Source organism: Silvimonas sp. JCM 19000 (assembly GCF_054652575.1).
The window spans coordinates 115344-228118 of sequence record NZ_BAAIHC010000003.1; the positions used below are offsets into that span (position 1 = coordinate 115344).

105 protein-coding genes and 2 tRNA genes (1 of these 107 only partly in view) are annotated in these 112775 nt (G+C 60.4%); 51 read left to right on the forward strand and 56 right to left on the reverse strand.

All coding sequences use genetic code 11. The features are described 5' to 3' along the window. The 4 genes from ACYQ1A_RS04300 to ACYQ1A_RS04315 all read right to left on the reverse strand — a co-directional run. A protein-coding gene (locus ACYQ1A_RS04300) for an ABC transporter ATP-binding protein (protein ID WP_499360495.1) crosses the window boundary here: on the reverse strand, positions 1-1093 show its 5' portion. The gene continues 38 nt to the left of window position 1, outside the view; only the first 1093 of its 1131 coding nucleotides appear in the window; its start codon is at positions 1091-1093; the stop codon falls past the left edge of the window. A 58-nt stretch (positions 1094-1151) separates the two neighbouring features. Then, complete coding sequence (locus tag ACYQ1A_RS04305; RefSeq protein ID WP_053937184.1) at positions 1152-2000, reverse strand: carbohydrate ABC transporter permease; 849 nt, start codon at positions 1998-2000, stop codon at positions 1152-1154. A 10-nt stretch (positions 2001-2010) separates the two neighbouring features. After that, the gene (locus ACYQ1A_RS04310; protein ID WP_499360497.1) at positions 2011-2925 is read right to left on the reverse strand and encodes a carbohydrate ABC transporter permease; all 915 of its coding nucleotides are present in this window, start codon (positions 2923-2925) and stop codon (positions 2011-2013) included. Positions 2926-3187: 262 nt separating this feature from the next. Next, positions 3188-4441: an ABC transporter substrate-binding protein gene (locus ACYQ1A_RS04315; protein ID WP_499360499.1), complete on the reverse strand. Its 1254-nt coding sequence runs from the start codon at positions 4439-4441 to the stop codon at positions 3188-3190. A 465-nt stretch (positions 4442-4906) separates the two neighbouring features. On the opposite strand from ACYQ1A_RS04315, the gene ACYQ1A_RS04320 reads away from it, so the two are divergent. The 8 genes from ACYQ1A_RS04320 to ACYQ1A_RS04355 all read left to right on the forward strand — a co-directional run bounded on the left by ACYQ1A_RS04320 (position 4907) and on the right by ACYQ1A_RS04355 (position 12026). Beyond that, positions 4907-6232 carry an ABC transporter substrate-binding protein gene (locus ACYQ1A_RS04320; RefSeq protein WP_499360501.1) on the forward strand — a complete coding sequence of 442 codons (1326 nt, stop codon included), beginning with the start codon at positions 4907-4909 and terminating at the stop codon, positions 6230-6232. Further along, positions 6207-6920: a response regulator gene (locus tag ACYQ1A_RS04325; RefSeq protein WP_499360503.1), complete on the forward strand. Its 714-nt coding sequence runs from the start codon at positions 6207-6209 to the stop codon at positions 6918-6920. Before ACYQ1A_RS04320 ends, ACYQ1A_RS04325 begins: the two co-directional genes overlap by 26 nt. Further along, positions 6913-8436 carry an ATP-binding protein gene (locus ACYQ1A_RS04330; protein WP_499360505.1) on the forward strand — a complete coding sequence of 508 codons (1524 nt, stop codon included), beginning with the start codon at positions 6913-6915 and terminating at the stop codon, positions 8434-8436. The genes ACYQ1A_RS04325 and ACYQ1A_RS04330 overlap by 8 nt, the downstream gene beginning before the upstream one ends. A gap of 199 nt (positions 8437-8635) precedes the next feature. Next, positions 8636-9514 carry a D-amino acid aminotransferase gene (locus ACYQ1A_RS04335; RefSeq protein WP_499360507.1) on the forward strand — a complete coding sequence of 293 codons (879 nt, stop codon included), beginning with the start codon at positions 8636-8638 and terminating at the stop codon, positions 9512-9514. Beyond that, positions 9511-9822, forward strand: coding sequence for a YbeD family protein (locus ACYQ1A_RS04340; RefSeq protein ID WP_499360509.1), 312 nt, complete (start codon positions 9511-9513; stop codon positions 9820-9822). The genes ACYQ1A_RS04335 and ACYQ1A_RS04340 overlap by 4 nt, the downstream gene beginning before the upstream one ends. Before the next feature lie 51 nt (positions 9823-9873). Next, a complete protein-coding gene (lipB, locus tag ACYQ1A_RS04345; RefSeq protein ID WP_499360734.1) occupies positions 9874-10524 on the forward strand; it encodes a lipoyl(octanoyl) transferase LipB in 651 nt (216 codons plus the stop codon). Positions 10525-10597: 73 nt separating this feature from the next. Then, on the forward strand, positions 10598-11563 hold the full coding sequence (gene lipA, locus ACYQ1A_RS04350; protein ID WP_499360511.1) for a lipoyl synthase: 966 nt from the start codon (positions 10598-10600) through the stop codon (positions 11561-11563). Positions 11564-11570: 7 nt separating this feature from the next. Further along, on the forward strand, positions 11571-12026 hold the full coding sequence (locus tag ACYQ1A_RS04355) for an acyl-CoA thioesterase (RefSeq protein ID WP_062224899.1): 456 nt from the start codon (positions 11571-11573) through the stop codon (positions 12024-12026). 190 nt (positions 12027-12216) lie between these two features. Here the strand turns inward: ACYQ1A_RS04355 and ACYQ1A_RS04360 are convergent, their stop codons facing one another. Both ACYQ1A_RS04360 and ACYQ1A_RS04365 read right to left on the reverse strand, forming a co-directional pair. Continuing rightward, positions 12217-13650: an ATP-binding protein gene (locus ACYQ1A_RS04360; protein ID WP_499360513.1), complete on the reverse strand. Its 1434-nt coding sequence runs from the start codon at positions 13648-13650 to the stop codon at positions 12217-12219. Next, the gene (locus ACYQ1A_RS04365) at positions 13647-14333 is read right to left on the reverse strand and encodes a response regulator (RefSeq protein WP_499360515.1); all 687 of its coding nucleotides are present in this window, start codon (positions 14331-14333) and stop codon (positions 13647-13649) included. The genes ACYQ1A_RS04360 and ACYQ1A_RS04365 overlap by 4 nt, the downstream gene beginning before the upstream one ends. A gap of 211 nt (positions 14334-14544) precedes the next feature. Here ACYQ1A_RS04365 and ACYQ1A_RS04370 point away from each other — a divergent pair, with 211 nt between their 5' ends. The 3 genes from ACYQ1A_RS04370 to ACYQ1A_RS04380 all read left to right on the forward strand — a co-directional run bounded on the left by ACYQ1A_RS04370 (position 14545) and on the right by ACYQ1A_RS04380 (position 27978). Continuing rightward, a complete protein-coding gene (locus tag ACYQ1A_RS04370) occupies positions 14545-14898 on the forward strand; it encodes a hypothetical protein (protein WP_499360517.1) in 354 nt (117 codons plus the stop codon). Between the two features lie 158 nt (positions 14899-15056). Then, a complete protein-coding gene (locus ACYQ1A_RS04375; RefSeq protein WP_499360519.1) occupies positions 15057-15671 on the forward strand; it encodes a Spy/CpxP family protein refolding chaperone in 615 nt (204 codons plus the stop codon). 355 nt (positions 15672-16026) lie between these two features. Continuing rightward, a complete protein-coding gene (locus tag ACYQ1A_RS04380) occupies positions 16027-27978 on the forward strand; it encodes an autotransporter-associated beta strand repeat-containing protein (RefSeq protein ID WP_499360521.1) in 11952 nt (3983 codons plus the stop codon). An 82-nt stretch (positions 27979-28060) separates the two neighbouring features. Here ACYQ1A_RS04380 and ACYQ1A_RS04385 read toward each other — a convergent pair whose 3' ends face one another. The 9 genes from ACYQ1A_RS04385 to ACYQ1A_RS04425 form a co-directional block, all read right to left on the reverse strand. Beyond that, the gene (locus ACYQ1A_RS04385; RefSeq protein WP_053938866.1) at positions 28061-28789 is read right to left on the reverse strand and encodes an amino acid ABC transporter ATP-binding protein; all 729 of its coding nucleotides are present in this window, start codon (positions 28787-28789) and stop codon (positions 28061-28063) included. Continuing rightward, the gene (locus tag ACYQ1A_RS04390) at positions 28786-29451 is read right to left on the reverse strand and encodes an amino acid ABC transporter permease (protein WP_499360524.1); all 666 of its coding nucleotides are present in this window, start codon (positions 29449-29451) and stop codon (positions 28786-28788) included. The genes ACYQ1A_RS04385 and ACYQ1A_RS04390 overlap by 4 nt, the downstream gene beginning before the upstream one ends. A 1-nt stretch (position 29452) precedes the next feature. Beyond that, positions 29453-30199 (reverse strand): amino acid ABC transporter permease, encoded by a 747-nt coding sequence (locus tag ACYQ1A_RS04395; protein WP_499360526.1) that lies wholly within the window; start codon positions 30197-30199, stop codon positions 29453-29455. Positions 30200-30330: 131 nt separating this feature from the next. Then, complete coding sequence (locus tag ACYQ1A_RS04400) at positions 30331-31230, reverse strand: glutamate/aspartate ABC transporter substrate-binding protein (RefSeq protein ID WP_499360527.1); 900 nt, start codon at positions 31228-31230, stop codon at positions 30331-30333. Positions 31231-31450: 220 nt separating this feature from the next. Next, positions 31451-32191, reverse strand: a complete 741-nt coding sequence (locus tag ACYQ1A_RS04405; protein ID WP_499360528.1) for an amino acid ABC transporter ATP-binding protein — start codon at positions 32189-32191, stop codon at positions 31451-31453. A 126-nt stretch (positions 32192-32317) separates the two neighbouring features. After that, positions 32318-33121 (reverse strand): 16S rRNA (adenine(1518)-N(6)/adenine(1519)-N(6))-dimethyltransferase RsmA, encoded by an 804-nt coding sequence (gene rsmA / locus ACYQ1A_RS04410; protein ID WP_499360530.1) that lies wholly within the window; start codon positions 33119-33121, stop codon positions 32318-32320. A gap of 248 nt (positions 33122-33369) precedes the next feature. Further along, positions 33370-34344, reverse strand: a complete 975-nt coding sequence (pdxA, locus tag ACYQ1A_RS04415; protein ID WP_499360531.1) for a 4-hydroxythreonine-4-phosphate dehydrogenase PdxA — start codon at positions 34342-34344, stop codon at positions 33370-33372. Positions 34345-34370: 26 nt separating this feature from the next. Then, positions 34371-35663: a peptidylprolyl isomerase gene (locus ACYQ1A_RS04420; protein WP_499360533.1), complete on the reverse strand. Its 1293-nt coding sequence runs from the start codon at positions 35661-35663 to the stop codon at positions 34371-34373. A 7-nt stretch (positions 35664-35670) separates the two neighbouring features. Next, positions 35671-37710, reverse strand: coding sequence for an LPS-assembly protein LptD (locus ACYQ1A_RS04425; protein ID WP_499360535.1), 2040 nt, complete (start codon positions 37708-37710; stop codon positions 35671-35673). Positions 37711-37886: 176 nt separating this feature from the next. On the opposite strand from ACYQ1A_RS04425, the gene ACYQ1A_RS04430 reads away from it, so the two are divergent. Next, positions 37887-38927 (forward strand): aminoglycoside phosphotransferase family protein, encoded by a 1041-nt coding sequence (locus ACYQ1A_RS04430; protein ID WP_499360538.1) that lies wholly within the window; start codon positions 37887-37889, stop codon positions 38925-38927. 96 nt (positions 38928-39023) lie between these two features. Here the strand turns inward: ACYQ1A_RS04430 and deoC are convergent, their stop codons facing one another. Together deoC and xapA are read right to left on the reverse strand one after the other, a co-directional pair. Beyond that, positions 39024-39785, reverse strand: a complete 762-nt coding sequence (gene deoC / locus ACYQ1A_RS04435) for a deoxyribose-phosphate aldolase (RefSeq protein WP_062224493.1) — start codon at positions 39783-39785, stop codon at positions 39024-39026. Positions 39786-39815: 30 nt separating this feature from the next. Continuing rightward, positions 39816-40676: a xanthosine phosphorylase gene (xapA, locus tag ACYQ1A_RS04440; protein WP_499360541.1), complete on the reverse strand. Its 861-nt coding sequence runs from the start codon at positions 40674-40676 to the stop codon at positions 39816-39818. 133 nt (positions 40677-40809) lie between these two features. Between xapA and ACYQ1A_RS04445 the strand changes: the two genes are divergently transcribed. The 9 genes from ACYQ1A_RS04445 to ACYQ1A_RS04485 all read left to right on the forward strand — a co-directional run bounded on the left by ACYQ1A_RS04445 (position 40810) and on the right by ACYQ1A_RS04485 (position 49441). Further along, positions 40810-41721, forward strand: a complete 912-nt coding sequence (locus ACYQ1A_RS04445) for a LysR family transcriptional regulator (protein ID WP_499360543.1) — start codon at positions 40810-40812, stop codon at positions 41719-41721. Positions 41722-41815: 94 nt separating this feature from the next. Then, on the forward strand, positions 41816-42523 hold the full coding sequence (gene murU / locus ACYQ1A_RS04450; RefSeq protein ID WP_499360545.1) for an N-acetylmuramate alpha-1-phosphate uridylyltransferase MurU: 708 nt from the start codon (positions 41816-41818) through the stop codon (positions 42521-42523). A 297-nt stretch (positions 42524-42820) separates the two neighbouring features. After that, positions 42821-44824, forward strand: a complete 2004-nt coding sequence (gene tkt, locus ACYQ1A_RS04455) for a transketolase (protein ID WP_499360547.1) — start codon at positions 42821-42823, stop codon at positions 44822-44824. Positions 44825-45012: 188 nt separating this feature from the next. After that, positions 45013-45216, forward strand: a complete 204-nt coding sequence (thiS, locus tag ACYQ1A_RS04460) for a sulfur carrier protein ThiS (protein ID WP_062224489.1) — start codon at positions 45013-45015, stop codon at positions 45214-45216. A 57-nt stretch (positions 45217-45273) separates the two neighbouring features. After that, the gene (locus tag ACYQ1A_RS04465) at positions 45274-46062 is read left to right on the forward strand and encodes a thiazole synthase (RefSeq protein ID WP_062224487.1); all 789 of its coding nucleotides are present in this window, start codon (positions 45274-45276) and stop codon (positions 46060-46062) included. Between the two features lie 71 nt (positions 46063-46133). Continuing rightward, on the forward strand, positions 46134-46814 hold the full coding sequence (trmB, locus tag ACYQ1A_RS04470; RefSeq protein ID WP_499360735.1) for a tRNA (guanosine(46)-N7)-methyltransferase TrmB: 681 nt from the start codon (positions 46134-46136) through the stop codon (positions 46812-46814). A gap of 95 nt (positions 46815-46909) precedes the next feature. After that, entirely contained in the window at positions 46910-47572 is a 663-nt protein-coding gene (locus ACYQ1A_RS04475; RefSeq protein ID WP_499360551.1) for an LPP20 family lipoprotein, read from the forward strand. Continuing rightward, positions 47541-49049 carry a flagellar assembly protein T N-terminal domain-containing protein gene (locus ACYQ1A_RS04480; RefSeq protein WP_499360553.1) on the forward strand — a complete coding sequence of 503 codons (1509 nt, stop codon included), beginning with the start codon at positions 47541-47543 and terminating at the stop codon, positions 49047-49049. Before ACYQ1A_RS04475 ends, ACYQ1A_RS04480 begins: the two co-directional genes overlap by 32 nt. Before the next feature lie 26 nt (positions 49050-49075). Next, positions 49076-49441 carry a hypothetical protein gene (locus ACYQ1A_RS04485; protein ID WP_499360556.1) on the forward strand — a complete coding sequence of 122 codons (366 nt, stop codon included), beginning with the start codon at positions 49076-49078 and terminating at the stop codon, positions 49439-49441. A 203-nt stretch (positions 49442-49644) separates the two neighbouring features. Here the strand turns inward: ACYQ1A_RS04485 and ACYQ1A_RS04490 are convergent, their stop codons facing one another. From ACYQ1A_RS04490 to ACYQ1A_RS04510, 5 genes are all read right to left on the reverse strand, one after another. Beyond that, on the reverse strand, positions 49645-50403 hold the full coding sequence (locus ACYQ1A_RS04490) for an SPOR domain-containing protein (RefSeq protein WP_499360559.1): 759 nt from the start codon (positions 50401-50403) through the stop codon (positions 49645-49647). Further along, positions 50403-51158, reverse strand: coding sequence for a type III pantothenate kinase (locus tag ACYQ1A_RS04495; protein WP_062225393.1), 756 nt, complete (start codon positions 51156-51158; stop codon positions 50403-50405). Before ACYQ1A_RS04495 ends, ACYQ1A_RS04490 begins: the two co-directional genes overlap by 1 nt. A gap of 1 nt (position 51159) precedes the next feature. Beyond that, positions 51160-52131, reverse strand: a complete 972-nt coding sequence (locus ACYQ1A_RS04500; protein WP_499360562.1) for a biotin--[acetyl-CoA-carboxylase] ligase — start codon at positions 52129-52131, stop codon at positions 51160-51162. A gap of 27 nt (positions 52132-52158) precedes the next feature. After that, positions 52159-52734, reverse strand: a complete 576-nt coding sequence (hslV, locus tag ACYQ1A_RS04505) for an ATP-dependent protease subunit HslV (RefSeq protein WP_499360564.1) — start codon at positions 52732-52734, stop codon at positions 52159-52161. A 74-nt stretch (positions 52735-52808) separates the two neighbouring features. Next, on the reverse strand, positions 52809-54050 hold the full coding sequence (locus ACYQ1A_RS04510; RefSeq protein ID WP_499360565.1) for an STAS domain-containing protein: 1242 nt from the start codon (positions 54048-54050) through the stop codon (positions 52809-52811). Positions 54051-54363: 313 nt separating this feature from the next. Here ACYQ1A_RS04510 and ACYQ1A_RS04515 point away from each other — a divergent pair, with 313 nt between their 5' ends. Beyond that, positions 54364-58056 carry a DUF748 domain-containing protein gene (locus ACYQ1A_RS04515; RefSeq protein ID WP_499360567.1) on the forward strand — a complete coding sequence of 1231 codons (3693 nt, stop codon included), beginning with the start codon at positions 54364-54366 and terminating at the stop codon, positions 58054-58056. Between the two features lie 14 nt (positions 58057-58070). Here ACYQ1A_RS04515 and ACYQ1A_RS04520 read toward each other — a convergent pair whose 3' ends face one another. From ACYQ1A_RS04520 to ACYQ1A_RS04530, 3 genes are all read right to left on the reverse strand, one after another. Then, positions 58071-58865 (reverse strand): UDP-2,3-diacylglucosamine diphosphatase, encoded by a 795-nt coding sequence (locus ACYQ1A_RS04520; protein ID WP_499360569.1) that lies wholly within the window; start codon positions 58863-58865, stop codon positions 58071-58073. A 75-nt stretch (positions 58866-58940) separates the two neighbouring features. Then, on the reverse strand, positions 58941-59444 hold the full coding sequence (locus ACYQ1A_RS04525) for a peptidylprolyl isomerase (RefSeq protein ID WP_062222894.1): 504 nt from the start codon (positions 59442-59444) through the stop codon (positions 58941-58943). A 21-nt stretch (positions 59445-59465) separates the two neighbouring features. Next, positions 59466-60035, reverse strand: a complete 570-nt coding sequence (locus ACYQ1A_RS04530; protein ID WP_499360571.1) for a peptidylprolyl isomerase — start codon at positions 60033-60035, stop codon at positions 59466-59468. 108 nt (positions 60036-60143) lie between these two features. Here ACYQ1A_RS04530 and coq7 point away from each other — a divergent pair, with 108 nt between their 5' ends. Both coq7 and ACYQ1A_RS04540 read left to right on the forward strand, forming a co-directional pair. Then, the gene (gene coq7, locus ACYQ1A_RS04535) at positions 60144-60788 is read left to right on the forward strand and encodes a 2-polyprenyl-3-methyl-6-methoxy-1,4-benzoquinone monooxygenase (RefSeq protein ID WP_499360573.1); all 645 of its coding nucleotides are present in this window, start codon (positions 60144-60146) and stop codon (positions 60786-60788) included. Positions 60789-60939: 151 nt separating this feature from the next. Then, a complete protein-coding gene (locus tag ACYQ1A_RS04540) occupies positions 60940-61800 on the forward strand; it encodes a formate/nitrite transporter family protein (RefSeq protein ID WP_499360575.1) in 861 nt (286 codons plus the stop codon). Between the two features lie 51 nt (positions 61801-61851). Here the strand turns inward: ACYQ1A_RS04540 and ACYQ1A_RS04545 are convergent, their stop codons facing one another. After that, the gene (locus ACYQ1A_RS04545; protein ID WP_499360577.1) at positions 61852-62271 is read right to left on the reverse strand and encodes an OsmC family protein; all 420 of its coding nucleotides are present in this window, start codon (positions 62269-62271) and stop codon (positions 61852-61854) included. Between the two features lie 358 nt (positions 62272-62629). On the opposite strand from ACYQ1A_RS04545, the gene rplM reads away from it, so the two are divergent. The 8 genes from rplM (at position 62630) to ACYQ1A_RS04585 (ending at position 68150) form a co-directional block, all read left to right on the forward strand. Next, a complete protein-coding gene (gene rplM / locus ACYQ1A_RS04550; protein WP_053938838.1) occupies positions 62630-63058 on the forward strand; it encodes a 50S ribosomal protein L13 in 429 nt (142 codons plus the stop codon). 10 nt (positions 63059-63068) lie between these two features. Beyond that, entirely contained in the window at positions 63069-63461 is a 393-nt protein-coding gene (gene rpsI, locus ACYQ1A_RS04555; RefSeq protein ID WP_053938837.1) for a 30S ribosomal protein S9, read from the forward strand. 177 nt (positions 63462-63638) lie between these two features. Further along, a complete protein-coding gene (gene argC, locus ACYQ1A_RS04560) occupies positions 63639-64682 on the forward strand; it encodes an N-acetyl-gamma-glutamyl-phosphate reductase (protein WP_062222891.1) in 1044 nt (347 codons plus the stop codon). A 57-nt stretch (positions 64683-64739) separates the two neighbouring features. Continuing rightward, a complete protein-coding gene (locus ACYQ1A_RS04565; RefSeq protein WP_499360582.1) occupies positions 64740-65405 on the forward strand; it encodes a DUF6776 family protein in 666 nt (221 codons plus the stop codon). 2 nt (positions 65406-65407) lie between these two features. Further along, positions 65408-65803: a bactofilin family protein gene (locus ACYQ1A_RS04570; RefSeq protein WP_499360584.1), complete on the forward strand. Its 396-nt coding sequence runs from the start codon at positions 65408-65410 to the stop codon at positions 65801-65803. A gap of 88 nt (positions 65804-65891) precedes the next feature. After that, positions 65892-66242, forward strand: coding sequence for an iron-sulfur cluster insertion protein ErpA (gene erpA / locus ACYQ1A_RS04575; protein WP_053938833.1), 351 nt, complete (start codon positions 65892-65894; stop codon positions 66240-66242). Positions 66243-66422: 180 nt separating this feature from the next. Then, positions 66423-67013 carry a malonic semialdehyde reductase gene (locus ACYQ1A_RS04580; RefSeq protein ID WP_499360587.1) on the forward strand — a complete coding sequence of 197 codons (591 nt, stop codon included), beginning with the start codon at positions 66423-66425 and terminating at the stop codon, positions 67011-67013. Positions 67014-67070: 57 nt separating this feature from the next. Beyond that, entirely contained in the window at positions 67071-68150 is a 1080-nt protein-coding gene (locus ACYQ1A_RS04585; protein WP_499360588.1) for a hypothetical protein, read from the forward strand. A gap of 25 nt (positions 68151-68175) precedes the next feature. Here the strand turns inward: ACYQ1A_RS04585 and ACYQ1A_RS04590 are convergent, their stop codons facing one another. The 4 genes from ACYQ1A_RS04590 to ACYQ1A_RS04605 all read right to left on the reverse strand — a co-directional run bounded on the left by ACYQ1A_RS04590 (position 68176) and on the right by ACYQ1A_RS04605 (position 72452). After that, a complete protein-coding gene (locus tag ACYQ1A_RS04590; protein WP_062222883.1) occupies positions 68176-68955 on the reverse strand; it encodes a class II glutamine amidotransferase in 780 nt (259 codons plus the stop codon). Positions 68956-69115: 160 nt separating this feature from the next. Continuing rightward, positions 69116-69898, reverse strand: a complete 783-nt coding sequence (gene fabI, locus ACYQ1A_RS04595) for an enoyl-ACP reductase FabI (protein WP_499360591.1) — start codon at positions 69896-69898, stop codon at positions 69116-69118. 110 nt (positions 69899-70008) lie between these two features. Beyond that, positions 70009-70995, reverse strand: coding sequence for a CAF17-like 4Fe-4S cluster assembly/insertion protein YgfZ (gene ygfZ / locus ACYQ1A_RS04600; protein WP_499360593.1), 987 nt, complete (start codon positions 70993-70995; stop codon positions 70009-70011). A gap of 182 nt (positions 70996-71177) precedes the next feature. Then, positions 71178-72452, reverse strand: coding sequence for an AsmA family protein (locus ACYQ1A_RS04605; protein WP_499360597.1), 1275 nt, complete (start codon positions 72450-72452; stop codon positions 71178-71180). Between the two features lie 111 nt (positions 72453-72563). Here ACYQ1A_RS04605 and ACYQ1A_RS04610 point away from each other — a divergent pair. Together ACYQ1A_RS04610 and ACYQ1A_RS04615 are read left to right on the forward strand one after the other, a co-directional pair. Continuing rightward, a tRNA-Asn gene (locus tag ACYQ1A_RS04610) sits at positions 72564-72639 on the forward strand. 552 nt (positions 72640-73191) lie between these two features. Further along, positions 73192-73725, forward strand: coding sequence for a hypothetical protein (locus ACYQ1A_RS04615; protein ID WP_499360599.1), 534 nt, complete (start codon positions 73192-73194; stop codon positions 73723-73725). 15 nt (positions 73726-73740) lie between these two features. Here ACYQ1A_RS04615 and ACYQ1A_RS04620 read toward each other — a convergent pair whose 3' ends face one another. The 4 genes from ACYQ1A_RS04620 to ACYQ1A_RS04635 all read right to left on the reverse strand — a co-directional run bounded on the left by ACYQ1A_RS04620 (position 73741) and on the right by ACYQ1A_RS04635 (position 77365). After that, on the reverse strand, positions 73741-74508 hold the full coding sequence (locus ACYQ1A_RS04620; protein ID WP_499360600.1) for a class I SAM-dependent methyltransferase: 768 nt from the start codon (positions 74506-74508) through the stop codon (positions 73741-73743). Further along, the gene (locus ACYQ1A_RS04625) at positions 74505-75377 is read right to left on the reverse strand and encodes a M90 family metallopeptidase (RefSeq protein ID WP_499360602.1); all 873 of its coding nucleotides are present in this window, start codon (positions 75375-75377) and stop codon (positions 74505-74507) included. The genes ACYQ1A_RS04620 and ACYQ1A_RS04625 overlap by 4 nt, the downstream gene beginning before the upstream one ends. 114 nt (positions 75378-75491) lie before the next feature. Further along, positions 75492-76547, reverse strand: a complete 1056-nt coding sequence (locus tag ACYQ1A_RS04630) for a glycosyltransferase family 4 protein (protein WP_499360603.1) — start codon at positions 76545-76547, stop codon at positions 75492-75494. Next, entirely contained in the window at positions 76544-77365 is an 822-nt protein-coding gene (locus ACYQ1A_RS04635) for a UDP-2,3-diacylglucosamine diphosphatase (RefSeq protein ID WP_499360605.1), read from the reverse strand. The genes ACYQ1A_RS04630 and ACYQ1A_RS04635 overlap by 4 nt, the downstream gene beginning before the upstream one ends. Positions 77366-77536: 171 nt before the next feature. On the opposite strand from ACYQ1A_RS04635, the gene ACYQ1A_RS04640 reads away from it, so the two are divergent. Beyond that, entirely contained in the window at positions 77537-77749 is a 213-nt protein-coding gene (locus ACYQ1A_RS04640; protein ID WP_062224986.1) for a DUF1289 domain-containing protein, read from the forward strand. A 50-nt stretch (positions 77750-77799) separates the two neighbouring features. Here ACYQ1A_RS04640 and ACYQ1A_RS04645 read toward each other — a convergent pair whose 3' ends face one another. From ACYQ1A_RS04645 to rsmI, 3 genes are all read right to left on the reverse strand, one after another. Continuing rightward, positions 77800-78558, reverse strand: coding sequence for an SDR family NAD(P)-dependent oxidoreductase (locus ACYQ1A_RS04645; protein ID WP_062224985.1), 759 nt, complete (start codon positions 78556-78558; stop codon positions 77800-77802). 239 nt (positions 78559-78797) lie between these two features. Further along, a tRNA-Leu gene (locus ACYQ1A_RS04650) sits at positions 78798-78882 on the reverse strand. A gap of 69 nt (positions 78883-78951) precedes the next feature. Beyond that, on the reverse strand, positions 78952-79860 hold the full coding sequence (gene rsmI / locus ACYQ1A_RS04655; RefSeq protein WP_499360608.1) for a 16S rRNA (cytidine(1402)-2'-O)-methyltransferase: 909 nt from the start codon (positions 79858-79860) through the stop codon (positions 78952-78954). Between the two features lie 93 nt (positions 79861-79953). Between rsmI and ACYQ1A_RS04660 the strand changes: the two genes are divergently transcribed. The 4 genes from ACYQ1A_RS04660 to ACYQ1A_RS04675 are packed head-to-tail and all read left to right on the forward strand — an operon-like array spanning position 79954 to position 82700. Then, entirely contained in the window at positions 79954-81138 is a 1185-nt protein-coding gene (locus ACYQ1A_RS04660; RefSeq protein ID WP_499360609.1) for a penicillin-binding protein activator, read from the forward strand. Beyond that, positions 81135-81476, forward strand: coding sequence for a YraN family protein (locus ACYQ1A_RS04665; RefSeq protein WP_499360611.1), 342 nt, complete (start codon positions 81135-81137; stop codon positions 81474-81476). Before ACYQ1A_RS04660 ends, ACYQ1A_RS04665 begins: the two co-directional genes overlap by 4 nt. Positions 81477-81499: 23 nt before the next feature. Continuing rightward, positions 81500-82090 carry a phosphoheptose isomerase gene (locus tag ACYQ1A_RS04670; protein WP_499360613.1) on the forward strand — a complete coding sequence of 197 codons (591 nt, stop codon included), beginning with the start codon at positions 81500-81502 and terminating at the stop codon, positions 82088-82090. 4 nt (positions 82091-82094) lie between these two features. Beyond that, complete coding sequence (locus ACYQ1A_RS04675; protein WP_499360615.1) at positions 82095-82700, forward strand: BON domain-containing protein; 606 nt, start codon at positions 82095-82097, stop codon at positions 82698-82700. A 23-nt stretch (positions 82701-82723) separates the two neighbouring features. On the opposite strand, the gene ACYQ1A_RS04680 is transcribed toward ACYQ1A_RS04675, so the two are convergent. Beyond that, positions 82724-83377 (reverse strand): arylesterase, encoded by a 654-nt coding sequence (locus ACYQ1A_RS04680; protein WP_499360617.1) that lies wholly within the window; start codon positions 83375-83377, stop codon positions 82724-82726. Between ACYQ1A_RS04680 and ACYQ1A_RS04685 the strand changes: the two genes are divergently transcribed. After that, on the forward strand, positions 83376-84098 hold the full coding sequence (locus ACYQ1A_RS04685) for an ABC transporter ATP-binding protein (RefSeq protein ID WP_499360619.1): 723 nt from the start codon (positions 83376-83378) through the stop codon (positions 84096-84098). The genes ACYQ1A_RS04680 and ACYQ1A_RS04685 overlap by 2 nt on opposite strands. After that, the gene (locus tag ACYQ1A_RS04690; protein WP_499360620.1) at positions 84095-86557 is read left to right on the forward strand and encodes an ABC transporter permease; all 2463 of its coding nucleotides are present in this window, start codon (positions 84095-84097) and stop codon (positions 86555-86557) included. The genes ACYQ1A_RS04685 and ACYQ1A_RS04690 overlap by 4 nt, the downstream gene beginning before the upstream one ends. An 82-nt stretch (positions 86558-86639) precedes the next feature. On the opposite strand, the gene ACYQ1A_RS04695 is transcribed toward ACYQ1A_RS04690, so the two are convergent. Then, positions 86640-87677 (reverse strand): imelysin family protein, encoded by a 1038-nt coding sequence (locus ACYQ1A_RS04695; RefSeq protein ID WP_499360622.1) that lies wholly within the window; start codon positions 87675-87677, stop codon positions 86640-86642. Between the two features lie 182 nt (positions 87678-87859). On the opposite strand from ACYQ1A_RS04695, the gene ACYQ1A_RS04700 reads away from it, so the two are divergent. Both ACYQ1A_RS04700 and ACYQ1A_RS04705 read left to right on the forward strand, forming a co-directional pair. After that, positions 87860-88207 (forward strand): hypothetical protein, encoded by a 348-nt coding sequence (locus ACYQ1A_RS04700; RefSeq protein ID WP_499360625.1) that lies wholly within the window; start codon positions 87860-87862, stop codon positions 88205-88207. After that, positions 88200-88904 carry an N-acetylmuramoyl-L-alanine amidase family protein gene (locus ACYQ1A_RS04705; RefSeq protein WP_499360627.1) on the forward strand — a complete coding sequence of 235 codons (705 nt, stop codon included), beginning with the start codon at positions 88200-88202 and terminating at the stop codon, positions 88902-88904. Before ACYQ1A_RS04700 ends, ACYQ1A_RS04705 begins: the two co-directional genes overlap by 8 nt. Positions 88905-88939: 35 nt before the next feature. On the opposite strand, the gene ACYQ1A_RS04710 is transcribed toward ACYQ1A_RS04705, so the two are convergent. Continuing rightward, positions 88940-91747: an EAL domain-containing protein gene (locus ACYQ1A_RS04710; RefSeq protein WP_499360629.1), complete on the reverse strand. Its 2808-nt coding sequence runs from the start codon at positions 91745-91747 to the stop codon at positions 88940-88942. 286 nt (positions 91748-92033) lie between these two features. Here ACYQ1A_RS04710 and ACYQ1A_RS04715 point away from each other — a divergent pair, with 286 nt between their 5' ends. Then, positions 92034-92168, forward strand: coding sequence for a hypothetical protein (locus tag ACYQ1A_RS04715; RefSeq protein ID WP_499360631.1), 135 nt, complete (start codon positions 92034-92036; stop codon positions 92166-92168). Between the two features lie 99 nt (positions 92169-92267). Here the strand turns inward: ACYQ1A_RS04715 and ACYQ1A_RS04720 are convergent, their stop codons facing one another. The 3 genes from ACYQ1A_RS04720 to ACYQ1A_RS04730 form a co-directional block, all read right to left on the reverse strand. Further along, positions 92268-93329, reverse strand: a complete 1062-nt coding sequence (locus tag ACYQ1A_RS04720; protein ID WP_062224438.1) for a nucleotidyl transferase AbiEii/AbiGii toxin family protein — start codon at positions 93327-93329, stop codon at positions 92268-92270. Then, positions 93304-93714: a DUF6088 family protein gene (locus ACYQ1A_RS04725; protein WP_062224440.1), complete on the reverse strand. Its 411-nt coding sequence runs from the start codon at positions 93712-93714 to the stop codon at positions 93304-93306. Before ACYQ1A_RS04725 ends, ACYQ1A_RS04720 begins: the two co-directional genes overlap by 26 nt. A 229-nt stretch (positions 93715-93943) precedes the next feature. Next, positions 93944-94801, reverse strand: coding sequence for a PIG-L deacetylase family protein (locus ACYQ1A_RS04730; RefSeq protein ID WP_499360632.1), 858 nt, complete (start codon positions 94799-94801; stop codon positions 93944-93946). 147 nt (positions 94802-94948) lie between these two features. Between ACYQ1A_RS04730 and ACYQ1A_RS04735 the strand changes: the two genes are divergently transcribed. After that, the gene (locus ACYQ1A_RS04735) at positions 94949-96034 is read left to right on the forward strand and encodes a DUF475 domain-containing protein (RefSeq protein WP_499360634.1); all 1086 of its coding nucleotides are present in this window, start codon (positions 94949-94951) and stop codon (positions 96032-96034) included. Here the strand turns inward: ACYQ1A_RS04735 and ACYQ1A_RS04740 are convergent. Then, a complete protein-coding gene (locus ACYQ1A_RS04740) occupies positions 96025-96975 on the reverse strand; it encodes a TerC family protein (RefSeq protein ID WP_499360636.1) in 951 nt (316 codons plus the stop codon). The genes ACYQ1A_RS04735 and ACYQ1A_RS04740 overlap by 10 nt on opposite strands. Positions 96976-97085: 110 nt before the next feature. Here ACYQ1A_RS04740 and ACYQ1A_RS04745 point away from each other — a divergent pair, with 110 nt between their 5' ends. Continuing rightward, positions 97086-97853, forward strand: a complete 768-nt coding sequence (locus ACYQ1A_RS04745) for a TatD family hydrolase (RefSeq protein ID WP_499360639.1) — start codon at positions 97086-97088, stop codon at positions 97851-97853. On the opposite strand, the gene ACYQ1A_RS04750 is transcribed toward ACYQ1A_RS04745, so the two are convergent. From ACYQ1A_RS04750 to ACYQ1A_RS04770, 5 genes are all read right to left on the reverse strand, one after another. After that, complete coding sequence (locus tag ACYQ1A_RS04750) at positions 97850-98740, reverse strand: hypothetical protein (protein WP_499360641.1); 891 nt, start codon at positions 98738-98740, stop codon at positions 97850-97852. The two genes, ACYQ1A_RS04745 and ACYQ1A_RS04750, sit on opposite strands and share 4 nt — an antisense overlap. A 234-nt stretch (positions 98741-98974) precedes the next feature. After that, positions 98975-99766, reverse strand: coding sequence for a HesA/MoeB/ThiF family protein (locus tag ACYQ1A_RS04755; protein WP_499360643.1), 792 nt, complete (start codon positions 99764-99766; stop codon positions 98975-98977). A gap of 30 nt (positions 99767-99796) precedes the next feature. Then, positions 99797-100195, reverse strand: coding sequence for a hypothetical protein (locus ACYQ1A_RS04760; protein WP_499360645.1), 399 nt, complete (start codon positions 100193-100195; stop codon positions 99797-99799). A 130-nt stretch (positions 100196-100325) separates the two neighbouring features. Further along, positions 100326-101825 (reverse strand): S41 family peptidase, encoded by a 1500-nt coding sequence (locus ACYQ1A_RS04765; RefSeq protein ID WP_499360647.1) that lies wholly within the window; start codon positions 101823-101825, stop codon positions 100326-100328. A 74-nt stretch (positions 101826-101899) separates the two neighbouring features. Beyond that, on the reverse strand, positions 101900-103297 hold the full coding sequence (locus ACYQ1A_RS04770; RefSeq protein ID WP_499360648.1) for a murein hydrolase activator EnvC family protein: 1398 nt from the start codon (positions 103295-103297) through the stop codon (positions 101900-101902). A gap of 413 nt (positions 103298-103710) precedes the next feature. Here ACYQ1A_RS04770 and ACYQ1A_RS04775 point away from each other — a divergent pair, with 413 nt between their 5' ends. Continuing rightward, on the forward strand, positions 103711-104022 hold the full coding sequence (locus ACYQ1A_RS04775) for an ArsR/SmtB family transcription factor (protein WP_053938800.1): 312 nt from the start codon (positions 103711-103713) through the stop codon (positions 104020-104022). Positions 104023-104127: 105 nt separating this feature from the next. On the opposite strand, the gene ACYQ1A_RS04780 is transcribed toward ACYQ1A_RS04775, so the two are convergent. Genes ACYQ1A_RS04780 through cutA form a run of 3 tightly spaced genes read right to left on the reverse strand, consistent with a single transcriptional unit; the run spans position 104128 to position 105461 of the window. Further along, a complete protein-coding gene (locus tag ACYQ1A_RS04780) occupies positions 104128-104607 on the reverse strand; it encodes a TlpA family protein disulfide reductase (protein ID WP_499360649.1) in 480 nt (159 codons plus the stop codon). Positions 104608-104619: 12 nt separating this feature from the next. Then, the gene (locus tag ACYQ1A_RS04785; protein WP_499360651.1) at positions 104620-105108 is read right to left on the reverse strand and encodes a protein-disulfide reductase DsbD domain-containing protein; all 489 of its coding nucleotides are present in this window, start codon (positions 105106-105108) and stop codon (positions 104620-104622) included. Positions 105109-105110: 2 nt separating this feature from the next. After that, positions 105111-105461 (reverse strand): divalent-cation tolerance protein CutA, encoded by a 351-nt coding sequence (cutA, locus tag ACYQ1A_RS04790; protein ID WP_062221952.1) that lies wholly within the window; start codon positions 105459-105461, stop codon positions 105111-105113. On the opposite strand from cutA, the gene ACYQ1A_RS04795 reads away from it, so the two are divergent. After that, positions 105460-105882, forward strand: coding sequence for an FxsA family protein (locus ACYQ1A_RS04795; protein WP_499360655.1), 423 nt, complete (start codon positions 105460-105462; stop codon positions 105880-105882). The two genes, cutA and ACYQ1A_RS04795, sit on opposite strands and share 2 nt — an antisense overlap. 67 nt (positions 105883-105949) lie before the next feature. On the opposite strand, the gene ACYQ1A_RS04800 is transcribed toward ACYQ1A_RS04795, so the two are convergent. The 3 genes from ACYQ1A_RS04800 to ACYQ1A_RS04810 all read right to left on the reverse strand — a co-directional run bounded on the left by ACYQ1A_RS04800 (position 105950) and on the right by ACYQ1A_RS04810 (position 108316). Beyond that, positions 105950-106537, reverse strand: a complete 588-nt coding sequence (locus ACYQ1A_RS04800) for a YggT family protein (protein ID WP_499360657.1) — start codon at positions 106535-106537, stop codon at positions 105950-105952. 12 nt (positions 106538-106549) lie between these two features. Continuing rightward, entirely contained in the window at positions 106550-107368 is an 819-nt protein-coding gene (gene proC, locus ACYQ1A_RS04805) for a pyrroline-5-carboxylate reductase (protein ID WP_499360660.1), read from the reverse strand. Between the two features lie 240 nt (positions 107369-107608). Then, positions 107609-108316, reverse strand: a complete 708-nt coding sequence (locus tag ACYQ1A_RS04810) for a YggS family pyridoxal phosphate-dependent enzyme (RefSeq protein ID WP_499360663.1) — start codon at positions 108314-108316, stop codon at positions 107609-107611. A 387-nt stretch (positions 108317-108703) separates the two neighbouring features. On the opposite strand from ACYQ1A_RS04810, the gene ACYQ1A_RS04815 reads away from it, so the two are divergent. Together ACYQ1A_RS04815 and ACYQ1A_RS04820 are read left to right on the forward strand one after the other, a co-directional pair. After that, complete coding sequence (locus ACYQ1A_RS04815; protein WP_499360666.1) at positions 108704-109747, forward strand: type IV pilus twitching motility protein PilT; 1044 nt, start codon at positions 108704-108706, stop codon at positions 109745-109747. A gap of 131 nt (positions 109748-109878) precedes the next feature. Beyond that, positions 109879-111015 carry a PilT/PilU family type 4a pilus ATPase gene (locus tag ACYQ1A_RS04820; RefSeq protein ID WP_499360668.1) on the forward strand — a complete coding sequence of 379 codons (1137 nt, stop codon included), beginning with the start codon at positions 109879-109881 and terminating at the stop codon, positions 111013-111015. 24 nt (positions 111016-111039) lie between these two features. Here ACYQ1A_RS04820 and ACYQ1A_RS04825 read toward each other — a convergent pair whose 3' ends face one another. Continuing rightward, the gene (locus ACYQ1A_RS04825) at positions 111040-111978 is read right to left on the reverse strand and encodes a LysR substrate-binding domain-containing protein (protein ID WP_062221967.1); all 939 of its coding nucleotides are present in this window, start codon (positions 111976-111978) and stop codon (positions 111040-111042) included. Positions 111979-112132: 154 nt separating this feature from the next. Between ACYQ1A_RS04825 and ACYQ1A_RS04830 the strand changes: the two genes are divergently transcribed. Next, positions 112133-112744, forward strand: a complete 612-nt coding sequence (locus tag ACYQ1A_RS04830) for an FMN-dependent NADH-azoreductase (RefSeq protein ID WP_499360669.1) — start codon at positions 112133-112135, stop codon at positions 112742-112744. Positions 112745-112775: the final 31 nt, after the last annotated feature.

Sequence of the window (112775 nt, forward strand, 5' to 3'; positions counted from 1 at the left end):
GCTTCAGGCGCTTGCAGGCCTTGCCATCGCGATCAAACACATGGAAGGCAGCAGAAGGCGCACTGATATTGATTGCATCGCCGATCTTCACTTCGCGATCACCATGCCCGCGCACCACCATCGCCTGGCCGGTGCTCAGCGTCAGATACAAGAAGTTGGATTCGCCCAGATGTTCCACCAGATCGACCACGCCGCTAAAGCGTTCGCTGCCGTTGTCGTCTTCCCACAAATGCTCGGCGCGGATGCCGACGTTAACGCGATCGCCCACCGCGGTATTGCCGCCATACACATCTGCGCGCACGCGCTGGCCGCCAGCCAGATTGACGATCAGATGATCGGCCTCGGCGACTTCGACCACGCCTTCCAGCAAGTTCATCTTGGGCGAGCCAATAAACGTAGCCACAAACAGATTCGCCGGTTGTTGGTACAGTTCCAGCGGCGAACCGGCTTGCTGGATCAGCCCGTCGTGCATCACCACAATCTTGTCGCCCAGCGTCATGGCCTCGACCTGATCATGCGTCACATACACGATGGTGGCCTTGAGTTCGCGATGCAGTTTGGCGATTTCCAGACGCGTCTGGACGCGCAGTGCGGCGTCGAGGTTGGACAGCGGCTCGTCAAACAAAAACAGCTTGGGCTCACGCACGATGGCGCGGCCGATAGCCACGCGCTGGCGTTGCCCGCCCGACAGTTCACGCGGCAAGCGCTCCAGCAGGTGGTCAATCTTGAGAATGCGGGCGGCGTTGCGGATGCGCACGTCGGCCTCGGCCTTGTCTTTCCCCGCCACCTTCAGGCCAAACGCCATGTTCTTGTACACGCTCATATGCGGGTACAGCGCGTAGCTCTGGAACACCATGGCAATCCCGCGCAAAGCGGGCGGCAGATCATTCACCCGGGCGCGATCAATTTCCAGATCGCCCGCGGTGATTTCTTCCAGGCCACACACCATGCGCAGCAGCGTCGATTTGCCGCAGCCCGACGGGCCCACCAGCACGACGAATTCGCCGTCATTGATTTCCAGATTGATGCCCGACAGCACGTTGGTTTTGCCGTCGTACGATTTGGTCAGGTTTTTCAGCGAAACATGAGACATCGGTGTAACTCCAAAAGCGGGCGGCCTTGAGCGCGCCGGTATTCTTGTCGGGTGCGATTTATTTGACTGCGCCAGCGGTAATGCCGCGGATCAGTTGTCGGCTGAAGAACACATACATGATCAGCACCGGCAGCACGGCCAGCGTCAGCGAGGCCAACACGGCGTTCCAGTTGGTCACGTACTGGCCAATAAACTGCTGCACGCCCAGCGTGACGGTTTTTGTGTCGTCACCCGGCGCCAGAATCAGCGGAAACCACAAGTCGTTCCAGATTGGCACCATGGTGAACACGGCCACGGTGGCCACGGCGGGGCGGATCAGCGGAAGCACCACCTGGAAAAAGATCTTGAATTCGCCCACGCCATCACAGCGCGCGGCTTCTTTCAGTTCTTTAGGAATCTGCTGCATGAATTCGCTCAGGATCATGATCGCTAGCGGCAAGCCTTGCGCCACATACACCAGCACCAGCGCGGTCAGCGTATTCACCAGTTGCAGGCTGACCATCAGCTTGAGGATGGACACCGTGCCCAGGCGGATCGGCACCATGATGCCGAAGGCAAAAAACAGGGCCAGGATGCGGCTGCCTTTAAAACGATATTCAGCCAGCGCCCAGGCGGCCATCGCGCCAAACAGCAGAATCAGCACCAGCGAAGTAATCGTCACGATCAGGCTGTTGCCGAAGTACAGCGTAAAGTGCGACGAATGCAGCACTTTCTCAAAGCCGATCAGGCTGAAGGTTTCGCTATTGGGCAGCGCCAAGGGATCATCAAAGATGCCGGCGCGGCTTTTCAGCGAGTTGATGATGATCAGCGCAATCGGAAACAGCGCCAGCAGCGTATAGCCCGCCAGCACAATCTGTGTCAGGCCGGCGGTGGCAAAGCGGGTAGCCCCATTGTGTTTTGCTTGCATGATGGGCTCCTTAGAAGCTGAAGCGTTGCAGCTTGCGCTGGATAAAGTAGAAGTACACCGCCACGCCGCCCAGGATGACCAGGAACATCATGGTGGCCACGGCCGCGCCCATGGTCGGGCTGCCAATCTGCGACTGGTAACCAAAAAACGCGCGATAGAAATACGTGCCCAGAATATCGGTAGAGAAGTTAGGCCCGGCCAGCGCGCCTTTGACTGAATAGATCAGATCAAACGCGTTGAAGTTACCGACAAAGGTCAGGATGGTGGTCAGGCCCAGCGTGGGCAGGATCAGCGGCACGCGGATGGTCCAGAAAATGCGCCAGGCCGAGGCGCCTTCCACATACGCGGCTTCGATGATTTCATCGGGGATGGCAATCAGCGCGGCGTAGATCAGCATCATCGGGATACCGACAAACTGCCACACCGACATCAGGCTTAGCGTGTACAGCGCGGTTTCTTCCTGGCCCAGCCACGGCGCAAAAAAGTCTTGCAGATGCACCCAGCCCAGCATCTTCTCGGACACGCCCCACAGCGGCGACAAAATCAGCTGCCAGATAAAGCCGATGATCACCACCGACAGCAGCGTCGGCAGAAAAATCGCGGTCTGGTAGGCCTTGGCAAACTTCACGCCCTTGGTGCTCATCAGCGCCGCCAGCAACAAGCCCAGCGGGTTCTGGATACACATATGGATCAGAAAGAATTTGACGTTATTACGCATCGCATTCCAGAAACCCTCTGACCAGTTAGGGTCGCCCAGCAAGGTGTGGTAGTTGAGCAGGCCAGCCCACGATTGCACGCCGCTATCGCTGGTGGTGAAGAAGCTCAGACGCAATGTGTCGAGCAGCGGAAAGGCGCTGAAGACGGCATAGATGATGAATGCCGGCGCGAGAAACACCGCGATATGCCAGGGAAACGTGCGTTTCATGGCTGATTACTCCCTTGCAGACCCGCGCCTGCAGCGTGGGTCGTATTGATTCGGTATTGAGTTCGATCGTTACCGACCGTGCTTTGCAGACAAAAAAGTGGCCGGCAGCGCTGGCCGCCGGCCCAACTCACAGTCGAGGGTAAAACATTGAATGGAGCGTTCAGGATGAAGCCCTGCTGCCGTACCGCTGCTGCGTTCTCCCCCGCAGCAGACGGGCCACGCAATGGGGTGCGCGGCCCGGTACGGCACCAGCGTTACAACATTACTGCGCCGGCTTGTACCACTTGGCCAGACCGGACTGCAGACGCGCAGCGGCATCTTTCGGCGACATCTTGCCGTTGATGACTTGCGAGTTGATGTTCCACAGCTCGTTTTCCATGTTCGGCGTGCCGCGGTTCAGAATCTGGGCGTTCACACGGATGGTGGACGCGCAGCTCTTGCGCCAGTCGAGGAATTCCTTGGCCACCGGGTCTTTAACGGCGATGGTGTGGCTGGACAGCGAGAAGAAGCCGGTAACCTTATTGGTGTACAGATCAGCAAATTCTTGCGAGCCGAGCCATTCCACAAACTTGTACGCGTCTTCCTTGTTCTTGGACTTGCTGTTCACGCCCATGCCCAGATCGGTATGGTCCGAGATGTAGCACTTGTCGCCAGCCTTGGGCACCGGCGGCGGGAAAGCACCCAGCTCAAAGCCTTGCGCGTTCTGGTTGTAATAACCGATATCCCACGAACCGGCGGCGACGATGGCGGCCTTGCCCGAAGCAAACAGGTTTTGCGTATCGGCGTAGGTTTGCGCGCTGTAGCCCTTGGCCAGGTAGGGGCCGTATTTGGCTTCAACTTCCAGCGGCTCGACAAAACCGGCGTCGGTGAACTTGGCCTTGCCATTGATCAACGCTTTACGGCCTTCTTCACCGTGCCAGTACGGCGCGCCGATGCTGGTGTAAACGATCTGGCTAGCTTCCCACTGGTCATTGGTGCCCAGCGCCAGCGGGGTGTATTTGCCCGAAGCCTTGACCTTGTCCATCACCTTGAAGAAGTCGTCGGTGGTTTTCGGCTCGCTCAGGCCCAGTTCTTTAAAGATCTTTTTGTTGTACAGAAAGCCGTGGATGACCGAGGCAATCGGTTCGCAGAAGGTGTCTTTGCCATCATCGGTTTCCCACGCCACTTTGGCCGAGGCCGGGAAGTTTTCCAGACCCTTCTTGCCGTTCAGTTTTTCCAGCTGGCCTTTCTTGTACAGATCGAGCGACTTGTCGAACGGACGGCAGGTGATCAGGTCACCGGCGGTGCCGCCCGCCAGACGTGCGTTCAGGCTGGAGTCGTATTCAGTCGGGGCGGTCGGGGCAAACTTGACGGTGACGCCCGGATATTTTTTCTGGAAGGCCGGGATCAACACTTCTTCCCACAGTGCCTTGTCATCGGTACGCCAGCTTTCAATGGTCAGCGTGCCGGCTTGCGCTGCGCCTGCTGCCAGCAGGGCCGCTACTACGGCGCTGCGCAGAATGTTCTTGCTATGCATTGATCGATCTCCTCAGATCCGGTTTAACAGGCGGCCGGGCCGATGCCTGCGGCGCCCTTCAACCCCGTTTGTTGGTCGGGGGGTGGCCAGAAATTAGCATCGGCCATGACGTGACACAAAAACCCTGTAAAAAACGTGTCATTAATGAGTAAGTTCATGATTAATAAGCGAAAATGCCACAGTGGGCCCGTTCTGCTTGTTACGCATCATTACAAAACCATGATCGCGGCGCGGCCCGCGCCAGCAATTGCGCCACACCGCGCGGCTTACCCCGCGTCTGGCCAACAACGGGTTTCGCAAGCAATTGCAATGTTTTTTTACAATTCAGCGGCGAACGTTACGCAAGCTGCGCTGGCGCTTTATCTCCATCAATAAACAATTATGATGTCGCGTCTGCGCTGGGCTTGCGCCGTGCTGTGGACGTTCAAAAACAGGTACTGGAGTTATAGAGGGAGAACCGTCGGAATGAAGCCATTGCGCCGTTGCACGCTGGGTGCCACTGTCTGCGCATTGCTGCTGTCCGCCCTCATCGGTAACGCGGCGCAGGCAGCGATCATGGCGCCAGCCAGCGCACCCGACACCCTCAATGTATTGCACTGGTGGACCTCCGCCAGCGAACGCCACGCCGCCGATTACCTGGCCGCGCGCATGCAGGAAGAAAACCTGGCGTGGCAGGATGCCGCCATCCCCGGCGGTGCTGGCGTGGGCGCGATGAAAGTGCTGAAAAGCCGTGTGCTGTCGGGCAAGCCGCCCGATGTAGCGCAACTGATCGGCCCGGCGATTTCGGAATGGGGCGATATGGGCCTGCTGCTGGAGCTGGACAATGTGTCGCGCCGCAGCGGCTGGAACGACAAGTTCTTTCCCACTGTGTGGGGCCTGATCCGCTTGCGCGGACATTCGATGGCGGCGCCGCTGGGCATCCATCGCATCAACACGCTGTTGTATAACCAGCGCATCTTTAATCAGCTCAATCTGCAACCGCCGCGCACCTGGCCCGAATTTGAACGCGCGGCCGACAAGATCTCGCGCGCCGGTTACACGCCGCTGGCGCAAAGCACCGAAGCCTGGCAGATCACCACGCTGTTCGAAACGCTGTTGCTCAGCGAAACCGGCCCCGCGTTCTATCGTGATTTGCTGGTGCGGCGTAACGCCAATGCCTGGGCTGATCCGCGCGTGCGCGTGGCGCTGGAACATCTGCGCCAGCTCAAACGCTGGATGCCGTCGCAATTGTCCGAACGGCCGTGGCAGGATGAAGCCAGCGATCTGGCCCAGGGCCGCGCCGCGATGTGGGTGATGGGGGATTGGGCCAAGGGTGAATTGCAGGCCATGGGCCTGACGGTGGGCGAGCAATTCGGCTGTACTCCCGTGCCCGGCACCGCCGATATGCACCTCTATAGTATCGACACGCTGGTGATGTTTACCGGCGACTACAGCAACCAGTACGCGCAGGAACGCATGGCCACCATGGTGACGTCGCCGCAAGTGCAGGCGGGCTATAACCGCATCAAGGGATCGGTGCCGGTGCGGCGCGATGCCGATGTCGCCAGCATGGATAGCTGCGCACGCCAGTCGTGGACCACGTTTGCGCGCGGCGGCGCGGTGCAGGCGCCCAGCCTGGTGCACCGTATGGCCACGGACGAGGCGCTTAAAGACGCCATCGTCAGCCTGATCCACCGTTATTTTGTTGACGACCGCATGCCGGCCACCGAGCTACAACGCCGCCTGGCCAATGTGGTCCGAGCCTTGTCGCAAGAAGGAAAAAGCGATGAACCGCAAGATACTGGTCGTTGATGACGACCAGAAAACCCGCGCGCTGCTCAAGGCCTATCTGGAAAAAAACCAGTACGAGGTGCGGCTGGCGCATGACGGCGCCAGCTTTATGGCCGAGTTCGAGCGCTACAAGGACGATCTGTCGCTGGTCATTCTGGACGTAATGCTGCCCGACACCGACGGCTTTGTGCTGTGCGCGCATATCCGCAAACGCAGCAGCATTCCGGTGATCATGCTGACCGCCAGCGCCGACGATACCGACAAGATTGTGGGGCTGGAACTGGGCGCCGATGACTATCTGGGCAAGCCCTACAACCCGCGCGAACTGCTGGCGCGCATCAAGGCCGTGCATCGGCGCGCGGGCGTGGAAAGCGGCGCGCCTCCGCGCTTTTATCGCTTTAACGGCTTTAGCCTGGATACGGTAGAGCGCACGCTGACCGACCCGGCGGGCGAGGTGGTCAAACTGACCGGGCTGGATTTTCAGCTGCTTAAATATCTGGTGGAACACCCCGGCCAAATCCTCGACCGCAGCGTGCTGGCCGAAGAAACACGTGGCCGCGATCTGGGCCCGCTGGACCGCTCGCTGGATGTGCAAGTCAGCCGTTTGCGCCAGCGTTTGATGGACGACGGCAAACAGCCCGCCTTGATCAAGACCGTACGCGGCGCGGGTTATGTGTTCTCGGCCGAGGTCTCGACGGCGCATGGCTGAAGCCGATGTGATCGTGGGCGCGCCGCCCTTGTTGCTCCGACGCAAACGCGGTTGGCGGCGGTGGGTGCCATCGTCTTTGCTCGGCCGTTTAACGCTGGTCATGGTGGCCGGGGTGCTGATCAGCCAGGTCATCGGCAATCTGGTCTGGGCCAGTCAGGTGCGGCAGAAGGCGTTGACCGAAGCGCTGGATGCCGCCACGCATGTGGGCGGCAGCGCCGCCAGCGCGCTGCGCTTCTTTAAAAGCCTGCCGCCGCCGTATCGCCCCATTCTGATCGACCAGTTGCGCGAAATGGGCGGCACGCGTTTTTTTGTTAGCGTGAACCATAGCGCCGTCGCCATCGACCCCATCATGGGCAACGAACTGGTCGACCGTGTGCGCGACCGCGTGGTGCAAACGCTATTGCACGAATATCCGCGCGCGCTCGACTACCGCGTCGGCATGGCGTGGCCGGACAAACTGCTGGTCAGCGACGACGGCGTGACGCTGGATGAATTGCCGGATGGCTGGGTGCAGAACACGCTGGTGGTCAAACCACGACCGGCGCCCATCCTGGTCATCCAGGCCGAAATCGAGCCGGATAACTGGGTATATCTGGCGGCGCTGATGCCGGACCCCTATTTTCTGGACGCCGACAAACCATTGCCGGTGGAGCGCCTCGGCTTGCTGTTGGCCACGGTGGCGGTGGTGTTGCTGCTATGTTTGCTGGTGGTGCGCTGGATGACGCGGCCGTTTGCGCAGCTGGCCGAGGCGGCCGAGTCGTTTGGCCAGGGCGTGACGGGCGTGCCTTTGCCCGAATCCGGCAGCCGCGAATTTATCAAGACCGCACGCGCCTTCAATGCCATGCAGGCGCGTATCCAGCGTTATCTGGAAGACCGCGAGCGGCTGTTTACTTCGATTTCGCACGATTTGCGCACGCCGATTACGCGGCTGAAACTGCGCGCCGAAATGCTGGATGACGAGCAGGACCGGGTCGATTTTCATGAGGATCTGGACGAGCTGGATGTGATGGTCAAAGGCGCGCTGCAATCGGTTAAAGACAGCGATATCCATGAGAACCCGGTGCATGTGCGGCTGGACAAGCTGATTCAGCGGCTGGTGGACGGCGCGCATCTGGCCGGGCGCGATGTGGCATTTGCCGCCGGGCCGGTGACCGTGCAAGCGCGGCCGCTGGCGCTCAAGCGCGCGGTGGGCAATTTGCTGGATAACGCCTTGTTCTATGGCGAGCGCGCTGAAGTGCTGATTACGCGCACCGATGAGCTGGTCGAACTGACCATCCGCGATTACGGCCCCGGCGTGCCGGAAGAAGCGCTGCCCAGTCTGTTCCAGCCGTATCTGCGGCTGGAGCATGGCCGCAGCGTTAATACCCAGGGCATGGGGCTGGGGCTGGGCATCGCGCGCAGCATCGTGCACGCGCATGGCGGCGAACTGTTTCTGGCCAACCACGCCAGCGGCGGCCTGGTCGCCACTATCCTGCTACCGATCGGCAAACACGGCGAAGCGATTGATGAGGCATAGGGTGGGTCTAGACCCACCGCTCAAAGCCGTAGAAAAGCATGATGCGGCGGGCTTTTCTGCGGCTTTGGTTGGTGGGTCTAGACCCACCCTATGAGACGGCGGCACAGGCTAACGGTCTGAGTTGGGCGACGCGCACAAACACGGGGCTGCCGAGCGGGCCAATCCGGGCGATAATTACGGCTGTCCTGCAGGAGTGCTCATGCAAGTCCCCGAATTGATCGCTTATCTGAATGGCGCGTTTGCGCCGTTGGCCACGTTGCAAGTGCCGGTGCTGGACCGTGGGTTTCTGTTTGGTGATGGCGTGTACGAAGTCATCCCGGTGTACAGCCGGCGGCCTTTCCGGCTGCAAGAACATATCCACCGGCTCGGCCGCAGCCTGGCTGCCGCACGCATCGACGATCCGCACAGCGAGGCGCAATGGCTGGATCTGGTGCACAAGCTGGTGGCGCAGCAGCCGTTTGATGACCAGTCGGTCTATCTACAGGTAACGCGCGGCCCGGCGTATCCGCGCAACCATGTTTTCCCCAACGTGGCCCAGCCCACCGTGTTTGCCTACGCCGATCCGCTGATCCCGCCCGCACCAGCCCTGGTGCAGCAAGGCGTTAGCGCGGTCAGTGCCGATGACATCCGCTGGCTGCGCTGCAATGTCAAAGCCACTTCGCTGCTGGCCAACGTCTTGCTCCGCCAGATGGCGGCAGACGCTGGCGTCACCGAAACCGTATTATTCCGCGACGGCCTCTTGATAGAAGGCTCGGCCAGCAACATCTTCGTGGTTCGAGACGGCCAGTTGCTGGCGCCACCGCCGTCGCATCTGATGCTCACCGGCATCACTTATGATCTGGTGCTCGAACTGGCGCAACAGCATCAGATTCCCCACCAACAACGCGCTATTACCGCGGCCGAGGTCAGCACGGCCGATGAACTCTGGTTGTCTTCGTCCAGCAAGGAGCTGCTGGCGATTACCGAACTGGACGATCGCAAGATCGGCAACGGCCAACCCGGCCCCCTGTACCGTGCCATGTATCAGCACTATCTCGATTTCAAGCGCGACGTGATGCGCGCAAAGGATGTTCCATGACTACGCCGTCCCCCACTTTTACTGATCTTGATGTTCCGAAGCTGGAAAATCTGGTTGAGTTTCCGGTGCTGATTCCGGTCAAGGCCGTCAGCAAAAAGCAGGTTGAGCTGGCTGATTTCCACAACGCGTTGATGGAAGTCACCATCGCGCATTTCCCTGACTTTGATGCCGCGCTGGTCACCATCCGCCCCAGCAGCCAGGGCAATTACCACGCCGCCACGCTCGACATCACCTTTGACAACATCGAACAAGTGCATGCCATCGATGCAGCGCTGCGCGCGCATCCGCTGGTACGCATGGTGCTGTAACCGGGGATTGCCGCTTTGAAGAATGACGTCAATCTGGCGGCCGACAGCGGAATGTGGTCCGAGCGCGCAAGCGAAGTCCTGGGCGTGCAGATCAAACCGCTGGGCCGGCAGCCGTATGAGCCGATCTGGCATGCGATGCAGGCGTTTACCGATGCCCGCAGCGACGCCACGCCCGACGAGCTATGGCTGCTGGAACACGACCCGGTGTACACGCTGGGCCAGGCGGGCAAGCCCGAACATATCCTGCGCGCCACCGATATTCCGCTGGTCAAGATCGACCGTGGCGGCCAGGTGACGTACCACGGCCCGGGCCAGCTGATTGCATACACGCTGCTGGATTTGCGCCGGCGCAAACTGGGCGTGCGCGAGTTGGTGCGCAAGCTGGAAAACAGCGTGATCGATTTGCTGGATGATTACGATATCGCAGCCTATGGCAAAGTCGATGCGCCCGGCGTGTACGTGCGCATGCCCGAGACCGGTATCGAGGCCAAGATTGCTGCGCTGGGTTTGCGCATCCGCAATGGCTGCGCATTTCATGGCTTGTCGCTCAATGTGGATATGGATCTGACCCCGTTTAGCTGGATTAACCCGTGTGGCTACGCCGGGCTGCAAGTAGCGCAACTTTGCGATTTTGGCGTGCGCGAGACACCCGCTGCCCTGGCTGCTAGAATGGCCGCCAAAATCCTGAACCAGATCAACTGATTAACGCGCGTGCGGTGTGCAAATGCCGCGCGTGCCGCCGGGGCCACAAGCCTGGGCGGAGCCGGAACGGACCATGACTGAAGAATTGAAAACCGCCTCGAACGCAGTAGGTGTCAAACACAAGGGCGAGGCCAAGACCGCGCGGATTCCCATCAAGATTGTGCCGCTGGAACAAAAGCTGAAAAAACCGGAGTGGATCCGGGTGACGGCGCCCAGCCTGAACAGCCGCTTTTACGAAATCAAAGAGATTTTGCGCGAGCAAAAGCTGCACACGGTCTGCGAAGAAGCGTCCTGTCCCAATATTGGCGAATGCTTTGGCAAAGGCACCGCCACCTTCATGATCATGGGCGACATCTGCACCCGGCGTTGCCCGTTCTGCGACGTCGGCCACGGCCGCCCCAATCCGCTGGATACCGAAGAACCCAAACATCTGGCCGAAACCATTGCCGCGCTGCGTTTGCGCTATGTGGTGGTGACGTCGGTGGATCGCGACGATTTGCGCGATGGCGGCGCCCAGCATTTTGTCGAATGCATCAGCAACACGCGCGCGCTAAGCCCGGAAACGCAGATTGAAGTACTGGTGCCTGACTTCCGCGGCCGTCTCGATCTGGCGCTGCAAATCTTTGGCGACGGTCTGCCTGACGTGATGAACCACAATCTGGAAACCGTGCCGCGTCTGTACAAGCAAGCGCGTCCGGGCTCGGATTATCTGCATTCGCTCAAGCTGCTGAAGGACTTCAAGGCCCTGTATCCGCAGGTGAATACCAAGTCCGGCATCATGGTGGGCCTGGGCGAAACCGACGAAGAAATCCTGCAGACCATGCGCGATATGCGCGCTCACGATATCGATATGCTGACCATCGGCCAGTATCTGCAGCCGTCCAATGGCCACTTGCCGGTGCTGCGTTACGTGCACCCGGACACCTTCAAGATGTTTGAGGAAGAAGCCTACAAGATGGGCTTCAAGCATGCGGCGGTGGGGGCGATGGTGCGTTCGAGCTACCACGCCGACCAGCAAGCGCATCACGCGGGTTTGTGATCACCGCATGACCAGCGATCTGCCGCGCCACAAGCTGACCATGACCGTGCTGATGATGCCCGAGATGGCTAATTTCTCGGGCAATGTGCACGGCGGTCAGCTGCTTAAACTACTGGATGAAGTCGCCTACGCCTGCGCCAGTCGCTATGCCGGCACCTATGTGGTGACGCTGTCGGTGGATCAGGTGATCTTTAAACAGCCGATCCATGTGGGTGAGCTGGTGACGTTTCTGGCCAGCGTTAACTACACCGGCCGCACCTCGATGGAAATCGGCATCCGCGTGGTGGCCGAGAATGTGCGCCAACGCACTGAGCGCCATACCAATAGTTGCTACTTCACCATGGTGGCGCTCGACGACGCCGGCAAACCCGCCGCCGTGCCGGTGCTGACCCCCGAAAACGACATCGAACAAGCCCGCTGGACCCAAGCTGAAGCCCGCCGGACTGCGCGCCTGCGTGCCTGACGGCAATAAAAAGAACGCTGCGTAGGGTGCGTTACCCCGGGTTTTGGGGGCAACGCACATTTTGGGGCCCAAGGCCCCGGCCCCATTCGGGGCCATCCAGCGTCCAAGGCATAACTGGAATGTGCGTTGCCCCCCGCAAGCGAGGACAAGCCCCCAAAACCCGGGGGTAACGCACCCCACGTGGCGATGGTTAGTGCAGTGGTATCCGGATGATCATCTGCAGCCCGCCTTCGGGGCGATTGCTGGCTTTGATGCTGCCGCCGTGCGCTTGCACTGCGCGTTGCGCGATGGCCAGGCCGAGACCGTGGCCGGGTTGGCGGTTGGCGCCATCCAGCGTCACAAAGGGCTGGAACATCTGTTCCAGCTTGTCGTCCGGTACGCCCGGGCCCTGGTCGGCCACGGCGATTTCCAGCGCTTCGCCGCGCAAATGCGCCGCCACAATCACGCGCTGGCCGGGCGCGGAATATTTCATCGCATTACGCACCACGTTTTCCACCGCCCGATACATCGGTTCGGCTCGGCCGCGCAGGATAATTTCGCGGGCATCCAGCGCCGGGTCACGCGCCAGATCAATCTGCACCCCGGCGTTTTCCGCCTCAAAGCGGGCGTCATCGACAATGGCGTCCAGCAATTCAATCACATCAAAATAATGGTCCGGATCGCCTTCGCCGGCCGCTTCCAGCCGTGACAGGGTCAGCAGCTCGCCCACCAGTTCGTCCAGCCGGTGCGATTCGCGCTCGATGCGTTCCAGACTGTTGGCCATATTTTCTGGTTGCTTGCGCGCCAGCCCCACCGCCACTTGCAGTCGAGCTAGCGGCGAACGCAGTTCGTGCGATACATCGTGCAGCAATTGCTGCTGCGAATTCACCAACTGCTTGAGCCGCTCGGCCATGCGGTCAAAGTCATGCCCCAGATCGGCAATCTCATCGCGCCGACGGCCCATGCGGGGCGCAATGCGCTCGTCCAGATCGCCATTGGCCACCCGGTCAAAGGCGCGCTGCAATACGCGGATCGGCCGGGTCAGATAGAGCGCGAGCAGCGCGCTGAAAACCAGGCTGCCCAGCCCGCCCAACCACAAAATCTGCGGCGGCAGCCATGCCCCTGGCGGCGGGGTACGCCGCGCGCGGTTTTCGTCGTAGGTCATGAACACCAGCAGTGACTGCGCTTGTGGCGTGGTAACGCGGATGACCGAGGAGTAATCCTGTTGATCGTGCCGATCATGGGCATCCGGGCCACCGATCGGACCAGGCGATTGCGCCGGGTTGGCCAGGATTTGCCGCGCCATCTTCAAGGCGGTGGGGGGCACCGGCCGGTTGAGTACGTCGTGATCGTTGTCATCCACCACCAGCAAATTGGCGCGCATGAATTTCGACCAATGCCGCGACACCTCGGTCAGTGCCGGTACGCCGCCGTATTGCAGCACAGCGGCGGCCGAATTGGTGATGCTAGACACGCGCGGATCGGTCGCCAGTGCCTCGCGCACCACCGCGCTGCGCTGTTCGTCATAGATGGCGAAGACGGCGGCGACGGCAAAGAAGCCAGCGATCAATGTCACCCAGAACAGCAGCAGAATTTTCCAGAACAAACGGCCGCGGGGCAGAAAAGACAGCGAGATCGGCTTCATTCGGGTTGCCATTGATAACCGATGCCACGCACGGTCTGGATGGGAGAGCGGCCATCGGCGTAGGTGCCGAGTTTTTGCCGCAGATTGCTCATGTGCACATCGACGCTGCGGTCATAACGCGTATGCGGCCGCCCCAACGCCTGCTCGCACAGCTCGTTTTTGTTAAGCACTTTGCCTTGCGCTTTGAGCAGCATTTCCAGCAGATTGAATTCAGAACTGGTCAGGTCCAGCGCCGCGCCAGCCCATTCGGCCCGGCGGTAGGCCGGGTTGAGTTCCAGTGGGCCGGAACGCAAGGGCGCGTTGCTGTCCTCCGCCACTTCGACATTGCCGGTGCGGCGCAGAATGGCGCGCAGCCGCGCCACCAGCTCGCGCGGCTGACAGGGCTTGGGCACATAATCATCCGCGCCCAGTTCCAGCCCGATAATGCGGTCGATATCGTCACCCTTGGCCGTCAGCATGATGACCGGCATGCGGCTTTTTTCGCGGATATGCCGCAGCGTCTCGATCCCGCCCAGGCGCGGCATCATCACGTCGAGTACGGCGATGGCATATTGGCCCGTCAGCGCGGCGGCCACGCCGGATTCGCCATCGTGTACGGCATCGGCTTCAAAGCCTTCCGTGGCCAGGTATTCCACCAGCATGGTGCAGAGCTCGACGTCATCGTCGACCAGCAAAATACGCATGGCGCGGTCCTTTGACTTTTATGTAGTGATCACGCTCACATCTTCGCCGATCCGGCCTGCAACCACCAAGTGAAGCGGCCCGCATTTACGCAATCTTTTCACTCTGTTGACCCAGGTTTACGAGGCAGCGTCGCATAGTGGCATCACGGCAAAGGAACACGGCGCCGCAGGTTTCCAGCGCCGCCCCCCGCCATCTAACAGGAGGTGCCCCATGTTGAAGTTGAATGCAAAACGTCTGCTTGTTGCTTCGGGTCTGGTTCTTGGTCTGAGCGCAGGCGCATCCATGGCCAACCCGCACGTTTCCGTCAGCATAGGCCTGGGCGTGCCGGTGGCACCGGTGGCCATCGGGTATCAGCCCGCACCGGTCTATGTAGCGCCCGCCCCGGTCTATGTCCGTCCGGCCCCGGTCTACGTGGCACCGCGCCCGGTGTATGTGCAACCGCGTCCGGTGGCGTATTACCCGCCGCGCGGCGGCTATTACGCCGGTCGACCGCACTTTGATGACCGGGGCCGCAACGGTTGGGATCATCACGACGACCACGGTCGGGACCACGACCGTCGCTGATACAGCCGACACAGAACTTTACTCAGGCTTTTCATTGAGTTAACCCACCTTAACAAATGCGCGGTGCACACTGTGGACTGAGCATTTCGCAGCCTGGCTGGACCTCCTCGACGTCCAGACCCGGCTGACCCAAACCGATAACCCCTCAGAGGTGAACGATGATCCGTACTCTCTTTGCAACTGCACTGATTTCTTCTTCCTTGCTGGCTGGCGTGGCGCTGGCTGATCAAACCCCGCCGCCGCCGCAAGCCGGCAGCGCACCGCAGGCCGGTGAACACCATGGCTGGGGCGGCCCGCGTGGTCCGCAAGGCAAGGAAGGCCCGGGCCGTGAAGGCTTCCGCGGCGAACATGGTCCGCGTGGCGGCTTTATGCTGGCCGGGCTTGATCTGACCGACGCGCAACGCGACCAGATCTGGAAACTGCATTACGCCGCCGAGCCGACGGCGCACGCCCAGATGGAAACGCTGCGCAAGACGCGCAAGGCGCTGCATGAGCTGCTGCAATCCAAAGATTATTCCGATGCCAAGGCGCAGCAACTGGTGCAGCAACAAGCCCAGGCCCAGGCCACGCTGGAACTGAACCGCATCAAGACCGAACGTGCAGTGGTGGCGCTGCTGACGCCTGAGCAAAAGCAGAAGCTGGACGAGCGCATGAAAGAGCACGCCGAGCATGGCCCGGAACACGGTGGCCCTGGCGGCTGGGACAAGCGCGCTGACAACGACGGCCCGCGTGGTCCGCAGGATGGCCCGAAAGACGGTCCGCACGAAGACTGAGTTGCACGCACGACCTTGCTGTGAGCGAACAAAAACGGAGCCTTGGGCTCCGTTTTTTTTTGCCCGTTGCAGCGCGCAATTATCGCTGCTGCGGCAGTCGCAATTGTAAGAAAACTGCGCTGTACTCAGCGTGCCACCGCCCCCGCAAATTTCAAGATTGGGCTGGAAATCAAAAAAATTGCCGCTATAAAGCAATCTATCCACAATAAACTTACTTATAAATGATATCAAAAGTAAGTAAATGGTGGCTTGCACGTGCCGGTGTTTGCGCCCGTGCGTCCATAACGGCAGATCACATTCGGGGCGGATGATGAAAACAGCCAGCAAGACCCAAAGATCGATCCGTAACTTTGCCATGCGCGCGATTTCCAGCGCCTTGCTGGCAGAATTTTCCGCCCAGGCGGCCGCGATCACGACCTTGTCGAGCGGCGGTGCGCAGACGGTGAACAGCGATTCCTCGTACCAGGTGCTGACGGGCACCACCATCACCAGCAGCGCGGGTGGCGTTACCGTAAACGGGATTGCACCGGTGACGTTTTCCAATGCCGGCAAGTTATATTCCAGCGGGCCCAACGGCGGGCTGACCTTTAATGTGGCGGGCACCGTTACCAATCAGTTGGGCGGAATTATCGGTGGCACCAGCTACGGCGTGCAGATGTATGGCGCTAACGACAATCTGATCAATTACGGCGATATCTACGCCACGTCCTCCAAGCCGGTGGAATACGGGGTAAACGCCACCGGCACCTTTGATAACTACGGCACCATTAACGCCGGGACGCCAGCGGGCAGCACCGCTGATGCCGTGAACATCAATGCCACGGGGCTGGTGACGGTCAACAACCATGCCGGTGCCAGCATCAAATCCGGCACCGGCACGGCCTACGATCACGGCATCATGGGATCAGCCGGTAACTCGGTGGTCCAGAATGATGGTGAGATTCTCACCTCGCGTGAGGCCATTTATATGAATGGCGCAGGCACAGTCACGCTCACTAACAGCGCTAGCGGGTCGATTACCTCGCGGGTAACGGAAGCGCTGGAATTGCAGAGTGGCAGTACGGTCAACAATTTCGGGCTGATCACCACCCAGTCCACCACGACGCCCATCATTTTGCTGAGCGGCAATAACAACCGCGTCAACCTGGGCACCGGGTCCAGCTTGACCGGCGGTAATGGCGTCGCCATCAATAGCACCGGCACGGGCAATACGGTCAGTCTGAGCGGCAGTGGTAGCCTGGCAGGAAGCCTCAAAGGCGCCACCACCGCTGGCCTGCAGTCATTGACCGCGGCGGCGGGTAGCAACTGGACCCTCAACGGCGATATCGATCTTTCCGGTACCGCGGCCAACACTATCGATGTGCAAGGCAATCTGACGCTGGGCGGGGCTGCCATCAATGCCGCTAGCGGCAGCATCACCATCGCCAGCGGCGCCGTGCTGACGCTGACTGATGGCGGTACCGGGGGCAGTTATAACGGCAATATCGTCAATAACGGCGACCTCTATTACGCGCGCGGCGACGATATCAGCGTGGGCAGCGTCACCAGTGGCAGCGGCGACTGGTTCCAGAACGGCCCAGGCAAACTCACGCTGACGGCGGCGCAGGGTTATACCGGTGCCACCACCGTGAATGGCGGCACGCTGGCGCTGGGAGTGACTAACGCGCTGGCCAGCAGCCGACGGGTCGAGGTGGTATCGGGCGCGACGCTGGATCTGACCAACAAAGCACAGTCGGTGCATAACTTGTCCGGCGGCGGCAATGTGCTGCTGGGTTCGGCCACGCTAACCGATAGTGTCGATGTGGACGGTCAGTTCTCCGGCGTGATCTCGGGTACCGGCAGCGTGACCAAAACCGGTAGCGGCATCCTCGTCCTCGGCGGCGCCAATACCTATACCGGGCGTACCACGGTCAGCGCGGGCACCTTGCAGATCGGTGATGGCGATACCTCGGGCAGCCTCAAAAGCGATATCAGCAATAGCGGCACGGTGGTGTTTGATCGGACCGATGTATCCGAGTACGCCAATGCCGTGACCGGCAGCGGTGCCATCATCAAACAAGGCAGCGGCACCACCATCCTGACCGGCGCCAACGACACCACCGGGGCGGTGACCATTAGCGCCGGCACGTTGCAACTGGGCAATGGCGGTAATACCGGCGTGCTGTTCAACGACATAAGCAACAACGGCAAGCTGGTGTTCAATCGCAGCGACGGCGTGGTATTCAGCAGCGACATCAGCGGCACCGGTACGGTCACCCAGGCGGGCAGTGGTGCAACGGTGCTGACCGGCACCAACACCTTTACCGGCGATCTGTTGATCAGCAACGGCGTGCTGCAGGTTGGCAAGTTCGCCACCACCGGCAGCATCACCGCCAATGTGATTGATAACGCCGAATTCACCTACGGTCGCAGCGACGACGTCACCTTTGGCAAGATCATTAGCGGCAGCGGCCACTTTACCCAGGACGGCCCGGGCAAGCTGACCTTGACCGGCAGCAATACTTATACCGGCGGTACCTTGATCAATTCAGGCTCGCTGCAGATCGGCGCGGGTGGCACCAGCGGCAGCATTGTGGGCAATGTGGTCAACAATGCCGCGCTCATTTTCAACCGCAGCGACAGCGTCACCTACGCCGGCGTGGTCAGCGGCAGCGGCACCCTCACGCAGGCGGGCAGCGGCACCCTGATCCTGACTGGCGATCAGACCGCCACCGGCCTGACCACCATCAGCAACGGCACCTTGCAACTGGGCGCGGGCGGCAGCACCGGGTCGGTGGCGGGAGATATTGCCAATGCGGGCACGTTGAGCATCAATCACAGCAACGCGTTTGTGTTTGCGGGTGGCCTGAGCGGCACCGGCACGCTGAACCAGGACGGCAGCGGCATCACCACCCTGAGCAAGCCCACCAGCGCTGGCACGGTCAATATCAATGCGGGCAAGCTGGTGTTCGGGCAGGAGGGCGTCTTTAACGGCGCCAGTCTGAATCTGGGGGCTGCCGGTAACGCGGTGTTAAGCAGTACCGCACAGCTTGCCTTTAGCGGGGCTGCCAATCTGGAAGGGACGCTGACCGTAGGGGTGCGCCACGACGCGCCTTGGGTCACCGCTGACACCGCCACCCTCGGCATCGCCTCACTGCTGGACATCAGCGGGTTTACTGCCAGCGCGCCGGCCAAAGCCAGCGATCTGGGTAGCGAAAACATCACCATCCTGCAGACCAGCAACGGGATTACCGGCAATTTCGGTGTGGTGAACCTGAATGGCGCGACGGCCAATTCCGATTTCCTGGTGGCACAAGGGGCGCTATCGAGCGACAACAAAAGCTATCTGGTGGGCACCGCGCTGGCGTGGACGTCGCCGGACCGAGGCTACGGCACGTTTACCCTGGCCGATGTTGCCGATAGCTTCAATGTGGATGTGGTGTTGCCGGATGAAAGCGCCAATGCCAACACCGGCTGGGATGGCGTCACCCTGAGCAAAGGCGGCGCGGGCACGCTGACGCTGTCGGCGCTCAATACGTACAGCGGCGCCACCCGTATCAACGCGGGCAGGCTGACCACCGGCGTCACCGACGCCATCAGCAGCAGCAGCGGGGTGGCAGTGGCCAGTGGCGCCACCTTCAATCTGAATAACTTTGGCCAACATGTGCAGAGCCTGACCGGGTCGGGCGCCGTCACCCTGGGCTCGGCCACGCTTACCGTCAACAACGGCACGGCTGATCAGTTTGATGGCGTTATCAGTGGCAACGGCACGCTCAGCAAAACCGCCAGCGGTACCCTGACGCTTACCGGTGAAAACACCTGGAGCGGCTCCAGCACCATTAGCGCTGGCACTTTGCAGATCGGCGCGGGCGGCACCAGCGGCAGCATCAAGGCCAACTTGATCGACAACGCCAACGTCATCTTTAACCGCAGCGACAACAGCACTTATGCCGGGGTAATTTCCGGGACCGGCAGCGTCACCAAAAACGGCGCGGGCAACCTGATCCTGACGGGGGCCAATAGCTGGACCGGGCTGACTTCGGTCACGCTGGGCAGCTTGCAGATCGGCGCGGGCGGCACCAGCGGCAGTCTGGTCGCCGATATCACCAATAACGCCAATGTCACGTTTAACCGCAGCAACATCCTCACCTACGCGGGGGTGATCAGTGGCAGCGGCACGCTCACCCAGGCGGGCAGCGGCAGCACCATATTGAGCGGCGACCAGTTGTTTACCGGCGATGTGCAGATCAACGCCGGCACCTTGCAGCTAGGCACCGGCGGCACCAGCGGGAGCGTGGCGGTGGATATCGTCGATAACGCCAACCTCACGTTCAACCGTAGCGACACCCTGCGCTACAGCAAGGTCATCAGCGGCAGCGGCACCGTCACGCAAGCGGGCAGCGGCAGCACCGTGCTGACGGGCGCCAATACCGTCACCGGCAATGCCATCATCAGCGCAGGCAGCTTGCAGATCGGCGCGGGCGGTACGGTGGGCAGCTATAGCGGCAATATCGTCGATAACGCCAACCTCACGTTTAACCGCAGCGATACCACCACTTACGCGGGCAATATCAGTGGCAGCGGCACTTTTTCGCAGCTTGGCGCGGGCACCACTTTGCTGACCGGCAACAATAGCTACAGCGGCAAGACCACGATCAGCGCCGGTACCTTGCAGATCGGTGCCGGGGGCACCAGCGGCAGCGTGGCCGGGGCGATCGACAACGCCGCCAGCCTGGTCATCAACCGCAGTGACGCCTATACCGTGGCGGGCGCCTTGTCGGGCAGCGGTACGTTTAACCAGAACGGCGCAGGCACCACCACCTTGAGCCAGACCGGCACCCAGGGTGACATCAATATCAATGCCGGCGGACTGGTATTCGGGCAAAGCGGTACCTTTAATGCGGCTGATGTGATGGTGGGGGCGGATACCACCGCCACATTAGGCACGGCGGCGCGGGTGGCGGCGACCGGCTCGGTGGCCGTGAGCGGCACGCTGGCTGTCACCGCCGTGGGCGGCGGCGCGGCGCTGATCACCGCAGGCAGCGCCAGCCTGGGCACGGATTCGGTGCTGAATGTGGCCGGGTTCAGCGGCGGCGCCGTGAGTAAAGCCAGCGACTTGCCGGGCACCCGCACCACCATCCTGCAAACCACCGGCGGCATCAGCGGCGATTTTTCCAGTGTGGATCTGGGCGGTGCGGCGAATAGCGTCGACTATGTGGTCATCGAAAACGGCAAAACCAGCGATGGCAAAAGTTATAACGTCGGCAGCGTGCTGGCATGGAACGCCAACAATGCCGACGCCACCGGCAGTTTTACCCTGGCCCAGCCCGCTGACAGCTTTAATGTCGACGTGGTACTGGCCAACCAGAGCGCCAATGCCACCACGGGCTGGGACGGCAGCACGCTGAGCAAGGCGGGATCAGGCACGCTGACCTTGTCGGCACTCAACACCTATAGCGGCGCCACCCAGATCAATGCCGGCACGCTCAAGACCGGCGTGGCCAATAACCTGGGCAATAGCAGCGGCGTGGCCATTGCCAGTGGTGCCACGCTGGATCTGAACGGCTTTGCGCAAAGCGTGCAGGCATTAAGCGGCAACGGCCAGGTGGCCTTGGGTTCGTCCGCGCTGACCATCAATAACGCGGCCGCTGACACCTTTGCCGGCGTCATGGGCGGCAGCGGCAGTCTGAGCAAGACCGGGGCGGGCGTGTTGACGCTGACCGGCGCCAATACGTTCACCGGCACGACCAATATCGGCGCGGGCACGTTGCAGCTTGGCGCTGGCGGCAGCAGCGGTTCGCTGGCCGGTGCCATCGCCAACAACGCCACGCTGAACATAAACCGCAGCGACGCCTATAGCCTGGCCGGGGTTTTGTCGGGCAGCGGCACGTTCAACCAGAACGGCAGCGGTAGCACCACGCTGGCCCAGGTCGGAACCCAGGGTGATATCAACGTCAACGCGGGCCAGCTGGTGTTTGGCCAGAGTGGCAGCTTTGGCGCGGCCAATCTGACGGTAGCCGGGGGCGGCACCGCCACTGTCGGTAATGCCGCGCGGGTGGCCGCCACCGGCGCGCTCACCGTCAACGGCACGCTGGGCGTGAGCGTATCGACCGGCGCGGCGCTGATCACCGCCGCTAACGCCAGCCTCGGCGCGACGTCGGTGCTGAATGTGGCGGGCTTTGCCGCCGATACCTCGAACAAAGCCAGTGCCCTGGCGGCCAGCCGCACCACGGTGCTGCAAACCACGGGCGGCATCAGCGGCGATTTTTCCAGCGTCAATCTGGGCAGTGCTAGCGCGCCAGCGGATTACCTGGTGGTGGCCGGGCAGAAATCGAGCGATAACAAAAGCTATAGCGTGGGCACGGCCTTGGCATGGTTGTCCGGCGGCGCCAGCGCCAATGGCCGCTTTACCCTGACCCAGCCGACCGATGCGTTTGAGGTGGATGTGGTGTTGGCCAATCAAAGCGCCAATCCCGCCACGGGCTGGGACGGCAGCACGCTGAGCAAAGCCGGCTCCGGCACGCTGACCTTGTCGGCGCTGAATACCTATACCGGCGCCACCGAAATCAATGGCGGCACGCTCAAGACCGGCATCGCAAACAACCTGGGTAACAGCAGTAACGTGGCGATTGGTAGCGGCGGCGTGCTGGACTTGAACGGCATGGCGCAAAGCGTGCAGTTGCTGAGCGGCAGCGGCAACGTCAACCTTGGCGCGGCCACTCTGACCGTCAACAACACGGCGGCCGATACCTTTGCCGGGGTGATTGCGGGCAGCGGTAATCTGAGCAAAACCGGCAGCGGCGTGCTCAGCCTGAGCGGGGCCAATAGCTTCAGCGGCAGCACCACCGTCAGTGCCGGCACCTTGCAGCTGGGCGCGGGCGGCACCAGCGGCAGCATCGCCACCGACGTGGTCGACAACGCCAATCTCGCTTTCAATCGCAGCGACAGCGCCAGCTTTGGCAAAGTCATCAGCGGCAGCGGCACGGTCACCCAACTGGGCACGGGCACCACCATCCTGACCGGGGCCAATACTTTTAGCGGCAACGCCATCGTCAGCGCGGGCACGCTGCAGATCGGCGATGGCGGCAGCAGCGGCAGTATCGCCAGCAATGTGATCGACAATGCCAATCTGAGTTTTAACCGCAGCGACAGCGTCATCTTTGCCAAAGTCATCAGCGGCAGCGGCACGCTGACGCAAGCCGGTAGCGGCAGCACGATATTGACCGGGGCCAACAGCTTTAGCGGCGACGCCATCGTCAGCAACGGCACCTTGCAAATCGGCAATGGCGGCAGCAGCGGCAGCATTGCCAGCAATGTGGTCAACAATGCCAGCCTGGTGTTCAAGCGCAGCGATGACGTGACATTTGGCCAGAGCATCAGCGGCAGCGGCACGCTGACCCAGGCGGGTAGCGGTGCCTTGATCTTGACCGGCAGCAACAGTTTTAGCGGTAACGCCGTGGTCAATAGCGGCAGTCTGCAAATCGGCAACGGCGGCAGCAGTGGCAATCTGAGCGCCAATATCGTCGACAACAGCGCCGTGGTATTCAAGCGCAGCGACAGCGTTACCTATGTCGGCAATATCAGTGGCAGCGGCACGCTCACCCAGGCCGGTAGCGGCACTACCATCCTGACCGGCAATAACAGCCACAGCGGCCTGACCACGATCAGCAGCGGTACCTTGCAGCTGGGCAATGGCGGCAGCAGCGGGGCGGTGGCCGGGGCCATCGCCAATAACGCCAATCTGAGCGTCAACCGGAGCGATGCCTATAGCCTGAGCGGCGTGTTATCCGGCAGCGGCACGTTGAACCAGAACGGCAGTGGCAGCACCACGCTGAGCCAGGTCGGCACGCAAGGCAATATCAACGTCAACGCCGGGCAACTGATCTTTGGCCAGAGCGGCAGCTTTAGCGCTGCCAATGTGGCGGTCGCCAGCGGCGCCACTGCCACCATCGGCAGTGCCGCGCGCCTCGCCGCCAGCGGCACGCTTAGCGTCAACGGCAATCTGGGGGTGAGTGTGTCGACCGGCCCCGCGTTGATCACCGCGGCGTCGGCCACGCTGGGCGCCAATTCGGTACTGAATGTGGCTGGTTTTGCCGCCGATGCCTCGGACAAAGCCAGCGCATTGGAGGCCGACCGCACCCAGGTCATCCAGACCACGAACGGCATTAGCGGCAATTTTGCCAGCGTCAATCTGGGTGGCGCGGCCGCGGGCGGTGATTACCTGGTGGTGGATGGCGAGAAATCGGCCGACGGCAAAAGCTATAGCGTCGGCACCGCGCTGGCATGGACGGCGGGCGGCAGCACGGCCAATGGCACTTTTACCCTGATCGACGCCAGCAACACTTTCGACGTGGATGTGGTGCTGGCCAACCAGGCGGCCAACCCGCTCACGCAATGGGATGGCCAGAGCCTGACCAAAGCCGGCGCCGGGACGTTGACCTTGTCGGCGGCGAATAGCTACAGCGGCAGCACCACGGTCAACGGCGGCACGCTGCGCAGCACGCTGGCCAACAATCTGAACAGCAGCAGTGCCGTCAGCGTGGCCAGTGGGGCCACGCTGGCGCTGGTGGACGTCAACCAGACCCTCAATCAATTGAGCGGGGCGGGGCAGGTGACGATAGGCAGCGCCACGCTGACGGCGCGCAACGTGCAGGATAGCGAACTGGACGGCGGCATCAGCGGCAGCGGCGCCCTGATCAAAACCGGTACGGGCAAGCTCACGCTGGGCGGCGCTAACAGTCTGGGTGGCGGTGTGACGGTAAGTGCGGGCAGTTTGCAGATCGGCGACGCTGCAAACAGTGGCACGCTCAGCGGCGATCTGATCGACAACGCCAGCGTACTGTTTGATCGCGCTGATGCCAGCAGTTATGCCGGGGTGTTGTCCGGCAGTGGCCAGGTCAGCAAAAACGGCAACGGCGCGCTGACTTTAAGCGCGGCCAATAGCTGGAGCGGTGGCACGCAAATCAATGGCGGCAGCTTGATCCTTGCGCAAGCCAATAGCGCGGGCAGCGGCGCGCTGACGCTGGCGGCACCGGCTACGCTGGTGCTCGGTTTCAGCAATACCGCCTTCAATAACGTGATCAATGGCGCTGGCACCGCCAGCCTGGGCGGCAGTGGCATGACGCTGGCCGCGGATAACTCGGGCTTTAGCGGCACATGGGATATCAGTGGCGGGCTGGCGGTGACGGCGTACAGCCAGCTGGGCGCCGGTGCGGTGATGCTGGACGGCGCCAGCAGCCGGCTTGATCTGAATGCGGCAGGGGCTACTTTTGATCGGGCATTGAGCGGCAATGGCACGCTGAGTGTCACGCAGAACAATGCCGCTGACGCTTTCAATCTCGGGGCGCGCGCTGGCAGTGGCTTTGCGGGCCAGTTGCAGCTGCAACGCGGGGTGCTGGCGCTGGATGCGGCGGCTTCGACCGCGCTCGGCAACGCCACGCTGCAATTAACCAGCAGCAGCGCCGCCCTGCTGGATGACGACCGCAGTGTGGGCAATCTGGTGCTCAACGGCGGGCAGATCAAAGAAAACAATAATGGCCGCGTGTTTACCCTGACCACGGGCAACCTGGATTTGTCGGCGGGCGGCGCGCTGGCCCTGAATGTGCCGACCAATCTGCTGCCCCCGGTCATCCCGGCGCGGCCGTCCTATTTTGATCAGGACCAGATCAAGACCATCCAGGTGGTGCGCGCGACCGGCAGCGTAAGCGGCAGCGAGCAAGCCATCCCCTTGCTGCAGGCAGATGGCGTTACGCCGGTGTCGGATATCACCAATGTCAACGTGGTTGATGCGCAAAACAATGTGATTGGCGTGGCCACGTATAACGATGGCGCCACCACCAGCAGCGACGGCATCTGGTTGGGCTACAACCTGGTGCAACTGAATTTCAATCCAGGCCAGACCTTGCTGGTACAAGCCGACCCGGCGGGTGACAACACGCTGATCGCCAGACTGACCGGCAGCGGCAATGTCAATTTCTCTGGCAGTGGCGCGATGGTGGTCAACAATCCGGCCAACGATTACAGCGGCAATACCACGGTCAGCGCCGGCATCGTGCAACTGGGGCACGACCAGGCGCTGGGGCATACCGCTGATGTGGCCTTGAGCAGCGGCGCGGGGCTGGATCTGGCAGGCAAGACGCAAGATATCAGCAGCCTGCATGGCGCCAGCGGCAGCACGCTGGCTTTGAATGGCGGCACGCTGAATCTGGCACAAGGCGGGGTGAGTGCAGGCGCGCTGAGCGGCACCGGCATCCTGAATCTGAATGGGGGCGTGCTGGCCGTGCAGGGGGCGAATGCGGCACTGGCGGCGACGACGAATATCGCTGCGCCCACGCAAGTGACGCTGGATAACGTGGCGGGCCTGGGCACCGGCGCGGTCAATCTGGATGGCGAGCTTGATGTGCAAGGTGCGCAGGGTACATGGAGCAATCCGGTCAGCGGTGCAGGCAAGCTGAACCTGCAGAACCAGGCGCAACTGCTCATCCCGAACGCAGCGCCGCTGGCGCATTACGCGGGCACGCTGACGGTGGACAGCGGGGCGCAATTGAGCGGGCAAGAAAGTGGCGCGCTCGGCGGCGCCAGCATCATCAATAACGGCACGGTGGTACTGCAGAATGAGCAGGCCTGGACCATAGCCAATGCCATCAGCGGCAGCGGCAGCCTGAACAAAACCGGCAGTGGCACGCTGGTGGTGGACCAGGGCTTGAACTACAGCGGCGACACGCACGTGAGCGCCGGCACGCTGCAAGTGGGCAGCAATTCCAGCGGGCGGCTGGACAGCACGGGCACCGTCACGGTGGATAGCCCGGCCACGCTGACCGGCTTGGGCACGCTGGCCGGTTCGGTTATCAATAACGGTCTGATCAAAGCCATGGACGGCGGCAGCGCCACCCTGGTCGCCCAGCAAGGCTTGCGCCGCAATATGATCCAGCCGCAAGTACGCATCGGCCTGAGCCCAAACAGCAATCTGACCATCGCCGGTGATCTGAGCAATAACGGCTTGATCGATCTGACCGGCAGCACGCCCGGCAATACGCTGACCATCAACGGCAATTACCGCAGCAACGGCGGCCAGCTCAAATTGAATACGCAATTGGGCAACGACAGCGCGCCGACCGACCAATTGATCGTGCACGGCAGCACGGCGGGGGCGACGGCGGTCAGCGTCAACAATATCCATGGCAGCGGCGAGCAAACCGTCAACGGCATCCGCCTGGTGCAGGTGGATGGGCAATCGGCGGGCACTTTTGCCTTGCAAGGGCGGGCGGTGGCGGGCGCGTATGAATATTTTCTGTTCCGCGGCACGCCCAGCGGCGATGACGGCAGTTGGTATCTGCGCTCACAAAGCGCCACGCCGACGCCGACCCCCACGCCGACGCCCAGCCCAAGCCCGAGCCCAACGCCGGCACCGGTGGTCCGGCCAGAACCGGGGGCCTACGGCGCCAATCAGAGCGTGGCCACCGAACTGTTTGTGACCACGCTGCACGACCGCGCGGGCGACAACCGACTGGGCGACAGCGGCGGCAACCCCGCTGGCTGGGCCAGGTTGGGCACCGGCAGCGCGGACGGCGAGGCGGCGAATGGCGCCATCGATGTCAAACAAGACGCCACCGTGCTGCAAGTGGGCGTGGACTTGCTGCGCCGTGACCTGGGCGCGCAACGTGTCCGCGCCGGGCTTATGCTGGGCTATGGCCATGTCACCAGCAGCAGCAAAGCCGAGGGCGTGAGCGCCAACGCGGATGGAGAGGTCACGGCCTACAATGCGGGCGTCTACGCCACCTGGTATGGCGGCGCCGGGGCGTATGTGGATGGCTGGGCGCAATACGGCAGCTTCCGCAATCAGGTACACGGCGAGCAGTTGCCGCAAGAGAATTACCACAGCCATAGCTGGGCCGGTTCGCTGGAGACCGGCTATGACTTCTTGCTTAGTGATGCGCAGCAACTGTATCTGCTGCCGCAACTGCAGGCCATTTACACGGCGTATCAAGAAGGCGACCACATCGAGCAGAACGGCACCGTGATCAGCAGCCAGAACGCAGGCGGCTGGACCACGCGTGTCGGCGGCCGCTTTTACGGTCGCGTCACCAGCGAGCGCACGCTACAGCCGTTTATAGAACTGAACTGGTGGCGCTCCGCCCGCAGCGGCGCCATCCTCGCCGACGGCACGCCGGTGCAACAACCGCTGCCGCAGAATCGCTATGAAATGAAAATCGGGGTGGAAACGCAAACCACGGCGGGCTGGCAATGGTGGTTTAACGCGGCACTACAGACGGGTAAGCAGAATTATTCGAGCCTGCAAGGGCAACTGGGCGGCCGCTATGCGTTTTAAAGGGCACGGCAAAGAAACAAAACCATAAATCGCGGCCAGCGATAGGGTGGGTCATGACCCACCCTATGGGCCTTGGCGGCGATCAGTGGTGCAGGATCTTGCTCAGGAAGACCTGGGCGCGTTCGCTGCGCGGGCTGCCAAAGAAGTCTTCTTTGGTGGCGTCTTCCACAATCGCGCCTTTATCCATAAAGATGACGCGGTTGGCTACTTTGCGCGCAAAGCCCATTTCGTGGGTGACGCACATCATGGTCATGCCTTCCTGCGCCAGTTCGACCATCACGTCGAGCACTTCGTTAACCATTTCCGGATCAAGCGCCGAAGTCGGTTCGTCAAACAGCATGGCGATCGGGTCCATTGCCAGGGCGCGGGCAATGGCAACGCGTTGCTGCTGGCCGCCCGACAACTGGCCCGGATGCTTGTCGGCATGCGCCTTGAGGCCCACGCGATCCAGCAGACGCAGACCGTTGACAGTGGCTTCATCGCGATTGCGGCCCAGCACCTGCATTTGCGCCAGCGTCAGGTTTTGCGTAATCGACAGATGCGGAAACAGCTCAAAGTTCTGGAACACCATGCCCACGCGGCTACGCAATTTGGGCAGATTGGTCTTGGGGTCGCCCACCGAAGTGCCATCGACGATGATGTCGCCCTTCTGAAACGCTTCCAGGCCATTGACGCATTTAATCAAGGTGGATTTGCCCGAGCCCGACGGACCGCACACCACCACCACTTCGCCTTTTTTGACTTCAGTGCTGCAGTCGGTCAGCACCTGGAAATCGCCATACCACTTGCTGATGTTTTTGATGGAAATCATACGGTGAACCTCTTCTGCAGGCGCTTGACCATGCGGCTGGCGCCAAAACTGATCACAAAATAAACGGCACCCGCCAGCATGATGTACTGGCCGATTTCGCCAGTGATGTTGCCTTTGGAGTACGACGTATTAAAGAAGTCGAGCAGGCCGACGGCATACACCAGCGAGGTATCCTGGAACAGGATGATCGACTGTTGCAGCAGCAGCGGCGTCATTTTGCGGAAGGCCTGCGGCAGGATGACCAGGCGCATGGCTTGCGGATAAGTCATGCCCAGTGCATACGCCGCATTGACCTGGCCGCGCGAAATCGACTGGATGCCGGCGCGGATAATCTCGGCGTAATAGGCGGCTTCAAACGCGGTAAACGCCACCAGGCAAGACACAAACGCACCGATCGGGCGGTTGGTGCCGGTGACCATGCCGATCACCAGCGGCACGGCAAAGTAGAACCACGAAATCACCATCAGCAAGGGGATCGAGCGGAAATACGTAACGTAAAAACCCGCCACCGCCGCCATGAACTTGTTGCCGGACAAACGCATCAGCGCCAGCAAGGTGCCGACCACGATGCCGCCGACCACGGCCATGACCAGCAGCTCCAGCGTGACTTTCATGCCTTCCCACAGACCGGGCAGGGCTTGCGACAAATCAGTGAGCGTCATGTTATTTGCCTCCCAGCGCAATCAGGCCAGGCACACGCAGGCGCTTTTCCACCCAACGCATAAAGAACATCAGCGCGATATTGACCACAAAGTAAATCAGCGTGCCGACGGTGTAAGCCTCGAATTGCGCGGCGCTGAAGTCGACCAGTTGTTTGGTCTGGCCCAGCAGTTCGGGCAATGCCACCAGCGACGCCACCGACGAATTCTTGATGATGTTCAAAAATTCGGAAGTGAGCGGCGGAATGATGATGCGAAACGCTTGCGGCACCACGATATGGCGATAGACCTGAACGATATTCAGGCCCAGCGCATAGCCGGCGTTGGCCTGGCCACGCGGCAATGCCTGGATGCCGGTACGCACTTGTTCACACACGCGGGCGGCGGTGAACAGGCCCAGACAGACCATAACGGTAATAAACGCGTTGGTCGTCGGCGAAATATCCTGCTTCAGCCAGTTGCCGATCGAGTCCGGCAACCAGTCGGGAATCACGTAATACCAGATGAACAGCTGCACCAGCAGCGGCACATTGCGGAACAGATCAACATAAGCGCCAGCAATCGCTGGCAGCGCTTTGCCCGGCAGCGTACGCATCACGCCCAGTACGGTGCCCAGAACCAATGCAATGATCCAGCCGGCCAGCGCCAGGCCCAGCGTCATGGCCAGCCCGCTGAAAAACCAGTCCAGGTAGATTTCATGACCCACGCCCGTGGATCGGAAAAATACACCCCAGTCCCAGTGGTAATTCATGGTTATTTTTCCTCATGCAAAGGGGCCTGCACGGCTGTTCGCGGCGAGACCGGAACAGAGGGTGCAGGCCCCCGGAACAACAACCTGATATCGCAAGGCCGCGGCTTGGGCCGGGCCCGCGTTCAGGGCTATTACATTTGCTCAGCCGACTTGTCGGTCGGGTTGGCGATCAGCTGCTTCAACTCGTCGCTCATCTGGAAGTTCAGGTTCAGATTCTTCGGCGGGATCGGTTGCTGGAACCACTTGGTGTACATCTTGTTGACTTCGCCCGACTTGAAAGTGGCTTTGAGTGCGTCATCCACCACTTTCTTGAATTGCGGGTCATCTTTGCGCATCGAGCAACCGTAGATTTCGTACGATTGCGATTTGCCGGTGATGGTCCAGTCGGCCGGGTTCTTGGCCTTGGCCATTTCGCCTGCCAGCAGCGCGTCATCCATCATGAAGGCGACGGCGCGGCCCGATTCCAGCATCAGGAAAGACTCGCCATGGTCTTTGGCGCTGATGATGTTCATGTTCATTTTCTTGTCGGCGTTCATGGCCTTGATCAGGCGCTCGGACGTGGTGCCAGCGGTGGTGACCACGTTTTTGCCAGCCAGATCAGAGAAGTCCTTGATGCCCGACTTCTTGTTGGTCAGCAGACGGGTGCCGATTTCGAAGATACCTACCGAGAAAGCCACTTGCTTCTGGCGTTCCAGGTTGTTGGTGGTGGAACCACATTCAAAATCGACGGTGCCGTTCTGCACCAGCGGAATACGGGTTTGCGAGGTAACCAGGTTATAGCGCACGTTCAGATTGGGCATGTTCAGCGTCTTTTTGACGTTGTCCACAATCTTGTTGGCCAGGTCCATGGAGTAACCAATCGGCTTCTGGGTATTGTCGTAATACGCAAACGGGATCGACGAATCGCGTACGCCAAGTACGATTTCACCGCTGTCCTTGACCTTCTTGAGCGTGCCGGTCAGTTCTTCGGCGTGGGCAACACCGCTAAGCAGGGTGGCAATTGCCAGTGCGGCGGGAAGAAGCTTGGTCATCTTGTTCTCCATTTTTGCTGTAAGCGAGTTTTAGCGTCAGGACCAGTATAAGCAGGTTTATGTTTCAAACGCGCTCGGTGAAATCCCTAAAGCCCTGGTGGTGCGATTGAGCGACGCAAGTTTCATGCCTTGCCAGAGTGTGCGTAAGTTGCGGATTTCCCTGACAAAAACGGGGCCGGACAGCGTGGCTGCCGGCCCGTATCTGGTGCGTCGCCGCCCCTTATCCGTGCATGGGGGCAAGGACCTGACGCAAGAACTGCTGCGCCCGGTCGCATTGGGGGTTATTAAAGAATTGCGCTGGTGCGGCTTGTTCCAGAATCTCGCCATGGTCCAGAAACACCACGCGGTCCGCCACTTCGCGGGCAAAGCCCATTTCGTGCGTAACCACCATCATGGTCATGCCGGATTCAGCCAGGTTCTGCATCACCTTGAGCACTTCGCCGATCATCTCGGGATCCAGCGCCGAGGTGGGCTCATCAAACAGCATGACCTTGGGTTGCATGGCCAGGCCGCGGGCAATGGCCACGCGCTGTTGCTGGCCACCCGACAACTGGCTGGGATAAGCGTCGCGCTTGTTGGCCAGGCCCACGCGCTCGAGCAGTTCCATGCCGCGCTGGGCAGCCGCAGCCTGGCTCATCTTGCGCACTTTGACCGGCGCCAGCGTGATGTTCTGCAGCACCGACAGGTGCGGGTACAGATTGAAGTGCTGAAACACAAACCCGACTTCTTCGCGCAGGCGGTTGATATTGGTGCGCGGATGATTGACCTGTACGCCGTCGACCCAGATTTCGCCATCGTTAACCGGCTCCAGCTGGTTAATGGTGCGGATCAACGTGGATTTGCCCGAGCCGGACGGACCGCATACCACCACCACTTCACCTTGTTTTACTTCAAGGCTGATGTTTTTAAGCACATGGTGGTCGCGGCCATACCACTTGTTGACCTGATTAAAACGGATCATTGCAGAGCTGTCTGAGTTCATTGAGCGCCCGATTCTGTTTGGGTCCGACCTTGTATGCAAGCCGGGATTTCCCGTAAGCAATGCTGGATATGCTTTGATTCGACTGGGGTTTTACCACAAACCGCATTACAGCGGACGGCGCGTTTCTGCCGCCAGCGCATTGGCCAGTTTGACGTATTGCTCAACGGTGATCTGCTCCGGCCGTTGCGTCGGGTCCAGGCCCAGCGCTAACAGCGTGGCGTCGCTGACCGTGCCTTTGAGGTTGTTGCGCAAGGTTTTGCGGCGTTGCCCGAACGACTGCTGCACGATCTGTTCCAGCACGGCCAGGTCAGTGACCGGATACGGCGGCGTGGGCCACGGCATCATGCGCACCACGGCGCTATCAACCTTGGGCGGCGGATAGAACGCGCCAGGCGGCACATTCAGAATATGTTCGGGGGCAAACCGGACCTGCAGCATGATGCTCAGGCGGCCGTAATCGGTGGTGCCCGGCTCGGCCACGATGCGATCAACCACTTCTTTTTGCAGCATGAAGTGCATATCCGCGATTGCATCGCCAAATGACGCCAGATGAAACAACAACGGCGTGGAGATGTTATAGGGCAGATTGCCCGCCAGCCGGATTTTGCCGCCAGGCGCAATCTCGCGGGCCAGCGCGCCAAAGTCAAAGCTGAGCGCATCGGCGTTATGGATGGTCAGTTGCTGCGGCGTAAAGCGCTGTTGCAGATGCGTGACGATATCGCGATCGATCTCGACCACGTGCAAGTGGCCGGCACGTTGCAGCAACGGCTCGGTCAGTGCAGCCAGGCCGGGGCCGATTTCAACTACCGGCTCACCCGGCTTGGGGTTGATTGCCGAAACAATGTCGTAAATGACGCTTTGATCTTGCAGAAAATTCTGCCCGAAGCGTTTGCGAGGGATGTGTCCCATAGTCCTGCCAAGAAAAAGAATGTGTGCATAGGGTGGGACTCGGCGTCCCCGTCACGACCCACCCATCAAAGCCATTGAGAAGTATGCCGGTACAGGCTATGCAGTGGCTTAGGCGGCTCAGGTTGCCCTTTGCAGCCGTTATGGGTGGTCGAGAACTGACCCGCTACTCGGCGTTGAGAGGTCGGGGCTGCGCCACGCGCACGTTCGCGACCTGCTCTTTGCCTCTGAATGGTGGGTCGAGACCCACCCTATGTGCGGTGGTTTACCGCGCGTTTTTTGTTGGCCAGTTCGATCGCCAGCTCAGTGGCGGCAATCAGGCTGCCTGCATCGGCTTTGCCGGTGCCGGCCAGATCAAGTGCCGTGCCGTGGTCAACCGAGGTGCGGATGATGGGCAAGCCCAGCGTCACATTAATGCCTTCGCCAAAGCTGGCGAACTTGAGCACCGGCAAACCCTGGTCATGGTACATCGCCAGCACTGCATCGCCGCGCGCCAGCTGGCGCGGCGTAAACAGCGTGTCGGCGGGCAAGGGCCCGATCAGATCCATGCCCTCGGCCCGCAGTTTATCCAGGGTCGGCTCGATCACCTCAATTTCTTCACGGCCCAGATGGCCCGATTCGCCGGCATGCGGGTTCAGGCCCGCCACCAGAATACGCGGCTGGGCGATGCCGAAATGGTGTTTGAGATCGTGATGCAGAATACGCAGCGTCTCGCTCAGACTGTCGCAGGTAATCGCCGCCGGAATTTCGCGCAGCGGCAAATGCGTGGTGGCCAAAGCCACACGCAGGCTGGCGCCGGTCAGCATCATCACCACGCGGGAGGTGCCGGTATGCTCGGCCAGGTATTCGGTGTGGCCATAAAAGAACTTGCCGCCCACGCCTTCGTTAATCACGCTTTTTTGCAGCGGCGCGGTCACCATGGCTTCGAACTCGCCGCTCAGGCAGCCCGCAATTGCGGCATCCAGTACATCGAGCACAAATTGCGCATTGGCTGGATCAAGCTGGCCCGGCACGCTGGGCGCACCGAGCGGGACGTGCAGAATGGCGACCGGCGCATTGCTTTGCGCCGACCAGGCGGGCCATTCCGCCTGGTTACGCTGGCACAACAAGTCCCGATCACCGATCAGGACCAGTTGGGCGGGCAGAGCTGCTGCCGCCAGCGCCCCGAGCAACTCAGGGCCGATGCCGGCAGGTTCACCGCAGGTAATGGCAATGCGGGGCAGCACGATACGACGTCCTTGTGATGGGATGCTTATTCGTCTTTGAGACGAATATCAACATAAGCCTGGTCACGCAATTCACGCGCCCAGCTTTCAAACTGCTCGTCGGCTTTGCGCTGCTTGAGTTCGTTGCGAACGGTGACGCGCTGCCGATCTTCGGTCACGTCTTGTTTGCGCCGTTCCAGCACTTCGATCAGGTGAAAGCCAAACTGCGATTGCACGACCTGGCTTAACTGGCCTGGTTGCAGATTATTCATGGCTTGCTCGAATTCCGGCACGGTATCGCCCGGATTCATCCAGCCCAGATCGCCGCCCTTGCTGGCGCTGCCGTCTTCCGAGAAGGCGCGGGCCATATCTTCGAATTTGGCGCCACGGGTGATGCGGTCACGAATCTGGTTGAGCTTGGCCTTGGCTTCGCCTTCCGACACCAGCTCGGTCGGGCGCAGCAGGATGTGGCGCACATGCGTTTGTTCAACCACTTGATGGTCGTCGGCAGCGCGCACTTCCAGCAGTTTGACCAGCTCAAAGCCAGCCGGGCTGCGGATGATATCGGTCAGTTGGCCCGGTTGCAGTTTTTGCAGCAGCGCCACCAGTTGCGGCGGCAAGCTACCGGCGGCGTACCAGCCCAGGGTGCCGCCATCGGTGGCATCTTTGGCGGTGGAGTATTGCGCCGCAGCGGTACCGAATTCTTTACCGGCGTTGATTTCCTGGCGGGCGGTGACCACCTTGGCGCGGCGGGCGGCGACTTCATCCGGCGAGGCGTTTTCTGGCACCGACACCTGGATATGCGCCAGATGATATTCCACCGACGGCTTGTCGGCGTTCAGCTTCAGGTAGTCGCTGACCTCAGCATCGGTCACAAAAATGCGGTTGTCGATTTCACGCGTGCGCACGCGTTGCAGCGTGATTTCATTGCGGATTTCACTGCGGAACTGGCTGAAGGTGATGCCTTGCTTGGCCAGGGCGTCACGGAATTCCGGCACCGACATCTTGTTTTGCTTGGCCAGCGAGTTGACGGCGTTTTCCAGCTGGGCGTCGTCCACCTTCACCCCGCTGTTGGCGGCGTACTGCAATTGCACACGTTCGTTGATCATGCGTTCCAGCACCTGGCGGTTAAGCACCTCCAGCGGCGGTTCGGCAATCTTTTGTTGTTTGAGGTTGGTGCGCGCGGCATTAACGCGGGCAGCCAGCTCGTTGGCGGTGATCACCTCGCGGTTGACCACGGCGACGATGCGGTCGACGGTTTCGACCTCGGCGGCGTGCAGGGACGGCGCAATCAGGCCAACAGCCAGCGCGGCGATTGCGGCGAAAGAACGAAGCTTCATGACTGTTTCACTTAGTAGGGAAGATGTCGGTATAACCGGGGATTGCCTGGCGCAGTGTACTCACCGGGTTTGTGCCCAGTCCACCCAGCGCGCCCAACTGGAGCAAGAAATAATACGTGTTGCTGTTGCCGCCATCGCTGGTGACATAGCGCTGCGCCGCCAGGCGCAAGCCCCAACAGCCGCCGTTATATTCGAGACCCAGCAGTGTATCGAGTGGTTTCTTGTCTGCGGTCAGCAATGAGTAATTGACGTGTCCCAATGCGTACCAGTTCTGGGTGACCGGCCATTGGCCTGATACATCCAGCTGCTCGATCGCCACGGTGCGGTTAAGCACATAGCGCACGTTCAGCACTTTTTGTTCGGCCGGGGTCCAGCTCAATCCTACCGACTGGTAACCCGTCGATTTTTGCTGCAGATCGTATTGCAGATCATAGCTGGCGTTCAGGTTGCGCCAGACCTGGCCGCCCAGCGAAACCAGCAAGTCAGACTTGTTGGTCTCAGGCAGGCTGGTGCTGTCGAGCGACACTTGCGGGCTGGTGAAATAAAAGCGTTGGCCCACGGTAGCGCGCAAACGTTCGATGCCGCTATCGGTCTCGAACAGGCGCGAAGTCAATGCCAGCGTGATTTCGTTGGCATCGTTGATACGGTCGTTCCCGGTGTAGCGGTTTTCCGAGAACAGCTGCGAATAGGAAAAATCAGTCTGCGCCGAATCAAAGTTAGGCAGGTTGGACTGGTTCTTGTACGGAATATACAAGTAGTAAACGCGCGGCTCGAGGGTCTGCACAAAGCCCTCGTCCTTGATGTTGAGATCGCGCTCGAACACCAGGCCCGAATCCACACTCATGATCGGCAACACCCGGTTCTGGCTGCCCATATCGGTGCCGTCGGGTGAGCTCAACTGATAGTTGGTGGCGTGTACGCCGATCTTGGGCGTGATGAAACCATATGACGCAATAAACGGCATCGATACGCTGGGATACACCCAGGTGCGGTAGCCATTGGTCTTGGATTCGCTGGTGAAGTTGGTGAATTCAGCCGAGAAGTTGGTCTGTATGCCATCAATCAGCTTGGGCGCGGTATTAAACGTAAGCTGCGGCGACAGCGCATACGGAATGTCGTTGGTATGCGTGGCGTTTTGCAGCGTCTGGTAATGCAGCCAGTTGAGCGAGCTGCTCCAGCCATCGCCGGTATAAGTCAGTATGCCCTGACGCGGCAGGTTGGTTTGCGACGCCACGGCGGCGCGGTCACCGAAATCGTTAAAGTAATTGTCGTCCGACACCTTTTCGATATCGAGCGAGAGGGTCAGCCGGTCTGCCAGCTTTTGCGAATGCTTGAAGTACAAGTCATAGCGGCTGGCATCGGCGTCTTTGTCGCTCAGATAATCGGCGCGGATCGAACCGGCGTAGTTGGGCTGCAGATAGCGGAACTCGGCCCCGACCATCAAACCACGCTGCCCGAAGTAACGCGGGTATATGGTGGCGTCGTAGTTGGGCGCGATATTCCAGTAGAACGGCAGCGTCAGATCAACGCCGTTACGGTTGTTCACCGCCAGCGCGGGCGACAGAAAACCAGTCTGGCGCCCGTCATCCAGCGGAAAATTCATCCACGGCATGTACAGGATCGGCGTGCCCTTGAACTCCAGCCACGCGTTGGTCGCCTCGCCTTTATTGATGTTGTAATCGATCTTCAGATGCTGGGCGTGGATATACCAGTCGTCCGTCTGCACCGGGCAGGTGGTAAACCGGCCCGAATTGAAGCGATATTTGTTCTGCCCATCAAACAGCATGTCGACCGCATCGCCGCGCCCGACGCCGCCGGCAAACTGGTACTCGGGGTCTTGCATGGTCCCCTCGGCCCGATCAATAAAATAATCGAGGTCGCGACCGGTCATCACTGCGCCGTTCTTTTCCATGCGCACCTTGTCACCCGCCTTGATGTGCTGGGTGGGGTCGTCATAGTCGGCCCAATCGGCGTAGTACTCTTCGTCGCCTTTGACGATATGCACATCGCCGGTGGCCTTGAGCGTATCGGGCTGCGTGCCCTCCACGTGGTCGGCTGAGAGGTTGACGGGAACGTCCTGAGCCGCCGGCGGTGCCGCATGGGCAAACGCAGACAACAGGGCGAGCGTAAAGACAGAGCAGCGGTAGGGTGGTTTTGCGAACATGCGGCCGGGCGGGGCGTGCTGATAGAATTGGCGGATTCTACCCCAATGCAACGGCAATCATGCAGCAAACCACACACAGCTTCGTATCAGACACGCCGGACCGGGCGGCCCGCCACGCGCAAATCATGCAATGGCTGGCCACGGTGACGCCCGCCGCGCCGCAAACGCTGACGGCGGGCGGCTCCGACGCCAGCGTGCGCGTGTACTGGCGCGCGCATTTTGCCGATCACAGCCTGATCGTGATGGACGCTGATCCACAGCTGTTTGATAGCGCGCCCTTTATGGATATTCAGCAACGCCTGGCGCAAGCCGGCATCCGTGTGCCGCAGGTGCTGGCGCACGACGCCGCCCTGGGCCTGACCCTGCTGGAAGACCTCGGTGACACCTTGCTGGCCAGCAAATTAACCGACGAAGCCAGCGCCCGTGCCTGGTATAACCGCGCCATCGACACCCTGGTCGAGATCCAGAGCAAGTTATCCAGCACCGGCTTGCCCGATTTCGACGCCCATTTTTTGCGGCGTGAGCTCGAAATCGGCCGCGAGTGGTATCTGGGCAAGCATCTGGGCGTTGAGCTGCAAGGCGCTGCCTTGGCGACGTGGGAGCGCAGTTGCGCGCTGATCATCGCGCACAGCGTGGCGCAACCGCGGGTGTTTATGTTGCGCGATTACCATTCGCGCAATCTGATGCTCAAAGACGACGAACTGGCGGTCATTGATTTTCAGGATGCGGTGAACGGCCCGATCAGCTATGACCTCGTCAGCCTGCTCCGCGACGCCTATCTGGCCTGGGACGAAACCCTGGTGCTCGACCTGGCCATCCGTTACTGGGAAAAAGCGCGCAAGGCGGGTCTGCCGGTCGATGAAGATTTCGGCGAGTTCTACCGCGCCTTTGAGTGGCAAGGCTTGCAGCGCCATCTCAAGATTGTCGGCCTGTTTGCGCGGCTGCATCATCGTGATGGCAAAGACCGCTACCTGGCCGATATCCCGCGCGTGCTGGAATACATCCGCAAGGTGTGCGTGCGCTATGCCGAGCTGACGCCACTGTACCGGGTGTTTATGGATGCCGCGGGCGAGAAGCTGGAAACCGGTTACACCTTTTAGGCATCCTGCCGCCAGAGATGGGCGCCCAGGCCGCCCTGGCCCGGCACCGGTCCGCCCGGTACGGACCCGTCCCGGGCAAGGCCAGCCGGTTTTGCATCAGTAACCGGTGACTGCGGCGGCGCCGGGCGCTGCCAGCAGATTGGCCAGCAAGCTGGACGTGCCAAAGCGGAAATGCTCCGGGGTGACCCACGCCGGGCCCAGCGTGTCAGCCGCCAGTTGCAGATAAACCTCAGCCTCGGCCTGGTTGCGCACGCCGCCCGCTGCCTTGAAACCGCAGTTGCGGTTGCGTTCGGCAATCACCTGCAGCATCACGGCCGCCGCCTCGGGCGTGGCATTCAGCGGCACTTTGCCGGTGGAGGTCTTGATAAAGTTGGCACCGGCGTCAATGGCGATGGCGCTGGCCAGGCGGATCAGGGCGTCAGTGCGCAATTCACCACTTTCGATAATCACTTTGAGCGGGCGCTCGCCGCAGGCGCGTTTGCAGGTGCTGACCAGTTGTGTCGCCACAGCGTGATCGCCCGCCTGCAAGGCGCGCCACGGCAGTACCACATCGACTTCATCCGCCCCCAACGCAATCGCCGCAGCGGTCTGGCGTTCGGCTGCCGCCACATCAGCCCCGCCCTGCGGAAAGTTGGTCACCGTGGCGATGCGGACCTGGGACAGACCCAATGCGTCCAGCTTCTGGCGCGCGCCCTGGATAAATTGCGGATAAATGCATAAAGCGGCGGGGGGGCCGAGGGGGGTGTCAGCTTGCTGGCAGAGCTGGTCTATGCTGGCGGCGCTGTCGTCGTCGCGCAGCGAGGTCAGATCCATCAGCGCGATGATGCGTGCGATCGCGGGGGTGTTCAGCGTGGACATGCGGCATTCCTGGAAAAATGGGGACGGTGGTTACAGCGGCGCGGACCAGTGGGTGGCCCCGTGGGCGAAGAAGCCGCGGATCAAGCGCATAAAGTCCTCGGCCGCCAGCGCTGCGCAGCGCAAGGTTTGCTCATGCGACAACGGCGTATCCGACAAACCTTCGGCCAGATTGGTAATGGCTGACACCGCCAGCACCTTGAGCCCGCAGTGCCGTGCCGCCAGCACTTCGGGCACGATGGACATGCCGACCACATCACAACCAAGCATCTGCATCATGCGGATTTCGGCCGCGGTCTCGAAATTGGGGCCGGTATAGGCGGCGAATACACCCTGGGCCAGCTTGATGCCGAGCTGTTCTGCCACCGTGTGCAGTTGCTGCCGCAAATCGGCATCGTAGGCATTGGCCAGGCTAAAAAAGCGCGGGCCAAAGCGATCGTCATTCGGGCCCACCAAGGGCGATTCCGGCATGAAGTTGATATGGTCGGTCAGCGCCACCAGCCGTCCCGGCGCGACTTCTTTGCGCAAGGAGCCCGCCGCATTGGTCGCCAGCATCAGCTCGCAACCCAGCAGCTTGAAAGTCCGCACGGCGGAAGCCATCACCTGCATACCCCGACCCTCATAAAAATGCCCGCGGCCCTTCATGCATAACACCGGCACGCCTTCCAGATAGCCCGCCACCAGTTGCCCGGCGTGGCCTACCACGCCGCTGACCGGAAAACCCGGTAGATCGGCGTAATCAATCGCGACCGCATCGCGCATCTCATCGGCCAGCGCCCCCAGGCCCGAGCCGAGGATCAGCCCCGCGCGCGGCGCAAAGCCGGGGACGCGTAGGCGGATGATTTCTGCCGCGGTAAAGGCGGAATATTCGGTATGTACGGTGTGGTTTGACATGCGACGCATCCTGCTAAGCGGAAAAGATGGTCGCCATCGTGGTCTGGATCAATAGTTGGGTCCAATACAATTACCGGCCTGATTTATAGGGATACGCGTATAAATGGGGCGACCTCATTCGTGGTGACACGCTATGCAAACCCGACGTAGTGACCGGCTTAGCCTGGATCGCATCAATTTTCGACTGCTGCATTATTTTCGCGTGGTGGCGGAAGAGCTTAGCTTCAGTCGCGCGGCGCAGCGCCTGCATATGTCGCAGCCGCCGCTCAGCCTGCATGTCAAAGAACTCGAAGCGGCGCTCGACACGCAGTTGTTTGTGCGCACCACGCGCTCGGTCGAGCTGACCCCCGCCGGGCGTGCGTTGCTGCGCGAAGTGAACAAGCTGTTGGATATGACAGCGCATTCGCTGCAGCAGGTGCGCCAACTTGGGCGTGGCAAAGCAGGGCATATGGTGATCGGCGCGGTGGGCACGGCAATGTGGGGCGCGCTGCTGCCGGCCTTGCAGCGGTTTGCTCAGCAAGTGCCGGAAGCGACGTGGGCGCTGACCGAACTGGCACCAGCGCAGCAAATCGACGCCTTGCAACACCACCGGATTGATCTGGGCATCTGGCGCGAGGCGCAAGGCAATCTGCCGCCGGGCATGGCTTGCCAGTTGCTTGGGCGCGAACGCATTGTGCTGGCGGTGGCGCTGCAACATCGGCTGGCAGGCAGCGAACCCGTCGCGCTGGAAAGCCTGGTGGCAGAGGAATTTGTCTTGCTGCCGCCACATGGCGCCAGTCTTGGGGCCTGGTTGGCGCATGCCTGTCGCGAGGCCGGCTACACCCCTCAGATCAGCCATCAAGTGAGTGAGCCGCAAACCGCACTGGCGCTGGTTGCGGGCGGCTTTGGCATTACGCTGTTGCCCGAATGCTGCGCCCGCATCAGCTGGCCCGGCGTCTGCTTTGTCGAACTGGCAACCCCGCTGTCGGCCGACCTCTACGCGGTATACCAGCCGCATGTGATTACGCCGGTGGTGCAGGCCTTTCTGGCCTCGTTGTCGCCGTAGCCTGGGCCGGATGGGCGGCTGCAATCGGTTCCGACCAGCAGCCGCGGTGCGGATCACATAGAATTGCGGCCTGCCTGTTAAAAATCATCACACCATGAAAGCCATGATCCTGGCGGCGGGACGCGGTGAGCGTCTGCGCCCTTACACCGATACTTGTCCCAAGCCGCTGCTCGAAGTAGGCGGCAAGCCGCTGATCGTCTGGCATATCGAGCGTCTGGCCACAGCAGGCGTGCGCGATATCGTCATCAATCATGCCTGGCTGGGCGAGCAATACGCCACCCGCCTCGGCGACGGTTCGGCCTGGGGCGTGCGGCTGCAATATTCGGCCGAGCCCCGCGCGCTGGAAACCGCCGGCGGCATCGCGCAGGCCTTGCCTTTGCTGGGCAGCAGCCCGTTTCTGTTGTTGTCGGGCGATGTGTTTACCCAGTTTGATTACGCGCATCTGGTGCGCGAGGCGGTGCAGTTCATCACTACGCCGCAACGGCTGGCGCATCTGGTGATGGTGCCTAATCCGCCGTATCACCCCAATGGCGACTTTGCCCTGGATGGGCAGAGCGGTTTGATCGTGCCCGATTCGAGCGCGCCCCGGCTGTGCTATGCCAGCATCGGTATTTGCCACCCGCGCATCGTGGCCGGGGTGACGCCGGGCAGCGAGGCTAAACTTGGCCCCTTATTAATAGAAGCCGCGCGCGCCGGTCGCGTCAGCGGTGAACGCTATGACGGCGGCTGGGTCAATGTCGGTACGCCCGATGATCTGGCTCAGGCCGATGCGCTGGCGCGGTCGCCGCAGTGGCCGGCTTGAGCGCGCCCAGGTTCACGCTGGCTGCGCCAACGTGTTTGCGGCCACCAAAGCGCGGTTTTTGCATGGGGCAGGGCTTGCTAAAGCGATTCAGCCTTGGCGATCGCTAGCCCTGCAAGCCAGAACGCACCAAAACGCGGCAAATTACGCGAGTTACGTCCCCCGAATTGATATTTGTTAAGCAACCTGTCTAGTACGGGTTGTCCGCAAGGGGCTGACTCGGGGATAATGCCCGTCGACTGTCTGGATGCGGCTGTACCGCATCGTCTCCTTTTCCCCCCTGATTCGAGAGGATTATTTATGGCAACGCGTGCCGATCTCGCCAATGCTATCCGCGCCCTGGCGATGGATTCTGTTCAGAAAGCCAACTCCGGCCACCCCGGCATGCCGATGGGTATGGCCGAAATTGCGGTGGCATTGTGGGGCGAAGGCAACCACCGCCACAATCCGCTGAACCCGAACTGGGTTAACCGCGACCGTTTCGTACTGTCCAACGGCCACGGCTCGATGCTGCAATACGCTCTGCTGCATCTCACCGGCTACAACCTGCCGATTGATCAGCTCAAGCAATTCCGCCAACTGCACAGCCAGACTCCGGGCCACCCGGAATACGGTTACACCGAAGGCATCGAAACCACCACCGGCCCGCTGGGCCAGGGTATCGCCAATGGCGTGGGTTTCGCGCTGGCTGAAAAACTGATGGCGCGTGAATTCAACCGCCCTGATTTCTCCATCGTTGACCATCACACCTACGTGTTCATGGGCGACGGTTGCATGATGGAAGGCGTGAGCCACGAAGCGTGTGCGCTGGCCGCCACCTGGGGCCTGAACAAACTGATCGCGTTCTGGGATGACAACAACATCTCCATCGACGGTCACACCGACAAGTGGTTCTCCGAAGACATCCCGGGCCGCTTTGAAGCCTACGGCTGGAAGGTCATTCGCCCGATCGATGGCCACAATGTCGACGCCGTACTGGCCGCCATTGCTGAAGCCAAGGCGGAAACCCAACGCCCGACGCTGATCTGCTGCAAGACCATCATTGGCAAGGGTTCGCCCAACAAAGCCAACAGCCACGACAGCCACGGCTCCGCCCTGGGCGACGCTGAAATCGCCGCTACCCGCGCTGCCATCGGCTGGAACCACCCGCCGTTCGAAATCCCGGCCGATGTGTACGCCGGTTGGGACAAGAAAGAAGCGGGCGCCAAGTGGGAAGCCGACTGGAACAAGCTGTACGAAGGCTACGCCGCCAAGTTCCCGGAACTGGCTGCAGAATTCGAACGCCGCAACAGCCGCACCCTGCCGAGCAACTGGGAACACGTGGTGAAGGCTGCGATTGCCGAAGCCAACGAAAAAGCGGAAACCATCGCCACTCGTAAAGCTTCGCAAAACGCGCTGAACGCCTATGCGCCGGCCCTGCCGGAATTCCTGGGCGGCTCCGCCGACTTGACCAGCTCCAACCTGACCAACGTCAAGACCAGCGTTACGCTGACCCGCGAAGAAGACAACAGCCTGTCGGGCAACTACATCAGCTACGGCGTGCGCGAGTTCGGCATGGCCGCCATCATGAACGGTATCCTGCTGCACGGCGGTCTGCGTCCGTACGGCGCTACCTTCCTGATGTTCAGCGAATACGCACGCAACGCGCTGCGTATGGCTGCGCTGATGAAGATTCCGCAACTGTTCGTGTTTACCCATGATTCGATCGGCGTAGGCGAAGACGGCCCGACCCACCAACCGGTGGAACAGACCGCAACGCTGCGCTACATCCCCAACATGAACGTATGGCGTCCGGCCGACACCGTCGAAAGCATGGTGGCATGGGCTCACGCAATCGAGCAGAAAGAAACCCCGTCGACCCTGATCTTCACGCGTCAGAACCTGCAATTCCAGTCGCGCAGCGAAGCCCAGATCGCCAACATCTACCGCGGCGGCTACATCCTGCGTGATGCCAACGATCCGAAGGTGGTGATTATCGCTACCGGTTCCGAGCTGGATCTGGCGGTTAAAGCCTATGACACGCTGACCAGCGAAGGCATTGCTGCTCGCGTGGTGTCGATGCCGTCGACCAACGTGTTCGACAAGCAAACTGACGCCTACAAGCTCAGCGTGCTGCCGGCGGGTGTGCCGCGTCTGGCCATCGAAGTGGGTATCACCGACTTCTGGCGCAAGTACGTGGGCCTGGAAGGCGACGTGCTGGGTCTGGACCGCTTCGGCGAATCCGCTCCGGCGCCGCAACTGTTCAAGCTGTTTGGCTTTACCCCGGAAAACGTGGTGGCCAAGGCCAAGGCACTGATCAAGTAATTGTTGATTGTGCGGTTATGAAAAAGGCGCCTGCGGGCGCCTTTTTTATTGAAAGCGCGCCAGGGCGGTTCTGCGCTGCGTGTTTTGCGTTAGAACAAGTACCGGCATGGCCGGTCAAGACGCCCGCGCTGACGTACTGTTAAAATCCGCGTCTCTTGTTGTTCAGAATATTCTCAGGCAGCCCAACCATGCTCACGCTCTCCATCAATGGCCAACCGCGCCAGTTTGCCACCCCTTTGTCGGTGGCTGATCTGGTGCAACAGCTTGATCTGCTGGGCAAACGCGTCGCGATCGAGCGCAATGGCGACATCGTGCCGCGCAGCACCTTTGCCAGCACCGCGCTGGCCGAGGGCGATCAGCTTGAAATCGTGGTTGCGGTCGGAGGCGGCTGATTCAGCCCCGCCCCGCTGCGCCGAACTTTCTTTTTTCTGTCTCACCGAGGTTGCGTCATGTCCGATGTGTTCACGATAGCCGGTCAGTCCTTTTCGTCGCGTTTGCTGGTGGGGACCGGCAAATACAAAGACTTTACCCAGACGCGCGAGGCCATTGAGGCCAGCGGCGCTGACATCGTGACGGTGGCCATCCGCCGCGTAAACATCGGCCAGAACCCCAACGAGCCGTCCTTGCTCGATGCCGTGCCGCCGTCGCGTTTTACCTATCTGCCCAACACCGCCGGCTGCTATAGCGCCGACGATGCCGTACGTACGCTGCGCCTGGCGCGTGAGCTGCTGGATGGGCACAAACTGGTCAAGCTTGAAGTACTGGGCGATGCCACCACGCTGTATCCCAACGTGCGCGAAACGTTGAAAGCGGCCGAAACGCTGGTCAAGGATGGCTTTGACGTCATGGTCTATACCTCGGATGACCCCATCATCGCCAAAGAGCTGGAACAGATTGGCTGCGTGGCGGTGATGCCGCTGGCGTCGCTGATCGGCTCGGGCATGGGCATTCTCAATCCGTGGAATCTGCGTCTGATTATCGAGAACGCCAAAGTGCCAGTACTGGTGGATGCGGGTGTCGGCACCGCCAGCGATGCGGCCATCGCCATGGAACTGGGCTGCGACGGCATTCTGATGAATACCGCCATCGCTGCCGCCAAAGACCCGGTGCGCATGGCGCGGGCGATGAAACTGGCAGTAGAAGCCGGCCGTGAATCGTTCCTGGCTGGCCGCATGCCACGCAAACTGTATAGTGCTGATCCGTCCAGCCCGGTCAGTGGTCTGATCGGCGCAAAATAAAAACCGCCGTTGTGCTTTGTAAACCGGCCACCGTTCGCGGTGGCTTTTGAGATTTGGCTTTCGAGATCTTTATGGATAATCCGCATTACATGCGCCGCATCCGCAGCTTTGTGCTGCGCCAGGGCCATCTTTCCACCGGCCAGGAACGCGCGCTGACTGAATTTGGGCCGCGCTTTGTGATTCCGTATGCGCCGCAAGCGCTGGAGCTGGACGCCGCCTTTGGCCGCCACGCGCCGCGTATTCTGGAAATCGGCTTTGGCATGGGCCAGGCCACCGCCGAAATCGCCGCCGGTGCCCCCGAGACCGATTTTATTGGCTGCGAAGTCCACACCCCGGGCGTGGGCAGCTTGCTCAAGCTGATCGGCGAAATGAATCTGAGCAATATCCGCATCGTGCAGTACGATGTGGTGGACGTGCTGGAGCAGATGCTACAGCCCGGTTCGCTCGATGGCGCGCATGTGTTTTTCCCCGATCCGTGGCACAAAAAACGCCACAACAAGCGCCGCTTGATCCAGCCCGCTTTCGTCAAATTGCTGGTCAGCCGCATCAAACCGGGCGGCTATCTGCATCTGGCCACCGATTGGGAGGATTACGCCATCCAGATGCTGGAAGTACTGAGCGCAGAACCGGCCTTGCAAAACACCGCCAGCGAATACGCCGAGCGCCCCGACTATCGCCCGCTGACCAAATTTGAACAGCGCGGCATACGTTTGGGCCACGGGGTTTGGGATCTGGTATTCAAGGTTCGCTGATTCCGGCCGATATGGTTCGCAGGGGCGGCGTGTTTGTATCTGTTTTGTAATGGCACAGCACGCGCCGCCCGACCCTTATCCTGCGGAGCCGCCCGATGAATCCTCCCCGCATCACCCGCCCAAGCTTGTTGCTCGTCGCCGCACTGTCTGGCGTGCTGAGCTTGTCCGCTTGCTCGCACTTCCGCAGCAACAATGCCACCCCCGCTGCCACGGCCGCCGCCACGCCGGAAGAGCATCCGGCCCCGGTCAATGTTGAGGCAAGCAATATGCAGCCGCCCGCCGTGGTGTTGCCGTCGCGCGTCAACGCGGTCGGGTATGGCGCGCTGCCGATGATAGACGGGCTGACCAATACCCAGCGCCGCTTGCTGGCCATGCGCGCCTCCAAGCTCGACGCCTATCGCTCGCTGGCCGAAACCGTGCAGGGCATCAAGCTGAGCGGCCAGAGTTCAGTCTCGGCACTGGCGCTGACCAACGACAGCTTCCGCGCCTATGTCGAAGCCTGGCTGCGCGGCGCACGCGTGGTGTCGGTAACGCCCTTGCCCGAAGGCGGCTACGAAACCGTGCTGGAGTTGCAACTGGGCAGTGATTTCTATAAAGATGCTGCACAGGCGGAGCAAGGCCAGGCACTGGCCGCGCCCGCATTGCATGTGCAGCCGGCCATGCCCGAATCCGCGCCGGCCCCGACTAATGCTTCCGCAGTGTCCAGCGTGACCGGGGATACCCGTTTTGCCGCGAACAACTTCTATCTCTCGCAATAAACGCCAGCGCGTGCTGGCCTGCGTGCTGGGCCTGAGTCTGATGGCGGGCGTGTATGCTGCCAGCCCCACACCGACCCCGGCCGCTGCGAATAATGCGACGCCCTTGCCGCGCGTCACCGGCATTGCCCCCATCGGTAGCGAAGGCGAGGCCGCCGCGCGCGCCGCCGCCCTGCGTGATGCCGAAGAAAACATCGCCTTGATGCGGGGTGCGCGCGTCAGCGGCAGCAGTCAGAGCAACAAAAAAGGCTGGTTTAGCGATAACCAGCGCGTGCGCGCCGATAGCAATGCGCCGGTGCAATACACCGTGCTGCGCGAATGGAAAGCCAACGGCCTGTATCACGTTGATGTGCAACCGCTGGCCCCGGCTGCCGTAGCCAGCGATGGCCGTAGCGGCGGCAACGCGGTGGATGTGGACAGCGGCGATGTTAACGAGAACGGCCTGCCCGTCCCGCGCGGCAACCCGGTCAAAACCGGCTCCAGCGTGCCGCCCGGTGCTGCATCGGCCGTGGCCAGCAGTCTGGCCAGCCCGCAAGGCGCGCCGCGCTGCCCGGCTAATCCCTACCGACGCAAGTTGCTGGTCACGCCGTTCTGGTTGCGACAACCGGCGCAAGCCACCGATATGAAGCAGCTCAGCGGCGGCATCCAGCAGCTGTTCATGCAGAAACTGGCGGCAGCCAACTGGCTGCCGAGTGCGTCGCAAGTGGATGTGCCGTTTGATCTTGATCCGCGCTACGCCACGCCCATCCAGCTGCCCGATCAGGTCCGTTTGCTCGGCCGCCGCTTTGGCACGCAATTTGTGCTGGGCGGCATCGTGCAGGATGTCTCGACCGAAGGCGAGGTCTATCGCTGGACCTGGGGCCAGGACACGCGACCGGGCGAGCGCAAACTGTCGGCAGAGTTTCCGCTGGCCGAGTTTGCCGCAGCGGGCGTCAAAGCCACGCCCAAAGCGCGCCATGCCGATCTGGAAATGTATTTGTTCGATGCAGTCTCAGGCGTGCTGATCGCCCAGCATCGCGCCAGCGTGGTGGTGACTGGCGACATTCTGGGCCGCAATAACAATACCGCAGTGGCCAGCGCGTCGATGGGCACTGATTTTGGCAAGGCACTGGATACGCTCACTGGTCAGCTGGTAGCGGCCGCCAATGAAGACGCCGCTTGCGTGCCATTCTCGGCCCGCGTTACCAATGTCGAAAATGGTGTGGCGTATATCGACGCCGGTGCGATTTCCGGGCTGGAGCCGGGCGACAAGCTGCAATTGTTCAAGCTCAAACCAGGCTCCCGCGTGATCAGCACGCCTGGCGGCAACCCGGGTCTGGGCCTGGGCTTGCCGGAAGATGCCAGCGGTACCGTCACCATTACGCAAGTACAGCCCCAGTTTGCCGCCGCTGTGGTGGAAGGCGGCAAAGTGGAGGCCGGGGATTTTGTTCGCTATGCCAGCGGTGGCAGCGGGCCGGGACGTAAACGCGGGAGTCAATAATGCGCAGGCGCATCAGCAAGGCAGTAATGGCAGGGAGTATGGCGGCCGTTTGCGTGGGTGCGTCGGCGGCAGAAAAGACGTATGTATGGCCCGATTATTCGGTGCATCTGACCGCCTACCCCGGTGATCTGGATCGCCGCGCCATCGGCAGCAGCCGTATGCACAGCGATACGCCCAGGCCGCGCCTGGTGACGGCGCGGGCGGACAAGAAGGCGGCAAAGCCGGGGGCAGCGAGCGCACCGGCGCGGGCAGTGGCTGCGGCTGCTGCCGCGACGGAGCCAGCCCGACCGGCGCTGGTGGCGCAAGTGGCACCGCATTCCGCCTTGCCCGAACTACCGCCGCCCCAGGTCTTGAGCGCCGAGCAACGCTGGCAGATGTACACCTATCCCTGAGCTGCCCTCATAGGGTGGGTCAAGACCCACCCGGCAAAGCCGCAGACTCGAGCTATCCGGGCGGAGATGCCACTGCAGACCTCGGCCATACCGCAATCAAAGCGGGCGCAGATTTGACGCGCGCATGGCCGCAAGCTGCCACGCTGGATGGTGGGTCTTGACCCACCCCATGCATCCAGAGCGCGCCGACGGCCTGCCAGTCACTACGGGCAAGCCATCTTTTCCAGCACGGAACCCTTGAGTTGCCCGGCGGTTTTCTCAATACCGGCGCGCTGTTGATCATTCATGCCGGTCAGGATAAAGCTGCTGTGTCGCAGGGTATCGTCCTTGTCACGCAGCACCATCGAATGCACGCCCTTGGTCCGCAGTTCTTCCATACGGCGCTCACCGGCTTCGCGCGTCGAATAGATCCCGAGCGAGATGGCGTTCTGCCATTTGCCGCCATTGTTCACCACAAAGTAATCATCCACATTCAGCGCGGCCAGTTGGTCGGCGCGTTGTTTGGCCGTGGCCAGATCTGGCAGCGGCGGGATGTAGACCCAGACTTTGCTGTTGGGGCTGCTGTTCTGCTCGGTGTTGCTCACCTTAAGAATGGCCAGACGCGCGCGGGCGATGCCCGCCTGGTCGCCGGTCAGGCCGGTCCAGCGCGAGCAACTGCGGGCCACGGCCACCGGAGTTGGCGCCGGTGTGGGTTTGGGGATAGCAGTCGGGGCAGGCGCCAGCGTGGGGGCGGGGGTTGGCGCGGGCGTGGCAACGGCGGCTACCTGGCTGGCAACCGCGCTGGCCGCGCTGGCCACCTTGGGCGCTTGGGGACGATTGGCCAGTTCGCCTGTCACCACCTTGAGCTGGCTGGCGTTAACCTCATGCACCGGCGCGCTGGCGGGCGCGGCGGGCGGTTGCAGCAGATTAAAGCCAAACAAGGCCACGTTGGCGACGATCAGTACGGCGATCAACCATTTCATCAAGCGTTATCCGGGGCAAGAGTAGGGGGCGCGAAGGCCAGAGCGGCCAGGCCGTGCAGCACCAGATTATCTACAAGCTGGTGCGGCGTGTTAAGCAAGCTGGCCACGCGCGCCGCGTCACCACCACTCAGCAGCAGCAATGGCTCGTCGCCGCGCAATGCCAGCCGCTGCCGCATCGCCAGAATCGCCCCGGCCAGCGCGGTTAAACAGCCGGTTTCGATGGCGTCTTCGGTGCTGCTGGGAAAGTCATGCACATGCCCGTCGGCCAATGGCAGGCGCGCGGTGCCGGCGTGCAAAGACTGTTTCATCATGCGATAGCCCGGGAGGATCATGCCGCCAAGATAATCGCCTTCCTGCGTGAGTGCTTCCACCGTCAAGGCGGTACCGGCGCTGGCAATGACCACCGCCTGCGCGGGCGCAAGATGGCGGGCACCCAGCACCGCGGCCCAGCGATCAGGGCCTTGTTGTTCCAGCTTGCGATACCGGTTGTGTACGCCCAGCGCGTCGCGGCTGACTTGCAGCCATTCGATCTTGATCTGCCACAAGTCGGCGGCGGTGCGGCTGAGAAAGTCGCGGATATGCGGCTGGCCCACGCTGCAGGCCACGATGCGCTCCGGTTTGGGCAGGGCAAAGAAGGCCAGGTGCCATTGCTGGGTGGCGTCCACATCGACTTCTACCACCTCGCTCCACAGACCTGCCGCCTGCGCTTGCGTCCATTTGATACGGGTATTGCCCAGATCGATCAGCAAATGCATATCAGATCGCCTGAGTCGGTTGCGCGGGCGTTTGCAGGCGCAAGCTGACGTCGCCCGCGTGGATGATGCGTTCGCCTTCCGGCGTTTCCAGCCGCAGCGCACCGGTTGGCGTCACGCCGCGTGCCACGCCTGCGACGATGCTGCCATCCGGGCTCAGCAGATTGACCGGCTGGCCCTGCCAGACATGGCGCGCTTCCCAACGGGTGCGGAAGCTGTCGAAGCCATTGCGCGAAAACTCTTCCAGCCCTTGTTCCAGCCGTTCCAGCAAACGCGCCAGCACGTCATTGCGCGTCAGGCGCAAGCCGTGGTCGCGCAGACCGGTGGCCACCTGCGCCACGTCTACCGCAGGGGCAAGAATATTCAGCCCGATGCCGATCACGGCATAAGCCGGGCCCAGCGCATCGCCAGTCAGTTCAATCAGAATGCCGCCGGCCTTGGCATTGCCCAGCAACAAATCATTGGGCCACTTCAGCGCCATCTGGCTGACGCCGCATTCCGCCAGCGTCTCGGTGACGATACAGCCCACCGCCAGCGGCAAACCCGCCAGGGTGGGTGCGCCCCCGGCAAAGGCCCAGCCCAGCGAAAACATCAGGCTACCGCCAAGGCGGCCTTGCCAGCGACGGCCCATGCGACCGCGGCCGCCATCCTGCCATTCCGCGGCCAGTACCTGACCGTGGCGCGGCTGCGCCAGCATTTGTTTATTGGTGGAGTCGGTGCGTTCCAGCACCTGGATATCGAGCACGCTATGCCGCGGCAGATGCTGGCGGATGGTCTGGGCGTTGAGCCAGTCGATCGGCGTCAGCAAGCGATAGCCGACACCGTGCTTGCGTTCGAGGGTCACGCCGAATTCTTCGGCAGCGGCCAGCGCCGTAGAGACGCTGGCACGCGACAGATCCAGCGCGTCAGCAATGACCGCGCCAGAGACAAACTGGTCTGCGCTCAGATGGCGCAAACAGGCAAGGGTATGATTCATGCGCCGGATTCTAGCGCGAGTACCGCCTTACTGCGATGACTGCGAGGCGTCGGCCAGTGCCGGGGTGGGGGTAAAGGTTTCGATCACGTGATTCTGGTTGGTGTAGATGCAGATATCACCCGCGATTTCGAGCGCCTTTTTCACCACGGCGGCCGGGGGCAGGTCGGTGTTTTCCAGCAGCGCGCGTGCGGCGGCCTGGGCGAATGCGCCGCCGGAGCCGATCGCGGCGATGCCTTGTTCCGGTTCCAGCACATCGCCATTGCCGGTGATGACCAGGGTGGCGCTGGGGTCGGCCACAATCAGCATGGCTTCGAGCCGACGCAACATCCGGTCAGTACGCCAGTCCTTGGCCAGTTCGACGGCGGCGCGCGTCAGATGCCCCTGATGTTTTTCCAGCTTGGCTTCAAAACGTTCAAACAGGGTGAAGGCGTCGGCGGTGCCGCCAGCAAAGCCCACAATGACCCGATCGTGATAGAGCTTGCGTACTTTGCGGGCTGTGCCTTTGATAACCACATTGCCGAGCGTGACCTGGCCATCGCCGCCCACCGCGACTTCTGAACCGCGGCGGACCGAGACGATGGTTGTTCCGTCAAATTGCTGCATTGCGAGTGTCCTGTATGCGTGAGGCTTGCGATAGACCATCACGTTGGGGCAGGACGCCTTGCTTCAAGCCAGCGCTAGATCTTGCCGATCTCGATCAGTTCGCTCACACCCAGCATCTGCAACAACGCGGCCACCAGTTCGTTGGCACAGACGATGCGGACTGATTTGCCGGTCTGCACCATTTCCATAAACAGATTCAGAAACTGGCCAGCGGTCTCGAAATCGACGCGGCTGACGTGGCGCAGATCAAGCGCCATACGGCTGTGTTGCTGCGCAAAGTCGCGGATCAGCGCCAGTTGCCCGGCGGCGCCGTGCAGCAATTCGCCCGACAGTTGCAGATGCTCAGACGGCACATTGGATTGCGCGGTGGGCGAGGCCGTTTTGGCTGGCGCAGCTGGCGCGTGGCGCGGATCCCACGACGGTGGCGACACTTCATAGGTGACCGCGTAATCGATAGCGACGGTCTCGAAGGCTTCCTGGTCGCCGCTGGCCTGCATGGTTTCGATCAGCAGCAGCCAGAACGGCGCTTCGGCGGGCACATTGCGGCCGGTCTGGATTTTGCCGCGCAGCAGCGCGACCAGGCTATCGATGCCCAGCGTTTGTACCGGCACGTTGAGCTTGCGGATGCGCAACCAGCCACCCAGCAATTCAGCGGCAGCCAGCATGTCGATCTCGCTCACTTTGGCAAAGTCCAGCCGCAGTGCCTGGCCCGCTTGCGCGGCCTGGATCATGCGGTCGGCTTCTTTGGCCGTGGCATCGCCGTTCAGGCGCGCCGGGAACGCAATATAGGTGCCGCTGGCGGCCGCAGTCGGGGCCGGGCGAGTGGAGACCACATCGCGCCACAGCGGCGGCGAGGCCTCGAATTCCACTACATATTGCAGTGCCAGTTCGTCAAACGCCGTGCGGTCATTCAGTTGCTGGTACAGCTCAAACAACAAGGCCCAGCTTTCGGCGCGCCGGCTGCCCAGGCGTGCCGGCAAGGCGCCGCGCAAGGTGGCCGCGGCCATGGCGGTCTGGCCGTTGGCGTGCAGCACCACGGCCTCTTCTTCTTCGGCATCCAGATGTGCCGACACATCTTCGACTTCGATCGAGAGTTCGTGCAGGTTGTAGGCTGCTTCGAGCGGGGCGGCAGTGGGCGCCGCGGCAGAGGCGGCCGGGCGTGTGGCCGGATTGCTCACGGTCGGGCGCGCCACCGTATTCGGCGCAGCAGGCGTCGCGGTGTGCGGGGCGGGTGCGCGCGGCTGGGTGACCGGTGCGCTATCGGGCGCATCGGGTTTGCCGTCGCCCTCTTTTTTACGGAAAAACGAAAAAACCACGTTGGGTATCCGGAGTAACAATCACCTCGTCGCGACGGTGCGTACGAGCGGTAAATGTGCCATTCAGTTTAGGCATGCCACTGAACAGCCGTAGGAAATTCTTTCAGCCGGGATTGTAAGCTTGAAGCGTGCACGGCGGTAGCAAAAGCGTGTACCAGCGGTAGGCTTGCAGGGCCTTAACGGCAAGGCGGCGCCTCACTGCGTGCCGCCTGTTAATGTGTGACGATTCCTTCTATATACAAGTGTTGCCTCGGCGGCACGCGGCGCAGCAGCGTCGACACATATTCTTATCTTTGCCGGACTCGCTTGGTTTATGGCTCTGACGACAGCAGGCTTGCTTTCCCGTGTTAGACAAACCCGCTGGCGCCGCCTGGCACTGGTCGCCAGCGGCCTGGTGTTGCTGGTGCTGCTCGTCGGCGGTCTGGCCTTGCCGTGGCTGGCCCGGCCCCGGCTGGAAGCCGCGCTGACGCAGGCTTTGCACCGCCCCACCCGCATTGCCGGGCTGTCTTTCAATCCATTTTTATTGCGTGCCACGCTCACTGGCCTGACGGTGCAAGAAGGCGGCCAGGTGGCTTTCAGCATCGGTAGTGCCACGGCCGACCTTCAGCTAAGTTCGATCTGGCAGCGCGGCCCGGTGCTGAGCGAACTGACGCTGGCGCAACCACATCTGCTGCTGGTCCGCACCGGGCCCCAACAATACAACTGGTCTGATCTGCTCAAACCTTCGCCCGCGGCGCCATCGGGCGACGGCAGCCTGCCGCGCTTTGCGGTTTACAACATTCGTATCAAAAGTGGCCAGATTGATTTCGAGGATACGGTTACGCGGCGGCGTAACAAGATCGACCAGATCGAAATTGGTGTGCCGTTTATTTCCAGCCTGCCGGTGTTTGTAGAAACGCAGGTGGAGCCGCATCTGGCGTTTGCGCTGGATGGGGCAAAGTTTGATATCAGCGGCAAAACCACGCCGTTTCAGGCCACGCGGCAAAGCACGCTGGACTTGCGCGCCAACGATATCGACATCCCGCGTTATCTGGCTTATCTGCCCGCGCAAGCAGGCTGGCGGCTGCCTGCGGCCCGGCTGGATAGCAATCTGCAACTGGTGTTTCGCGAAGAAAACCACGCGCCGCAATTGCGCCTGAGCGGCAGCCTGGTATTACGCGACGCGCAATTGCAGCAAAGCAGTGGCACGCCGCTGGCCAGCGTTAAACGCCTGCAGGTCGATCTGGCCGATGTGCGCCCGCTGGATGCGGTGTATCAGCTGGCGCGCGTGCAAAGCGAAGGCTTGCATGTGGCGGTAACGCGACCGGGGCAGGGCGGCTTGAACTGGCAGCAGGCGTTTGCCACGCCGACCCAGCCGTCGACGCAGCCGGTGGCGCAGGCAGCCTCGGATACCGCTGCGGCTGCGGCCACCCATGCGGGGACGGCGGGCAAACCCACGCTGTTTAATATCGCGCAGCTGCAACTCAATCATTCCACGCTGGATTGGCGCGACGACAGCGTCAGCCCGGCCGTGCAGGCGCGCTTTGATCCGCTGTCGCTAACGGCGCAGCAAATCGGCAATCTGCCCGACAAACCCGCCCAGCTGGCACTGCAAACCACCGATGATCGCGGCATGACGCTGAAGCAGAGCGCCACGCTGCTGTTGCAGCCGCTGCATATTACGGGCCACACCCAGTTGAATGGGATGGTGCTGCCCGCCATCCAGCCCTACCTGGCGCCATGGCTCAACCTCACGGTGCTGCAAGGCACGCTGGGCGTGCAGGGCGATCTGGATTATCAGGCTGGCAAGCTGCCCAAGCTGTCCAATGTGCAGCTCGATATTGCGCAGCTCAAGGCCCAACTGGATCAGCACAAAACCGGCACGCTGCAGTTTGAGACGCTGCAAATTGCGGCACCGCAGCTCGATCTGGCCGCCGCGCGTTATCAGATTGAACACGTGCAATGGCGCAATGGCAGTCTGACCGCAGCGCGGCTGAAAGACGGCAACATCGACTGGGGCAGCCTGCTGCGCAAACCCGCGGCGGTGGATAGCGCGCGGCCTGTGGCGGAAGGCGTGCGCCAGGTGCAACAAGCGCCGCAACCGGCGGCGCAAGTCAGCGTGGGCAAGGTGGCGGTCGAGGGCATGGCGCTGCGGTACGCCGATGAATCGCTACGGCGCTTGAAACCGCTGGAAATCAGCCAGATCAAGCTGGATGCCGGACCGTTGCAATGGCCGTCGGCTACACCCATGCCGCTGCACTTATCGGCGCAAGGCAGTCGCAATGGCGCGTATGACATCGCCGGCACGCTCAGCAATGCGCCATGGGCGGGCAAATTAAAACTGGATGTGCGCAATGCCGATATTGGTTACGGCCAGGCGTACTTCACCCGCTGGCTGAATATCACGCTGGCCACCGCGCGCTTATCGGCCAAAGGTGATCTGGCTTTTAATGCGGGCAATAAACCCAGCGGCAGTTATCGCGGCAATCTCAGCGTCAATGATCTGTATGCGCTGGATAAAGTCACCGGGGATGACTTTCTCAAGTTTAAACGGCTGCAAATCAATGGCATTGCAGCGCAATCGCAGCCGCTTAAAGTCGACGTGAACGACATCTTGCTGCAGAACTTTTATTCGCGTCTGGTGCTGTATGCGGATGGCTCCTTGAATCTGGCCAATGTGGTGGTGAAAGAAGGCAATGTGCCGCACGCGGGCAATCTATCGTTAACCGCTTCCGCGCCTGCCGCTGTGCCGACACCAACCCCCGCCGCCGCACCCAAGGCACAGGCGGCTTCGGCCCCGGTCAATACCCGGCCGCGTGCGCCATTGCCGCCAGTACGCGTCAAACGCATTACGCTGGCGGGCGGCAATATCAATTACACCGACAACTTTATTCAGCCTAATTACACGGTCAATCTGACCGATATGGCGGGGACCGTCACCGGATTGTCTTCTGCGCCCGGCACCCGCGCGGCGCTGGATTTGCATGGCAGCGCGGACCGCATGGCGCCGGTGGCGGTCAGTGGGCAACTCAATCCGCTGGCCGATCCGCTGTTTCTTGATATCAATGCCTCGATCAAGGGCTATAACCTGGCGGCGGCCTCTACCTATTCGGCCAAATATGCGGGCTATGGCATTAGCAAAGGCAAATTGTCGATGCAGGTGCATTACCTGGTGGACCAACGCAAATTGCAGGCGCAAAACAAATTGACGCTGGACCAACTGACTTTGGGTGATCAGGTGGATAGCCCGAGCGCGACCAAATTGCCGGTTAAATTGGCGCTGTCTTTGTTAACCGACCGGCATGGCCAGATCAATCTGGATTTGCCGGTGTCGGGCTCGCTGGATGATCCGCAATTCAGCGTGGGCGGTTTGATTTTTAAAGTAATTGTTAATCTGCTGGAAAAAGCGATTACCGCGCCGTTTGATTTGTTGACCTCCGCTTTTGGCGGGGGCTCGCATGCATCGTTTACGGCATTCGCGGCTGGCTCGGCGCAGCTGGACGCAGCAGCGCTGGATGATTTGCACAAGCTGACGCAAGCGTTGAATGACCGGCCCGCCATCAAACTGGAAATCAGCGGCTGGGCCGATCCGGCGCTGGATGCAGCCGGGATCAAGCAAGCCGCCTTGCAAGCCCGCTTGCGTGCGGCCAAAGCGGCGGCGATGACGGCGCAAGGCGATCTGGCGGCAGACCAGGACAGTCTGGAAATCACGCCCGCAGAACGCCCCGCCTTGCTCACTCGCGTTTACAAGCAGGCAAAGTTTGCCAAGCCCACCAATCTGATCGGACTGAATAAATCGTTGCCACCCGAAGAGATGGAAAAGCTGCTGTTGGCCAATCTGCCCGCGGGTGCGGATGAGATGCGTGGCCTGGCCAACGCCCGCGCCCAGACGGTGAAAGCGGAACTGGAAAAAGAAGGGGTGGCGGCCGAGCGCATTTATCTGACGCAACCGCGCATCGATGGCGGCGGCGATGTTGCAGCCAAGGACAAGGGCCCGGCCACGCGGGCGATGTTCAAACTGGGCTGATGCAGTGGCCGGGCTTAGTGCCCGCCCGCCGATTGCGTCCATGGCACGGCAACCGGTTGGCCTTGTGCATCAAGCAAGGGCTCATCCGCCAGCGTGGCCATGCTCCACTGGCCGCGATGCCAGACCAGATAACCGCCCATGCCACGCCGCCAGTCTGGCAGCACCCAACGCGTACCCGCCGCTTCGACGTGGCGCGCCGGCCGATGCGTGTGGCCGTGGATCAGGGTTTGCACGCCGGCCGCGCGCATGGCAGCGGCGACGGTGTCGCGATTCACATCCATGATGGTGCGATCTTTTTGCTGGTTCATGGCGCTGGAACGCTGGCGCAAGGCCACGGCTTTGCCATAGCGATAGCGATAGGGCAGGGCCAGCCAGATCCATTGCGGCAGCGGATTGCGCACGATTTTGCGAAAGCGCAGATAAGCGGCGTCATCGCTGCAATAAGCATCGCCATGCGCCAGCAACACCGGCGTGCCGTCGGGCAGTTTGATCGGCTGCGGATCGGGGATCAGGGTCAGCCCGGCGCTACGGGCAAAGCGGCGGCCACACAGAAAGTCGCGGTTGCCCGGCATAAAGAACACCTGCACGCCGCGGTGGCTCAGATCGGCCAGCAACGAGGCGATGCGGTGGTAATACGGTTCGGTCAGTTGATCGTCGCCTATCCAGGCTTCAAACAAGTCGCCCAGGATATACAGCTGGCTGGCATGCGTGGCGCTGTGGCGCACAAAATGCTCAAACGCCTCGGTGCCCGCGATGTCATCGGGGCTGAGATGCAGATCGGAAATAAAAAACAGTTGGGGCTCGCTCATGGGCGCTTTGATCGGGGATGCGGGCAGCCATAAAAAAGCGCGGCCGTCGGGGCCGCGCTGATCGGGTTAATGCGCTCAGGCCAGCACTTCGGCCTTGATGATGCTCACGTCATCCTTGGGCACATCTTGATGGAAGCCCTTGTTGCCGGTCTTCACGCCCTTGATCTGGTCAACCACTTCTTTACCTTCCACCACTTTGCCAAACACGGCATAGCCCCAGCCTTGCGGGGTGGGCGATTTGTAGTTGAGGAAGTCGTTGTTGCTGACGTTGATAAAGAACTGTGCCGAAGCGGAATGCGGTTCCGGCGTGCGCGCCATGGCCACCGTGTAGGCATCGTTGGTCAGGCCGTTGTCGGCTTCGTTCTGGATGGCGTCGCGGGTGGGCTTTTGCTTGAGGCCGGCTTCAAAACCACCGCCTTGCACCATAAAGCCATCAATCACGCGATGGAACACGGTGCCATCGTAATGGCCGTCGTTAACGTATTGCACAAAGTTGGCGACGGTTTTGGGGGCTTTTTCATCGTTCAGTTCCAGAACGATATCGCCCATGCTGGTTTGCAGTTTTACTTTGGTCGTCATATCCAGGTTTCCTTTATAGGGTTACTTGCCGGCTTTGCCTGCCAGCACATGTGCGTCTTTGATCACGATTGGATCAACCGGGGCATCGCCCGAATCAGTGGGCGCAGCGGCAATCTTGTCCACTACGTCCATGCCTTTGACGACTTTGCCAAATACCGCGTAGCCATAACCATCGCGGCTGGGGTAATTGAGCGCGTCGTTGCTCTTGAGGTTGATATAGAACTGCGCCGTGGCCGAATCCGGGACGGCGGTACGCGCCATGGCCAACGTGCCACGGTCGTTCTTCAGACCGGCCTTGAACGACTTCTGGGCTTCGTTTTTGATTGGCGCTTTGGTCGGGAGTTCGGTCTTGTTGGCATCCAGCCCGCCACCTTGAATCACAAAGCCCTGGATCACGCGGTGAAAGATGGTGCCGTTGTAGTGCTTGTCCTTGACGTAATCAAGAAAATTGGCCACCGAAAGCGGGGCGGCATCAGGGTACAGCTCAACCACGATGGCACCCTTGCTGGTGTCGATTTCAACTTGCGGATTAGCCGCGCAAGCCGCACCGGCTGCCAGCAGCAAACTCAGGGACATCAGGAATTTTTTCATGCGGTTAGACCCGGGGTTTGAGAACAGCGGCCATGATAACACGGGCCAATGGCGCGTCTGGCGCGTTAGAATGGCGCTCATTGTGCCTTTGCGGAGCGTCCCGTCACCATGCTGCCTAGCCTCAAACTGCCCTCGCTGGATCGTGTTGTTGCCGAATTCGATACCGTTTTGCGTACCCTGGCCGCGCCAGCGATCAGCGAACGGCCGCACCCGGATGCGCATATCGATGAAGCCGCAATGACCGCCGAAGAAAAACGCCACGCGGCCGGTTTGATGCGGGTAAATCACAGTGGCGAAGTGTGTGCGCAAGCCTTGTATCAGGGCCAGGCCCTGACTGCGCGGGACCCGGCGGCGCGCCAGGCGCTCAAACATGCCGCGCATGAAGAAGTCGAACATCTGGCCTGGACCGCACAACGCATCACCGAACTGGGCAGTCGTCCCAGCCTGCTTAATCCGCTGTGGTACGCCGGCAGCCTGGCCATGGGCGTGACCGCCGGTTTGATCGGCGATCGCTGGAACCTGGGTTTTCTGGCGGAAACCGAACGCCAGGTGGGCGCTCATCTGCAATCCCATCTGAGCACCTTGCCGCCGCAAGACAGCAAAAGCCGCGCCGTGGTGGCGCAAATGCATACCGACGAAATGACCCACGCGGTACTGGCCGAAGATCTCGGCGGCGCCCCGTTGCCCGAGCCGGTGCGCAAGCTGATGACCAGTACCTCAAAACTGATGACGTCCTTGTCGTATCGGCTGTAACGACGCGGCTTTGCGGCCGGACGGCTGTCAGAAATTGATCCAGATCAAGCGCCAATTTATGTAGTTGTCATAACGGCACTTCTTCACACTTTTGCCACAATGCTTGCGCGTATAACTGCACGTCATTCTGATCTGACTTGCAGGTGTAATCATGTCGCAACTACGTAGTCCGGCTGAAATTGTTGAAGCGATGGCGCATACCGGCACCGAAAAAGCCACGCTGCCGATCTGGAAACTGGGGCTGATGGCCGTGTTGGGCGGCATGTTTATCGGCCTTGGCACTTTGCTGGCGCTGGAGTGCGCCGCAGGTTCGCCCGGCCTGGCCGCCAGCGATCCGGGCCTGGTCAAATTGCTGTTTGGCGCGGTGTTTCCGTTAGGCTTTATTGCGGTGACGTTGACGGGCGCCGATCTGTTTACCTCCAACTGCGCTGCGGGCATGGTCAGTGCCTGGCAACGTCATATCAATGCGGGCACACTGGCGCGCTTCTGGCTGGTGTCTTATCTGGGCAATATGGTGGGCGCGGTCATCACCGCGTGGCTGTTTGGCCTGCAAACGCATCTGATTACCTCGGATACTTCTTCGGCTTATCTGATTCATCTGGCGATGGGCAAAGTGTCGCACCCGTTCTGGATGACCTTTGTGAAGGCCATGCTGGCCAATCTGCTGGTGTGCGTGGCCGCGATGCAGGGTTACTCGGCCAAAGACACGCTGGGCCGCATGCTGGGGATCTGGTTTCCGGTGATGGCGTTTGTGGCAATGGGCATGGAGCACAGTATTGCCAATCTGTTTATCCTGCCGGCGGCCGTGATGGCGGGCGCGGATATCAGCCTGACGCAAATGGTGTGGAATAACCTGATTCCCGCCACCTTAGGCAATATTGTCGGCGGCGCGTTGCTGATCGGCTTGCCGTATGCGCTTATCTATACCAAAGCGCGCGTGCGCCCGGCAGAAGAGGTTGACGCGGTGGTCAATGGCGCGGCGTCGAGTGCCCTGCCCGATATGGCGCACTAAACGGCATGCTGCAAAAAGGCCCGCGCGTGAATACGCTGCGGGCCTTTTGTTTCAGGGGGCTTCGATCACTTCAAAGTCATGCGTGATATCGGCGGTCTTGCCCAGCATGATCGAGGCGGAACAATATTTTTCGGCCGACAGTTTGATCGCGCGCTCCACCACTTCCGGTTTGAGCGCCTTGCCCGTTACCACAAAGTGGAAATGGATTCTGGTGAAGACCTTGGGGTCTTCGTCCGCGCGATCCGCATCCACGTCGACCGTGCAATCGCGCACGTCTGCACGGCTCTTCTTGAGGATATGGATCACGTCATACGCGGTGCAGCCCGCCGTGCCCATCAACACCAGCTCCATCGGGCGCGGGCCCATATTGTTGCCGCCGCCTTCGGGGGCACCATCCATCAGTACCGAATGGCCAGAGCCCGATTGCGCCAGGAAGCTGACGTTTTCTACCCATTTCAAGCGCGTTTTCATTGTACTTATCTCCAGTTAGTGGCGCGATTCTACCGCTTGCAGCGCCACTCTCCCAAGCCCCGCACCAGGCTGCAGGGCACGCCAGGGCTCAATCGGGCGCCTGCTGCGCTGCACAAAAAGAACTTGCCAGCGGCCTGAGGCTGGCTTAGGCTGACGTTACGACGCTGAAGCTGGCTTCGGCGTTGTCTCCTCCATCCTCCTTCTTTGGTGGAATTCAGCGCAATCTTTCGACAGGTTGCGTTTTTTTTGCTGAATCCGCATCAATCCTGCTTTTATCCTGGTTTGTGTTTGACACTTCGTTGAAATACCAGATAAAATCCGCGACTTTCTCCAAATCAAAAATGTGGAACGTGCAGTTATGAAAACCTTTTCTGCCAAGCCGCACGAGGTTAAGCGCGAGTGGTTAGTCGTTGACGCCACTGACAAAGTGCTGGGTCGTCTCGCGGCTGAAATCGCCAAGCGTCTGCGTGGCAAGCACAAAGCCGAATACACCCCGCACGTCGATACGGGCGACTACATCGTAGTGGTAAACGCAGACAAACTGCGCGTGACCGGTGACAAGGCAACCAGCAAGATTTACTACCGTCACACCGGCCATCCGGGTGGTATCTACGAACGCACCTTCACTGAGATGCAGACCAAATTCCCGGGCCGTGCGCTCGAGATGGCTGTGAAGGGTATGCTGCCGAAAGGTCCGCTGGGCTACGCCATGCTGAAAAAGCTGAAGGTGTACGCCGGTAATGAGCATCCGCACTCCGCTCAACAGCCCCAAGTTCTGGATATCTAAGGATCGACCAATGGTAGGTAAATACTATTACGGTACCGGCCGTCGCAAGAGCGCAGTTGCTCGTGTGTTCCTGGCTAAGGGTACCGGTCAAATCGTGGTCAACGGCAAGCCGCTCGACCAATACTTCGCTCGCGAAACCGGCCGCATGGTTGTTCGTCAACCGCTGCAAGTTACCGAAAGCCTCGAATCGTTCGACATTCTCGTGAACGTGGTTGGCGGCGGTGAAACCGGTCAAGCCGGTGCAGTGCGCCACGGTATCACCCGTGCCCTGATCGACTTCAACGCTGACTTCAAGCCGGCACTGAAGGCACAAGGCTTCGTGACCCGTGATGCACGTGAAGTTGAACGTAAGAAGGTCGGCTTCCACAAAGCCCGCCGTCGCAAGCAATTCTCCAAGCGTTAATCGCTGGGGCTTTGCCAAAAAAACCGCCACTTGTTGGCGGTTTTTTGTTTTTCTGCCCTCCGGTCTGGCCCGCTCAGCCATCCGGGTGGATGTTTGCATGGGACAAGCGTGTAAGACGGTCACAGGTTGTCTGCTAGAATTGCGCTCTGTCTTACGGCCTCTGGTGGAGAATTACGCATGATCAAAGTTGGCATTGTTGGCGGTACGGGTTACACCGGCGTTGAGCTGCTGCGCTTGTTATCGCGCCACGAGGGCGCCAAAGTCACTGCCGTCACTTCGCGCAAAGAAGCCGGCATGCCGGTGGCGGATATGTACCCCAGCCTGCGCGGCTGGATCGATATTGCTTTCTCCACGCCCGAAGACGCCAATCTGAAAGAATGCGACGTGGTCTTCTTTGCCACGCCGCATGGTGTGGCCATGGCCCAGGCGCGCGAGCTGCTGGAGGCGGGCGTTAAAGTGATCGATCTGGCGGCGGATTTCCGCCTGAAAGATCCGCTTGAGTTCCAGAAGTGGTACGCCATGGAGCATAGCTGCACCGATCTGCTGGCTGAGGCCGTCTACGGTTTCCCTGAAGTGAACCGCGAGGCCATCAAACAAGCGCGCCTGGTCGGCATGGCTGGCTGCTATCCGACCTCGGTACAGCTGGGCTTTTTGCCGCTGCTGGAAGGCGGCAAGCAATGGATTGATGCCAGCACGCTGATCGCCGATTGCAAATCCGGCGTGTCCGGCGCGGGCCGCAAGGCCGAAGTACACACACTGCTGGCCGAAGCGGGCGACAACTTCAAGGCCTATGGCGTCAAAGGCCATCGCCATCTGCCTGAAATTACCCAAGGCCTGGTTGCCGTCCACGGCAAGCCAGTCGGCCTGACCTTTGTGCCGCATCTGGTGCCGATGATACGCGGCATCCACTCCACCTTGTACGCGCGCATTCTGCCGGAAGGCCGCGACGTCGATTACCAGAAAGTCTTTGAAGAACGCTTTGCCCACGAACCGTTTGTGGATGTGATGCCTGCAGGCAGCACGCCGGAAACCCGTTCGGTGCGCGGCTCCAATATCGCGCGCATCGCGGTGCATCGTCCGGGCAATGCTGATTTGTTGGTGATCCTGGTGGTTGAAGACAATCTGGTCAAAGGCGCCTCGGGCCAGGCGGTTCAGGTCATGAACCTGATGTTCGGCTTGCCCGAACGCCAGGGCCTGGACATCGTGCCGCTGCTGCCCTAAGCGATGCCGTTGCGACGTTTTTACCGCGCCCGCCGTGCCCGACTCACGGCGGTGCCGATGGCGCTGCGCCCGAATCCCACGTGGATAAGCCGGCTGGGGCGCTATGGCATCGTCGTGTTGCTGATGGGGGGAGCGCTGTTGGCGGGCATTGCCTATGGCATTCGTCACGGCGAAGCGCAGGCACGCGCCAGCGTCAGTGGCGAAGCGGCTGCCTTGCTGCGCAACGCCAGTGCATTGGCGGAAGCCAATAACCAGCTGGCCGCGCAAAAGCAGCAATTGCAGATTACCGAATCAGCACGGGCCGCACTGGCCAGCGATCTGGCTGACGCGCAGCAAGACCTGGCGCGTAGTCGCGAAAGCCTGGCCTTTTTTGAGACCTTGCTAACGACCAACGACCGTGCGCATCAAGTCAGTTTTGCTTTGTGTGAATTTGATGCCGCCGGTAAGGGCCAGTGGCATTACCGCTTGCTGGTGGTACAGGGCGTTAATCAAGCGCCCGAATTTGATGGCCAGCTCACGCTGACTGCGCTTACCAAAACCAATGGTAAGACGGCACGTACCGAAATGCCGTCGCAACCAGTCCGTGTCAAACATTACCAGCGTTTTGAAGGCGATCTGACCTTGCCCGGCGGCATGGCGCCCGATGCTTTCGAGGCCACGCTGGGAATCAAAGACACACGCGCCAGCCTGGCGCAATGCCAGAAAAAACCTGGAGGGATTTAAACGTGTTCAAAAATAAAAAAGGTAATCAACGCATAGATAGCCTGATCGGCGCGGGTTCCATCGTGACGGGCGATCTGGCTTTTGCGGGCGGTTTACGGGTAGACGGCACGGTACGCGGCAATCTGAGCGCCGTGGACGAAAAAAACGCCACGCTGGTGGTCTCGGAAAAAGCGCGCATCGAAGGCGGCGTGCGCACCAGCCATCTGATTCTGAATGGTGAGGTGGTGGGCCCGATCGAGGTGACGCAATACGTTGAATTGCAAGCCAAGGCGCGCATCACCGGCGATCTGACCTACAAGACACTCGAAATGCATCCGGGTGCAGTAGTGCAAGGGCGCTTGATTCCGTTAGCGGGCGCCCAGATTGTTGATACAGCGCCCGCCAAGGTCGAGGCCTGACCAGCGGTAGCCGCCTGGGGAATTGACCGCGCCAGTCTGCGCGCGGATAATCCCACTAGTTTAGTCAACTATTTTTCAGGAGCTAACCATGAATGCGGTAGCCGAAATGCCGAGCCCGTTTGTGTTTACTGATTCTGCCGCCGGCAAGGTGCGCGAGCTGATCGAGGAAGAGGGCAATCCGGACCTGAAGCTGCGTGTGTTCGTGACGGGCGGTGGTTGTTCCGGGTTTCAATACGGTTTTACTTTTGACGAAATCACCAATGAAGATGACACCGCTGTTCTCAAAAGCGGCGTGACCTTGCTGGTTGATCCGATGAGCTACCAATATCTGGTGGGCGCCGAGATCGATTACGTTGAAAGCCTGGAAGGTTCGCAGTTCACCATCAAGAACCCGAACGCCACTTCAACCTGCGGTTGCGGTTCTTCGTTCTCGGTTTAATATCGATGGCCAGCGCGCTGGCCGTGGTATCTGCAAAAAAGAGGAAGCCTTGTGCTTCCTTTTTTGTTGTCTGCGCCAGACGCAACCTGGCCCGGGCCGGCCGCCCGATTTATCATGCCTGGCAAGCCCGACGCCGGTGTGGTCTTCATCCATGAACGCAACTTCCCAGGAAAACCGATCGTGACTCAAGCCGTTTCGCAAGATGTGCAGGACCAGCTGTTCAAGCATGCCCGGACGCACAGCGCCTGGCAGCCGCGCGAGGTCAGCGATGAATTGCTGCATCAGTTGTACGACTTGCTCAAATGGGGGCCGACGTCCGCGAACGGCAGCCACGGTCGTTTTGTTTTTGTGAAGTCTGCCGCGGCCAAAGAAAAGCTCAAACCGGCACTGTCGGCGGGCAATCTGGACAAGACGCTACAAGCGCCGGTCACGGTCATCGTCGCGCACGACATGGCCTTTTACGATCAACTGCCCAAGCTGTTTCCACAAGCTGATGCACGCAGTTGGTTTGCGGGCAACCCGGCATTGATTGATGCCACCGCTTTTCGCAATGGTTCGCTCCAGGGCGCATATCTGATTCTGGCCGCGCGCGCATTGGGCCTGGATTGCGGGCCGATGTCGGGCTTTAACAATGCCGTGGTCGACGAAGCGTTTTTTGCAGGCACCACGTGGAAATCAAATTTCCTGATTAATCTGGGATATGGCGACAGCGCCAAACTTCATCCGCGTAATCCGCGTCTGGATTTCGCAGAATCGTGCCGTATCGAGTAGCATGCAGCAGCGCCGCGCATATAAGCAGGCGTTGATGCTCTGGAGAACTAAAGCAAGATGGCGGATTGGAGTGTATGGAAGGCGCTGGAAGACTGGCGTGGGCGCAAGCACGAGCTAGACCCGTTGTTTGCCGCAGCCGGTATCGCGCCCGAACTCGATTCCATGGTGACGCGGGTGCTGGTCGACCTGCGTCGCGCGCCGCCGACCGCGCCACTGCTTACCGGCGATAAAACCCGCGATGAAACTGAATTCGGTCGGTTTCATGAGGCGTATTTCCGCTACTACGATGACAGCCTGCAAAAGGTCGAATCGTTGTTGCAACACGCCTGGGTGCCCGAAGCCGAACCCATCGCCAAAGAAATCCGCGCCGAGTTAGGCCGGATGCGTAAGGCCATGGAAGAAAGCCCCGGCAAAGTGCCGAGCTTTGAAAAGCTTGAAGTCTTGCTGCGCCACTATGTGCGGCTCGACCATCCGCAACATCCGGTGCCCGAAGGCATCCTGGCCGAGCGCCGGCGTGCTTTGGTGGATGTGGCCGGCTATCCTTTGCTGGTGCAGCACGCGGCTGCGCAGACGTTTTCCGAGATGGTGCCGCCCTTGGTGACGCCCGAGTTCCGCCAGCAATTGCAAGAACGCATCCAGGCCTATTTGCAAACGCCGTGGTTGCATACGCGGCTGGTGTCACAGTGGTTTGTCACCACTGTGCTCGACGCGGCGCTGGCACGAAAAAAACGCGATGCAACCGAAGATGCCCGCATCCTGGCCAGCATGTCACGGCGTTGGCCCACTTTGTCGGTGTGGATCCCCGAGTTTGAGCAGGCGGACCAGGTCTGGTATCTGATCCTCGTGCTGATTACGGTTAGCGCATTGTTTATGGAATGGTGGTGGGTGGCGGTGCCGATGATGATCTGGTTGCATCTGTCGCTGGCAGCATTTCGGCGCGAACGCAAAGAAGTCGAAGCGCGGCGTGCCCAGATTGTGGCGCGCGCAGTCACCATGAAAAAAGTGCGCGACCGCTTTGCCACCAATCAGACCACGCCCGAGAAACTGGCCTTCCAGCTCCGCCAACTGGATGAGCGCGGCGAATATTTTGACGATAACGTCTACGCCTTGCTGCGCCTGCATCAACACGAAGCCTGACCCGTGCGGATGCCTGCGCTACGCCTCAGGCGGCGTGGGGCAGATGGTGTACTGCGCCGTCCTCAAAGCGCAGTAGCTCGCCTTGTGGAATCCGGATCCAGTCTTCGTTATCGGTCAGCGGCTGCGTGGCAATCACTGCCACGTGATCGCTCGGCTGGGTATAGCGGGCAAAATCGACGCTGACATCAGCATCGGCCAGATGCGCCATCGCAAACGGCGCTTGCCGGATGATGTAGTGCAGATCGGTGGCGCAGCGGGCAAACAACGCCGTGCCGTCCGATAACAGAAAATTGAAAGTGCCGTGTTTGGCCAGTTCTGCCGCCAGCGCCGCCATGGTGGCATGCAGCTCCGCCAGCGGCGGCTTGCTGGGATAGCGCAGACCCAGCTGATCCATCAGCCAGCAAAATGCATATTCGCTATCGGTGGTTCCCACCGGCTGAAAGCGGCTGCTTGCCATCGGCGGGAGTTCGGTCAGATTGCCGTTATGCGCAAACAACCAGTAGCGGCCCCACAATTCGCGTTTAAACGGATGGGTATTGGCCAGCGAAACCTCACCTTGGGTGGCTTTGCGGATATGCGCGACCACATTGCGGCTTTTGATTGGATATTTGTGCACCAGATCGGCCAACGGTGACAGGGCCGAGGGCTGATGGTCGAGAAACATGCGGCAGCCGTCGCCTTCAAAGAATGCGATGCCCCAGCCATCCGAATGATGGTCGGTCAGGCCGCCGCGTTGGCGAAAGCCTTCAAAAGAAAACACGATATCGGTAGGCACATTGCAATTCATGCCCAATAACTGGCACATAACGACGGTTCCGCAAATTTCTCAGGCGATGTTGTCATTATGGGACCGCAATGGGCATCGGCAAACCCCGGGGTATTCCCTGGTCTGTATCGATATGTGCAAGCCCACAGCAATAAAAAAACCCGGCTTATCGCCGGGTTCTTTTGCGAGATGAGCGGTGTTACTCGCCCAGCGCGCCTGCGCCGATGCTGAAACCTGCATCCACATACAGGATCTCGCCGGTCATGCCCGAAGACAGATCGGACATCAGGAATGCGGCGACATTGCCGACCTCGAGCTGCGACACATTGCGCTTGAGCGGGGTGGCATCGGCCGCGCGCTTGAGCAGCGTGCCAAAATCCTTGATGCCGGAAGCTGCCAACGTCTTGATCGGGCCTGCCGAAATACCGTTAACACGGATGCCGCGTTCGCCCAGCGCGCCTGCCATATAACGCACGTTGGCTTCAAGCGATGCTTTGGCCAGACCCATCACGTTGTAGTTGGGGATAGCACGCTCGGCGCCCAGGTAGGACAAGGTCACCAAGGCAGCGTTGTCCGCCAGCAGGTTGCGCGCGGCTTTCGCCATGGCGGCAAAGCTGTACGAGCTGATGTCGTGCGCAATCTGGAAGTTTTCGCGGGTGACGGCGTCGAGGTAATTGCCCTTCAGCGCATCACGCGGTGCAAAGCCGATGGCATGGACCAGGCCGTCGAGCTTGTCCCAATGTTTGGCCAGTTCTACAAACAATGCTTCTATCTGTTCGTCGCTTGCGACATCACAGGGCAGTACCAGCGTCGAACCAAAATCAGCAGCCAGATCGACTACGCGTTGTTTCAGATCTTCCGACACATAGGTAAATGCCAGCTCGGCGCCTTCGCGCTTGGCCGCTTCGGCGATACCGTAAGCGATAGAGCGATTGGACAAAACACCGCTAATCAAAATCTTTTTGCCGGCCAGAAAGCCCATGCTGTTTCCTTGTTAATCCGTTCAGTCGCGCGATTATAGACGAAACTGTAACCACCGCGCGCGTCTACGCCCGGTGGTCAGGCTACAAGGAGGCCGGCAAGCCGACAGAATCAGGCGATGCTGTAAGGCAGATCAAGCACTTGCAGGGCCGGGCCGTCCGGTGCGCCCAGATGCAGACCGTGCTCCAGCGAACTCATTTGCACCACCACCAGCGCCTCGCTCTGGCCGGCTGCCGCCGGGGCTGCCAACATGACGCGGCCAGAGGGCTGGCCATTCATTTCGGGGCTGAACACTTCCTGGCCCGCCGCCGCGGCTGCGGCCACCTGTATGCGATACATGCGCCGTTTGAGCTTGCCCAGATATTGCGTACGCGCCACGATTTCCTGGCCGGGATAGCAGCCCTTGCTAAAGCTGACCGCGCCGATCAATTCCATATTGGCCATCTGCGGCACGAATTCTTCTTGCGTGGCTGCGGTAATCCAGGGCGTCCCCGCACGGACTTCGGTCAAACGCCACACCGGCTCGTCCACGCTCACGGCACCAGCGCTGGCCAGCGCTTGCCATACGCCGGCAGCCTGATCCGCGCTCACCACCAACTGATAGCGTGCGCCCGGCAAGCCGATGATCGCGCCCATGTCCCAGTCGGCCACGTGCAATGATTCGGGCAGGGCTGCGCCGGTTACCTGGGCGACGAGGGCGCCCGCATGCGGGCCAGCCACCCCGATCAGGGCCAGTTCAGCCGTGGCATCAGTGGCTTTGGTTTTGCTGCGCAGTATGAACATGCTCAAGCGTTTCTGGATGGCGGCTTGCAGATCGCTGGAGATTTGCACCAGATAATCGCCCTGTGCGCGATAGATCAGAAAGCTGGCCAGCATGCGGCCCTTGGGCGTGGAATAGCTGGAGTATTGCGCGCTGGTGTCGTCGACTTTGCTCAGGTCACTCGACAACTGGCCTTGTAGGAACGTCATCGTTTCTTCGCCGCTAAAACGGATGACGCCGTATTGAGTCAGCGGGCTGATCACGCTGCCGCTTTCGAGGGCGGCGAGCGCAGTCTCGGCGGGGGAGGGCGTGAGGGTAAGGGTATCGGTCCAGCTCATGGGGGGGGCGCTCGCGTTGATATATAAAGGCAGATTGCCCAAACAGATGGGGCTGGGGCCGGGCAAAAACAATCGTGTTCAGCATGACTTGCAGCGGACAGGCGTGAACAGATGTCGTGCAAAAAAATGCGCCGACGATGCAGCGCATTTCCAAACACTTTTATAACAGCCTGAACGCCGCGTTAATCCTCGCTGGGCGCTGGCTCTTTGGTTTGTACCTTGTCGGCCTGCTCCAGCGGATCGTCATGCCCTTGGCGCCATGCGCCGCCAGTCTGGAAGACCGGTGCTTCGAGTTTGCCACCGATGCGGATTTGCGAAGAAGCCGCAATCACGCCTGCCTGCAAACGCGCCTGTGCGCCGCCACTGATCTTGTTACCGGCTTCGATTTTCATGGCGCCGGTGGCGACAAACTTGCCCGCATCAACTTTGATGTTGGCCAGCTGCACCACCTTGCCGTTGATTACGGCATTACCGGTCAGGGTATCAAAACGGGTAATCCCGCCGCGTGCATAGGTCACCGGCACGGTCGATTTCAGCGGCGCAATCAAATCAAAATTATGGATGGCGCCTTGCTTGATCGTCATGTTGGTATCGATTTGCGGCGTTGCCAGCAGGGTTTGGTAGCTGTCGCCGGCATAGGCAAAGTTCGCATCGCCTTCAATGCGGCCAGACACAAAAGTGGTCTGGTTAAACAGCCGGGTCAGCGGCTCGGCTTGTACGCTGCTGCCGTGCACGGTGCCGGTGAGTTTCCAGCCATCCGTCCAGTCCAGCCGCGCTGTGCCTGAAACCACGCCGCTATAGAGTTCGCCATGGATTTCGGTGACCTGCAAACCGTTCTGGTTGGCAATGCCTTTGAGCTGCAAGCTATCAAAATGCGCTGGCACCGACAGTGGCAAGTCCCAACCGCTGGCACTCAGCGTGGCGGCAAAATCGCTGCCCTGCGGCAGGATCTCCAGCGTCATGCGGCCGCTGCTATCAGTGACCGTCAGGCCTGCCAGATTGCTCCCGCTATCAAACTTGAGTACGCCGTCGAGAGGGCCGACTTCGCTGTTATTGCGCACGATGCTGGTCCGGATCAAATGCAGGTCAGCAAAGTGCACCGTGGCTTCGCCACTTTGCGGACGCAGTTTTTGCGGCAATTGCATGGCCCATTGCGGGCTGAAGTGGCCGCCCTCGACCGTGACTTCGCGCAGGTCACGCCCCCAGTGCAATACGTTGTAAACGGTGAGCGGCACGCGGATAAATTCGATATGACCGATGGCCGGGTCACCATCGAGGGTAATGTCCTGCAGCACCAATGCCGGGCGTGGTGTGTATTCAAAAGCCAGTTGTTGCAGCTGGATATTGCTATGCGTAATACGTTGCAGCAGGCGCGTTGCGTCACCCGAAAACAATTGCAGCGGCACAATGACCGGTAATGCGGCAATAAATGCTAAAAAAATGATCAATATAATCAAAGGTTTTTTTATTTTTTCCATACTTTACTCACGTTTCTCTTTGCATGTTGCTTGACAGGTTTCAAGTGGCCTACTAATATACGCACCTCATCGACGCAGCAGCAAGTCGATTCCCTGATAGCTCAGTCGGTAGAGCGACGGACTGTTAATCCGCAGGTCCCTGGTTCGAGTCCAGGTCGGGGAGCCAGATTCTGAAAGGCCACGCAATCGCGTGGCCTTTTTCATTTGTGTTTCAGACTGCGAAACACAAAGCAGATTTGCATGTACTGCCATGGTCGTCCCCTGATCTGGTGCGCTATAACGGGTATGCGTTACGGCATTGCGTGTGGCGGACAATATCAAGTGGCTCTCGCATCACCAAGCTGTTAAAGCCTCAACGGCCGAAAGCGCGCGGCATACGGGAGCACGGTCAGATTGATTGTTGTAGCCGGGCCATCATACGCAATTCCGATTACGGCTATTACCAGAAATACATCCAGCGCCTATCAATTCACAGAACGAATTGCGCCCAAACCCGCAGTGTTCGCATATAGGCGCAATTTATATAAAAAAATACGCTGCAAATTCAACGATTTGACCCTTTTAATAGGGTGAACATTCTCAGTACTCAATCTGACTTTCAGATTCGTCTCATGGTTGCACCTATCCCCCCTGGATAACTTGGCATGCACCCGGCCCACACGATTTCAGTCGTGTCTGGCAATGCCGGCAGACAGCGTTTCAAAGGGGGAATCACCACATGCGTATCGGATATCTGCTGGATGAATCAGACCACGGCCACGAGCATACACGTCTCGAGCTGATGCGTGCCTGGTCATGCCAGGCTGTGTTTATGGATCTTAACTCGCACTCGCGCCGACAATTGTCGATGGCGCTAGCCAGCCTGATCAGTAATGACACACTGGTCATCCACAATCTCGATACGGCAGGCCTCGGTGCTTATCAATTATTGTGCTTGCTGGAACAACTGGATCGACGTGGCGCCAGTCTTGAAGTCGTGGCGCTGGGTTTATCTTCCGCCACCGCCGAAGGTCAACGCACCTTGATGAATATCCTGATCCAGCAACTGCGTTCCGAGCGCCCGGCGCGTGCCAAACCGCTCGGCAAACAACGTGGCCGTCGGCCCAAGCTCAATGCGAGTGCGGTGCGGCTGCTGGCAGAAAGTCTGCGGCGCGGCATGCACAGCCGTGACGTTGCCAAAGATATGGGCGTATCAATCGCCACCCTGTACCGCTACAAACGCCTGATTGAAGATGGCGGCATCGCGTCCTGATGGTTCCTGGTCCGCTCAGTCGGGCGCGTCCTGCGGCTTGATCGGCAAATAAGCATCAAATCGCGTACTTTCGCCGTCATAGCCAAAGTCAGGTTTGGACCCCGCCAGCCATGGTGCTGCGCGGGGTCTTTTTACTACTACGCGTTGCCGTGCCACACGCCGTGCCGGCGCCAGCAGCGCATCCGAGTCAAAATCCCCGCCGATCAAGGACTGAAACGCGGCCATTTCTTTTTTGGCGCGCGCGCGTTTTTCCGGTTCGGGAAACATCGGGTCCAGAAAGACCACATCAAACGATTGTGGCGCAGCGGCTTCCAGCCAGGCTTGCGCGCCGGCCTGCAGCAAGTTCATGCGGGCGACGATGGGCGCCGTCTCGGCGTCGAGCGCCGCGCGGCGCAAGCCATCCTGCAATAGCGCGCAGACAACGGGATTGCGTTCGAGCAGCGTTACCTCGCAGCCCAGACTGGCCAGCACAAAAGCATCCCGCCCCAGACCGGCCGTCGCGTCGAGCACGCTGGGCGTATTGCCCCCCTTCAAACCCACCGCTTTGGCGACCGGCTGCCCGCGTCCGCCCCCAAATTTGCGCCGATGCGCTTGCGCACCGGCTACCAGATCAACACTGACGCGGCCTTTTGACCCAACTTCCGCCAGCTGCAATTGCTCGTCCAGCCAGAGCAGATACTGGCCCTCAGCCGGGGCAGCCTCCAGGGTGATCAGCCCGTATTGCGCGCACAGCGCTTGCAGTTCGGCGTCGGCCGCCGCTAGCACACCGACCGGCACGCTCATGCCCAACCACCAGGCGCGGGTGTGGGCAGGATGCCGGGATTGATCAGCGGATCAAAAGCGACGGGTCCAAGGTCCAGTGGTTCAAACGCGGGGCGATAACGAACGCGCGGCAAACGGGCGAGCGGGTCTTGCTGATAGAACTGGCGCAATTGCTGATAAACCTCGGGGTATTGCTCCGCAATAGCATGCGGCGTTTCAAAAAAGTATTCGCTCATTACGGCAAAGCATTCGGCCGGATTCTCGGCCGCATATAAATCGATCGGACTGTATTCGCCGGTATGGGCCAAGCGGCTTAAATGCGAAAACGCCCGCGAAAACGCGGCCTTCCATTGCGCTGCATCCATGCCCGCATGCAAGGGCGGGCGGCCGTTGGGCGCGCCGTCGCGCATATCAAGTTTGTGCGCAAATTCGTGGATGACCACATTCCAGCCGTCGAGCCATGCGGATTGTGACACGTCTAGCCATGACAACAGAACCGGCCCGTCCGAGCGGGCCTGCCCGGCCAGGATTTGTTCGTACTCGTGCACCAGGCCGTAATGATCGGTGTAACGGTCGCGGGACAAGAATTGTCCGGGATAGACAATGATCTCGTGCCAGTCGTCATACGCATCAAAGCCGAGATTCAGCACGGGCAAGACCGCTTGCGCCGCGAGCAAAACGCGATCAGCGTCGCTGAGTTCCAGCCCATCAACGCAAATAATCGATTTTTCATGCAAAAACCAGGCCGATTGCTCGCGCAAACGTTGGCGTTCTTCTGGCGACAAGCCCATAAACAACGGCAGCTGTACCACCTGGCGCCAGATTGGATCGGGGATGGGATTGCGCGCCAGATGGCGCTTGCGGCGCTGATTCTTGATGAAATCGAACATGGCAATAAAAAGGCCAGCCTGCGCCTGTTGGTCTGGATCAAACCAAAGTGAGGCAGCCAACTGGCCTTTTCAAGCAGCGGCCGCAGGCGGGGGCTGGGCGTGGCATATGCGCGTTTAATCGGCGGCGGCTTGCACTGCCAGCTGTAATTCGCGTTGCGCCGCTTCAGAGAAAGGATGCAGATGCTGCATGAACTGGCGGCTGGCGGCCGCCCATGAGAACTGCTCGGCATGTTTGCGCACCGCAGCGCGGTCGATATGCAGCGCCTCCAGGCAAGCCTGGCGCAAATCCTGATTGAGCGCGCCGGGGCCGTCGCGGCCGATCACGTCGATGGGGCCGGTGACCGGGTAAGCCGCCACCGGGCAGCCGCAGCCCATGGCCTCGAGCAAAACCAGCCCAAACGTATCGGTACGCGATGGGAACACAAACACATCGGCGCTGTTATAAACCTGCGCCAGTTCGCCCTGGTTAAGCACGCCCAGCCAATGCACGCCATTTGATTCGTTATAACGGCCGCGCAGACTGGCCGCGGCCGGGCCATCGCCACATACCCATTTCGAGCCGGGCAAGTCGAGCTGCAAGAACGCCTCGACATTCTTCTCCACCGCCACACGCCCGACGTAAACAAAAATGGGGCGTCGCGTTTGCAGGCGTTCCCGTGAGCCAGGCCGGAAAATCTCCAGATCCACGCCGCGCGACCACAGCACCACATTATTAAAACCATGCGATTGCAAATCCTCGACCACCACCCGCGTCGGCACCATCACGGCGCGGGCAGCGTTATGAAACCGTGCCAGCCAACGATAGGTCCATGCAAGCGGAATACCAAAGCGCAAATGTACGTATTCCGGAAACCGCGAATGATAAGCCGTGGTGAACGGCAAATTGTTTTTAATACAGTATTTGCGCGCCGCCATTCCAAGCGGGCCTTCGGTGGCGATATGAATTGCATCAGGTTTGAAACGCTCGATATGCGCCGCAATTTTTTTGCCAGGCATAAAAGCGAGGCGTATCTCGGGATAAGTCGGGCAAGGCATGGTGCGGAATTGCTGCGGCTGGATCAATTCAACTTTATGTCCCAGTTTTTGTAATTCCAGCCGGGTTTGTTTCAGCGTACGCACCACCCCGTTGACTTGCGGTTCCCATGCGTCGGTCACAATCAGGATATTCATGCGGTGATTTCCTGCAAACCCGCGCCAGTTGGGGCAACGGTCAAACTATTGATTTGCGCGGCCTGCTCGGCAAAAAAAGTCTGCCAGGTCAGGATTTTAAGTTCGCCATTGGGTAATTCGACCAGGGCGGTCAGACTTTCGACCCAATCGCCGTCATTGCAATACAACACGCCGTCAATCTCGCGCATTTCGGCTTTATGGATATGGCCGCAAATCACCCCATCCAGCCCGCGCGTTTTGGCTTCCAATGCCACCGCTTGCTCAAAACTGCTGACAAAGTTAACGGCCTTTTTGACCTTGTGTTTAAGGTATTGCGACAAAGACCAATAGCCCAATCCCATACGGGCGCGGGCGCGGTTAAACCAGTAATTGAGTTTGAGCGTTATGCCATAGAGACGGTCGCCCACAATTGCCAGCCAGCGCGCACATTGCACCACCCCATCAAAGCGATCGCCATGTAACACCAGCATGCGGCGACCATCGGCGGTGGTGTGCACCACTTCGTCTTCAATGCGGATATCGCCAAACATCAGCCCCAGAAACTGGCGCGCGCCTTCATCGTGATTGCCCGGGATATAGATAACGTGGGTGCCTTTGCGCGCTTTGCGCAGCACTTTCTGGATGACGTCATTATGGCTTTGCTGCCAATACCAGGAGCGCTTGAGCGCCCAGCCATCAATGATGTCGCCGACCAGGTAGAGATATTCGGCTTCGGTATTCTTGAGAAAATCGAGCAGATATTCCGCCTGGCAACCCGAGGTGCCCAGGTGCAGGTCGGAAATCCAGATGCTACGGAATTTCAAAGGGTTATCTGCCATCTCATGCTTCCGCGCGTTGATTTTGCGCATCATGCAACCGGCAGATGACAATCGCGCTAATTGTTAATGACGCTTTGATTGCAGGCGGCAAGCAAAACGCCGATCAGTACGTGCTTGACTATCCGGGCTGCTCATTCGATAGTCTGGCCCGATTGTTCTTGCGGATTGTGTATGTCTTCTCGCCCCGATTCCCCCTGCATTGCCATGTGTTCCACCGGTCTGGGCGATGACGTTTGCCGTGGCTGCGGCCGCACGTTTCTTGAGGTTGCCAACTGGACGACGCTGAACGCCGCAGAGCGGGAACAGGTTTGGCAGCGACTGGAAGCGTGGTGGCAACAGCAAGGGCTTACCGCGCCGTGGTTGCGGCAGGGCCACGCCAAATAAAAAGCCCGGCTTGGCCGCCGGGCTGTTGTATTTAGCGCAAATCTATTCGTTTAGATAAACATGCCGCCGGATACTTCAATGCGCTGCGCATTAATCCAGCCGCTGCCATCGCTGAGCAAGGCCGCAATTGCACCGCCAATATCATCCGGCAAACCCACGCGGCCCAAGGCCGTTGCCGCAGCAACCGCCGCATTGGCCTGTTTGTTATCGCGAATTTCGCCGCCGCGGAAATCGGTTTCGATCGCGCCCGGGGCAATGGTATTGACCGCAATCCTGCGGCTACCCAGTTCTTTGGCCAGATAGCGGGCCAATACCTCAACGCCGCCCTTCATCGCGCCATAGACGCCATAGCCGGGGAAGGCAAAACGCGACAGTCCGCTCGATATCATCACGATCCGACCGCCATCCTTGATGACCGGCAGCAGTTTCTGCGTGATAAAGAAGGGGCCTTTCAGATGGATATTCATCAGCGTATCGAAGGTTTCCTCAGTGGTTTCTGCAATCGGGCTATTGATGCCGATGCCGGCGTTATTGATGAGGAAATCAAAGCGATCGGTTTGCCAGGTATCGGCCAACGCTTGCTTGACCTGGGCGACGAAGCCATCGAATTCCGCGCTATTGCCAGCGTCCAGTTTGAGCGCGACCGCGCGACGGCCCAGCGCTTCGATTTCTTTAACCGTGCTTTGCGCGGCTTCGGCATTGCTGTGATAAGTGATGATGGCATCCACGCCATCGCGCGCCAGATGCAAAGCCGCATTCTTGCCCAAACCGCGGCTGCCGCCAGTGATAATTGCAATCTTCTGAGTCATGTTCGTGCGCTCCGTATAACAGGCTGGGAAAAGAGTTAACGGATTGCAGTTTAGGCGGGGAAATTGGGCGGATAAATCAGGCAGATTGAGCAAGACTGTTTGGTAAAACAAAACAATCACGCACCCGCCGCGGGCAGAGTGAGCAGACGTAAAAAAACCGGCTCCAGGCCGGTTTTCTTATTGGTGCATTGCATCTGCAATACAGCTTGCGCTGCTTCCTTATACATGCACCGTTATTCTGGTGCCCGGGGGGGGACTCGAACCCCCACACCTTGCGGCGGCGGATTTTGAATCCGCTGCGTCTACCGATTCCGCCACCCGGGCTAAGGAGGCGAGATTATCGGTTACCTTTCGTCGCTTTGGCAAGGCCAAGTTGCATTGCTGCGCGCTTTTTCATTCTTCATCCGCGTCTTCAGCGTCTGCGGCCGCCTCGGCCTTTAGCTGTAATGCCCGTTCATACAAGGCGTTGCGTGCGGCGCCGGTAATTTTCTGGGCCAGCGCCACGGCTTGTTTCACCGGCAATTGGCTCAACAAAGGTTGCAATACCGCATCGTGTGCATTCTCGGCATCGGCCGGTGCCGGTGGGGCCGCGTCGATGACGATGACAAATTCGCCGCGTTGCTGATTGCTGTCGGAGGCGGTCCAGCTCTGCAAGGCGGACAGCGGCCCGCGCTTGAGTGTTTCAAAAGTTTTGGTGATTTCACGCGCCAGCAAGGCGGTGCGGTCGGCGCCAAAGCAGGTGACCAGATCGGCCATGGTGTCGAGGATGCGGTGCGGTGCTTCGTAAAACACCGTGGCGTAGGGCAGGTTGAGGAGTGGCGCCAGTGCGTCCTGGCGTTGGCGCGTTTTGGGCGGCAAAAAGCCATAGAACAATGTGTGTGCACAAGTGAAGCCAGCCACGCTCAAGGCGCTGGTCAGCGCGCTGGCGCCAGGGATGGGCACAACCTTGAGGCCCGCGTCGTGCACGGCGGCCACCAGTTGCGCGCCGGGGTCGGAAATCGCCGGTGTGCCGGCATCCGAGACCTGGGCCACGCTGTCACCGGCTTGCAGGCGCGTGACGATCTTCTCGGCCATGCTGCGCTCGTTATGTTCGCGCACGCTGATCATGGGCGTGGTGATGCCAAAATGCTTGAGCAACTGGCCGGTGACACGAGTGTCTTCGGCCGCGATCACGCTCACATTTCGCAGAATATTCAACGCTCTGGGCGTTAAATCTTGCAGGTTCCCGATCGGAGTGGCGACCACATATAATGTGCCACCACTGACTTCTGAAGGTTCTGTATGCACGCTCGGGCTCTCCATGCGGTTTGTTGCGGGCCGCGCAGGCCACTGGCGGCCGTACTATACGGCCTGGTCCTGTTTGCGGCCAGCGCCGTCCATGCCGCAGCGCCGCTGGTGACCATTGCGTCGCCGGTTGCATCGAGCCCGGCGCATCAGACACCTGCTTCAGCTGCGGCTGCTGCAGCGGCCACCAACAAGCCCGCAGCGCAAGACGCCTCTGCCCTGGCCACGCCGCCCACCGGCCAGTTTATTGCCGTCTTGCTGCCCGCACGCAGCAAGGCCTGGAAGCCGGCGGTGGATGCAATCAAGGCGGGCTTGTTTGCCGCGGAAGGCGCTTTGTCGGATGGCGATCAACCGCCATTGCGTGTATTCGATACCAGCGATGCCGAGGATGACATCCTCACCCAGTTCAACCGGGCGCGTAATCTGGGTGCGGCGGCGGTGATCGGGCCGCTGACGCAGACGGCGGTTAACAATATCGCTGATAACGGCCACTTTGAATTCCCGGTACTGGCGCTCAATCGTTTTGACGACAAGACCCTGCGCCGACCCAATTTATACAGCTTCAGTTTGTCCACCGAGGTGGAGGCCAGCCAGGTGGCGCGCTGGATGCATGACGATGGTATTGCCCAGCCTGTGATTCTGGTGGGCGATGGCGCCCTCGCCAAGCGCATGGCCCAGGGTTTTACAGAGGCATGGAAAGGCGTGAGCAACGGCCGTATGCCCAATGTATTGGGCATGCCGGTCAGCCGTCAGGACTACGCCGGTTTGCGGGCGCAACTTGATCAGATTGGTGCTGATGGCGTATTCCTCGCCATGAACGACAAGCAGGCGCGCCGCGTGCGACCGTTTGTGGGCACCGGTCGCGCCCTGTATGCCACCAGCCAGATCAACCCGGGCCGTTTACCGACACCCGCCTTGTTTGATCTGGCCGGTATCCATTATCTGGATATGCCGTGGATCGCCGATCCGGGCAATCCGGCCTGGCGCGTGTATGAACGTGCGCGTTCGCCGTCCAATGATGTTGAGCGTTTGTTTGCGCTAGGCGTCGATACCTGGCGTTTGATGGCCAGCATACTGGCGGCGCAACCTGGCACGCCGATACATGATGACGGCCTGACCGGCCAATTGCGCATCGGCCCGGATGGCGTGGTTGACCGGACTTTGATGCAGATGCAGACCAGCATCAAGGTGCCCGATGCCGAGCCGCCCGGCACGGCCAACGCGCCCACCCCCGCCAACGCAACCCCGTCGGCCCCCGCGGCCAACGACGCCAGCCTGCCTGCGGCCCAGCCGTGAGTGTGGATGGCGCCCAGGCCGAACGCCAGGCCGCCGCATATCTGCAAGCGCGCGGGCTGGAGATCGTCGAACGCAACTGGCGCTGCCGCTTTGGGGAGATCGACCTGATTGCGCGCCAGGGCCTAACACTGGTATTTGTGGAAGTCCGCGCGCGCCGCAGTCGTCGTTATGGCGGCGCCGCATTCAGCATTACCCCGGCCAAATGCGCGCGCTGGATGGCCGCCGCCGAGCATTATCTGGCCACGCTCTCGCCTCAGCCCGCCTGCCGCTTTGATGCCGTCTGCATTGATCACGGCCGGATCGAATGGCTGCAGCATTGTCTGGACGTCAGTAACTGATCAAGTAAGAACAAGGAAGATTCATGGATTTGATGCAGCGCGTGCGCGGGCATTTTGACGAGAACATCGCGGTAACGTCGCTGGTGCAAGACATCCTGTCGCCGCAGATTGCACAGGCCGCCGAAAAACTGATGCAGACCTTGATTGTCGATGCGCGCATCCTGGCCTGCGGCAATGGCACGTCGGCCTCGCAAGTGCAGCAGTTTGCCGCGGCCATGGTGGGGCGCTTTGAGCGCGAACGCCCGGGTTTGTCGGCGATAGCCCTGACCACCGACACCAGCACCATCACCGCCATCGCCAACGATTACGACTTTGATATGGTCTATTCGCGTCAGGTGCATGCGGTGGGCCGCGCGGGTGATGTGTTGCTGGTGGTGTCTACTTCAGGGAACTCTGCCAACGTCATCTCTGCCATACACGCGGCGCATGACCGCCAGATGAGCGTTGTGGCCCTGACCGGCCGTGATGGCGGTCAGATCGCCGATATTCTGGCAGGCGAAGATATCCATTTGTGCGTGCCGGTTGAACGGCAATCACGGATTCAGGAAACGCACGCATTGATCATTCATGCCATATGCGATGCGATCGACTATTTGTTGTTAGGGGGAGAATAAATCAATGACACGTACCACAATCCGTAGTGGTCTGGTGGCCGCCGCTTTGGCGCTGGGACTGGGTTTGCAAGGATGTATTCCTGTGGTGTTTGCCACCGGCGCCGCGCTGGGCGTGCTGATCGGCACTGATCCGCGTCCGGCTGAGACGATGAAATCGGATATCGATGCCGGCGGCAATATCAGCAGCAGCATCAGCGATGTGTACAAAGACACTGCCCACGTTAACGTGAATGTCTTCAACGGCAATACGCTGTTAACCGGCGAAGTGCCCAATCCGGCAGCGAAGGCGCGCGTTGAAGAAATCGCGCGCAAAAATCCGGGCGTACGCAAGATTTATAACGAAGTCACCATCGGCCCGGTCTCGACCACCGCCAACCGGCTGTATGACGCGCAATTGTCGGCGCGCGTCAAAACTGCCGTGGTAGGTGAGATTGGCGATCTGGGTTCGGTGCACTTGATGGTAGTGACTGAGCGCCAGGTGGTTTATCTGCTGGGTATCAGCAAGCCGGATGTGGTCGACCGCGCTGCCAAAGCGGCCAGCCTGGTCAGCGGCGTCAATCAGGTGGTGAAGATGGCGGAATATCAGCCCAGCGGCCCGGCTGACAAGTAATCGGGATAGTAAAAACGCGCGGTTCAAGCCGCGCGTTTTTTATTGCTGGCGCTGCGGGCCGCGGCAGGCTTGAGCAAGGGCTGGATGTCTTTGTAGATTTGCTCCATGACCATGGGCTCAGCCACGGCCACCGGATGCAGCTGATCATTCTGGAACAGTTCGGGTCGCGTAATGACCGGGGCCAGCAAGAATGGCGTGAGGGTGGTGTGATATTGCGCGGCCAGCGTGCTGTACATGGCGGCAAATTGCTTGACGTAATCGGGGCCCAGATTCGGTGGCATCTGCATGCCGATCAAATGCACGCGCGCGCCGCTGGCCTGGATTTGTTTGATCATGCTGGCCAGGTTTTGTTGTGCTTTGTCCAGCGGCAAGCCACGCAGGCCGTCATTGGCCCCCAGTTCCAGCAGCACCAGCGTGGGCTTGTGGGTAGCCAGCGCGGCGGGCAAACGGGTCAGGCCGCCCGCTGTGGTTTCGCCAGAAACGCTGGCGTTGATCACCCGGGCAGCGCCGCCGCTTTGCTTGATGCGCGCTTCCAGCAAGGGTGGCCACGCTTGTTCAGCACGCAAGCCGTAACCGGCCGATAAACTATCGCCGAAAACCAGAATCACAGCAGACGGAGCTGGCGCGGCTTGCGCGCCACTCAACCCGCTCAACAACATCAAAAGCACAGCGAACATGAACGATACACGCACCGATTTCTCCGAAGGCATGCTGGTGGCAAAAGGGCTGGGCAAGCGCGTCGACGCAGCCGGCCAGAGCATCGACATTCTGCACGATATATCGTTCAGCCTGGCCGCAGGCGCCAGCCTGGCCATCGTCGGCGCGTCCGGCTCGGGCAAGTCGACCTTGCTGTCCTTGCTGGCCGGGCTGGATACGCCGAGCCATGGCGACGTGCTGCTGGCAGGGCAGGCGCTGGGCGCGCTGGACGAAGATGGCCGGGCACGGGTGCGTGGGCAGTACGCCGGGTTTGTGTTTCAGTCGTTCCAGCTGTTGCCGGAGTTGTCGGCGCTGGAAAACGTCATGCTGCCGCTGGAGTTGTTTGGCGGCAAAACCAGTCAGGCGCAGTTGCGTGAAACAGCGCAGCACTGGCTGCAACGGGTCGGCCTTGGCGCGCGCATGCAGCATACGCCGCGCACTTTGTCCGGCGGGGAGCAACAGCGCGTGGCGCTGGCCCGCGCCTTTGCCACCGGCCCACGCATCCTGTTTGCCGACGAGCCGACCGGTAGCCTGGATAGCCATACCGGCGAACTGGTCGCCGATCTCTTGTTCGAGCTCAATCGCGAAACCGAAACCACGCTCGTTCTTGTCACCCACGATGAAACCCTGGCCGCACGGTGCGGCGTGCGTTTGCGCATCGACGCAGGCCGCATGACGCAATGGACCGGAGCGACGGCATGATCCGCATCACCTTGCGTCGCTTCTGGCGCGGCATGGCGGCGGGCGACTATCGCACGCTGCTGGCGGCGCTCATCGTCACCATCGCGGCGCTCACCGCAGTGGGCTTGCTGACCACGCGCATGTCGGGCCTGTTAAGCGGCCAGGCCAACGATCTGCTGGCGGCCGATGCGGTGCTCAGTGCCGATCACCCGATCAATGCCAGCGCAGAACAAAGTGCGCGGCAGGCCGGATTGCAGGTGGCGCATCTGGCGCAGTTTCCCAGCATGGTCAGCGCCAACGGCAAAACCCATCTCGGCACCATCAAGGCGGTGACCGCGGGTTACCCGTTGCGCGGGCAATTGCTGTTGCAGGCGGGGCCGACCAGCAAAGTGGCCAGCGGCATACCGGCCCCCGGCCAGGTCTGGCTGGATACGCGGCTGGCCAGTGCACTCAATGTGCAAGCGGGTGGCCAGCTGCAGCTTGGCACGCGCAGCTTCATCGTCGCTGAATTGATCAACCGCGAACCCGACGCCGCACTGGATTTTTCCGGCTTGCAGCCCCGCTTGCTGCTCAACCAGGCCGATCTGGCCAGCACCGGCCTGATCGGCTTTGGCAGTCGGGTGCGTTATCGCTTGCTGGTGGCGGGCCCGGCCGACTCCGTCCGCCACTGGAAACAAAGTGCGCGCCATCAACTGGCCAGGGGCGAACGGTTGGAGGACGTGCGTGAATCGCGGCCTGAGGTCAAAGTGACGCTGGAACGGGCGGAAGACTTTTTGCGCCTCGTCAGCTTGCTGGCCGCAGCGCTAGCTTGCACCGCGGTGCTGTTGGCCGCGCGCCGCCACGCCTTGCGCCAGACCGATGCCGTGGCTTTGCTGGTGGCGCTGGGGGCCTCGCGCCGCACGGTGGCGACCATGTTGTGGCTGGAGTTGCTGGCGCTGTGGTTACTGGCCGCCTTGATCGGTGGGGGCTTGGGTTGGGCGGCGCAGGCCGGGCTGGAATGGGCGGTACGGGCGCGCCTGCCTGCGCCCTTGCCCCCGGGCGATCCGCGGCAATGGCTGGCTGCGGTGGCGTTGGGCGGTGTGCTGCTGTTGGGCACAGCCGGGCCCGCCTTGTTGCAGCTGGCGCGTACGCCACCGATCCGGGTGCTGCGCCACGATGTCAGTGCCTCGCCCACGGTCTGGATCAGCTGGTTGCTGGTGGCTATCTGCGCCGGGGCTTTGTTGTTCTGGCTGGGCGGTAATCTCAAGCTGACCTTGATCGTGGTGGGCGCCATGTTGGGTGCGCTGGCGCTGGCGGCGGTAGCGGGTTGGGGGGCGCTGGCTTTGTTGGGGCGCTACAGTCACGGCTTTGCGGCCCGGATAGCCTTGCGCCAGTTGCTGCGTCGGCGCTGGCTGAGCATGGCGCAGATGTCGGCGCTGGCTATGGGCTTGCTTGGCGTGTGGCTGTTGACGGTGGTGGAGCATGATTTGCTCGCTACCTGGCAAAGCCGCATCCCGGCCGATGCGCCCAACCAGTTTGTGATTAATCTGCAGCCCGATCAGCAAACTGCTTTCACGCAGCGCATGGCCCAGGCTGGCTATGCCGATATCGCGCTGCAACCGATGATCCGAGGCCGCTGGACTGCGCATAACGGCAAACCCGTGCTCACGCGGCAATATCAGGATGATCGCTCGCGCCAGCTAGCTGAACGCGAATTCAATCTGAGCTGGGGCGATACGCTGCGCCAGGACAACAAATTGCAGACCGGCACCGCGCTGAAGGCCGATCAGCCGGGCTGGTCGGTCGAAGCCGGGCTGGCTGAACGTTTTGATATCAAGGTCGGCGACACGCTAGGTTTTGACGTGGCGGGCACGCCGGTCAGCGGCACTGTGCGCAATCTGCGCAAGGTGGATTGGGATTCTTTCCGGGTCAATTTCTTTGTGACCGGCACCGCGCAGATGTTCGGCAATATGCCCACCAGCCTGATCACCAGTTTTTATCTGCCGCCCGACAACAAAACGCTGGTGCCGCAACTGGTGGCGCAATTCCCCAATGTCAGCGTGTTTGACGTGGGCGCGGTGCTGAACGAGGTGCACCGGATTCTGGATCTGGCCACAAGCGCACTGCAGTTGGTGTTTGCCTTCTGCCTGATCGCGGCGTTGGTGGTATTGGTGGCTGCGCTGGAAACCACGGCGCCCGAGCGTCATCGCGAAACCGCCATCCTGCGCGCGCTGGGTGCCGAGCGCGGCCATATCGCCGCCATCCAGCGCTGGGAGGGCTCGGCGATTGGTGCGGTGGCCGGGCTGGTAGCGGGCTTGTCGGCCAGCGTGGCGGGCTGGTTGTTGGGACGGCAAGTACTGAACCTGCCCACCAGCTTTAATGTATGGCTGCCCTTGGCCAGCATGCTCAGCGGCATAGTGCTGGCGGGCCTGGTGACCGCGTGGGAACGGCGACGCCTGTCGCGCGTGACGGCACTGGCGCTGTTGCGCGATCCGGCCTGAGCCGGGCGATACATTGCAAGCAAGGCCTGGCGGTCGCCAGCGGCCCCAGTCCTTGCTTTGTTTTGCTCAAGCGTGCCGCAATTTATTGCGCCGCTTTGAACGGAAAGCCCAAGGCATCGACAAAGGGCCCCGCCAGAAAAGCCGCCAGCTCGTTCAGGCGCGCCTGCACGCTGAACATTTCGCCACGCCATAGCCCGGGGTCTTGTTCAAAGCCGACCGGCAACGCCGCCAGTGCCAGTCGCACATTGATGATTTTTTCCTGCAATTGCGGGCCGGTGGCGTTGTCGCCGCGGGAGGCCAGCAAATCATCAAAGCCCAGGCCCGAAGGCGCACCAAGCAAGGTGTTTTCGATGCTGTTCAGACCGGCTTCCAGATTGGCTTTGCCACTACTGGAGCGCCACCCGCGCAGATCAGTCACCGCAGGATCGATACGGCCTTGCGCCAGTTGGCGCTGGCCCAGTTCCTTGATACCGGCCACCGAATTGCCGAGGGCTTCGATCAGATACGGCGTCTGCAAGGTGGCGTTGTAGTTGAAACCGGTGCGCAAGGTATTCCATTCCAGCACCAGGGTTTGCGCGCGACGCGTCATGCCGTTGGCCACCCAGCGGCCGTACTGACATTGCTGGGGTTTGCTCAGCGCGGGGGCCGTTTTGTATTTGCCGCTGAACAGCAGATATTCCAGCGCGGGCAGACCGTTGCCACCGGCGGGCAGCGTGCCGGCTTCAAACACGGCCTGCGGGCTGGCTGGATCAGCGGGGGTGCGTTTAATGCTTTGCGCCAACACGGTTTCGTCCAGCGGCCACGGCTCAAATTGACGCACCGCGTCTTGCTGCCGATTGGGGCCGATGCGCAAGGTTTCCATGCCGCGCCAGATGCGATCGGTGCCGCGCCAGGCCACTTGCGCTGCGGCCAGATGGTCGGCATCGGGGTTATTGCATAATTCGGCCACGCGCTGCGACAGCGTGCGGGTGGCTTCGACCAGTTGGCGTTGCGCCGGCAGCGCCACATCATCGAGCAAACTTTGCGCTAACGCGGTAGTGGGCATGGGCGCGGCCAGGCCAGGTGGCGACGCCAATGCGCCAGCCCCCACCAGCGTCAGCGCCAGCAGACGTGCTTTCATCGTGTTGTCCCCATCGGTATGCCGCTGCGCGGGCGGCTTTTTGCTTTGCTTTTGTTCCGGGCGCGCAGGGCATCATAGCCTGAGCCGCGCGCGCCACCAATCCATGCCGCAGGTGCCTTGCTTTTTATGCTGGCAAACGCGAAACTGCCCGCCTTGATTGATCTGTAACGGACTCTTTTGCAATGGCTTTTTATCTACGCGCGGACAGCGTGCCCGAACTGCATGGGCTTACCCGCTGGGAACAACGCGTCTTGCTGCGCGGCACTTTTGTCAAAGAACGCATGATTTCCACCCTGGTGCTGGCGGTGGTGGCCTTTTTGACCGTGCCGTTTGGCATTAACCCGCTGATGCACCATCTGGTGCCGGGCGTCACCAATGATTCCGGCGTGTATATGGCCGTGCTGGTGGTATGGGTGTTTGTGCTGCTGGGCGCACGCGACATCGTGATGATGAACTTGCTGCGCCACAAGATTGCAGCCCATCGCGCCAAGGCGCCGGTGACCGTGCAGGCGGACGCCGCCCATGAATAAATTCTGGCTGGGGCTCGGCGCGTTGCTGGTCGGGGTGGCCGTATCGGCCCAGGCGCAAACGCAAACCATCGCGCTCGATGTCGGCCATTATCTGGACAAGCCGGGCGCGACCAGCGCCTATGGCGTAACCGAGTTCAGCTACAACCAGGCGTTGGCAGAAGCCGTGAGCGAGAAACTGCTGTCAGCCGGTTATACCGTACGTTTGATCGGTGATGACGGCCAGGCCAAAGACTTGCACCGCCGCGCCGCAGCCGCCACTGGCGCCGATCTGCTGGTGTCCTTGCATCACGATTCGACCCAGCCGCAGTTTATGCAAAGCTGGACCGTCGATGGCGGCAAGCAGATGTATTCCGATCGCAGCAAGGGTTACTCGGTGTTTGTCAGCCGCGAGAACCCTCAATTTGCCCGCTCCAGTGCCTGTGCCAGCGCACTGGGCCAGCAAATGCAAAGCCGGGGTTTTAGCGTGAACCCGGCGCATGCGGAGAAGATCGCGGGCGAAAGTCGCGACTGGCTGGATGAAAAATCCGGCGTTTATACCGCCGATTTCACCGTCCTGAGCGAAAGCAAAGTGCCGGCCTTGTTGCTGGAATCGGGAGTCATCGTCAATCGCGACGAAGCCCGCAAACTTAATAGCGCCACCACCCGCGCTACCATCGGCGACGCCATCCTGGCGGCCGTCAAAGCTTGCCTGCAATAGCGGAATTGCGCTGCTGAGCGCCGCCGGCCGGGCGTTCAGGCGTAGCGCGCGTCGGGGATGTCGCGGTTCATCAGCCGGAACGGCTCGGGCCGTGCCAGACCATAGCCCTGGGCATAATCGACGCCCAGTTGGCGCAAGGCATCGGCAATCGCCTGGTTCTCGACGAATTCGGCCACGGTTTGCTTGCCCATCAGATGGCCGATCTCATTGATGGCGCTCACCATGGCACGATCGATTGGATCGTTAAGCATGTCTTTGACAAAGCCGCCGTCGATTTTCAGATACTGCACCGGCAGATGTTTGAGATAGCCAAATGACGACATCCCGGCGCCAAAGTCATCCAGCGCAAAGCAACAGCCCAGCCCGCTTAATTCCTGCATGAAGCGCGTGGCACGGGTCAGGCTGGCGACGGCGGTGGTCTCGGTAATCTCAAAGCAAAGCCGCGCCGGATCGATACCACTGCTGCGGATATGCTCCAGCGCAAATTGCAGAAAGTGCTCATCCCCCACCGACGCGCCGGACAAATTGATGGCGCACAGTGCCAGCGGCGGTAGCCCGGCGGCTTCCCGCGCGGCCAGGGTCTGGAGGGTGTTCTGCAAAACCCAGCGATCAATCTCGGGCATCAGGTTGTAGCGCTCAGCCGCTGGAATAAATGCCATGGGCGGCACAATCTGATCATGTTCATCCAGCAAGCGCAGCAGTACTTCCACATGACGTTGGCCAAAACTGGCGCTGCTCAGGCCGACGATTTCTTGCGCATACAAACGGAAGCGATCCGCTTGCAGCGCGTGCTTGAGGCGCTGCACCCATTCCATTTCACCGTGCCGCAGCGTCACTTCATGATCTTGCGGCGAATATTGCTGCACGCGGTTGCGGCCTTTTTCTTTGGCCATATAACAGGCCGCATCGGCCGCCCGCAGCAGTTCCTGCAAGGCCATGGTGTTGTCGCCGAGATGGACCATGCCGATGCTGGCGCCTACGGTAAATGACTGACTGCCAAAGGCAAAATGGAAGTCACGCACCGATTGCCGCAAGGTCTCGGCAATGCGCAAGGCTTGTTCCGGCGCGCAATTCTCCAGTAACACGCCAAACTCATCGCCACCAATGCGCGCCAAGGTGTCGGTCTGACGCAAATGCTGTTGCAGCACCCCCGCCAACTGGCGCAAGAGCTCGTCGCCCGCCGCATGGCCGCAGGTGTCGTTAACAATCTTGAACTGGTCCAGATCAAGAAACATCAACGCGTGCTGCGCGCTGCGTTGTTGCGTCCGGTTGTACAACTGCGCCAGGCGCCGTTCAAATTCGCGGCGGTTGACCAGGCCGGTGAGGGCGTCGTGGCTGGCTTGCCAACTGAGATTGGCGGCGTATTGGCGCTCACGGGTGGCGTCATGCAGCACCAGCACGATCCCGATGACTTCGCCCCCGCGCCCGCGTAATGGCGCGATAGCCCGATCAACAGAAACCTCGACGCCATCGTGCCGGAGCAAACGGAAGTCGCGCAGATTGGGGTCGAGGGTATCGGGCAGGTTGGCGTCATCGGCCAGCAGGCTGAGTGCATGCTGAGCCTGATCGACCAACTGGCAGATATCATCCAGATTACGCCCGGAAGCCGAATCGCGCGCGATGCTGAGCAAGCGCTCGGCAGCTGGATTCAGGTACTGGATGCGGCCAAGGATATCGGTGGTGATGACGGCGTCGGCAATCGACGCGAGCGTGATTTCGGCTTTTTCTTTTTCCAGTTGCAAGGCTTGCTCGGCCGCTTTGCGGTCGGTTACATCGGTGATCGAACCGGCCATCCGCACCGGTTTGCCTTGTAGATCAAAGGCCGCGCGCCCGCGCACGCGAAACCAGTGATAGCCGTTATGGCCAGTCAGGACCCGATATTCGACATCATGTGCCTGGCCGTTGCGGAATTGCTTGCTGCGGGCCACCGCAATCAAGGCCTGGTCATCGGGATGGACGCGGGCAAACCAGGCCTCGGGGGTTTCTGCCAGTTCGTGTTTGTTCACGCCCAGCAATTGCCGAAAGCGCGGCGAGTACCAGACGTGATCGGTGGTCATATCCCAATCCCAGATGCCGTCGTTACTGCCATTCACGGCTAGCTGAAAGCGCTGCTCGCTGTGGCGTAATGCGGCATCGGACAATTCGCGCTGGCGTACCAGCTTGAAGGTACGCCGCAAGGCCAGGGCAATCAGCAGGATTGCGGCAACCGTGAAACCGGTGGCCAGGCCGATTTCCATTTTGCGGGAGGCATGGCTCAGGCGCTGCGAGAACTCGGCCTCCAGCGGCGTGAGCGAGGCGTTGATGATGCGGATTTGCTGCCGCAGGCTGTCGAGATCGGCTTCGGTAAGGTGATCGCGCTCGCGCAGCTGCCGGGCGTGGGCGGCCAGCTGTTGCAGCCGGTTAATCTGCAGATCGGCGCGTTGCCACACATCGATGGCGGCGGCGATATCGGGAGCCCATTTGAAATTGAGATACAGCCGGATCATGCCGGCGATATCTGCGCTATCGTTGCCGCCACGTAACAGGAATGCACGGATGGCAGCCCGATCGGGAACGGGCATTTCCAGCTCCAGCCGCGCATGCTGATCGGCCAGCGGGATGGCCACGGCGGCTTCATAGGCGCGGTAATCGCGGACCTCGCCGTGGTCGATATAGCGTGCCAGGTAATAGGCCGCGTCTTTCTGACCCTTGGACCACATACTCTCGCCGCCAACATAGGCCCGACCCGCCGCCAGCAAATCCAGACAGGCCCATTGCAACATCACCAGCACGAGCACGATCAGCATGAACGGCCAGACGATGGCAAGCATGCGCTGCAGCAGATACAGCCGTGACGTGTTCATGACCGAGCGGTTCCTTGTTAATGCTTTTGAGCGGCACCCCTTCGGCAGCAGGGAACGGGGCGGCGTATGGTCTGGAATAGTTGCCGGCCCCAATAGTTAAGTAGTTACTAATGTTTTTACAACATTGCAAGCCGCTTTTTGCGCGAGTAAGACAGTCGGAGGTTCCGCAACCATTTGTAGCGCGTGACGCGGGGCACGATTGTGTGCATGCCGTTACACAGAGTGTCGGCGCGTGGTCGGGCGTGATCCGTTAAACCTCTGTGTATTCACTGATGGAGGACACGGGATGCGTCGATTAACTATCGTGTTGTTGCTGGCGGCGAGCGCGCTGAGCGGATGTATTGTGGTGCCGGCGGGTGGCCCGGTTTATTTTCGCGGGCCGGGCTATGGCTATGGCCCGTACCACCATGGGCATTGGTAAAGCGGTAGCTGCGTGAAGGAGCGAGCGGGTGCCACGGCCTCTCGCTCCGGCAATGCCGTTCATATGTAGCGTGCCGCTATGCCGGGCGCGGACCAGGCTTCAAGCGGCTTGCGGCAGCGGATCGGCGTGATCGAGCAAGCGGGTGGCGACGTCGAGAAAATCGGCAAAGTACACGTCGAACTCGGGCCGATTGGCCGCAAATAACAAAGGTTTTAGCCTGTTCTCATAATTTTCACGCAGCCCCGTATCGATCGCGGCGCGCTCCAGCGTGCGCCGCAAAACCTCGTAGGGCGTGGCGTCGAATTCGGGATGCTGCCCACGGAATTCTTCGACATCTTTGGAAACGATGCCACCGAATATATGCCGGGCCACGGCCATCATGTCAGGACGCTGTTGCACGATTTGTGAGACGTCATAGATATGCCGGACCAGCGCGGTATCAAATTCGCCGCGTTGATAGCCATCCCAATACCAGGCGCAGCGGCGCAACAGCGAGAGGACCTTTTCAGCAAGGGTCTCGGCGATGGAAATGCAGGCCATCGGAAATTGCGCCGGGTTGGGCCGATTGATCTGGCTGTCGAGCAGGTAGCCGATTGCTTGTGCGTCGGCGGGCAGCAGCGGTGGACGGTGGATGAGTTCGAGGCGGAGTTCCGGGCGCAGTGCGCGCGAAATATTGTGAAACTCCGCGTGATAAGCAACGCGCAGGCAGTAGTAACGATGCTTGTCGCGAGTCAGCGGGTTGCCTTTGGCTGCCACAAAACTGAAGCCCAGCTCATGCAGCAGGTGCTCCACTTTGCGTTGTAAAGCAGTGAGCCTGGCCCGATCCGATTTCCCCTTGGCTAAGGCATAACCAGCGGGTACCGGATCCAGCACAATTTTGATATCGATGTCTTCGGACATGCGCTCAATCAGCCGATGCGCCTTGGACAGACATGTGCCACCCGCGAATATCAAGCGCGTCATGATTTCTTGCGTCGCGGGCATGGTCTTGTCGAATACCTGCCGGTGCACGATATCGCTCTGACATAGCGTTGCCAGTGCGCGCAAGACGTCGGTTACGTGCTGATCTTTCTCAATGGCGGCTTCCGATAGATTGCCCGCTGCGCCTGCGCTGGTGGCGTCAATGATCTCTGCTTTAATCCCTGCCGTGATTCTTCTCATAAGTCACAGTCCGGCTACCTACGGTTATTTTGCGCGAGATGCGCCGTTCCCCTGTGTTGACCATCCAACCTGCAGGAACCTGAGTGCTTCCACGGTCGTAGGCGGCCTCGGCCGCGGTTGGCGAAAGCGCAATACCCAGCTTGCGAAATACCTCTGCTGCAATCTCGGACAGGGGGGCGATCGGCGTCTTCGTCCCGGTGAACTGATTCACCCGCGTCTTTGCATAGGCCCCCTTGCTCACCTTCACCAGCGTGCCGTCTTTGACCAGCCGTGCGATCACCCGGCCGATCTGCGCTGAGCTGCCCATGTCCGCAAAATCGGCGTGCAGAACGACCGGACCGTTACGTAATTTGATGGAACGGCGTATGCGTCCTTCCAGTTCCATAGCGGTCTCCTTGGGTTAAGTTACACAGACAGGTGACTCTACCACAAAAATTAGAAAAATATATTTGAGAACAATATGATAAACATGCACAAATCGATCATTAAAGATCGGTTTATGCACAATCTTGCTATTGCCGGATTATTCACAGCGAAGCGAGTGCGCGGTTATGTTGCGCATAAAAAAACGCGCCATTAAGGCGCGTTTCCTGGCAGGGCAAACTCCGGGGCAATCAGAACAGCAATTGCTTGATATCGTCCGCGGCGGCGACCGTAAACTTCTGCTCGGTGGAGATCGATTGCTTGCCGTCGAAGCGTTCAATGCGGTACAGCGTGCCAAATGAGAACGTCGGTGCCGCTGCGCCCTGGCCGCCGGCCACTTCGGCGCCGCGGCGCACATTGTCGGCCATCCAGCCGGGCAGGCGCAGGTGATAGGGGTTACGTTCGACTTCGCCCACGTGGCAGGCCAGGGCGACAATCAAATCAGTGGTGTCTTCAATGCTGGTTTCGATCAACGCATTGGGCTTGTCCATCTGGCGCCAGAATTCGCTGAATGCCACATGGCAGGGGTGGCCGCTCTGACGCAGCGCGTCCATGGCCAGATAGTGGGTGCCGATGTGGACCGCGTGGTAATCATTGTCGTTGGGGAAGACACAAACCGCAGGCTTGTATTCCTCGATCAGCTTGACGATTACATTGACTTTCTCGGCCCAGGCCGCGGCATTGCCTTCGCGGGTCTTGAGGTTGACGTCCATCAAGCCGCCGGGGATGGTTTCGCGCAATTCAAAGCCGAGATATTCGCAGGCATTGGCCAGTTCGGCCCAGCGTTCGGGTTGGCGCTTGAGGCTGGAGCCTTGCGAGACCGCCACGTTAACCACTTTGAAGCCCGCTTCGCGCCCCAGCCGCAGGGGCAGCGCGCCAATAATGCATTCGTCGTCCGGGTGCGGCGCAAAAATCATCACCACCGGCGCGTTGGCGGCCGAGGTGTCGGCATGCGCTTGCAGGCCTTCGAGCGAGGAGAACAGCGGGGCATCTTTTTTTTGTAGCAAGGCGTCATGCGCCTTGACCAGGTCGAGATAAATTTCTCTCATTTTTGTATCCATCCTTGTTTCGTTTCCGGGACCTTTGTTCTGCCCGGAAGTATAGGCACGACGCCAGGACGGCGGCAACGAGTGCTGCGGCTCATCGGGCAGCGCGGGCATAATACGGCGGATAACAAACAACAAGTGAGCAACCGCATGTTCAAGTATTTTCGTGGTGCGCTGTGGGTGACTGTTATCGGCCTGACCCTGGCAGGCGTGATTGGCGGTACGGCTGGCTTATGGGCAGCCTTTAACCTGGCTTTGCTGGAAACCAGCCTCAGTTTTGATAACGCGGTGGTCAATGCCAGCATCCTGCGGCATTGGGATCCGCTCTGGCGCAAACGCTTTTTGATCTGGGGCATGCTGATCGCCGTGTTCGGTATGCGGGTGTTGTTTCCGCTGGTTATCGTGGCGGTGATTGCCCATGCACCGCCGCTGCCGGGTCCGTTTTCGTTGTGGGACTGGTATCAAAGCGGGCAATGGCCCGCGCGTGATGTGCTCTCGATGGCCATCGTAGCGCCCAAACGCTATGCCGATACGCTGCAATCCGCGCATATCGAAGTGATGGCGTTTGGCGGCACGTTTTTGCTGCAGGTGTTCTGGCATTTCTTTCTGAACCAGAACAAGGAGAGCCATTGGCTGCGGCCATTGGAACGCGCCATGCAGAAGCTGGGGCGGCTCGAAATGGCAGGGGCGGTGATGACCTTGCTGGGCTTGCTGGTACTGGCCGACACCCTGCCGGATGCAGAAGGTTTCCGCTTGTTGATTGCCGGGGTGTGGGGCCTGATTGCCTATATCGTGGTCAACGGCCTGAGCGCGCTGATGGGGCAGGAAGGCGGTGCCGTGCAAATGGGCTGGGCCGGCTTTCTGTATCTGGAAGTGCTGGACGCTTCGTTCTCGTTTGACGGCGTACTGGGCGCTTTTGCGCTGACCCGCAATATCTTTCTGATTGCGATTGGCCTGGGTATCGGCGCGATGTTTGTGCGCAGCTTTACGTTAATGCTGGTCGAAAAAGGCACGCTGTCTGAACTTCGTTATCTGGAACATGGCGCTTTCTGGGCCATAGGCGCGTTGGCAACCATCATGTTGTTGGCGCCCGTGGTTGAAGTGCCGGATGCGGCCACCGGCGGCATCGCCGCCGTGCTGATTGTGTTGGCCGCGCTGCATTCATGGCAGGCCAACCGCAGTGACCGCCAGCGTGGCATTGGCCCCACCGGCAGTGACCAGCAGGATCAGGCCTGACCGTGTACCCGACGCTGGCCGCGCGTGCGCCACATCGAATAGAGCACGCCGGCCAGTAGCAAACCAAACGTCACGCTCAGCGATAACAAGGCGGGCACTGCGATGCCCGCGTGGACCAGGCCGATCTTGGTGCCAATAAAGATCAGCACCAGCGCGAGCGCGTACTTCAGATATTCAAAGCGATGCACCATGCTGGCCAGGGCAAAGTACAGCGCACGCAGACCGAGGATGGCGAAAATATTTGAGGTGTACACCACAAACGGATCCTGCGTGATCGCAAAGATGGCCGGGATGCTGTCAACGGCAAAAACCAGATCCACCCCTTCGACCATCAGCAGCGCCAGCAACAAGGGCGTGGCCCAACGGCCGGATGCCAGGCCATGGGCTGCGCCGTCGACCACAAAATGATGATCGTAAAGCCGGTCAGTCAGGCGCAACCTGGCCTTGAGAAAGAGATACAGCTTGCTGTTATGGATGTTTTCTTCTTGCTCGCGCGCAAATAACATCCGAAAGCCGGTGACCAGCAAGAACAGGCCAAAGATCAACAAAATCCACGAGAACTCATGGACCAGCGTCGCGCCGACGCCGATCATGATGGCCCGCATCACCAGCGCGCCAAGGATGCCCCAGAACAAAACCCGATGCTGATGCAGGCGTGGAATGGCCAACTGGGTAAAAATCAGCGAAATCACAAACACGTTATCCATCGATAACGATTTTTCCACCAGAAAACCGGTGTAATAATCAAGGCCGTCCTTGGGACCACGGCTAAGCCAGATATACGCACCAAAGCCGAGCCCGGCGCAGATGTAGAACGCCGATAATTTCAGGCTCTCTGCGATGCCGATTTCGCGTTCCTTGCGATGCAGCACCCCCAGATCGAAGGCGAGTAAGGCCACGACCACCACGGCGAAAACGCCCCAACTTAACAGATCGGTCACCCGGTAAACCTCGCATGCTGATTGACTATTGTGTGTGATGCCACCGCGCTCTGACGGCGCGGTATGACGATGACTACGCCAGACTGATCTTTGCCGATGACAAGAGTTCAATGCTGATCGACAGCCACTGCCACCTGGATGCCCCCGAATTTGCCGCTGACCGTGCCGAAGTGGTGGCGCGCGCGCGTGCGGCGGGGGTCACGCAGTGGGTGGTACCGGCCGTCAGTGCGGAGACGTTCGGCACTACTTTAGCGATGCGGGAGTACCACGGGGCAGCGTTGGCGTTTGGTCTGCATCCGGTTTATGTGCATCTGCATCAAGACGCGCATCTGGTCGAGCTGGCGCAGTGGCTGCAGCGCGAGCAGCCGGTGGCCGTTGGAGAAATCGGCCTCGACTTGTTTGTGCCGGGGCTGGATGTGACCCGGCAGATTGAGCTGTTTGAAGCGCAGCTCAAACTGGCGCGCGATTTTGATTTGCCGGTGATCGTGCATATCCGGCGCTCGCAAGATCAAGTGCTGAAGTATTTGCGCAAATGGAAAGTCAAAGGCGGCATCGCCCACGCGTTTAATGGCAGCGAGCAACAGGCTGCAGAATTTATCAAGCTTGGTTTCAAACTGGGCTTTGGTGGCGCCATGACCTATAGCGGTTCGCAGCGGATACGCCGGTTGGCCGCCAATCTGCCGCTTGAAGCCATCGTGCTGGAAACCGACGCCCCCGATATCCCGCCCACCTGGCTGGACCGGCAGCGCAACGAGCCCGCCCAGATGCAGCGCTTTGCGGAGGTCCTGGCCGAATTGCGCGGCAGTACGGTGGCTGCGATTGCCGCCGCCACCGTGGCCAACACGCGTGCCGTGCTGGCGCTGCCCACAGCAAATTAAAGCGCGGCCTTAACGTCAGCCAGAGTCTGTGCCGCAATCCGGCGCGCACGTTGCGTGCCTTCCTGCAATACGCGTTGCACGCTGGCCAGATCTTGCGCCAACTGCTGGCGCCGCTCGCGCACCGGCTCCAGAAACCGCTGCACGCAATCTTCCAGATGATGCTTGATCACCACATCCGACAGCCCACCACGACGGTATTTGGATTTGAGATCGTCCAGAAAATGAATGTCGGTTTCAAACGCATCCATAAAGAAGAACACTTCGTTGTGCTCGACATCGCCGGGGGCAAAGCGGCTGGCGCGGCCCGGATCGGTGGCCAGCGCGTGGATGGCGGCGCTGATCTGATCCGGCGTGGCGCTCAGCGGCAGCTGGTGTGCCACCGAGTTCAGCGCGGTGGTGTTACGCGCATTGGCCGCCATGACCGGCGCGGCGGTGACCAGAATCTGGCTGCCCGCACGTTGGTTGATGTGCTGCACCAGGGCATTGCCACGTTGCACCAGCGCGGCCTGTGCCGGGCTGGCGGTCGGGATCAGCCGTGCTTGCAAGGCGGTGATCTCGGGAATGTGATGCGCGATCTGATCGTCGCCGGCCAGCACCTCGCTGCCCAGGCGTGCGTAGCAAGCAGCCAGTTCGGCCAGCTCCGGCATGTGCGAGCGGACGGCAATGGTGCTGCGCTGCGGATCAATGCCGATGGCCAGGTAGTCGAGGGCAATTTCTTGCGCGGCGCCTTCGTCGCTGTCTGTGCCATCACTGAGCAACAAGAATTGCTGGTGCTTTTCTTGATAAGCCAGGCGATGTCGCAGGGAGCGCACGTAATGACCGAGACCCAGCGCGCCGGTGGCGCGGTCGCCGGTCAACAAGGTCTGGTTCGGGGGAATTACGGTCATTTCGGTGCTCCTGGTTTTTAGTGGAAGCGCCGATTCGGGGAGGGGGGTACTAACAACAAAGCCGCCTGAATCGGCGGCTTCGTATGGATATGACAATACGCGTGGCCGCCTGGTTAGCGATACCACCAATAAAAGTTTGCAACGAACGATGCCGGTTGGCAGGACTTTTGCGTATTCATAGCGGGCACTATGGCCTGGCGAGGCCCACGCTGTAAAGCTCTTTTTTCTGTAGGTTTATGGATGACGCTGACCACACACCGGGCAAGCCGGGTCTTTGCGATAGCGCATTTCGCGCCACGACAGGTCGCGCGCATCCAGCAATTGCAGCCGTCCCACCAGCGTTTTGCCTATGCCGGTCAGCAGCTTGAGCGCCTCTGCCGCCTGCCCGGTGCCGATCATGCCGGTGAGCGGCGCGAACACCCCAAAGGTAGCGCAGGGGCTGTCATTGGCTTCGCCGTCTTCACCGAACAGGCAGTGATAGCAAGGGTTGGCAGCATCGCGTAGATCAAAAGTGGTCAGTTGCCCATCAAAGCGCACGGCAGCGCCCGATACCAGCGGCACCCCCGCCGCCACGCAAGCGCGATTGACGGCGTGGCGAGTCGCAAAGTTATCGCAACAATCGAGTACCACATCGGCCAGGCGCACTTGCTCGGCCAGCCGCTCGCCGGACATACGCTCCGGCAGCGCGACGATTTCGATATCCGCATTGATGGCTTGCAGGGTTTGCTGGGCTGACGCTGCCTTGTTGATGCCGATACGCGCGCTGGTATGCACGATCTGGCGTTGCAGATTGGTCAGATCAACCGCGTCGGCGTCGGCAATAACCAGGGTTCCGACGCCGGCTGCAGCGAGATAAAGCGCGGCAGGCGCGCCCAGTCCCCCGGCTCCGATCATCAAGACGCGGGCGTTGGCCAGGCGGGTCTGGCCCTCGATACCGAATTCGTCCAGCAAAATATGTCGGCTGTAACGCAGCAATTGCTGGTCGTTCAGATCAAGCTGCGGGGCAGGGCGGGCGGTGGCGGTCATAACGGCGGCTTGTACAAGCGCGCCGCAACGTTAGAGATAGCGGCGCAATTCTTCGGGAGTATCGTCGTGGTCCCCATGCGGATGGTGGTCCCACATCTGCACATACACATCGCGTGATTTGGTTGGATGCTCAGGCATGTGCATGTTATCGCGCTGTACATCTTCGGTGTAATAGACGATGGCGCGTTTGATCTTTTGCAAGATGCTGCCATCCAGATGAAATCCGTTTTGCTGTAACTGGGTTTCGAGCGCCTGCAGCGTGTGTTCCAGCACGTCGTAATGCACGCACACGCGGTGCTCGGCCGTACAGGGCTGTGCCACCACGCCGGGCAGTCGCCCCAAAACGCGGGCGGCTTGCACCGCCTGGTCGGCGGGCAAGGCAAAGAACACGATATCGTGCGTTTTAGCGCGTTCAACGGGCGTCGGCATAAGACCGTCCTCGGCTGCGGGTGGCGGTGCTCTGAGCTTAGACTTTTTGCGCGCGGATGGCTCCGCCTGATGGCATAAACGGCAAGAAAAAGCCCCGCTTGCGGCGGGGCTTTCGGTAGCACGGTGCAGCTTACTTTGCCGCAGAGATCGACGCCGTCGACGGTTTCGGTTTTGGCAGCTGTGTTTCTTTGTTCAGCAGCAGCTGTTGCACCTTCAGCACGTTGATGGCCTGTTGCAGTTGGTAATCCTGCTTGGAGACCAGCTCGCGCGGCGGCAGATCGTCGTCTGGCGTGCTGGCGTCCTGCCTGGCCGGCTTGGCTGCCGGTTTGGCCGGCGCCGCCTGGTTCAGCTTGACGGCCGGAACCAGATCCTTGTCTCTGGATTTGGCTGCCGGTTTGCTGGCGTCGTTCGGATTGTCCAGATGGTGTTCCAGATCGGCTTCATGCATCTCGAAGCCGGTGGCTTCGCGACCATTGACCGTAGCTTCTGCCACCTCGATGTCCGGCGTAATGCCCTTGGCCTGGATGGAACGACCATTCGGCGTAAAGTAACGCGCCGTGGTGATCTTGAGCGCGGAGGTCGCGTCGATCGGCAGAATGGTCTGCACCGAACCCTTACCGAAGGTTTGCGTCCCCACCACCAGCGCACGTTTGTGATCCTGCAGCGCGCCCGACACGATCTCGGAAGCCGAAGCCGTACCGCCGTTAACCAGCACCACGATCGGCACATTCTTCACGTCGGCTGGCGTGTTCTTGAAGTAATCAGCCTTGCTGTCGTCGCGCATATAGTTGCTGCGGTCGGCAGTCAGACGCACTTTGGAATCTGCGGTGCGGCCTTCGGTATACACCACCAGATCGCCTTGCGGCAAGAAGGCAGCAGACACGCCCACGGCCGAGTTGAGCAGACCGCCCGGATCGTTACGCAGATCAAGGATCAGGCCCTTCAGCGGCGCCTTGTTGTCTTTGTAAAGCTTGTTCAGTGCTTCAGCCAGATCTTCGGTGGTGCGTTCCTGGAACTGGGTAATGCGGATATAGCCGTAGCCAGGCTCAGCCAGTTGCGACTTGACGCTCTGCACCTTGATCACGGCACGCTTCATCGGCAGCACCAGCGGCTTGGTCTCACCCTTGCGCAGGATGGTCAGCGTTACCGTGGAACCGGCCTTGCCGCGCATCTTGGAGACCGCGTCATTCAGCGACATGCCCTGCACCTGGGTATCGTCGATCTTGACGATGTAGTCGCCGGGTTTGACCCCAGCCTTGAAGGCTGGCGTGTCTTCGATCGGGCTGACCACGCGCACCAGGCCGTCCTGCATATTCACTTCGATACCCAGACCGCCGAACTCGCCTTGCGTGTTCACCTGCAGATCTTTGTAGCCATCGGCATCCAGATAATCCGAGTGCGGATCAAGGCCGGAGACCATGCCTTTGATGGCGTTGGAAATCAGCTTTTTGTCGTCGACCGGCTCAACATAGCTTTGCTTGATCAGGCCAAATACAGTCGAGAAGGCACGCAATTCGTCCACCGGCAGCGGGTTGCTGGTGGTGGCTTCTTTATCGGCGACGGCGTTAAACGACAGGCTCAGGGCAACGCCCAGACCCGCGCCGGCCAACACCAGCGCAATTTTTTGCATCTTGCTTGCCGGCTTATGGCCCGGCTTTTTAAGACTGGACATTCCAGTTGCTCCAAATGTTTTGGTTATTACAGCTATCCAGCCCAGACGAGCGGGTCAAGGGGGCGGCCATGTTGGCGGATTTCGAAGTATACCCCCGAATCTCCCATGCCACCGCTGTTGCCACTGGTGGCGATGGCGTCCCCCGCTTGTACCTGATCACCAACGCGTTTGAGTACACTTTCGTTGGCAGCGTACAGACTCATATAGCCGCCACCGTGATCGATAATGATCAGATTTCCAAAGCCACGCAGCCAGTCGGCAAACACCACGCGACCGCTGGCCACCGCCTTCACCGGCAGGCCACTGTCGGCCTTGATGAACACCCCTTTCCAACTGGTGCCTTCCGCCCGTTGCGCGCCAAACTTGCCCATCACAGTGCCTTTGAGCGGCAAGCGCAACTTGCCGCGCAGGGCCGCAAACTGCTGGCCGGACTGACTGGAGTCGGGCTCGGCATCGTTCTGGCGCGTCACTTGCGGCTTGAGCTGCGTGCCCTCGTCAGTGTTGGCGGTTGCGGTCGGCGCTTCGGTCGGCGTCGGGGTGGGGTTCTTGTCATTGCTTGCTGCGGGTTGTTGCTTGCTGCCTGCCTGTCTGGCCGCGAGTTGTTGCTTGCGGCGTGCCGCTGCGGCTTCTTTGGCCTGGCGCTGGGCTTCGGCCTTTTTGCGCGCCGCGGCTTCGGCCAGACGTTTTTGTTCTTGCTGCTTGATGATGGCTTCAAGTCGCGTAATCAGGCTGCTCAGGCGTTTTTCGTCCGACTGCAGTTTGCCGATCTGATTGCGTTGCGATTCGATTTGTTGCGACAGCGTTTTGACCACGCGCTGTTTTTCTTCTTGCTGGTCCAGCAGCTCCGCCTTTTGTTGGGCTTTTTGCCGGGCAAGTTCCTGCAACGCTTCATTTTTCTCGCGAATTTGTGCGGCGAGGGTGTTCAGCTGGTCCAGCTGGGTTTGCAACTGGCGCGCCAGCTGTTGCTGCGCGGCCGCCAGATAGCGGTAGTAGGTCAGCTCACGGCTGGTTTGCGTCGGGTCTTGTCGTTCCAGCGCCAGGCGCCAGGCTTCGAGTTCGTGCGTTTGGTAGCGGCTTTTGAGCAAAGCGGCCAGCCGCGCCTGGCTGGTGCGGATATTGCTGCGCGTGGTGGCGACATCAATTTCAAGACGCGCCAGCTGCGCGCTGGTCAGCTCGCGTTGTTCAGATAAATCATTGAGCACGCGATTGGCATCCGAGATTGCGCTCTCGGACTGGCGCAAGGCGTCGGTGGCATCTTTGCGCTGCGATTCGTTATTGGCCAGATCATGCTTCAGCACATCGATCTGCCCGCGCAACTCGGTCAGCTCCTGCTTTTGCGCGGCGGTGTCGGGCACGGCTGGTGCCGCCAGGGCGAGATGCGCGCTGGCGGTGAGGGCAAGGCTCAGAATCAGGATAGGTCGGCTCGGCACGAGTCGGGGATGCGTTTCTATAGTCCAGGTTGTAGGCTACGTCCGGCGCCGCCCGGTGGCAGCGTGAACGCGGTTTCTGGTCCATGCGGACCGCGCCGACAAAGGTAACACGCCGTGCCCGCGCTGGGTATGGGGGCAAAATCGACCGGTGATCTTGCCAAACCCTACCGTGCATGCCTGATCACATGTGGCTTGATACAAATGGCGCTACACTGCGCCGAGCCTGCGGCAAGTTGTCAAATCTGAACACGTACGTGTTTTACCTTGTGTTGTTTACTAATCAGGGCGTTGGCAGCCGTTGCCACACGCAAATGGTCTGGTTAGTATCCACATCTGGCGGATGACCGGTCCAAGCGTTTATTCCGTTTCAGTAAACAGGGCGGCAACGCCCCGCACATTAGAAAACGAGGCAGATGGACAATCATTCCTACCTGATGACTGATGACCACATCAATCAGGCCTCCCGCGCGATGAAAGCGATGTCTCACCCGCTGCGGCTCAAGATCCTCTGTGTATTGGGTGATCGCGAAGTCAGTGTTCAAGACATCGTTGATCAAGTGGGCACGACTCAGTCGAATATTTCTCAACATCTGGCCTTGATGCGCGAGAAGGGCGTTTTGCGCACGCGTAAAGATGCCAACCGCGTCTATTACCGGGTGGGCGACATCCGCACGCTGGAAGTCATTGCCATGTTGCGGGATGTGTTTTGCGGGTTCTCCCGCTAAGCCTGTCCCGGCTCAGCACAAAATAAAAAAGCGGCGCATGCGCCGCTTTTTTCTCGTCCGATATTTGCCGCAACACTGCGCCGGCAGGCTGCGGCCCCGCTCCGCTTAACGCGCAGCCAGCAACGGTTTAAGCACTTTCTGCACCTCATCGGCCTTCATCGTGCCAAGTTGCTGTGCAGCGATATGGCCTTTGCGATCCAGAATCAGCGTAAACGGCAGGCCGCCCTGCACATTGCCCAGCGCCAGCATCATGTCCATGCCGTCGGCGTCGCCCAGCAAAACCGGATAAGTAACGCCGTATTGCTTGATGAACTGGCTGACGGCGGGCGCTTCATCGATGGCAACACCCACAAACTGCACGCTGTTGCCGTACTGCTTTTGCAATTTGACAAAGGCGGGCGTTTCTTCGCGGCACGGCGCGCACCAGGTGGCCCAGAAATTAAGCACGATAGGCTTGCCGATCCACTGCGACACTTTTTGCGGCTTGCCTTGCATATCTTTGAGCGGCTGGTCGAGTGCGGTGGCGGCAAAGCCATGTGCCGTCAGCAGCAGAGCCAGCATGGGCAACCATCGAGTCAGGCGCATCGTCGGCATTCCTTATTTTTTGGTGGTACCAAACAGCTCGTCTTTTTTGCTGCCGCTCTGGACCGCGTGCGAGGCGTTATCCGTGGGCAGTTTAAGCGTGACGGTTTGCGGCGGATAGCACACGCCCGCATCGGCGCAGCCTTGCATCTTGACCGTCAACGCGGTGCTGGATGGCCATGCCGTCTTGCTGGCCAGGCTCAGGTTGAACGGATGCGGATAAACTTCCATCTTGCCGAAATTAGGGTCGTTCTTGATCTTGCCGGCCGGGAAGGTACTGTCGAAGGCGGTGGCCGGATTGGCCGTTACCTTGATCCGGTCGTGATACAGGTAATAGCCCGGCGCGACGGTAAAGATCACGTTCAGATGGGTGGCATCAACCTGTTCGACGCTGGCTTTAAACGCCTCGGTGGGCGGCAGCAGGTCTTTCTGGTCAACGGCAAAAGCGGCGGTAGTAGCCAGCCCGCAGGCGGCAAACAGCAAAGTAGACAGCAGGCGCTGCACGTTCAGTTCTCCATGGCGTTGGCGGCCAGCCAGTGCAGATAGGGTGCGTGGCCAGCCACAACCGGTGTGGCGATGATTTCGGGTACATCGTACGGGTGTTGCGCGGCCAGCCAGTCTTGTAAGGCCGGATAGCGTGCGCGTGTGGTCTTGATCAGCAGCGGAACTTCCGTGGTCGTTTCGATTCTGTCTTGCCAGCGGTAGACTGACCGGACTTCTGGCAGCAGGTTCACGCAGGCGGCCAATCGGGCCGCCACAATGCCCTGCGCGAGGGTACTCGCCACTGCGGTGTCGGGGCAATTGCAAAACACCAGAAGGGCCGCATCTACCGCAGCCTGTTCATCGGAAAATTCCATGCCTTATCTCCTTCTTGGCCTGCTGGCCTGGCCTGTGCTCGAAATCGTGGTCATGATCATGGTGGCTCACGCGTTTGGCGTGGGCGTATTGCTGGCGTGGCTGGTGCTGGCCGCCATCCTTGGCGGCCTGATGTTACGCCATCACAAAATGGCTGTTGCCTGGTCGCTGTTCGAAGATTTACGCGCGGGTCGCGTCAAGACCAGCAGCTTGTTCTGGGTGGCGCGTTATTACATTGCGGCGGTCTTGCTGCTCTTGCCGGGCATTATTGGCGACCTGGTCGCGCTGGTGTTGTTGTTGCCGTGGCCGGGCGGTGGTCGCAACAAACCGGTGGGCCGCGGAGCGGTGCCGGATGGCGTGATCGAAGGCGATTATCGCCGGATTGAGCCCAAGGCCGGGCCGGATCGACAGATCGGCGAGTAAATACTTGATACAAAAAAAGGGGCACCCTCGGGTGCCCTTTTTGATGCATTCAAGCTGGCGCGCCGCGCTAGGCCATGATGCGGACGTATTGCAATATGGTCGGTTCCAGATCGGCCACCACCACATTAAGCAGCAACTGGATCAACAACACCAGGATCAGCGGCGAAATATCCACGCCGCCGATGGTGGGGATGATCTTGTGCAAGGTGCGCAAGAATGGCCCGGTCAGGCCCTGCATGATGGGCATCAGCGGGTTGTACGGCGACATCCATGACATCAGCGCCTGGATGACCGTCGCGGCAAACAGCAAATACAGCGACATCTTGGCCAGCTCAAGCACCGCCACGGCGATCAGCGCTGCAATCGACACTGCCGAGGTGAGCACCGGTGGCCACGGCGCGATCACCATCAGCAGCGTATGCATCAGCAAGGCCACCAGCCAGGCCAGCACGATGCTGGCGGTATCGTAGCGGCGGACGGCAGGCAGTACTTTGCGCAGGGGCAGCACTGCCCAGTTGGTGGTGGCCAGTACAAACTGGCCCAAGGGATGTTTGAACGAAATGCGACCGGCTTGCAGATAGAAGCGAGTCAGCAACAGCAGAATAAAAAATTCTGCCAGGACGTGGATCAGATAGCTCAGCGCGTGATCAATCATGCGTGGCCTCGTTTATAGATCAGCATCGCGGCCCAGCTCTTCGCCCAGTTCGCGCGAACGGGCGGCGGCAGCGGCTGCGGCGGCGATGATGGTGGCACGCATCTGGCTGTTTTCAAAGGCGTTGATAGCGCGCTCGGTGGTGCCGCCTTTGGACGTTACTTTAACCCGCAAGGTGGCGGCATCGTCATCGCTTTCCAGCGCCAGTTTGACCGAGCCAGCCACGGTCTGATAAGCCAGCAAATGCGCGACTTCCGGGCTGAAACCCTGGGCACGCGCGGCGGCTTGCAGCGCTTCCATGAAATAAAACACATAAGCCGGGCCGCTCCCGGAAATCGCGGTCAGGCCATCGATCTGGGTTTCTTCGTCCAGCCACACGGTTTTGCCAATCGAGGTAAAAATGCGCTCGGTCAGTGCGCGATCTTCAGCGTCGACCTGTGGTGCGGCATACAGGCCCGACATGCCGGCCTGGACCAGCGCCGGCGTATTCGGCATCACGCGCACTATGCGTGAATAGCCATCCAGCCAGCGCGAAATGGTCTCGGCGCGCACGCCTGCAGCAATCGAAATCAGCAGCGGTTGGTCACCGTTAGCCAGTGTTGCCTGCACCACCGCGCGCAATTGCTGCGGCTTGACGGCAAAGATCAGCACATCGCTGGCCGGGCGCGGCGTGTCGGGCGCGCTGGTGGTCACCTGATATTGCGCTGCCAGTTGTTCGCGCCGGGTGGCGTCGGGTTCTACCACGTGCAGTTGATCAGCACTGAAACCTTGCTGCGTCATTCCGCCAATCAGGGCGCCGGCCATATTGCCGCCACCGATAAAGGTGATCTTCATGTTCTCGTTATATCCCGTCTTGACTGATGCATCGACTGATCGCGCTGGCGCGTCAGGGTTCCCGGGCTGGGGCAAGTGTCCGGCAATGCACCGGCGCCCGGTTTGCCGCGCCGCGCCTCGAAGTGCGCACAGGCCCGGCGCTCGCCCTTATGGTTTATGCGGCCATCAGCGTGTGTTTCAACATCGCGGTTACTGCGGCGTGCGGTGTATGGGGTGTTAGCGGCCGCTGGGTGCTGGCGATTATGCCGTCATTTTTGCAGGTCTTGCGCCAAATAATGCCGTGCCCACCCGCACAACGGTGGCACCGTGGGCAATGGCGAGTTCCAGATCCGCCGACATGCCCATCGACAAGGTGTCCAGTTGCAGACCCGCAGCATTGAGCTTTTTCAGCAACGCAGGCAATGCGGCAAACTGCGTAGCCAGCCGGGCGTGGTCCGGCGTCGGTTCCGGGATAGCCATCAACCCGCGTAATTGCAGACGCGGCAAGCGCGCCACGGCGTGGGCCAGCTCCAGCGCGGCGGCTGGCTCCACGCCCGATTTGCTGGCCTCGCCCGAGACATTGATCTGCACGCACACCTGCAATGGCGGCAATGCGGCCGGGCGTTGTTCGGACAAGCGCTCAGCGATGACCAGGCGATCGATGGTATGCACCCAATGTGCGCGCTCGGCCACCAACCGGGTTTTGTTACGTTGTAGCGGGCCGATGAAATGCCATTCCAGATCCGGGTGTTCGATCAGCGCCGCATGCTTCTCAACCAGCTCCTGCACATAGTTTTCGCCAAAGCTACGCTGGCCCAGGGCGTATTGTTCGGCCACATCGGCGGCGGAGAAGGTCTTGCTGACGGCCAGCAAGTGCACGCTGGCCGGATCGCGCTGCGCCGCGTGAGCCGCCTGGGCGATACGCTCGAGCACGGCGGCGCGAGCGGGGGCGAGAGAAGCAGTGGTCATATCGATATTCAATAAAGACGCGGCGTGGCCGCAAGATGAGCGCAATTATAAAAGCGCGGCGCGCCGTTGGGGATGCTCGCGGGTGATACTGCGCGGCGTGCTGGTCATGCCACACTCGCATCCGTCCGTAAGCGTAGCTTCGCGCCTTGTCGGTTGGGCAGTAGCCAGCGCAGCCAAAGTTACGCGATAGTGCCGCACATGAGCGCGGGCAATGCCAGCCGGGCGTGGCTTTGCCGACACAGCCGCGGCGTTGTGCGCCCGGTTGTGACGGCGCTGCTTTAGAATCGCGTCAGTCTGTTGCGCGCTGTATATATGTATCGCAAAGCGGTGCGCTGCCTTGCTTTGGCCGCTTGCGGCCTGTCTATTACTCTGGAGCCTGGTTTTTTCATGGAAATCTCGGAACTGCTCGCGTTTGCCGTCAAGAACAAGGCTTCTGACTTGCACCTGTCATCTGGCCTGCCGCCGATGATTCGCGTGCACGGCGATGTCCGCCGTATCAACCTGCCGCCGCTTGAACATAAAGACGTACACGATATGGTGTACGACATCATGAACGACGGTCAGCGCAAGGTGTACGAAGACACGCTGGAATGCGATTTCTCGTTTGAAATCCCCAACCTGGCGCGCTTCCGCGTGAATGCCTTTGTGCAGAACCGCGGTGCGGGCGCGGTGTTCCGGACCATTCCGTCCAAGGTTTTGACGCTGGAAGAACTGAACGCGCCGCGCGTGTTTCAGGATATTGCGCAGAATCCGCGCGGGCTGGTGCTGGTGACGGGCCCGACCGGTTCGGGCAAATCGACCACGCTGGCCGCGATGGTCAATTACATCAACGAAAACGACTACGGCCACATTCTGACCGTGGAAGATCCGATCGAATTTGTGCATCAGTCCAAAAAGTGTCTGATCAACCAGCGTGAAGTGGGCCCGCATACGCTGAGCTTCTCCAACGCGCTGCGTTCGGCGCTGCGGGAAGATCCGGACGTGGTGCTGGTAGGCGAAATGCGCGATCTGGAAACCATCCGCCTGGCGCTGACCGCGGCCGAAACGGGCCACCTGGTATTCGGCACGCTGCACACCAGTTCCGCCGCCAAGACCATCGACCGCGTGGTTGACGTATTCCCGGCCGCTGAAAAAGAAATGGTGCGCGCGATGTTGTCCGAATCGCTGCGGGCGGTGATTTCGCAGACGCTGATCAAGACCAAGGACGGCCAGGGCCGTGCCGCGGCGCATGAAATCATGATCGGCATTCCGGCCATTCGTAACCTGATCCGCGAAAACAAGATTGCGCAGATGTACTCGGCCATCCAGACCGGCCAGCAGTTTGGTATGCAGACGCTGGACCAGTCGCTGCAGGCGCTGGTGTCGCGCAACATCATCAGCAACGCCGAGGCGCGCACCAAGGCGGCCATGCCCGATAACTTCAAGGGCTAAGGGCACAGGCACGCAAATCGCCGGGCCGCCGCCTGGCGATTTTTGTCGTGCGGCGGTAGTGGACGCCAACACAGTATTCAATAATCAAAAGCAGCGCGACGTAGCGCGAACCGACCCCGACTGGAACAGCGATGGAAAAAGAACAATCCGCCAAATTCATGCAGGACTTGCTGCGGCATATGCGCGCCAAGGGTGCATCCGACTTGTTCATCACCGCTGATTTCCCGCCGGCCATGAAGATCGACGGCAAGGTCACGCCGGTGTCCAATCAGCTGCTGAGCGCACAACACACCAAAGAACTGGCCCGCGCGATCATGAATGACCGTCAGGCCGAAGACTTTGAAGCCACCAAAGAATGTAACTTCGCCATCAGCCCCGGCACGCTGGGGCGTTTTCGCGTCAATGCGTTTTTGCAGCAAGGCCGGGTGGGCATGGTGCTGCGGACCATCAACAGCCAGATTCCGCGGCTGGAAGACCTGGGCTTGCCGCCGGTGTTGAAAGACATCGCCATGACCAAACGCGGTCTGGTGATTTTTGTGGGCGGCACCGGTTCGGGCAAGTCGACCTCGCTGGCGGCGATGATAGGCCACCGCAACGAACACGCGCACGATCACATCATCACCATCGAAGACCCGATCGAATACGTGCATGAGCACCGCAAATCGATCATTACCCAGCGCGAAGTGGGTGTGGATACCGAAAGCTGGGGAGCGGCGCTGAAGAACACGCTGCGGCAAGCGCCGGATGTGATTCTGATTGGTGAAATCCGCGATCGCGACACCATGGATTACGCGATTGCCTTTGCCGAAACCGGCCACTTGTGTATGGCCACCTTGCACGCCAACTCGGCCAACCAGGCGCTGGACCGGATCATCAACTTCTTCCCGGAAGAACGGCGTGCGCAATTGCTGATGGATTTGTCGCTTAACCTGAAGGCGTTTGTGTCGCAGCGCCTGTTGCCGCATCGCTCGGGCAAAGGTCGGGTTGCGGCGGTGGAAGTGATGCTGAACTCGCCGCTGATTTCCGATCTGATCTTCAAGGGCGAAGTGCATGAGATCAAGGAACTGATGAAGAAATCGCGTGAGTTGGGCATGCAGACCTTCGATCAGTCGCTGTTTGATCTGTTTGAGGCCGGTCTGGTCAATTATGAAGACGCGCTGCGTAACGCCGATTCGGTGAACGATCTGCGCTTGCAGATCAAGCTGAATGGCTCGGATGCCCGTACCCGGGACGTGCTGTCCGGCATCGACCACCTCGATATCGTTTAAACCTGCGCCTTATTGCCGCGCTCGCTACAGTTCCACCGGCGGGCGCGGTGTCATGCCATGCGCCGCGGCGGCGCCGGGCAAAGCCTCATCCAGATAATCCAGAAAATGCCGCACCGCCGGCACCAGCCCGCGCCGGCTGGGGAACACCGCGTGCACATAGGCACGTGCTGGCGCCCAGTCCGGCAGTACCGGAATCAGCTGGCCGTTATTGAGCTCGGTCTGGCACAGATATTCCGGGATAAACATCGCGCCGATTCCTGCTACCGCCGCATATTTGAGCGTGACCATATCGTCGGCCACGTAACGCGGGTAGTGGATCAACTGATGTTCTTCGCCATGCGGGCCAATCAGATTCCAGGTGGCGCGACCGTCGGTGGCGTTCATGGCCAGCGTATCCAGCCAGCTGAGTTCCTCCGGCCGCGTCGGCTGGCCCTGGCGCGCCAGTTGGGCCGGGCTGGCGACCAGCGTGCCGCCAGTCATGCCTAATTGTTTGACCACCAGCGAAGCGGAGTCCTGCAGCGTAAAACGCACCCGCAGCGCCACATCCACGCCTTCTTCCAGCAAGTCGATAACGCGGTTGGTCACCTGCATATTCACGCGCACTTGCGGATAACGCGCCAGAAAGCCGGGAATGACTTCGCCGATCACCGTCTGGGCCAGCGTCACCGGTACCGTCATTTTGATGGTGCCGCGCGGGGCAGCATGCACGCGCTCGACCGCTTCAGCGGCGGCGTTGGCTTCGTCGCGTATCGCCTGGCAATGCCGGTAATACAGCTCGCCGATTTCGGTCAGCGCCAGTCGGCGTGTGGTGCGCTGGAGCAAGCGCACGCCCAGCCGCGCTTCCAGCTCTTGCAGCCGCCGCGACAAGCGGCTTTTGGGGATACCCAGAACGCGCCCGGCCGCGGCAAAGCCGCCGCGTTCGACTACTTCGGCAAAGTACAGCATGTCATTCAGATCTTGCATCGCACCTGCCCACACTACGATTGTCCTGTTGGTGGGACAATCTATCGCATTTTTGCTGTCTTATCACTGATTGATGCGCCAGGTAGAGTTCGCCCCATGCCACGAAGCACAGCGCCTCGCTCAGCGTGGTGCACAACTCATCAGGAGAACCATCATGAAACTGTTGCACATTGATTCCAGCGTTCTGGCCGACAACTCGGTATCGCGCAAACTGACCGCCAAAATTGTGGCCGAATGGCAAGCGGCTCATCCTGGCACTGAAGTCGCCTATCTGGATCTGGCCGTTGCTGCGCCGGGCCATCTCTCTGGTGAAATCCTCGGTGCCCGCTTTGTGCCGGCTGAAGGTCACAGCGCCGTGCAGAAAGAAGAAACCGCGTATACCGAAGCGCTGCTGGAACAATTCTTTGCCGCTGATGTGATTGTGGTGGGCGCCCCGATGTACAACTTCTCGGTGCCGAGCCAGCTCAAAGCCTGGATCGACCGCATTCTGCAAGCGGGCCGCACCTTCCGCTACGGCGCCAATGGTCCGGAAGGTCTGGCCGGTGGCAAAACCGTGATCATTGCTTCGACGCGTGGCGGCCCGTACTCCACCAGCGAAGTGATGCGCGCACGTGACCATCAGGAAGCGTATCTGAAGACCGTATTCGGCTTCGTCGGCATCACCGATGTGCGCATCGTGCGCGCCGAAGGCCTGAACATGGGCGAAGAAGCCAAAAATGCTGCGCTGGCTTCTGCCCACGCAGACATCGCGGCCTTGAATGCCTAAGCTTTACTAGCCGCATCCCAAAACGCCCGGC

Excerpts from the sequence above, each read along its gene's own strand:
- ACYQ1A_RS04305 (WP_053937184.1), bottom strand. The coding sequence starts at position 2,000 with ATGCAAGCAAAACACAATGGGGCTACCCGCTTTGCCACCGCCGGCCTG.
- ACYQ1A_RS04310 (WP_499360497.1), bottom strand. The coding sequence starts at position 2,925 with ATGAAACGCACGTTTCCCTGGCATATCGCGGTGTTTCTCGCGCCGGCA.
- ACYQ1A_RS04315 (WP_499360499.1), bottom strand. The coding sequence starts at position 4,441 with ATGCATAGCAAGAACATTCTGCGCAGCGCCGTAGTAGCGGCCCTGCTG.
- ACYQ1A_RS04320 (WP_499360501.1), top strand. The coding sequence starts at position 4,907 with ATGAAGCCATTGCGCCGTTGCACGCTGGGTGCCACTGTCTGCGCATTG.
- ACYQ1A_RS04325 (WP_499360503.1), top strand. The coding sequence starts at position 6,207 with ATGAACCGCAAGATACTGGTCGTTGATGACGACCAGAAAACCCGCGCG.
- ACYQ1A_RS04330 (WP_499360505.1), top strand. The coding sequence starts at position 6,913 with ATGGCTGAAGCCGATGTGATCGTGGGCGCGCCGCCCTTGTTGCTCCGA.
- ACYQ1A_RS04335 (WP_499360507.1), top strand. The coding sequence starts at position 8,636 with ATGCAAGTCCCCGAATTGATCGCTTATCTGAATGGCGCGTTTGCGCCG.
- ACYQ1A_RS04340 (WP_499360509.1), top strand. The coding sequence starts at position 9,511 with ATGACTACGCCGTCCCCCACTTTTACTGATCTTGATGTTCCGAAGCTG.
- lipB (WP_499360734.1), top strand. The coding sequence starts at position 9,874 with ATGTGGTCCGAGCGCGCAAGCGAAGTCCTGGGCGTGCAGATCAAACCG.
- lipA (WP_499360511.1), top strand. The coding sequence starts at position 10,598 with ATGACTGAAGAATTGAAAACCGCCTCGAACGCAGTAGGTGTCAAACAC.
- ACYQ1A_RS04355 (WP_062224899.1), top strand. The coding sequence starts at position 11,571 with ATGACCAGCGATCTGCCGCGCCACAAGCTGACCATGACCGTGCTGATG.
- ACYQ1A_RS04360 (WP_499360513.1), bottom strand. The coding sequence starts at position 13,650 with ATGAAGCCGATCTCGCTGTCTTTTCTGCCCCGCGGCCGTTTGTTCTGG.
- ACYQ1A_RS04365 (WP_499360515.1), bottom strand. The coding sequence starts at position 14,333 with ATGCGTATTTTGCTGGTCGACGATGACGTCGAGCTCTGCACCATGCTG.
- ACYQ1A_RS04370 (WP_499360517.1), top strand. The coding sequence starts at position 14,545 with ATGTTGAAGTTGAATGCAAAACGTCTGCTTGTTGCTTCGGGTCTGGTT.
- ACYQ1A_RS04375 (WP_499360519.1), top strand. The coding sequence starts at position 15,057 with ATGATCCGTACTCTCTTTGCAACTGCACTGATTTCTTCTTCCTTGCTG.
- ACYQ1A_RS04380 (WP_499360521.1), top strand. The coding sequence starts at position 16,027 with ATGCGCGCGATTTCCAGCGCCTTGCTGGCAGAATTTTCCGCCCAGGCG.
- ACYQ1A_RS04385 (WP_053938866.1), bottom strand. The coding sequence starts at position 28,789 with ATGATTTCCATCAAAAACATCAGCAAGTGGTATGGCGATTTCCAGGTG.
- ACYQ1A_RS04390 (WP_499360524.1), bottom strand. The coding sequence starts at position 29,451 with ATGACGCTCACTGATTTGTCGCAAGCCCTGCCCGGTCTGTGGGAAGGC.
- ACYQ1A_RS04395 (WP_499360526.1), bottom strand. The coding sequence starts at position 30,199 with ATGAATTACCACTGGGACTGGGGTGTATTTTTCCGATCCACGGGCGTG.
- ACYQ1A_RS04400 (WP_499360527.1), bottom strand. The coding sequence starts at position 31,230 with ATGACCAAGCTTCTTCCCGCCGCACTGGCAATTGCCACCCTGCTTAGC.
- ACYQ1A_RS04405 (WP_499360528.1), bottom strand. The coding sequence starts at position 32,191 with ATGATCCGTTTTAATCAGGTCAACAAGTGGTATGGCCGCGACCACCAT.
- rsmA (WP_499360530.1), bottom strand. The coding sequence starts at position 33,121 with ATGGGACACATCCCTCGCAAACGCTTCGGGCAGAATTTTCTGCAAGAT.
- ACYQ1A_RS04420 (WP_499360533.1), bottom strand. The coding sequence starts at position 35,663 with ATGAAGCTTCGTTCTTTCGCCGCAATCGCCGCGCTGGCTGTTGGCCTG.
- ACYQ1A_RS04430 (WP_499360538.1), top strand. The coding sequence starts at position 37,887 with ATGCAGCAAACCACACACAGCTTCGTATCAGACACGCCGGACCGGGCG.
- deoC (WP_062224493.1), bottom strand. The coding sequence starts at position 39,785 with ATGTCCACGCTGAACACCCCCGCGATCGCACGCATCATCGCGCTGATG.
- xapA (WP_499360541.1), bottom strand. The coding sequence starts at position 40,676 with ATGTCAAACCACACCGTACATACCGAATATTCCGCCTTTACCGCGGCA.
- ACYQ1A_RS04445 (WP_499360543.1), top strand. The coding sequence starts at position 40,810 with ATGCAAACCCGACGTAGTGACCGGCTTAGCCTGGATCGCATCAATTTT.
- murU (WP_499360545.1), top strand. The coding sequence starts at position 41,816 with ATGAAAGCCATGATCCTGGCGGCGGGACGCGGTGAGCGTCTGCGCCCT.
- tkt (WP_499360547.1), top strand. The coding sequence starts at position 42,821 with ATGGCAACGCGTGCCGATCTCGCCAATGCTATCCGCGCCCTGGCGATG.
- thiS (WP_062224489.1), top strand. The coding sequence starts at position 45,013 with ATGCTCACGCTCTCCATCAATGGCCAACCGCGCCAGTTTGCCACCCCT.
- ACYQ1A_RS04465 (WP_062224487.1), top strand. The coding sequence starts at position 45,274 with ATGTCCGATGTGTTCACGATAGCCGGTCAGTCCTTTTCGTCGCGTTTG.
- trmB (WP_499360735.1), top strand. The coding sequence starts at position 46,134 with ATGGATAATCCGCATTACATGCGCCGCATCCGCAGCTTTGTGCTGCGC.
- ACYQ1A_RS04475 (WP_499360551.1), top strand. The coding sequence starts at position 46,910 with ATGAATCCTCCCCGCATCACCCGCCCAAGCTTGTTGCTCGTCGCCGCA.
- ACYQ1A_RS04485 (WP_499360556.1), top strand. The coding sequence starts at position 49,076 with ATGGCAGGGAGTATGGCGGCCGTTTGCGTGGGTGCGTCGGCGGCAGAA.
- ACYQ1A_RS04490 (WP_499360559.1), bottom strand. The coding sequence starts at position 50,403 with ATGAAATGGTTGATCGCCGTACTGATCGTCGCCAACGTGGCCTTGTTT.
- ACYQ1A_RS04495 (WP_062225393.1), bottom strand. The coding sequence starts at position 51,158 with ATGCATTTGCTGATCGATCTGGGCAATACCCGTATCAAATGGACGCAA.
- ACYQ1A_RS04500 (WP_499360562.1), bottom strand. The coding sequence starts at position 52,131 with ATGAATCATACCCTTGCCTGTTTGCGCCATCTGAGCGCAGACCAGTTT.
- hslV (WP_499360564.1), bottom strand. The coding sequence starts at position 52,734 with ATGCAGCAATTTGACGGAACAACCATCGTCTCGGTCCGCCGCGGTTCA.
- ACYQ1A_RS04515 (WP_499360567.1), top strand. The coding sequence starts at position 54,364 with ATGGCTCTGACGACAGCAGGCTTGCTTTCCCGTGTTAGACAAACCCGC.
- ACYQ1A_RS04520 (WP_499360569.1), bottom strand. The coding sequence starts at position 58,865 with ATGAGCGAGCCCCAACTGTTTTTTATTTCCGATCTGCATCTCAGCCCC.
- ACYQ1A_RS04525 (WP_062222894.1), bottom strand. The coding sequence starts at position 59,444 with ATGACGACCAAAGTAAAACTGCAAACCAGCATGGGCGATATCGTTCTG.
- ACYQ1A_RS04530 (WP_499360571.1), bottom strand. The coding sequence starts at position 60,035 with ATGAAAAAATTCCTGATGTCCCTGAGTTTGCTGCTGGCAGCCGGTGCG.
- coq7 (WP_499360573.1), top strand. The coding sequence starts at position 60,144 with ATGCTGCCTAGCCTCAAACTGCCCTCGCTGGATCGTGTTGTTGCCGAA.
- ACYQ1A_RS04540 (WP_499360575.1), top strand. The coding sequence starts at position 60,940 with ATGTCGCAACTACGTAGTCCGGCTGAAATTGTTGAAGCGATGGCGCAT.
- ACYQ1A_RS04545 (WP_499360577.1), bottom strand. The coding sequence starts at position 62,271 with ATGAAAACGCGCTTGAAATGGGTAGAAAACGTCAGCTTCCTGGCGCAA.
- rplM (WP_053938838.1), top strand. The coding sequence starts at position 62,630 with ATGAAAACCTTTTCTGCCAAGCCGCACGAGGTTAAGCGCGAGTGGTTA.
- rpsI (WP_053938837.1), top strand. The coding sequence starts at position 63,069 with ATGGTAGGTAAATACTATTACGGTACCGGCCGTCGCAAGAGCGCAGTT.
- argC (WP_062222891.1), top strand. The coding sequence starts at position 63,639 with ATGATCAAAGTTGGCATTGTTGGCGGTACGGGTTACACCGGCGTTGAG.
- ACYQ1A_RS04565 (WP_499360582.1), top strand. The coding sequence starts at position 64,740 with ATGGCGCTGCGCCCGAATCCCACGTGGATAAGCCGGCTGGGGCGCTAT.
- erpA (WP_053938833.1), top strand. The coding sequence starts at position 65,892 with ATGAATGCGGTAGCCGAAATGCCGAGCCCGTTTGTGTTTACTGATTCT.
- ACYQ1A_RS04585 (WP_499360588.1), top strand. The coding sequence starts at position 67,071 with ATGGCGGATTGGAGTGTATGGAAGGCGCTGGAAGACTGGCGTGGGCGC.
- ACYQ1A_RS04590 (WP_062222883.1), bottom strand. The coding sequence starts at position 68,955 with ATGTGCCAGTTATTGGGCATGAATTGCAATGTGCCTACCGATATCGTG.
- fabI (WP_499360591.1), bottom strand. The coding sequence starts at position 69,898 with ATGGGCTTTCTGGCCGGCAAAAAGATTTTGATTAGCGGTGTTTTGTCC.
- ygfZ (WP_499360593.1), bottom strand. The coding sequence starts at position 70,995 with ATGAGCTGGACCGATACCCTTACCCTCACGCCCTCCCCCGCCGAGACT.
- ACYQ1A_RS04615 (WP_499360599.1), top strand. The coding sequence starts at position 73,192 with ATGCGTATCGGATATCTGCTGGATGAATCAGACCACGGCCACGAGCAT.
- ACYQ1A_RS04620 (WP_499360600.1), bottom strand. The coding sequence starts at position 74,508 with ATGAGCGTGCCGGTCGGTGTGCTAGCGGCGGCCGACGCCGAACTGCAA.
- ACYQ1A_RS04625 (WP_499360602.1), bottom strand. The coding sequence starts at position 75,377 with ATGTTCGATTTCATCAAGAATCAGCGCCGCAAGCGCCATCTGGCGCGC.
- ACYQ1A_RS04630 (WP_499360603.1), bottom strand. The coding sequence starts at position 76,547 with ATGAATATCCTGATTGTGACCGACGCATGGGAACCGCAAGTCAACGGG.
- ACYQ1A_RS04635 (WP_499360605.1), bottom strand. The coding sequence starts at position 77,365 with ATGGCAGATAACCCTTTGAAATTCCGTAGCATCTGGATTTCCGACCTG.
- ACYQ1A_RS04640 (WP_062224986.1), top strand. The coding sequence starts at position 77,537 with ATGTCTTCTCGCCCCGATTCCCCCTGCATTGCCATGTGTTCCACCGGT.
- ACYQ1A_RS04645 (WP_062224985.1), bottom strand. The coding sequence starts at position 78,558 with ATGACTCAGAAGATTGCAATTATCACTGGCGGCAGCCGCGGTTTGGGC.
- rsmI (WP_499360608.1), bottom strand. The coding sequence starts at position 79,860 with ATGGAGAGCCCGAGCGTGCATACAGAACCTTCAGAAGTCAGTGGTGGC.
- ACYQ1A_RS04670 (WP_499360613.1), top strand. The coding sequence starts at position 81,500 with ATGGATTTGATGCAGCGCGTGCGCGGGCATTTTGACGAGAACATCGCG.
- ACYQ1A_RS04675 (WP_499360615.1), top strand. The coding sequence starts at position 82,095 with ATGACACGTACCACAATCCGTAGTGGTCTGGTGGCCGCCGCTTTGGCG.
- ACYQ1A_RS04685 (WP_499360619.1), top strand. The coding sequence starts at position 83,376 with ATGAACGATACACGCACCGATTTCTCCGAAGGCATGCTGGTGGCAAAA.
- ACYQ1A_RS04680 (WP_499360617.1), bottom strand. The coding sequence starts at position 83,377 with ATGTTCGCTGTGCTTTTGATGTTGTTGAGCGGGTTGAGTGGCGCGCAA.
- ACYQ1A_RS04690 (WP_499360620.1), top strand. The coding sequence starts at position 84,095 with ATGATCCGCATCACCTTGCGTCGCTTCTGGCGCGGCATGGCGGCGGGC.
- ACYQ1A_RS04695 (WP_499360622.1), bottom strand. The coding sequence starts at position 87,677 with ATGAAAGCACGTCTGCTGGCGCTGACGCTGGTGGGGGCTGGCGCATTG.
- ACYQ1A_RS04700 (WP_499360625.1), top strand. The coding sequence starts at position 87,860 with ATGGCTTTTTATCTACGCGCGGACAGCGTGCCCGAACTGCATGGGCTT.
- ACYQ1A_RS04705 (WP_499360627.1), top strand. The coding sequence starts at position 88,200 with ATGAATAAATTCTGGCTGGGGCTCGGCGCGTTGCTGGTCGGGGTGGCC.
- ACYQ1A_RS04710 (WP_499360629.1), bottom strand. The coding sequence starts at position 91,747 with ATGAACACGTCACGGCTGTATCTGCTGCAGCGCATGCTTGCCATCGTC.
- ACYQ1A_RS04715 (WP_499360631.1), top strand. The coding sequence starts at position 92,034 with ATGCGTCGATTAACTATCGTGTTGTTGCTGGCGGCGAGCGCGCTGAGC.
- ACYQ1A_RS04720 (WP_062224438.1), bottom strand. The coding sequence starts at position 93,329 with ATGAGAAGAATCACGGCAGGGATTAAAGCAGAGATCATTGACGCCACC.
- ACYQ1A_RS04725 (WP_062224440.1), bottom strand. The coding sequence starts at position 93,714 with ATGGAACTGGAAGGACGCATACGCCGTTCCATCAAATTACGTAACGGT.
- ACYQ1A_RS04730 (WP_499360632.1), bottom strand. The coding sequence starts at position 94,801 with ATGAGAGAAATTTATCTCGACCTGGTCAAGGCGCATGACGCCTTGCTA.
- ACYQ1A_RS04735 (WP_499360634.1), top strand. The coding sequence starts at position 94,949 with ATGTTCAAGTATTTTCGTGGTGCGCTGTGGGTGACTGTTATCGGCCTG.
- ACYQ1A_RS04745 (WP_499360639.1), top strand. The coding sequence starts at position 97,086 with ATGCTGATCGACAGCCACTGCCACCTGGATGCCCCCGAATTTGCCGCT.
- ACYQ1A_RS04750 (WP_499360641.1), bottom strand. The coding sequence starts at position 98,740 with ATGACCGTAATTCCCCCGAACCAGACCTTGTTGACCGGCGACCGCGCC.
- ACYQ1A_RS04755 (WP_499360643.1), bottom strand. The coding sequence starts at position 99,766 with ATGACCGCCACCGCCCGCCCTGCCCCGCAGCTTGATCTGAACGACCAG.
- ACYQ1A_RS04760 (WP_499360645.1), bottom strand. The coding sequence starts at position 100,195 with ATGCCGACGCCCGTTGAACGCGCTAAAACGCACGATATCGTGTTCTTT.
- ACYQ1A_RS04765 (WP_499360647.1), bottom strand. The coding sequence starts at position 101,825 with ATGCAAAAAATTGCGCTGGTGTTGGCCGGCGCGGGTCTGGGCGTTGCC.
- ACYQ1A_RS04775 (WP_053938800.1), top strand. The coding sequence starts at position 103,711 with ATGGACAATCATTCCTACCTGATGACTGATGACCACATCAATCAGGCC.
- ACYQ1A_RS04780 (WP_499360649.1), bottom strand. The coding sequence starts at position 104,607 with ATGCGCCTGACTCGATGGTTGCCCATGCTGGCTCTGCTGCTGACGGCA.
- ACYQ1A_RS04795 (WP_499360655.1), top strand. The coding sequence starts at position 105,460 with ATGCCTTATCTCCTTCTTGGCCTGCTGGCCTGGCCTGTGCTCGAAATC.
- cutA (WP_062221952.1), bottom strand. The coding sequence starts at position 105,461 with ATGGAATTTTCCGATGAACAGGCTGCGGTAGATGCGGCCCTTCTGGTG.
- ACYQ1A_RS04800 (WP_499360657.1), bottom strand. The coding sequence starts at position 106,537 with ATGATTGATCACGCGCTGAGCTATCTGATCCACGTCCTGGCAGAATTT.
- proC (WP_499360660.1), bottom strand. The coding sequence starts at position 107,368 with ATGAAGATCACCTTTATCGGTGGCGGCAATATGGCCGGCGCCCTGATT.
- ACYQ1A_RS04810 (WP_499360663.1), bottom strand. The coding sequence starts at position 108,316 with ATGACCACTGCTTCTCTCGCCCCCGCTCGCGCCGCCGTGCTCGAGCGT.
- ACYQ1A_RS04815 (WP_499360666.1), top strand. The coding sequence starts at position 108,704 with ATGGAAATCTCGGAACTGCTCGCGTTTGCCGTCAAGAACAAGGCTTCT.
- ACYQ1A_RS04820 (WP_499360668.1), top strand. The coding sequence starts at position 109,879 with ATGGAAAAAGAACAATCCGCCAAATTCATGCAGGACTTGCTGCGGCAT.
- ACYQ1A_RS04825 (WP_062221967.1), bottom strand. The coding sequence starts at position 111,978 with ATGCAAGATCTGAATGACATGCTGTACTTTGCCGAAGTAGTCGAACGC.
- ACYQ1A_RS04830 (WP_499360669.1), top strand. The coding sequence starts at position 112,133 with ATGAAACTGTTGCACATTGATTCCAGCGTTCTGGCCGACAACTCGGTA.